The sequence below is a fragment of the Lientehia hominis genome, from assembly GCF_021044755.1.
In the GTDB taxonomy this organism is placed as follows: Bacteria; Bacillota; Clostridia; order Lachnospirales; family Lachnospiraceae; genus Lientehia; species Lientehia hominis.
On the sequence record NZ_JAJNOR010000001.1, the window covers coordinates 519,045 to 634,387 of the forward strand.

108 protein-coding genes, 1 tRNA gene and 1 other annotated feature (2 of these 110 cut by a window edge) are annotated in these 115,343 nt (G+C 49.4%); of the genes, 21 read left to right on the top strand and 88 right to left on the bottom strand.

Going from position 1 to position 115,343, the window contains the following annotated elements:
* From trpC to LQE92_RS02340, 5 genes are all read right to left on the bottom strand, one after another.
* A protein-coding gene (gene trpC, locus LQE92_RS02320; RefSeq protein WP_231061393.1) for an indole-3-glycerol phosphate synthase TrpC crosses the window boundary here: on the bottom strand, nucleotides 1–786 show its 5' portion. 30 nt of this gene lie to the left of the window's left edge; the window shows 786 of its 816 coding nt (coding positions 1–786); the start codon lies at nucleotides 784–786; the stop codon falls past the left edge of the window.
* 13 nt (nucleotides 787–799) lie between these two features.
* Nucleotides 800–1,810: an anthranilate phosphoribosyltransferase gene (gene trpD, locus LQE92_RS02325; RefSeq protein ID WP_231061394.1), complete on the bottom strand. Its 1,011-nt coding sequence runs from the start codon at nucleotides 1,808–1,810 to the stop codon at nucleotides 800–802.
* 53 nt (nucleotides 1,811–1,863) lie between these two features.
* A complete protein-coding gene (locus LQE92_RS02330; protein WP_231061395.1) occupies nucleotides 1,864–2,439 on the bottom strand; it encodes an anthranilate synthase component II in 576 nt (191 codons plus the stop codon).
* Nucleotides 2,440–2,441: 2 nt separating this feature from the next.
* On the bottom strand, nucleotides 2,442–3,893 hold the full coding sequence (trpE, locus tag LQE92_RS02335; RefSeq protein ID WP_231061396.1) for an anthranilate synthase component I: 1,452 nt from the start codon (nucleotides 3,891–3,893) through the stop codon (nucleotides 2,442–2,444).
* A gap of 65 nt (nucleotides 3,894–3,958) precedes the next feature.
* Nucleotides 3,959–4,207, bottom strand: a binding site (T-box leader).
* A gap of 77 nt (nucleotides 4,208–4,284) precedes the next feature.
* Nucleotides 4,285–5,562, bottom strand: a complete 1,278-nt coding sequence (locus LQE92_RS02340; protein ID WP_231061397.1) for a homoserine dehydrogenase — start codon at nucleotides 5,560–5,562, stop codon at nucleotides 4,285–4,287.
* A 310-nt stretch (nucleotides 5,563–5,872) separates the two neighbouring features.
* On the opposite strand from LQE92_RS02340, the gene LQE92_RS02345 reads away from it, so the two are divergent.
* Entirely contained in the window at nucleotides 5,873–7,252 is a 1,380-nt protein-coding gene (locus LQE92_RS02345) for a citrate/2-methylcitrate synthase (protein ID WP_231061398.1), read from the top strand.
* A gap of 122 nt (nucleotides 7,253–7,374) precedes the next feature.
* On the opposite strand, the gene LQE92_RS02350 is transcribed toward LQE92_RS02345, so the two are convergent.
* The 14 genes from LQE92_RS02350 to LQE92_RS02410 all read right to left on the bottom strand — a co-directional run bounded on the left by LQE92_RS02350 (nucleotide 7,375) and on the right by LQE92_RS02410 (nucleotide 22,544).
* The gene (locus LQE92_RS02350; RefSeq protein ID WP_231061399.1) at nucleotides 7,375–8,292 is read right to left on the bottom strand and encodes a cupin domain-containing protein; all 918 of its coding nucleotides are present in this window, start codon (nucleotides 8,290–8,292) and stop codon (nucleotides 7,375–7,377) included.
* A 14-nt stretch (nucleotides 8,293–8,306) separates the two neighbouring features.
* Nucleotides 8,307–9,164 (bottom strand): class II fructose-bisphosphate aldolase, encoded by an 858-nt coding sequence (locus LQE92_RS02355; protein ID WP_231061400.1) that lies wholly within the window; start codon nucleotides 9,162–9,164, stop codon nucleotides 8,307–8,309.
* A gap of 19 nt (nucleotides 9,165–9,183) precedes the next feature.
* Nucleotides 9,184–10,686: an FGGY-family carbohydrate kinase gene (locus tag LQE92_RS02360; RefSeq protein WP_231061401.1), complete on the bottom strand. Its 1,503-nt coding sequence runs from the start codon at nucleotides 10,684–10,686 to the stop codon at nucleotides 9,184–9,186.
* Nucleotides 10,687–10,703: 17 nt separating this feature from the next.
* Nucleotides 10,704–11,822 carry a substrate-binding domain-containing protein gene (locus LQE92_RS02365; protein ID WP_231061402.1) on the bottom strand — a complete coding sequence of 373 codons (1,119 nt, stop codon included), beginning with the start codon at nucleotides 11,820–11,822 and terminating at the stop codon, nucleotides 10,704–10,706.
* A gap of 47 nt (nucleotides 11,823–11,869) precedes the next feature.
* On the bottom strand, nucleotides 11,870–12,844 hold the full coding sequence (locus LQE92_RS02370; RefSeq protein ID WP_231061403.1) for an ABC transporter permease: 975 nt from the start codon (nucleotides 12,842–12,844) through the stop codon (nucleotides 11,870–11,872).
* A complete protein-coding gene (locus LQE92_RS02375; protein WP_231061404.1) occupies nucleotides 12,841–13,809 on the bottom strand; it encodes an ABC transporter permease in 969 nt (322 codons plus the stop codon). The genes LQE92_RS02370 and LQE92_RS02375 overlap by 4 nt, the downstream gene beginning before the upstream one ends.
* A complete protein-coding gene (locus tag LQE92_RS02380) occupies nucleotides 13,784–15,310 on the bottom strand; it encodes a sugar ABC transporter ATP-binding protein (RefSeq protein WP_231061405.1) in 1,527 nt (508 codons plus the stop codon). Before LQE92_RS02380 ends, LQE92_RS02375 begins: the two co-directional genes overlap by 26 nt.
* A gap of 28 nt (nucleotides 15,311–15,338) precedes the next feature.
* On the bottom strand, nucleotides 15,339–16,544 hold the full coding sequence (locus LQE92_RS02385; RefSeq protein ID WP_231061406.1) for a hypothetical protein: 1,206 nt from the start codon (nucleotides 16,542–16,544) through the stop codon (nucleotides 15,339–15,341).
* Between the two features lie 252 nt (nucleotides 16,545–16,796).
* Nucleotides 16,797–17,690 carry a LysR family transcriptional regulator gene (locus tag LQE92_RS02390; RefSeq protein WP_231061407.1) on the bottom strand — a complete coding sequence of 298 codons (894 nt, stop codon included), beginning with the start codon at nucleotides 17,688–17,690 and terminating at the stop codon, nucleotides 16,797–16,799.
* 592 nt (nucleotides 17,691–18,282) lie between these two features.
* Nucleotides 18,283–19,140, bottom strand: a complete 858-nt coding sequence (locus tag LQE92_RS02395; RefSeq protein ID WP_231061408.1) for a DegV family protein — start codon at nucleotides 19,138–19,140, stop codon at nucleotides 18,283–18,285.
* 103 nt (nucleotides 19,141–19,243) lie between these two features.
* A complete protein-coding gene (locus LQE92_RS02400) occupies nucleotides 19,244–19,951 on the bottom strand; it encodes an alpha/beta fold hydrolase (RefSeq protein ID WP_231061409.1) in 708 nt (235 codons plus the stop codon).
* 80 nt (nucleotides 19,952–20,031) lie between these two features.
* On the bottom strand, nucleotides 20,032–20,160 hold the full coding sequence (locus LQE92_RS14410) for a hypothetical protein (RefSeq protein ID WP_269141843.1): 129 nt from the start codon (nucleotides 20,158–20,160) through the stop codon (nucleotides 20,032–20,034).
* A gap of 194 nt (nucleotides 20,161–20,354) precedes the next feature.
* Nucleotides 20,355–20,897 (bottom strand): GNAT family N-acetyltransferase, encoded by a 543-nt coding sequence (locus LQE92_RS02405; protein ID WP_231061410.1) that lies wholly within the window; start codon nucleotides 20,895–20,897, stop codon nucleotides 20,355–20,357.
* A gap of 114 nt (nucleotides 20,898–21,011) precedes the next feature.
* Complete coding sequence (locus LQE92_RS02410) at nucleotides 21,012–22,544, bottom strand: 4Fe-4S dicluster domain-containing protein (RefSeq protein ID WP_231061864.1); 1,533 nt, start codon at nucleotides 22,542–22,544, stop codon at nucleotides 21,012–21,014.
* 245 nt (nucleotides 22,545–22,789) lie between these two features.
* On the opposite strand from LQE92_RS02410, the gene LQE92_RS02415 reads away from it, so the two are divergent.
* Entirely contained in the window at nucleotides 22,790–22,984 is a 195-nt protein-coding gene (locus tag LQE92_RS02415) for a DUF4177 domain-containing protein (protein ID WP_231061411.1), read from the top strand.
* Between the two features lie 2 nt (nucleotides 22,985–22,986).
* Nucleotides 22,987–23,325 (top strand): transporter, encoded by a 339-nt coding sequence (locus tag LQE92_RS02420; RefSeq protein ID WP_231061412.1) that lies wholly within the window; start codon nucleotides 22,987–22,989, stop codon nucleotides 23,323–23,325.
* A gap of 205 nt (nucleotides 23,326–23,530) precedes the next feature.
* Here the strand turns inward: LQE92_RS02420 and LQE92_RS02425 are convergent, their stop codons facing one another.
* Nucleotides 23,531–24,541 carry a GGGtGRT protein gene (locus LQE92_RS02425; RefSeq protein ID WP_231061413.1) on the bottom strand — a complete coding sequence of 337 codons (1,011 nt, stop codon included), beginning with the start codon at nucleotides 24,539–24,541 and terminating at the stop codon, nucleotides 23,531–23,533.
* 34 nt (nucleotides 24,542–24,575) lie between these two features.
* A complete protein-coding gene (locus tag LQE92_RS02430; protein ID WP_147597648.1) occupies nucleotides 24,576–25,268 on the bottom strand; it encodes an iron-sulfur cluster assembly scaffold protein in 693 nt (230 codons plus the stop codon).
* A gap of 327 nt (nucleotides 25,269–25,595) precedes the next feature.
* Here LQE92_RS02430 and pfkB point away from each other — a divergent pair, with 327 nt between their 5' ends.
* Together pfkB and LQE92_RS02440 are read left to right on the top strand one after the other, a co-directional pair.
* Nucleotides 25,596–26,531, top strand: a complete 936-nt coding sequence (pfkB, locus tag LQE92_RS02435; protein WP_231061414.1) for a 1-phosphofructokinase — start codon at nucleotides 25,596–25,598, stop codon at nucleotides 26,529–26,531.
* 19 nt (nucleotides 26,532–26,550) lie between these two features.
* Nucleotides 26,551–26,739, top strand: coding sequence for a hypothetical protein (locus LQE92_RS02440; RefSeq protein ID WP_231061415.1), 189 nt, complete (start codon nucleotides 26,551–26,553; stop codon nucleotides 26,737–26,739).
* 136 nt (nucleotides 26,740–26,875) lie between these two features.
* On the opposite strand, the gene LQE92_RS02445 is transcribed toward LQE92_RS02440, so the two are convergent.
* From LQE92_RS02445 to LQE92_RS02460, 4 genes are read right to left on the bottom strand one after another with little or no spacing between them, the layout of a single operon-like run.
* A complete protein-coding gene (locus LQE92_RS02445) occupies nucleotides 26,876–28,033 on the bottom strand; it encodes a YkvI family membrane protein (RefSeq protein WP_231061416.1) in 1,158 nt (385 codons plus the stop codon).
* 25 nt (nucleotides 28,034–28,058) lie between these two features.
* Entirely contained in the window at nucleotides 28,059–29,471 is a 1,413-nt protein-coding gene (locus LQE92_RS02450; RefSeq protein ID WP_231061417.1) for an FAD-binding oxidoreductase, read from the bottom strand.
* 3 nt (nucleotides 29,472–29,474) lie between these two features.
* A complete protein-coding gene (locus LQE92_RS02455; RefSeq protein WP_231061418.1) occupies nucleotides 29,475–30,665 on the bottom strand; it encodes an electron transfer flavoprotein subunit alpha in 1,191 nt (396 codons plus the stop codon).
* Nucleotides 30,666–30,668: 3 nt separating this feature from the next.
* The gene (locus LQE92_RS02460; protein WP_231061419.1) at nucleotides 30,669–31,472 is read right to left on the bottom strand and encodes an electron transfer flavoprotein subunit beta/FixA family protein; all 804 of its coding nucleotides are present in this window, start codon (nucleotides 31,470–31,472) and stop codon (nucleotides 30,669–30,671) included.
* A 201-nt stretch (nucleotides 31,473–31,673) separates the two neighbouring features.
* Between LQE92_RS02460 and LQE92_RS02465 the strand changes: the two genes are divergently transcribed.
* A complete protein-coding gene (locus LQE92_RS02465; protein ID WP_231061420.1) occupies nucleotides 31,674–32,597 on the top strand; it encodes a helix-turn-helix transcriptional regulator in 924 nt (307 codons plus the stop codon).
* Between the two features lie 84 nt (nucleotides 32,598–32,681).
* Complete coding sequence (locus LQE92_RS02470) at nucleotides 32,682–33,440, top strand: GNAT family N-acetyltransferase (RefSeq protein ID WP_231061421.1); 759 nt, start codon at nucleotides 32,682–32,684, stop codon at nucleotides 33,438–33,440.
* A 50-nt stretch (nucleotides 33,441–33,490) separates the two neighbouring features.
* On the opposite strand, the gene gpmI is transcribed toward LQE92_RS02470, so the two are convergent.
* Nucleotides 33,491–35,032, bottom strand: a complete 1,542-nt coding sequence (gene gpmI / locus LQE92_RS02475; RefSeq protein WP_231061422.1) for a 2,3-bisphosphoglycerate-independent phosphoglycerate mutase — start codon at nucleotides 35,030–35,032, stop codon at nucleotides 33,491–33,493.
* A gap of 237 nt (nucleotides 35,033–35,269) precedes the next feature.
* Here gpmI and LQE92_RS02480 point away from each other — a divergent pair, with 237 nt between their 5' ends.
* Nucleotides 35,270–35,896 carry a GntR family transcriptional regulator gene (locus LQE92_RS02480; protein WP_231061423.1) on the top strand — a complete coding sequence of 209 codons (627 nt, stop codon included), beginning with the start codon at nucleotides 35,270–35,272 and terminating at the stop codon, nucleotides 35,894–35,896.
* Between the two features lie 83 nt (nucleotides 35,897–35,979).
* Here LQE92_RS02480 and tpiA read toward each other — a convergent pair whose 3' ends face one another.
* The 12 genes from tpiA to LQE92_RS02540 all read right to left on the bottom strand — a co-directional run bounded on the left by tpiA (nucleotide 35,980) and on the right by LQE92_RS02540 (nucleotide 47,404).
* A complete protein-coding gene (gene tpiA / locus LQE92_RS02485) occupies nucleotides 35,980–36,729 on the bottom strand; it encodes a triose-phosphate isomerase (protein WP_231061424.1) in 750 nt (249 codons plus the stop codon).
* A 48-nt stretch (nucleotides 36,730–36,777) separates the two neighbouring features.
* Complete coding sequence (locus LQE92_RS02490) at nucleotides 36,778–37,983, bottom strand: phosphoglycerate kinase (RefSeq protein ID WP_231061425.1); 1,206 nt, start codon at nucleotides 37,981–37,983, stop codon at nucleotides 36,778–36,780.
* Between the two features lie 105 nt (nucleotides 37,984–38,088).
* The gene (gene gap, locus LQE92_RS02495; protein WP_231061426.1) at nucleotides 38,089–39,120 is read right to left on the bottom strand and encodes a type I glyceraldehyde-3-phosphate dehydrogenase; all 1,032 of its coding nucleotides are present in this window, start codon (nucleotides 39,118–39,120) and stop codon (nucleotides 38,089–38,091) included.
* Between the two features lie 189 nt (nucleotides 39,121–39,309).
* Nucleotides 39,310–39,798, bottom strand: a complete 489-nt coding sequence (locus tag LQE92_RS02500; protein ID WP_231061427.1) for a YbaK/EbsC family protein — start codon at nucleotides 39,796–39,798, stop codon at nucleotides 39,310–39,312.
* Nucleotides 39,799–39,854: 56 nt separating this feature from the next.
* The gene (locus tag LQE92_RS02505) at nucleotides 39,855–40,970 is read right to left on the bottom strand and encodes an aminopeptidase (RefSeq protein ID WP_231061428.1); all 1,116 of its coding nucleotides are present in this window, start codon (nucleotides 40,968–40,970) and stop codon (nucleotides 39,855–39,857) included.
* A 170-nt stretch (nucleotides 40,971–41,140) separates the two neighbouring features.
* Nucleotides 41,141–42,334, bottom strand: coding sequence for a [FeFe] hydrogenase H-cluster maturation GTPase HydF (hydF, locus tag LQE92_RS02510; RefSeq protein ID WP_231061429.1), 1,194 nt, complete (start codon nucleotides 42,332–42,334; stop codon nucleotides 41,141–41,143).
* A 23-nt stretch (nucleotides 42,335–42,357) separates the two neighbouring features.
* On the bottom strand, nucleotides 42,358–43,335 hold the full coding sequence (locus LQE92_RS02515; RefSeq protein WP_231061430.1) for a biotin synthase BioB: 978 nt from the start codon (nucleotides 43,333–43,335) through the stop codon (nucleotides 42,358–42,360).
* Nucleotides 43,325–43,936, bottom strand: a complete 612-nt coding sequence (locus LQE92_RS02520) for an ATP-binding cassette domain-containing protein (RefSeq protein ID WP_231061431.1) — start codon at nucleotides 43,934–43,936, stop codon at nucleotides 43,325–43,327. The genes LQE92_RS02515 and LQE92_RS02520 overlap by 11 nt, the downstream gene beginning before the upstream one ends.
* Nucleotides 43,933–44,688, bottom strand: a complete 756-nt coding sequence (locus LQE92_RS02525) for an ABC transporter permease (RefSeq protein WP_331001215.1) — start codon at nucleotides 44,686–44,688, stop codon at nucleotides 43,933–43,935. Before LQE92_RS02525 ends, LQE92_RS02520 begins: the two co-directional genes overlap by 4 nt.
* 26 nt (nucleotides 44,689–44,714) lie before the next feature.
* The gene (locus tag LQE92_RS02530) at nucleotides 44,715–45,692 is read right to left on the bottom strand and encodes an ABC transporter substrate-binding protein (protein WP_231061432.1); all 978 of its coding nucleotides are present in this window, start codon (nucleotides 45,690–45,692) and stop codon (nucleotides 44,715–44,717) included.
* 127 nt (nucleotides 45,693–45,819) lie between these two features.
* On the bottom strand, nucleotides 45,820–46,512 hold the full coding sequence (locus LQE92_RS02535; protein WP_231061433.1) for a Crp/Fnr family transcriptional regulator: 693 nt from the start codon (nucleotides 46,510–46,512) through the stop codon (nucleotides 45,820–45,822).
* Nucleotides 46,513–46,579: 67 nt separating this feature from the next.
* Nucleotides 46,580–47,404 (bottom strand): prolipoprotein diacylglyceryl transferase, encoded by an 825-nt coding sequence (locus LQE92_RS02540; protein WP_231061434.1) that lies wholly within the window; start codon nucleotides 47,402–47,404, stop codon nucleotides 46,580–46,582.
* Between the two features lie 258 nt (nucleotides 47,405–47,662).
* Between LQE92_RS02540 and LQE92_RS02545 the strand changes: the two genes are divergently transcribed.
* Complete coding sequence (locus LQE92_RS02545) at nucleotides 47,663–48,139, top strand: MarR family winged helix-turn-helix transcriptional regulator (RefSeq protein ID WP_231061435.1); 477 nt, start codon at nucleotides 47,663–47,665, stop codon at nucleotides 48,137–48,139.
* Nucleotides 48,140–48,142: 3 nt separating this feature from the next.
* Nucleotides 48,143–49,981 (top strand): ATP-dependent zinc metalloprotease FtsH, encoded by a 1,839-nt coding sequence (gene ftsH, locus LQE92_RS02550; RefSeq protein ID WP_231061436.1) that lies wholly within the window; start codon nucleotides 48,143–48,145, stop codon nucleotides 49,979–49,981.
* A gap of 99 nt (nucleotides 49,982–50,080) precedes the next feature.
* Here ftsH and LQE92_RS02555 read toward each other — a convergent pair whose 3' ends face one another.
* The 4 genes from LQE92_RS02555 to LQE92_RS02570 all read right to left on the bottom strand — a co-directional run bounded on the left by LQE92_RS02555 (nucleotide 50,081) and on the right by LQE92_RS02570 (nucleotide 53,278).
* Nucleotides 50,081–50,803 carry a hypothetical protein gene (locus LQE92_RS02555; RefSeq protein ID WP_231061437.1) on the bottom strand — a complete coding sequence of 241 codons (723 nt, stop codon included), beginning with the start codon at nucleotides 50,801–50,803 and terminating at the stop codon, nucleotides 50,081–50,083.
* 1 nt (nucleotide 50,804) lies between these two features.
* Nucleotides 50,805–51,665, bottom strand: coding sequence for an ABC transporter ATP-binding protein (locus tag LQE92_RS02560; protein ID WP_231061438.1), 861 nt, complete (start codon nucleotides 51,663–51,665; stop codon nucleotides 50,805–50,807).
* Nucleotides 51,646–52,029 (bottom strand): GntR family transcriptional regulator, encoded by a 384-nt coding sequence (locus LQE92_RS02565; RefSeq protein WP_231061439.1) that lies wholly within the window; start codon nucleotides 52,027–52,029, stop codon nucleotides 51,646–51,648. The genes LQE92_RS02560 and LQE92_RS02565 overlap by 20 nt, the downstream gene beginning before the upstream one ends.
* Nucleotides 52,030–52,408: 379 nt before the next feature.
* Nucleotides 52,409–53,278: an AraC family transcriptional regulator gene (locus LQE92_RS02570; protein WP_231061440.1), complete on the bottom strand. Its 870-nt coding sequence runs from the start codon at nucleotides 53,276–53,278 to the stop codon at nucleotides 52,409–52,411.
* A 354-nt stretch (nucleotides 53,279–53,632) separates the two neighbouring features.
* On the opposite strand from LQE92_RS02570, the gene LQE92_RS02575 reads away from it, so the two are divergent.
* From LQE92_RS02575 to LQE92_RS02585, 3 genes are all read left to right on the top strand, one after another.
* Nucleotides 53,633–55,876 (top strand): ATP-binding cassette domain-containing protein, encoded by a 2,244-nt coding sequence (locus LQE92_RS02575; RefSeq protein WP_231061441.1) that lies wholly within the window; start codon nucleotides 53,633–53,635, stop codon nucleotides 55,874–55,876.
* A gap of 191 nt (nucleotides 55,877–56,067) precedes the next feature.
* Entirely contained in the window at nucleotides 56,068–56,934 is an 867-nt protein-coding gene (locus LQE92_RS02580) for an AraC family transcriptional regulator (protein WP_231061442.1), read from the top strand.
* 149 nt (nucleotides 56,935–57,083) lie between these two features.
* Nucleotides 57,084–57,557 (top strand): hypothetical protein, encoded by a 474-nt coding sequence (locus LQE92_RS02585; RefSeq protein ID WP_231061443.1) that lies wholly within the window; start codon nucleotides 57,084–57,086, stop codon nucleotides 57,555–57,557.
* Nucleotides 57,558–57,591: 34 nt separating this feature from the next.
* Here LQE92_RS02585 and LQE92_RS02590 read toward each other — a convergent pair whose 3' ends face one another.
* Together LQE92_RS02590 and LQE92_RS02595 are read right to left on the bottom strand one after the other, a co-directional pair.
* Nucleotides 57,592–58,470, bottom strand: coding sequence for a homocysteine S-methyltransferase family protein (locus LQE92_RS02590; protein WP_231061444.1), 879 nt, complete (start codon nucleotides 58,468–58,470; stop codon nucleotides 57,592–57,594).
* Nucleotides 58,467–59,408: a hypothetical protein gene (locus LQE92_RS02595; protein ID WP_456298550.1), complete on the bottom strand. Its 942-nt coding sequence runs from the start codon at nucleotides 59,406–59,408 to the stop codon at nucleotides 58,467–58,469. The genes LQE92_RS02590 and LQE92_RS02595 overlap by 4 nt, the downstream gene beginning before the upstream one ends.
* 142 nt (nucleotides 59,409–59,550) lie before the next feature.
* Between LQE92_RS02595 and LQE92_RS02600 the strand changes: the two genes are divergently transcribed.
* The gene (locus LQE92_RS02600) at nucleotides 59,551–60,360 is read left to right on the top strand and encodes a histidinol-phosphatase HisJ family protein (RefSeq protein ID WP_231061445.1); all 810 of its coding nucleotides are present in this window, start codon (nucleotides 59,551–59,553) and stop codon (nucleotides 60,358–60,360) included.
* Between the two features lie 401 nt (nucleotides 60,361–60,761).
* On the top strand, nucleotides 60,762–60,935 hold the full coding sequence (locus LQE92_RS02605) for a hypothetical protein (protein WP_231061446.1): 174 nt from the start codon (nucleotides 60,762–60,764) through the stop codon (nucleotides 60,933–60,935).
* A gap of 102 nt (nucleotides 60,936–61,037) precedes the next feature.
* Here LQE92_RS02605 and LQE92_RS02610 read toward each other — a convergent pair whose 3' ends face one another.
* The 16 genes from LQE92_RS02610 to LQE92_RS02685 form a co-directional block, all read right to left on the bottom strand.
* Nucleotides 61,038–62,405 carry an MATE family efflux transporter gene (locus LQE92_RS02610; RefSeq protein ID WP_231061867.1) on the bottom strand — a complete coding sequence of 456 codons (1,368 nt, stop codon included), beginning with the start codon at nucleotides 62,403–62,405 and terminating at the stop codon, nucleotides 61,038–61,040.
* Between the two features lie 16 nt (nucleotides 62,406–62,421).
* Nucleotides 62,422–63,030, bottom strand: a complete 609-nt coding sequence (locus LQE92_RS02615) for a TetR/AcrR family transcriptional regulator (RefSeq protein WP_231061447.1) — start codon at nucleotides 63,028–63,030, stop codon at nucleotides 62,422–62,424.
* 159 nt (nucleotides 63,031–63,189) lie between these two features.
* Nucleotides 63,190–64,062 (bottom strand): AraC family transcriptional regulator, encoded by an 873-nt coding sequence (locus tag LQE92_RS02620; RefSeq protein ID WP_231061448.1) that lies wholly within the window; start codon nucleotides 64,060–64,062, stop codon nucleotides 63,190–63,192.
* A gap of 63 nt (nucleotides 64,063–64,125) precedes the next feature.
* Nucleotides 64,126–65,010, bottom strand: coding sequence for a sensor histidine kinase (locus LQE92_RS02625; RefSeq protein ID WP_231061449.1), 885 nt, complete (start codon nucleotides 65,008–65,010; stop codon nucleotides 64,126–64,128).
* A gap of 13 nt (nucleotides 65,011–65,023) precedes the next feature.
* Complete coding sequence (locus LQE92_RS02630) at nucleotides 65,024–65,857, bottom strand: ABC transporter permease subunit (RefSeq protein ID WP_231061450.1); 834 nt, start codon at nucleotides 65,855–65,857, stop codon at nucleotides 65,024–65,026.
* Nucleotides 65,850–66,764 carry an ABC transporter ATP-binding protein gene (locus tag LQE92_RS02635; protein ID WP_231061451.1) on the bottom strand — a complete coding sequence of 305 codons (915 nt, stop codon included), beginning with the start codon at nucleotides 66,762–66,764 and terminating at the stop codon, nucleotides 65,850–65,852. Before LQE92_RS02635 ends, LQE92_RS02630 begins: the two co-directional genes overlap by 8 nt.
* An 88-nt stretch (nucleotides 66,765–66,852) precedes the next feature.
* Nucleotides 66,853–67,518 carry a response regulator transcription factor gene (locus tag LQE92_RS02640; RefSeq protein ID WP_231061868.1) on the bottom strand — a complete coding sequence of 222 codons (666 nt, stop codon included), beginning with the start codon at nucleotides 67,516–67,518 and terminating at the stop codon, nucleotides 66,853–66,855.
* A gap of 76 nt (nucleotides 67,519–67,594) precedes the next feature.
* Nucleotides 67,595–67,804 carry a helix-turn-helix domain-containing protein gene (locus LQE92_RS02645; protein ID WP_231061452.1) on the bottom strand — a complete coding sequence of 70 codons (210 nt, stop codon included), beginning with the start codon at nucleotides 67,802–67,804 and terminating at the stop codon, nucleotides 67,595–67,597.
* Between the two features lie 11 nt (nucleotides 67,805–67,815).
* On the bottom strand, nucleotides 67,816–68,391 hold the full coding sequence (locus tag LQE92_RS02650) for a hypothetical protein (protein ID WP_231061453.1): 576 nt from the start codon (nucleotides 68,389–68,391) through the stop codon (nucleotides 67,816–67,818).
* A 266-nt stretch (nucleotides 68,392–68,657) separates the two neighbouring features.
* Nucleotides 68,658–69,791: an aldo/keto reductase gene (locus tag LQE92_RS02655; protein WP_231061454.1), complete on the bottom strand. Its 1,134-nt coding sequence runs from the start codon at nucleotides 69,789–69,791 to the stop codon at nucleotides 68,658–68,660.
* A 610-nt stretch (nucleotides 69,792–70,401) separates the two neighbouring features.
* Nucleotides 70,402–71,148 (bottom strand): EFR1 family ferrodoxin, encoded by a 747-nt coding sequence (locus LQE92_RS02660; protein WP_231061455.1) that lies wholly within the window; start codon nucleotides 71,146–71,148, stop codon nucleotides 70,402–70,404.
* A complete protein-coding gene (locus LQE92_RS02665) occupies nucleotides 71,145–71,513 on the bottom strand; it encodes an ArsR/SmtB family transcription factor (RefSeq protein ID WP_231061456.1) in 369 nt (122 codons plus the stop codon). Before LQE92_RS02665 ends, LQE92_RS02660 begins: the two co-directional genes overlap by 4 nt.
* Nucleotides 71,514–71,524: 11 nt before the next feature.
* Nucleotides 71,525–72,298 carry a nitroreductase family protein gene (locus LQE92_RS02670; RefSeq protein WP_231061457.1) on the bottom strand — a complete coding sequence of 258 codons (774 nt, stop codon included), beginning with the start codon at nucleotides 72,296–72,298 and terminating at the stop codon, nucleotides 71,525–71,527.
* Nucleotides 72,299–72,594: 296 nt separating this feature from the next.
* A complete protein-coding gene (locus LQE92_RS02675) occupies nucleotides 72,595–73,281 on the bottom strand; it encodes a hypothetical protein (protein ID WP_231061458.1) in 687 nt (228 codons plus the stop codon).
* On the bottom strand, nucleotides 73,271–73,882 hold the full coding sequence (locus LQE92_RS02680; RefSeq protein WP_231061459.1) for a TetR/AcrR family transcriptional regulator: 612 nt from the start codon (nucleotides 73,880–73,882) through the stop codon (nucleotides 73,271–73,273). The genes LQE92_RS02675 and LQE92_RS02680 overlap by 11 nt, the downstream gene beginning before the upstream one ends.
* A 22-nt stretch (nucleotides 73,883–73,904) precedes the next feature.
* Complete coding sequence (locus LQE92_RS02685) at nucleotides 73,905–74,264, bottom strand: dihydropteridine reductase (RefSeq protein ID WP_231061460.1); 360 nt, start codon at nucleotides 74,262–74,264, stop codon at nucleotides 73,905–73,907.
* A 903-nt stretch (nucleotides 74,265–75,167) separates the two neighbouring features.
* Between LQE92_RS02685 and LQE92_RS02690 the strand changes: the two genes are divergently transcribed.
* Nucleotides 75,168–75,407, top strand: coding sequence for a hypothetical protein (locus LQE92_RS02690; protein WP_231061461.1), 240 nt, complete (start codon nucleotides 75,168–75,170; stop codon nucleotides 75,405–75,407).
* Between the two features lie 166 nt (nucleotides 75,408–75,573).
* On the opposite strand, the gene LQE92_RS02695 is transcribed toward LQE92_RS02690, so the two are convergent.
* From LQE92_RS02695 to LQE92_RS02720, 6 genes are all read right to left on the bottom strand, one after another.
* Nucleotides 75,574–75,659: transfer RNA gene (locus LQE92_RS02695), tRNA-Ser, on the bottom strand.
* Between the two features lie 47 nt (nucleotides 75,660–75,706).
* A complete protein-coding gene (locus LQE92_RS02700) occupies nucleotides 75,707–76,840 on the bottom strand; it encodes an N-acetylmuramoyl-L-alanine amidase (RefSeq protein WP_231061462.1) in 1,134 nt (377 codons plus the stop codon).
* 67 nt (nucleotides 76,841–76,907) lie between these two features.
* Nucleotides 76,908–78,017: a tRNA 2-thiouridine(34) synthase MnmA gene (gene mnmA, locus LQE92_RS02705; protein WP_231061463.1), complete on the bottom strand. Its 1,110-nt coding sequence runs from the start codon at nucleotides 78,015–78,017 to the stop codon at nucleotides 76,908–76,910.
* A 3-nt stretch (nucleotides 78,018–78,020) separates the two neighbouring features.
* Nucleotides 78,021–78,458 (bottom strand): Fe-S cluster assembly scaffold protein NifU, encoded by a 438-nt coding sequence (nifU, locus tag LQE92_RS02710; protein ID WP_231061464.1) that lies wholly within the window; start codon nucleotides 78,456–78,458, stop codon nucleotides 78,021–78,023.
* A gap of 18 nt (nucleotides 78,459–78,476) precedes the next feature.
* Nucleotides 78,477–79,688 (bottom strand): cysteine desulfurase NifS, encoded by a 1,212-nt coding sequence (gene nifS, locus LQE92_RS02715; RefSeq protein ID WP_231061465.1) that lies wholly within the window; start codon nucleotides 79,686–79,688, stop codon nucleotides 78,477–78,479.
* Nucleotides 79,689–79,717: 29 nt separating this feature from the next.
* Complete coding sequence (locus tag LQE92_RS02720) at nucleotides 79,718–80,161, bottom strand: RrF2 family transcriptional regulator (protein WP_231061466.1); 444 nt, start codon at nucleotides 80,159–80,161, stop codon at nucleotides 79,718–79,720.
* Between the two features lie 154 nt (nucleotides 80,162–80,315).
* Here LQE92_RS02720 and LQE92_RS02725 point away from each other — a divergent pair, with 154 nt between their 5' ends.
* Nucleotides 80,316–81,863, top strand: coding sequence for a putative polysaccharide biosynthesis protein (locus LQE92_RS02725; protein ID WP_231061467.1), 1,548 nt, complete (start codon nucleotides 80,316–80,318; stop codon nucleotides 81,861–81,863).
* A gap of 37 nt (nucleotides 81,864–81,900) precedes the next feature.
* Nucleotides 81,901–82,413 carry a DUF6512 family protein gene (locus LQE92_RS02730; RefSeq protein WP_231061468.1) on the top strand — a complete coding sequence of 171 codons (513 nt, stop codon included), beginning with the start codon at nucleotides 81,901–81,903 and terminating at the stop codon, nucleotides 82,411–82,413.
* A 397-nt stretch (nucleotides 82,414–82,810) separates the two neighbouring features.
* On the opposite strand, the gene metA is transcribed toward LQE92_RS02730, so the two are convergent.
* The 6 genes from metA to LQE92_RS02760 all read right to left on the bottom strand — a co-directional run bounded on the left by metA (nucleotide 82,811) and on the right by LQE92_RS02760 (nucleotide 89,024).
* Nucleotides 82,811–83,716: a homoserine O-acetyltransferase MetA gene (metA, locus tag LQE92_RS02735; protein ID WP_231061469.1), complete on the bottom strand. Its 906-nt coding sequence runs from the start codon at nucleotides 83,714–83,716 to the stop codon at nucleotides 82,811–82,813.
* 10 nt (nucleotides 83,717–83,726) lie between these two features.
* The gene (ligA, locus tag LQE92_RS02740) at nucleotides 83,727–85,688 is read right to left on the bottom strand and encodes an NAD-dependent DNA ligase LigA (protein ID WP_231061470.1); all 1,962 of its coding nucleotides are present in this window, start codon (nucleotides 85,686–85,688) and stop codon (nucleotides 83,727–83,729) included.
* Nucleotides 85,689–85,709: 21 nt separating this feature from the next.
* The gene (locus tag LQE92_RS02745; protein WP_231061471.1) at nucleotides 85,710–86,465 is read right to left on the bottom strand and encodes a pseudouridine synthase; all 756 of its coding nucleotides are present in this window, start codon (nucleotides 86,463–86,465) and stop codon (nucleotides 85,710–85,712) included.
* 138 nt (nucleotides 86,466–86,603) lie between these two features.
* Nucleotides 86,604–86,963: a YccF domain-containing protein gene (locus LQE92_RS02750; protein ID WP_231061472.1), complete on the bottom strand. Its 360-nt coding sequence runs from the start codon at nucleotides 86,961–86,963 to the stop codon at nucleotides 86,604–86,606.
* Nucleotides 86,964–86,967: 4 nt separating this feature from the next.
* Nucleotides 86,968–87,432 carry a hypothetical protein gene (locus LQE92_RS02755; RefSeq protein WP_231061473.1) on the bottom strand — a complete coding sequence of 155 codons (465 nt, stop codon included), beginning with the start codon at nucleotides 87,430–87,432 and terminating at the stop codon, nucleotides 86,968–86,970.
* A 248-nt stretch (nucleotides 87,433–87,680) separates the two neighbouring features.
* Nucleotides 87,681–89,024, bottom strand: a complete 1,344-nt coding sequence (locus LQE92_RS02760; RefSeq protein ID WP_231061474.1) for an MATE family efflux transporter — start codon at nucleotides 89,022–89,024, stop codon at nucleotides 87,681–87,683.
* Between the two features lie 120 nt (nucleotides 89,025–89,144).
* On the opposite strand from LQE92_RS02760, the gene LQE92_RS02765 reads away from it, so the two are divergent.
* Nucleotides 89,145–89,969 carry a MerR family transcriptional regulator gene (locus tag LQE92_RS02765; protein ID WP_231061475.1) on the top strand — a complete coding sequence of 275 codons (825 nt, stop codon included), beginning with the start codon at nucleotides 89,145–89,147 and terminating at the stop codon, nucleotides 89,967–89,969.
* Nucleotides 89,970–90,136: 167 nt separating this feature from the next.
* On the opposite strand, the gene feoB is transcribed toward LQE92_RS02765, so the two are convergent.
* The 4 genes from feoB to LQE92_RS02785 form a co-directional block, all read right to left on the bottom strand.
* Entirely contained in the window at nucleotides 90,137–92,557 is a 2,421-nt protein-coding gene (feoB, locus tag LQE92_RS02770) for a ferrous iron transport protein B (RefSeq protein WP_231061476.1), read from the bottom strand.
* Nucleotides 92,558–92,634: 77 nt separating this feature from the next.
* A complete protein-coding gene (locus LQE92_RS02775; RefSeq protein ID WP_231061477.1) occupies nucleotides 92,635–92,856 on the bottom strand; it encodes a FeoA family protein in 222 nt (73 codons plus the stop codon).
* Nucleotides 92,853–93,095 (bottom strand): FeoA family protein, encoded by a 243-nt coding sequence (locus LQE92_RS02780; protein WP_334301389.1) that lies wholly within the window; start codon nucleotides 93,093–93,095, stop codon nucleotides 92,853–92,855. Before LQE92_RS02780 ends, LQE92_RS02775 begins: the two co-directional genes overlap by 4 nt.
* A 167-nt stretch (nucleotides 93,096–93,262) precedes the next feature.
* Entirely contained in the window at nucleotides 93,263–95,677 is a 2,415-nt protein-coding gene (locus LQE92_RS02785; RefSeq protein WP_231061479.1) for a PAS domain-containing hybrid sensor histidine kinase/response regulator, read from the bottom strand.
* A gap of 233 nt (nucleotides 95,678–95,910) precedes the next feature.
* Between LQE92_RS02785 and LQE92_RS02790 the strand changes: the two genes are divergently transcribed.
* Nucleotides 95,911–97,326, top strand: coding sequence for a GntR family transcriptional regulator (locus LQE92_RS02790; RefSeq protein WP_231061480.1), 1,416 nt, complete (start codon nucleotides 95,911–95,913; stop codon nucleotides 97,324–97,326).
* Nucleotides 97,327–97,492: 166 nt separating this feature from the next.
* Here the strand turns inward: LQE92_RS02790 and LQE92_RS02795 are convergent, their stop codons facing one another.
* The 12 genes from LQE92_RS02795 to LQE92_RS02850 form a co-directional block, all read right to left on the bottom strand.
* Nucleotides 97,493–98,347 carry an arginase family protein gene (locus LQE92_RS02795; RefSeq protein ID WP_231061481.1) on the bottom strand — a complete coding sequence of 285 codons (855 nt, stop codon included), beginning with the start codon at nucleotides 98,345–98,347 and terminating at the stop codon, nucleotides 97,493–97,495.
* 98 nt (nucleotides 98,348–98,445) lie between these two features.
* The gene (locus LQE92_RS02800; RefSeq protein ID WP_231061482.1) at nucleotides 98,446–99,906 is read right to left on the bottom strand and encodes an ABC transporter ATP-binding protein; all 1,461 of its coding nucleotides are present in this window, start codon (nucleotides 99,904–99,906) and stop codon (nucleotides 98,446–98,448) included.
* Complete coding sequence (locus tag LQE92_RS02805) at nucleotides 99,903–100,604, bottom strand: energy-coupling factor transporter transmembrane component T family protein (protein ID WP_231061483.1); 702 nt, start codon at nucleotides 100,602–100,604, stop codon at nucleotides 99,903–99,905. Before LQE92_RS02805 ends, LQE92_RS02800 begins: the two co-directional genes overlap by 4 nt.
* Entirely contained in the window at nucleotides 100,601–101,164 is a 564-nt protein-coding gene (locus LQE92_RS02810) for a hypothetical protein (RefSeq protein WP_231061484.1), read from the bottom strand. The genes LQE92_RS02805 and LQE92_RS02810 overlap by 4 nt, the downstream gene beginning before the upstream one ends.
* A 5-nt stretch (nucleotides 101,165–101,169) precedes the next feature.
* On the bottom strand, nucleotides 101,170–102,852 hold the full coding sequence (locus tag LQE92_RS02815; RefSeq protein WP_231061485.1) for an amino acid ABC transporter ATP-binding/permease protein: 1,683 nt from the start codon (nucleotides 102,850–102,852) through the stop codon (nucleotides 101,170–101,172).
* A complete protein-coding gene (locus tag LQE92_RS02820) occupies nucleotides 102,845–104,560 on the bottom strand; it encodes an ABC transporter ATP-binding protein/permease (protein WP_231061486.1) in 1,716 nt (571 codons plus the stop codon). The genes LQE92_RS02815 and LQE92_RS02820 overlap by 8 nt, the downstream gene beginning before the upstream one ends.
* Nucleotides 104,553–104,873, bottom strand: coding sequence for a nitrous oxide-stimulated promoter family protein (locus LQE92_RS02825; RefSeq protein WP_231061487.1), 321 nt, complete (start codon nucleotides 104,871–104,873; stop codon nucleotides 104,553–104,555). The genes LQE92_RS02820 and LQE92_RS02825 overlap by 8 nt, the downstream gene beginning before the upstream one ends.
* 242 nt (nucleotides 104,874–105,115) lie before the next feature.
* Nucleotides 105,116–107,191 (bottom strand): heavy metal translocating P-type ATPase, encoded by a 2,076-nt coding sequence (locus LQE92_RS02830; protein WP_231061488.1) that lies wholly within the window; start codon nucleotides 107,189–107,191, stop codon nucleotides 105,116–105,118.
* A 43-nt stretch (nucleotides 107,192–107,234) separates the two neighbouring features.
* Nucleotides 107,235–107,528: a DUF6110 family protein gene (locus tag LQE92_RS02835; RefSeq protein ID WP_231061489.1), complete on the bottom strand. Its 294-nt coding sequence runs from the start codon at nucleotides 107,526–107,528 to the stop codon at nucleotides 107,235–107,237.
* A gap of 65 nt (nucleotides 107,529–107,593) precedes the next feature.
* Complete coding sequence (locus tag LQE92_RS02840) at nucleotides 107,594–108,016, bottom strand: flavodoxin (protein ID WP_231061490.1); 423 nt, start codon at nucleotides 108,014–108,016, stop codon at nucleotides 107,594–107,596.
* 31 nt (nucleotides 108,017–108,047) lie between these two features.
* Nucleotides 108,048–108,602, bottom strand: a complete 555-nt coding sequence (locus tag LQE92_RS02845; protein ID WP_231061491.1) for a DUF3793 family protein — start codon at nucleotides 108,600–108,602, stop codon at nucleotides 108,048–108,050.
* Entirely contained in the window at nucleotides 108,577–109,077 is a 501-nt protein-coding gene (locus tag LQE92_RS02850) for a metal-dependent transcriptional regulator (protein ID WP_334301386.1), read from the bottom strand. Before LQE92_RS02850 ends, LQE92_RS02845 begins: the two co-directional genes overlap by 26 nt.
* 435 nt (nucleotides 109,078–109,512) lie before the next feature.
* Between LQE92_RS02850 and LQE92_RS02855 the strand changes: the two genes are divergently transcribed.
* Nucleotides 109,513–115,343 carry the 5' portion of a DUF7507 domain-containing protein gene (locus LQE92_RS02855; protein WP_231061492.1) on the top strand. 1,738 nt of this gene lie beyond the right edge of the window, so 5,831 of the gene's 7,569 nt are visible here — the first part of the coding sequence; the start codon lies at nucleotides 109,513–109,515; its stop codon lies beyond the right edge, outside the window.

A 115,343-nucleotide genomic window follows, 5' to 3' on the forward strand; every position in this document is an offset into this window, starting at 1 on the left:
CATTCCTTCGCCTCTCAGACGTTTCAGCATGCCTGCCTTATCTGTACTTCTCATGAAGGTCTCCCCGATCAGCACTCCATTTACCTTTGCGTCCCGGAGCACCTGGATATCCGACGAATCCCGGATCCCGCTCTCTGCCACGAACAGTATTTCTTCCGGTACAAGACTTCGAAGCCTCTCGCTGTTATGGATATCAACCTCAAAGGTCCGGAGGTCTCTGTTATTTACTCCGACCATCCTGGCGCCCGCATCTAGGGCCATCTGTATCTCCGCTTCGTCATGGGCCTCCACCAGGGCGGACAGGCTGAGGGAGTCACAGATATGCAGATAATGCTTCAATCTGTCCGCATCCAGGAGTGCGCAAATCAGCAGCACACAGGAAGCTCCCATAGTCTTTGCCTGATAGATCTGATATTCATCCACGGTAAAGTCCTTACGAATGATCGGAACTGAGACTGTTTCCGCGATTGCCGCCAGATATTCATTCTTTCCCATAAAATATTCCGGCTCTGTCAGCACAGAGATACAGGCAGCTCCTGCTTTCTCGTATTCCTTCGCAATCTGGACATAAGGAAAATTTTCTGCGATAATCCCTTTTGAAGGAGACGCTTTTTTCACCTCACAGATAAAGTTAATGTCCTGTTTTCTGAGTGCTTCTTCGAAAGGAAAGGATTTCTGGTCCTCCGTCAGAAAAAGCGCTCTCTTTTTCATTTCCTCCGGCGATACTCTTTCCTTCTCTCTCTTCACCCGCATCCTGGAACTTTCTGCCAGTTTATCTAATATCATGCGAAACCTCCCGTCAATTCTCATTTGAAAGCCGTATAAACGCTTCCAGCTGCTCCCTGGCCTTTCCGCTGTCGATCAGTTCTTCTGCCAGCTTCACGGCTTCCAAAAGGCTCACATCGTCCTTCACCATATAGATACACGCAGCAGAGTTTAAAACCACCGCGTCCCGCTTGGGTCCTTTTTTTCCTTCCAGAATCTCTCTGGCGATCTGTGCGTTTTCCGCCGGCTCTCCGCCTACCAGGTCCTCCGGCCTGCACTTTTTAAGCCCCACATGCTCCGGCTCAAGTATATAAGAAGTAATGGATCCGTCCCGCAGTTCGCAGCAGGTAGTCGGAGCACTCAGGGATATTTCATCTATCCCGTCCTGTCCGTGTACGACGATTCCCCGTTTGACGCCCAGCTTTAACAGCACCTGGGCCAGGGGCTCTACCAGCTTTTCATCATACACTCCCAAGAGCTCAAAATTGGCACCCGCCGGATTTGCGAGCGGTCCCAGGATATTGAAAATAGTTCGAATGCCCAGCTCCTTCCTGACCGGCGCCACAAACCGCATGGCAGTGTGATAAGTCTGGGCAAACATGAAGCACAAGTTAATCTTCCCCAGAATAGCCGCGCTCTTCACAGGGCTGATGGCAATATTCACACCCAGAGCCTCCAAGACATCCGCCGCCCCGCATTTGCTGGACACACTCCGGTTGCCATGCTTTGCCACCGGAATCCCCGCAGCTGACACTACCAGGGAGGAAACCGTAGAAATATTGAAGGTATTGGCCTCGTCGCCTCCGGTTCCCACGATTTCCAGCACGTCCATATTGTGCAGCAGGCGGGTGCAGTGTTTTCTCATCCCGGCCGCGCAGGCAGTAATCTCCTCAATAGTCTCTCCCTTCATCCGGAGCCCTGTCAGAAACGCACCCATATGGATCTGGGTTGCTTCCCCGTCCATAATCTCATCCATTACCTGCTCTGCCATCTCATAACTGAGATCATTGCCGTTCACCACTTCATAAATCGCTTCTTTTATCATATCTTCTCCTTCTTTCCGTCAAAATCTCTGTCAGCCGCGCTGTAGTATCCGTTTCACTGGTTTATGTTCAGGAAATTTTCCATCATCTTTTTTCCGTTCGGCGTGAGCACCGATTCCGGATGGAACTGCAGGCCGTACAAAGCATAATCCTTGTGCTCCACCGCCATCACTTCCCCGTCCTCCGCCTCTCCTGTCACCCGAAGCTCCGCCGGCAGGGAAGCTTTTTCTGCCGCCAAAGAATGATAGCGGGCCGCTGCCTCCGTCCCGGAAAGTCCCGCAAAGATCGAGGATTCCGTATCAAGCTTTATCATACTCTGCTTTCCGTGCATCAGTTCCTTTGCATAGGTTATTCTCGCTCCCAGCGCTTCACATATGGCCTGATGCCCCAGACAAACTCCGAGAATGGGAATATCTCCCATAAAGCGCTTCACAACGTCCTCGCAGATTCCCGCGTCTTCCGGGCGGCCCGGCCCCGGAGAAAGTATGATATGACTTGGTTTCCAGACTCCGATCTCCTCTTCCGATACTTCATCATTCCGTATAATCCGGATTCTTTCCGGGCTGACAGAACCTATCAGCTGCACCAGATTATAAGAAAAGCTGTCATAGTTGTCTATCAGCAGTATCATGCTCACACCTCCCCGGCCATACGGATGGCCTCTATTACCGCTCCTGCTTTATTGGAGCATTCTTCGTATTCCCGCTCCGGCACACTGTCGGCCACGATTCCGGCCCCCGCTTGTACATATACCCTTCCACCTTTTTTCACCGCCGTCCGAATAGCGATGCACACATCCAGATTACCCGAAAAATCCATATATCCAATGGCTCCGCCGTAGATTCCTCTTGCTGCCGGCTCCAGTTCCTCTATGATCTCACAGGCCCGGAATTTTGGCGCGCCGGACAAGGTGCCGGCCGGCAGAAGAGCCGGTATGGTATCACATCCGTCCATGCCGTTTTTCAGCTTCCCCGTGACCACAGAAGCAATATGCATGACCTTGGAAAAACGGTGGACGTTCATATAATCCTCCACCTTCACTGACCCATATTCTGAAATCTTTCCGATATCATTTCTGGCCAGGTCCACCAGCATATTATGTTCTGCCCGCTCCTTTTCATCGGCCATCAGCTCTTCCTCGAGTCTCCTGTCTTCTTCTGGCGTCCTGCCCCGTTTCCTGGTACCTGCCACGGGAAAGGTCGTAAGCTCTCCGTCTATGAGCTTCACCATGGTTTCCGGAGACGCCCCCGCTATTTGTACGTCATCACTCTGGATGAAATACATATATGGAGAGGGGTTGGTGGTGCGGAGCACGCGGTAGGCATTCATCAGGCTCCCCTCGTATTCCGCCTCAAACCGTCTGGATATCACGCCCTGGAAAATATCTCCTTCCTTAATATAATGCTTTGTCTTTTCCACCATGGCACAGTAATCTTTCTTGCTGATATTACAGGAGAATTCCGGCGGTTCCCTCTTCGGTTCCTCCGGCAGAAGCATTTCGCTCTGTATCAGATGGATGATCTTCTCTATTTCCAGCACGGCCGCATTGTATCCCTGTTCTCCTTCTTCAGTCTTCGCATTGACCACCACGCAGATTTTCTGTCTCAGATGGTCATAGGCAATCACTTTATCAAAAAGCATCAGATCAAAATCCAGGAATTCACTCTCCTTAAATTTAAGCTTTTTCTCCGCATACCGAAGCATTTCATAAGAAAAATATCCAACAAAGCCTCCGGTGAAAGAGGGCATCCCCTCCAGCCTGGGCGCTCGGTATTCCTTCAGAAGTCCTCTCAGCACCTCCATCGGCTCTCCGGGGACCCGGTTTTCTATTTCTCCGCTTTTAACCGTCACGGTCCCATCTTTACAGACTGCGTGCAGCAGCGGATGAAATCCGAGAAATGAATACCTCCCCCAACGTTCTCCTCCCTCTACACTTTCCAGAAGATAATAGTGTTTATCCAGCTGTGCGAGCTTTCTCAGCAGTGTGATCGGCGTAATGACGTCTGCAAATATCTCCCTGCAGATCGGCACCAGGCTGTAACTGTCCCGATATTTTTTCGCCTCTTCATATGTCGGTGTGATCATGGCTCTCCTCCTGTTTGATGATGGGCAATATCCATCCTATGCAACAAAAAAAGCTTCTGCCCCTTAAAAGGGACAAAAGCTTATAATCTGCTTCTGCGATACCACCCTGATTGATGCACTGCATCCTCTCTGTCACATACCATCATATGTGCCTCGTTGATAACGGATGAGGTCCCCGTCGAAGCCTACTGCCTGTACAGGGGTTCGGCCCGCCCTCCCAAGTCCATTCAGTCCGTTCCAAAATGCTGCTTCTCAGCTGTGGCAGCTCTCTGTGATTTCTTTCCCGGCTTACTTTTCTTGGTCATCGGTTTCTGACTGTTATTCCATTGAATCTCGATAACTATGTTTCATAGTATAATCACTTCTTTTCCATTTGTCAATGAAAAACTTTCTATAAGACCCGGATGATACTGGATATTTTCTGAATCACCGACATACCGCCTAGGACCGTCACCGCGTCACGGAAATGATATTCTTTGACCGAATCTGTCACGATCGCCAGCTCCGCAAAGCCGTCCTTGGTATTTTTCTGTATCAGCTTTGCGATGCTCACTGCGTTGTTCCCAAAGACTCCGGCGATGGTGGCCAGGACACCGGGCTTATCCTCTGCGTGAAGTCTCATGAAGTATTTGCTTTCCACATCTCCTATGGCCTTGACCGGAAGTTCCCGGTAGCAACTGCAGCCAATCCTTCCGCAGCATCTCCATTCAATATCTCGCAGGATATCGATGACATCGCCCACTATGGCGCTGGCCGTAGGCATCTCTCCGGCGCCTCTTCCATAAAACATGGCGTCATCCGCCGCGTCTCCGTGGACAAACACCGCATTAAAAGCGTCTTTTACAGATGCCAAAGGATGTCCGCTGGGTATCAGCATCGGATGCACTCTGGCCTCGATACCGGTATCCGTGTTCTTCGCCACTCCCAAAAGCTTGATATCACATCCCAGCTCTTTGGCATACTGAATATCCTTAGCGCTTATTTTTGTAATTCCTTCTGTATAGACGTCTTCAAAGACCACTCTGGAGTGAAACGCGATGGAAGCCAGAATCGCCACCTTCCTGCCCGCGTCGTATCCCTCCACATCAGCCGTGGGATCCGACTCCGCATACCCAAGCTCCTTCGCCACCCTCAGGGCATCTTCAAATTCCATGCCGTCATCTGTCATCTTTGTCAATATGAAATTCGTAGTACCATTGACGATTCCCATGATATCGGTAATCTCATTTCCTGCCAGGCACTGCTTCATGGGGCGGAGAATCGGTATCCCGCCGGCGACCGCGGCTTCAAACAGAAAATCGCAGCCATTGTCCTTCGCCGCCTCCAAAAGCTCCTTTCCTCTGGAAGCGATCAGATCCTTATTGGCCGAAACCACGTGCTTCCCGGCCCGGAATGCTTCCATGATAATAGTGCAGGCCGGCTCCATTCCTCCCATCACCTCTATGATCACTGAAATAGATTCATCCCCTATGATCTCTCTCCAATCGTCGGTGAGCAGCTCCCTGCCGACCTTCTTCCCGGCCTTTTCCAAATTCCTGACCAGAATCTTCGCAATCTCTATCTCCACGCCGGCTTTGCTCGGCATTTCCTGCTTTCTCCGCTCCAGCAGCTTATATACGCCGGTTCCTACGGTTCCCAGCCCTAATATGGCGATCTTAACTTTTTTCATCAACGCCTCCGTTTCTGTGTTCTTGTTCATAGAGTGTTCTAACCTGATTGTATGTACCTTCCTTCCATTTGTCAATGGGAAAGGAGATTCTGCCGCCGGGATTTCCTCTTGTTCCCCGGACAAAATTAGGAATAAAAAGTCAACAAAATTAATACCTAATTTTTTAAATATTCTTCCATTAAAATACATAAAATCGCCAAAAAATCAGAACAGGGATTGCCTTATTTTCAAAATGCTGTTAAAGTATACTATAATATTTTAAAGACCGGTATCTAAGGCAGACAATGTATATTCTTAAGGAGGTTTTTCTATGTCCGACGATGAAAGATTCAACCCCGTAGACTTTGAGTTTGACACCCGTTTAGATCAGTTGGTGGAATACTGTAAGAACTCCAATCACATAGATTTGAATCTCTATACAGAATACGATGTAAAACGCGGTCTCCGTGATTCCAACGGCAAGGGTGTTTTGACAGGGCTCACCGAAATATCCGATGTCATCGCATTTGATGTCATCAACGGCCGGAAGATTCCGGCCAACGGACGCCTTTATTATCAAGGCTATAATGTCAAGGATCTGATCAATGGCTTTCAGGACCGCAAGTTCGGCTTTGAAGAGACTACATATCTGCTCTTGTTCGGCAGTCTCCCTTCCCATGCGCAGATGGATGAGTTCTTGGAGCTGATGGGCCACTTCCGGAACCTTCCCGACACTTTCGTTCGCGACATCATCATGAAGGCTCCCAGCAGGGACATCATGAACTCGCTGCAGAAAAGTGTCCTCACCCTGTATACTTATGACAGGAATCCGGACGACGTTTCCATCCCTAATGTATTAAAGCAGTCCCTGCATCTGATCGCCCAGTTCCCTTTGATCTCCGTATATGCTTATCAGGCATACCGCCACTATCATCTGGACGAAAGTCTGGTCATACGGAATCCCAAGCCTCAGCTTTCTACCGCAGAAAACATTCTTCGGCTGCTTCGTCCTGACGGAAAATACACGGAACTTGAAGCAAAGGTTCTGGATGTGGCGCTTGTGATCCACGCCGAGCACGGCGGCGGAAACAATTCTTCCTTCACTACCCATGTCGTGTCCTCTACTGGAACCGACACTTACTCGGCCGTTACGGCTTCCCTCGGTTCCTTGAAAGGCCCGAAGCACGGCGGAGCTAACCTGAAGGTGCAGAACATGTTTGCCGATCTGAAGGAAAATATTTCCGACTGGTCCGACGAAGATGCAATCCGTGAATACCTTCAAAAGCTGATAAATAAAGAAGCTTTTGACCGGAGCGGCCTGATTTATGGTATCGGCCATGCCGTATATACCAAATCCGATCCCCGCGCCGTCATTCTTAAAAAATATGCTAAAGCACTGTCAGAGGAAAAGAGCCGTACAGAGGAATATAAGCTCTACACCACCGTGGAACGGCTGGCCTGCCAGCTCCTGTCAGAACAGAAGCAGCTGCATAAAGCCATCTGCGCCAACGTGGATTTTTACAGCGGCTTCGTTTACAACATGCTGGGGCTGCCCAATGAGCTCTTCACTCCTATATTTGCCATCTCCCGAATCTCCGGCTGGTGTGCACACCGGATCGAAGAATTGGTGAACTCCAGCAAGATCATCCGCCCTGCTTATAAATATGTGGGACAGCACCGCAGTTATGTGGCCCTGGATGACCGGAAATAATGGAAAAAAATCCATCTGAAGTGTGCCGGCCACAGGCCCAGGGAAAAAAGAAAATAAAACGGGTATGCCTTAAGTTTAAGGCATACCCGTTTTCCGTCTCTCTGTCAGAACCTCTCGTTCCCTCAAAGAGCCGTGACTGCAAACACAGCTTTCACCGGCTTATTCTCAAAGTTCACCAGCTGATAGGGAGTACCCGCCGGCAGGAAAAAAGAATCCTCGGGGCGCAGCTGGAAGGATTCCTGCAGCTGCGTCAGATTTATGGTAATCGGTCCGTCTATGCAAAAGATCGCCGCATCTCCCTCGTGGCAGTCTTCTTCGGAGCACCTCGGTCCATAACCGCCGGGCGGAAGGATAAATTCTCCAAAGTGTCCGTAATCATTGCTTCCTATAAATCGCATCAGCATCGGGTGCCTTGTTCCGTGGATATTGTTGAGCTTGTCACAGTCCCTTACCGTATATACTGCCTGGGGATAATCTCTGGCTTCTTTTCCGTCCACCGGCCAGCTGCCGATATCATCGGTGCAGCCCTGTCTGGTGATATTCCGGATCACGCTTCGCATATCCGGCAGCTTGTCGTTATTCGGCCCTTTATAAAACTTTGTCTCCGCATCCGTCGGAATATAAGCCGGCGGAATGTCCTCCCCCCATGCTTTTGGTGTGATAAAGTAAAGCACCCTGACCTTCTGATCCGAAAAATTATGGGCCTTATGCCACGCCTCCTGCGGCATGAACAGTCCGTCTCCGGTCTCCAGATATGCGAACTGACCGTTTCCGCTCCGCTGCACGATAGGTCCCTGCAAAATATAATAAAACTCATCCCCCGGATGGATGTCCAGCGGGTCAAAGGCACCACCAGGTCCCAGCTCATAAATTCCCAGCATAAAGGTATCTGTGCTGACTATCGTAAAGGTATTGTCACTGGTAAACGCGTTGTCCGGCGGATACAGCGCATTGCTGTATTCTTCTTTGCGGATCAGCCTCGGATATTTCCTTCCGTCGGCAAAAGGAAATTTTGTTAAAATATCAGTAAGCTTCGGCATTTTCTTCTCCTTTCTCACTGTCCGTTTCTCATACAGGTGATGATATCCTTAGCCCCCTGTTTCAATACTTCATATGCGCGGGCAGTCAGGGTATTATAGTAGGTCTGCTCCGGATTCTGGGCGATGATTTTCTGAAGCTCCGGAGCTACCTGAATGGATAAATACGTATAATAATTGATCTTGGACATGCCGGAGCTGATCGCCGCCTGCAGATTCTCAAACGATACTCCCGAACTTCCATGCATCACCAGGGCGGTATCCTCCGGGACTGCTGCCCGGATATTCTCCAGACGTTTCAGGTCAAGGACCGGAGCCGATTTATAAAAGCCGTGCTCCGTACCGATGCACACCGCAAGGGCGTCACAGCCGGTCCTCACTGCAAAGTCCTTCGCGACTTCAGGATCCGTGTAAAAACCTGTCTTATCTTTTGGATCAATCCCCCCGTGATTGCCAAATCCCGGCATTCTTCCAATCTCAGCCTCCACCGTGAGGCCGAGCGGATGTACCATATCGCAGATTTCCTTTACATTGGCGATGTTCTCTTCATAGGGAAGATAGGATCCGTCATACATGACTGAGGAAAAGCCGCACTTTACTGCCCTCAGGCACATATTCAGACTCAGCCCATGATCCAGATTGACCGCTACCGGAACCGATGCGTTTTTTGCACATTCCACCATATACGGCCCGATCACTTCCATTGCGATGTCCGTTTCATGTGCGCTGGCGTGGTCCAGAATGACCGGTGTCTGCAATTCTTCCGCCGCATCCACGGCTGCCCGGACGATATCAAAGCCGGGTGTATTGATCGCCGCGACCGCCATCTTGTTCCTCCGCGCTTCCCTCAGCATATCTTTCATGTTTACAAGCATATTTGTACCCCCTGGTATATTAGTCGTAATGTTGATTCTGCAGTTCTGAATAAACGGTCCTGACCGCTTTGCTGAGCCGCCGGTGCCGTTCCAGTATCCCAGAACTGTCCTTCTTCGGCACATAACGGCACATAGTTTCCCGAAACAGCCGGCCAGCCTCCTCTAAGCCGGAACAGCAGCCAAATTCCACGGCACAGAGCATCGCCAAACCTCTGACACCCGCTTCCGCGTGTTTCAGGACTTCAATTTCCTTTCTGGTAATATCGGCCTTCATCTGCATGTACACAGCTGACCTGGAAACGCCCCCGACCGCTGTGACACCGTCCGCCGGTATCCCGTAGTCATCCAAAAGCTGAAACATTTCCGCCGATTCACAGCAGAGTCCTTCCAGCATTCCGCGGTACAGGTGATAGACGGTAGATCCGGCGTCCATTCCGATAAAAGAACCCATGGGCTGTCCGATATCCGTAAAACAGGTGCTGGATAAATACGGCAGAAATACGATGTCTCCAGAAAGACCTGCACAGTTCCGGTTCAGATCGTCGTATACACTCCGCCCTTCTTTTTCACATTTGGCACTGAGAGCTTCCGCAAAATTTCGGATAAACCACTTAAGGCAGTTTCCATGCATCAGACGGCTGAGTAATGAAACGTACATCCCTTTTTTTACAAACGGCTCCATCGGCAGGTGTGCCTGTCTGATTCTATCTGCTCCTTCTCTGTCGGTCAGCAGATTGAGCGCTTCCGTGGAGCCTTCCCCCAGAACAGCGTCTCCCGGCCTTACAGCCCCGCCTCCGACCGCGGCGCTGATCTGGTCGTGGCAGCCTGCCAGGATTTCCATATCCGCAGGCAGCCCGAGCTCTTCCCTCCATTTTTTCCTGACAGTTCCCAATCGGGTCCCCGCCCTGCCGATCTGTGGAAAAAGCCCCAGGTCCATCTCATACCGCTCCGCTATGCTGCCAGACCATTCAAAGCTGTTGATGTCAAAACACATAGTATTGGAGGCGGCTGAATAATCGATCATAGCTTCTCCGCACAGTAAATACGCGATATAACTGTCTATAAAAAAAATTTGGTCTGCTTTTTCGAAGATCTCCGGTTTCGTTTCTTTCCAATATGTATATTGATTGACCGCGGCAATCTGCGGCTCCGTCTTTCCTGTAGTAAGGTAAAGCTCCTCCTGCGGGATTCGGTGCTTAAGCCGGCTCCACACCTCTGTGTTCCGTCTGTCCATGTAGGTTATACCGTCATCCAAAAGCAGCTGTCCATTCTTATCGACCAGCGCGAGCGTCTCGCCAAGGGACGATACCATGGCAGCCCTCGCACCGGCCGCGGCCGGTGCGAGTTCTTTCAGTACGGCTTTCACGCTGTTCCATACGGCGGTAAGGCTCAGGACGGCAAGCCCGCTCTGTCCTCCGGACAGCTTATATTCACTCCGGGCGCTTTTAAGGACACCGCCCATTTCAGAGATCACCGATGCCTTACAGCCGGAAGTCCCCACGTCAATGCCGATAAAGTCCATGCTTCCTCCGTAATTTCTTACCAGCTGTAATCGCTGATATTGCTCTTGTCCAGAGAGATAAGTCCAAAGTATATGTATTCCCCTGTTACCGTCGCCTCAACATCCTCAAGACCCTCCACTTTAAAGGTATCACCGTCTTTAAATTCTTTTCCTTCCAGCATCTCATAAGCGGCATAAACGGAAGTATAGGCCAGATAAGCCGGCTCTGTCACATAAGCGCTCTGGACTGTGCCGTCCTCGATATAAGGCCGGATGACATCCGGAAGTGTCAGGCCTGTTATGAAAATGGAGCCTTTTTCAAGATTCCCCTGCTCCACTGCTTCTTCCACTGCGGCCGCCGCAGAATGAGGTTCATATCCTGAAATGCCGATGATGGCTTGAAGATCCGGATTCGCCATGATCAGGTTCTCGGCATTTTGCAGTGCCACCTCGGTATCATCGTCCGACCAGGTAGTGGAAACGAGCTCCATATCCGGATAATTTTCTGACATCTCATCCTGTACGCCTGCGAGGCGTTCCTGCTGGTTTCCAGCGCTGATGCCGCCGCCCATTACCGCAACCTTGGCATCCTTCCCCACTGCTTCGGCTACATCCTTTACAAACATGCGGCCGCATTCATAATCACTGGCCGAATTCACATAAAAGGTACGTTCACTGTCCGCACAGTCAGAATCATAGGTCAGGACCAGAATCCCCTGTGCAGCCGCTTTGTCAATGGAAGCCTTGCAGCCGGCCGCATCATTTGTGGCGATTACGATCGCATCTGGCTTTGCGACGATCGCGTCTTCCAGCATATTAATCTGTTCCGTAGGATCTGCATTTGCGGGACCACTGATGATCACATCGATTCCCAGCTTCTCACCGGCCTCCTCCGCACCTGTACAGGAATACACGTTCCAGGCGCCTGCTACCTCCTTCGGCATGAAATAAATGGTCTTTTTCTCCCCCTTGTCCGCAGACGTTTCTGCCTCTTTCTTCGTCTCCTTGCCGCCGTCCGTACTTTCCTTTGCCTCTGTGCCGGAAGTCCCCGCCGTGGCAGAGGTATCTTCCTTTTTCCCACATCCGGCCAGCAAAACGACCATACACACTGTCAGCATGACTGCCAATCCTAAAGATACCATACGTTTTCTTTTCATAAGAACCCTCCTTATTTTTGATTCCCCCATGGGGGATAATGAAACCGTTACTTCTCCTTTTTCTTCCGCACCGGCTCCAGATTGCCGGCGATGACCGACAACAGGATGATCGCCCCCAAGATCGCCGACTGATAGTAGGCGCTGATATGGGAAATATTCATACCACTTTTCAGATATCCGATCACAATGATCCCGATAAAGGAACCGAGCATAGTGCCTTTTCCTCCGTTTATGCTGATGCCTCCCAGCAGGCACATGGTGATCGCTTCAAATTCATATCCGTCTCCCAAAGCTGCCTCGATCCCCTGCATTCTGGAGAGGATGACAATCCCTGCCAGCCCTGAAATGAAACCGTTGAATGTAAATAATCCAATCTTATATTTTCTCACCTTGATACCGGAAAAAGCCGCTGCGCTCGCATTGTTCCCGATTGCCCGGATATCCATTCCAAACCGCGTTTTCTTCATGGCAGCGGAAAGAATCACAAACACTACGATTACAAGGATAAAGGAATAAGGGATGACGCCGAACAGCGTACCGTTTCCAAATCGGAAAAACGATTCGTCGGGAAGCCCACGCATCGGCCCTCCCTGCTTAAACACATAGCAGAGGCCGCGGAACGCAGTCATGGTACCCAGGGTCACGATCACCGGCTGCATCTTCATCACAGCAATCATAAAACCGTTTAGAAAACCGATGGCCGCAGCCACAGCCAGCGATATGAGGACCGCCAGCGGGACGGGAACATAGCTCTGCATCAGCGTCCCTGCCAAAAAAGCACAAAAGCACATGACCGATCCGACCGACAGGTCAATATCTCCGGTCAGCATGACCAGGGACATGGATGCCGCGATCAAGCCTATCTCCGCAAACTTAGCCGCGATATTGGTAAAATTGGCAGGCGTAACATAGACCTTTGATTCCAGAGAAAAACCGATCAGCATAAGAATCAGGATACCGGTCAGAATCATATATCTCCTGAGATTATAATTGGAAAAAGCTTTTTTTATCTTTACCTTCATCTATCCTTTTCACCTCCAAGCTTTTTCCGGAAGACTGCGGAGCTCTGCAAAAACTGCACGAGCATGGAAAGGAGAATCAGGATTCCTGTAAGCGCAGTCACCCAATAATCTGTGGAACGCGCCAGGATCATCCCGTTGTTAAGGACTGCCATGGTCAGAGCCCCGAATACGATTCCCAGAACTCTGCCCCGCCCTCCGCTCATGCTGGCTCCTCCCAGCAGCACTACTGCCAGAAGGGTATTCACCGTATCGCTTCCGATTTTAGACGCCAGAATGTTTTGATAAAGGCTTGAATAAAGGATTGCCGCTACGCCGATCAGGATACCGGAAAAAGCGTATACACTCCTCTTTGTTCTGCCCACGTCGATTCCCGCCTGGACGGCTGCTTCACTGTTGCCTCCTACCGCGTAAATTCTTCTTCCAAACCTTGTTTTGCCGAGTATGACCGCTGTGATAGCCGCCACTGCCGCGAAGCAGAGAAAGGGAACCGGTATCACGCCTGCCAGCTGCCCGGAACCCAGGGAAAGCATCGCCGGCGAGGTGATGATATAAGCTTGTACACTGAACATCAGCGCAATTCCCCGAATCAGATTTTTTGCCGCCAAAGTCACAATCAGATCCGGCAGCTTTATTTTTGTGACCAAAACCCCTTTCAGATACCCCACCACGGCTCCGCAGATGAGTACCTGCAGAAAGACAATGGCAAATGGAATCTTTTTGGATTCCAGAAATCCGGTCAGCACACATAATAATGACAGCGTAGAACCAATTGAAATATCGATTCCGCCGGTCAGCACGATCAGGAACAGGGAAACTCCCAGAATACCGTTGATCGCAACCTGCTTGCCGATCATTTTGATATTTCCAAGACCTGCGAATCTGGGTGTGATCAGGGTAAATAAAAGGAACAATAGTATCATGGACAGCAACGGCGCCCATTCATGTGATCTCCTGCCGCTCTTCACTCTGTTCCTCCTTTCCGCCGGACGCAAGCTTCAAAAGCCGTTCCTGCTGCAAGCCTTCTGTCTTCAAGGTCGCACAGATGCGTCCTTTATGCATGATCATCACTCTGTCCGTCATGCCGAGGACCTCCGGCGCCTCCGAAGAGATCAGGAGAATGCCCAGCTCCTCCGTCTTTACCAGCCGGTCGATCAGATTATAGATCTCAGCCTTTGCGCCCACATCCACCCCTCTCGTTGGCTCATTCAAAATCAAGACCTTAGGATGGATGGACAGCCATTTAGACAGGACTACCTTCTGCTGATTTCCTCCTGATAAAAGGTTGACATGGGTATCCCGGCTGACCGCTTTTATGGACAAAGCCTCCATATATTTATCACAGATATCTCTGTTTTTTGCCCAGTCCACAAAAATTCCTTTTCTGTAGCTGCCACACCCTACCATGGAAATGTTTTCAAACACGGACATGTCCCGGACAAATCCGTCCTTTTTACGGTTGAGAGGGACATAGGCAATCCCGTTTTTTACCATATTGGGAATATCCGTCTTTTTTATCGCCTGCCCGTTCAATGTGACTCCGCCTCTCGTCGGCTTCCGGTATCCGAATAAGGTCTCAGCAAGCTCCAGAGTACCGGATCCGGCAAGCCCATATATCCCCAGGACCTCTGATTTCATCAGCTCAAAGCTCACCTGTTCAAAATTCTCACCGTTGAAATCCGAAACCCGGAGCAGAACGCCGTCATTTTTTGTCGGCGTATGTACATAATACTCATCCAGCTGCCGGCCGACCATCTTATTCACCATCTGCTCCACCGTGGTCTCTCCCACATTCACGACATCGACCACCGTCCCATTCCGTAAAATGGTCACCCGGTCGCAGATAGCCTCTATCTCAACCATCTTGTGGGATACATATATGATCGTAATTCCCCGTCTGTTCAGCTTCCGGATGAACTGGAAGAAAATCTCCACTTCATTTTCCGGGAGCGCGGCAGTCGGCTCATCCATGATGATCAGCTCCGCGTTCATGGACATCGCTTTCGCGATCTCGACCATCTGCTGTTCATGGATACTGAGCTCACTGCCCATGCGGTTTACATCGATTTCCACCCCCAGCGTCTCCAGCACCTTGCGCGCATCTTCCTCCATCCTTTTTTTCTGGATCATCCCAAATTTCCCGACATAGTCTTTCCTGTCCAGAAAAATGTTCTCGGTCACCGTCATATTTGGAAAAATATTCAGCTCCTGGTGCATGAACGCGATTCCATCATCTGCGGATTCTTCAATGGACGCATATGTGACCTCCCGGCCTTTAAATAGAATCGTACCGGAGGTGCGGGTGTATAACCCGGTCAGTATCTTTAAAAGCGTGGATTTCCCCGCGCCGTTCTCACCGATCAGTCCCATGATCTCTCCCTGTCTGACATCAAGGCCTGCATGGTTAAGGACTGTCGCACCGGGAAAGGTTTTATCAATATCTTTCATCTGAAGAATATATTCCGCCAATGTTCCTTCCCCTTTCTTTCCCGGCCAGTCAAGCCTCCGGCGCATCCGGCATTCCGCAGTTATTGCAGAAATGCTTTAACATAACCAGGTCCTCGCAGGAATGATTGGAAATCAGGACACCTTCATTCGCACGCTCATGGGATACGAAGAACTCATCCTTTGTCATCTGTCCTATCCGGATCACATTGGGAGACTCACACTCCAGCTCACCGAACATGCCGTGACCCGACAGCAGAATACATCCGTACGCGGCCTGATCTTTGATCAAAACAGTCTTCCCCGGCCTGATCGTCAGCTCCTTTGCACCGAAGTAAGGGTTTCCATATGTAATCCATTTGGATATATAATCCTCTGTCTCAATCTCCGTGACAGGACGGCGGAAATATTTTTTGCGGTAATATGGATCCGTATTTATCTCCCAGTCAATCAGACTCATGGTATATTCGTATTCATCCTCCGCGTCGTCGGGAACCAGGTTGTTCATTTCACTGTGGGGGAATGCAGGATAATGATTGTCCGTATAATTTTCAAATACCGCGTAGGATTCGCTCATCCACTGAGGTTCATAGGTACACCATGCGCCGCAGCCATGCAGGACGCCAGCCGGAGTATACCAGCCGGTTCCCAGTTCCAGACGGTACGCTCTGGACAGCTCCACAATCCTGTTTTCCCCCTTGTCAAAGTCTCTGAGCCTCTCCAGGACTTCTTCCCTGCTCACAGACGGATCGATTCCAAGATATGTGATCACATTCGCATTCGCGGCGGACATGTTCATCTGAGGTGGATAATAATACGCCTCCGGTTTCATGACGGCTCCCGGCTTACAGCAGGCTGCCTCCTCCGTAGGGTGTACATGGAAAAAGGAAGTAGTCGCATAATCATAGAATTTAGAGAACATCGGCCACCGGCCATATTTGTCCCATAGTTCTTTTCCAATCAGGTCCTCCTTCAATTCATCCACAGCATCCTTAAAAAGAATCCGTTCTCCTTCGCAGTCTACATACTGCATTCCCAGATCTTCCGGAGCATCTTTCACGCCATGCTCCACCGGAGCCGTCGCACAGAACCAGCGTTCCTCGATCATGCCCAGTTCATTTCCATAATAGGCGTAATCATCCGGATGAAGTCTGAGCCTCCTCCCCGGCATCCAGGAATCTCTCGGAATAAAATCCGGGACCATACGAAGAATTCCGTTATTTTTCTTCATCGTCTCTTCCAATGTCTTGCGTGCCATAAAATACCCTCCCATTCTTTATGATTGATTGAAACTATAGATACCCTCCCAAATTTTCTCAAATTTTGCGCATTGCAACATATTATTTCTATATTTATAGATTTTATGGCTATATATGTATATTATATTTCCCGTATTTCCTCATGTAAAATGAATTATTGTCATTAACTCCATAATCGTCAGTTATGGTGGTGAAAGCAAATACAGGGCGGAATCCATGGATTCCGCCCTGTTTATTGGATAAGGAAAGTCTTATTTACTTTTCTGAGAAATGCACTCTATTAAATTTCGGAGGCAGGAGGGCATCTCCTTCTCCTTATTCCATGCCACATAGGTATCCCTTGCATCCAGCGGCTGAGCCATGGGAAGCTCCGTAAGCTGGGTATACCGATAATCCATCTGGGCAATCTCTTTGGATACGACGGCAAGCCCGAATCCTTCCAGCGCCAGCTGGATCATCACCGTCGTACTCCCCACCTCCAGACTCGCTTTGACCTGTACTCCGATCTCCTTCATCTTGTCATCAAACAATTTACGGGTATGGGTTATGCGGGGATGCAGAAGGATTGGAAATTCCGTGAGCATTCCCCAGTCCAGTGTGCCCAGCTTTGCCAGCGCTGCATACCGTTCTCCCGCCACGACCACCTCGTGCATTTCACTGATCTTTCTGAATTCCAGTCTGTCACACTCCACATATTTATTCAGGAGTCCGATATCAATATCCTTCTGCAGCAGGCTTCCGATTGTCTGCTCTGAATTGGAGTACAAAGTCTCCTTGACAATCACATTAGGATACAGATTATGGTACTCCCGAATGACGGGAATCATGAAATATGTAAACAGATCATCTCCTCCGCCGATATTAACTTCCCCATAGTCTGAGTAATTGATCTGGGATATCTGCTTCACCGTATTATCCATGATATCCATACTCTGCCTGACACCTTCAAACAAGATCTCCCCTGCCGGTGTCAGCCTTACCCCCTTTTGATTTCGATAGAAAAGCTGACAATCCAGCTTTTGTTCCAGCTTCGCAATGGATTTGCTGAGAGCCGGCTGGGAAATGTGGATCTCCTCAGAGGCCTTAGTGATATTCTGGGCCAATGCAACACAGTAAAAATAATACTCGTTAATATCAAAGAACATGCACTATCCCCTCCCCAGTCCCGTTCCTGGACCCTCCATTCAGCTGTATCCGCCTCCATAATCGAACAAAATATACCCTTCTTTTGTTCTTTGTTTTACTTATTGTATCATAAATGACAGAAAGAGACAAATTCCGACATCACACAGAATTCGGACAGAAGTTTCCAGCGCAAATACCGCCGCAGGAAATAATGTGGCGATCATGCTTTCCATTGATAAAATCCATTTAATTAATTTTCTTGAATTCCCTTCTCAAGATGAATGAATATCATTCATTTAATATCCTTTAAGTATCCCTGTCCGGCAGACAGGAATTTTATTAACTCAGTTTCTTTAATATTCCTATTAGAATGGTCTTGATCCTTCTGACCCTCTCTTCTCTCGCCAGCTCCTGATCCAGCAAGATGCCCAACTGTCCATATACACAGAAGGATGCCGCGGCATCTGTTCTGCCATCTGAACCAGAGAGATCCCCGGCCTTTTCAAAACCTTCGAGATCTGATCCGTCTGGGGCTGGGCATATTGATCTATGGCCGTATCAAACAATATCTCCTTTGAGGGAAAATAGCGATGATATTTATTCATTGTGTTTTCATTTTAAAAAGAATAAGACTCCCAGAGTACCCGGTCCGCAGTGACTGGAAATAACTCCTCCTGCCCGGGTCTCAATAATCTCCTGGAACTTCCCGAGGCCTTCCAGATATGTCCGGACCTGCTCCACTACAGCCCTCCCGCATCCTGAATGGGTGATAAATATCCTTTTTCCGTCTGCCCTTAATAAATCTTCCTCCATATCCTTTGTGTACTTGAGAATAACCTTTTCCAGAGTACCGCGGTACTTTTTTTCCACGCCCATCTTTCCGTCTTTCACTTCAATCCTCGGCTTAAGCTTAAGTGTATTGGCTAAAAGGGCAGCAGCAGCCGTGCACCGTCCTCCTCTGGCAAGATAAGTCAAAGTATCTACGACAAAGCTTGCCCTCACTTTATCTTTAATTTCTTCAATGATTTTCACGATTTCCTCTGCCGGCATACCTGTTTTCGCGAGCTCCGCGGCCCGAAGCACCTGCAGGCCGATTCCGGTGGAAAGACTCCTGGAATCTATGACAAACAATCTGTCTGTCTCAAGCTCCGCAGCCGCAAGACGCATAACATTGCATGTGGTGCTCATCTCTTCTGAGATGCCGATAAAGATCACGTCCCGTCCGTCTTTGATATACGGCCCGGCTGCCTCCAATGCCTTTTCCATGGAGATCGCTGCAGTTTTCGGAGTCGTTTTGTGTTCCTCCGACCAGCGGAAGATTTCCTCCGGCGTCACTTCCGTTCTGTCATAATAGCTCTTATCATCCATAACGATGCATAACGGCACTATCGTTATTTCGTATTTCTTCAGCAGCTCCTCCGTCAGGTCACAGGTGCTGTCCGCAATTATTTTAACATCAGCGTTATTCATGTGCTGCTCTCCCTTCTGTTCCCCGCAGTAATGCGTTTTATGTCCGCGTATATTCTAGCACAGGAAAGATAAAAAAGCACCTGCTATTCCAAAGCTTTTGCCGTTACTTTTCCTTGAGGAACTTATATACCGTCTGATTGAATTCTTCCGGCTGCTCACATGCTATAAAATGGCTTCCTTTCAGAAAACACAGACAGCTGTCCGGAATACTCTCATGAATCTCTCTCGTATGGGAAGCCTTGATCATATCCTTTGTCCCGGCTATTACCAGAGTGGGTACACATAGCTTCAAAAGCTCTTCCTTAGAAATGTGGGGCTCGGTCACCATGAGTCCCAAAAGCTCCTTTTTCCTCCTGAGTTTTTTATCAAGCAAAGACAAAGCGGCAACCATGGCATAGCCCAGGACGATGGGCAGCTGAGCGCCGGCGCGGACGCCGGAGGGCCGGAGATTTCCTCCGTTGAGCACCATCTTTTCCAGATATTCCGGATATTTCAACGCAAATATCATGGCGATATTCGCGCCGTCGCTGAACCCAAGAAGAAGGATACGGGATAGTCCCATTTCATCTAGAAACTGCCTAAGGTCCTCGGCAAACTGTTCCAATGTAAATGGCGCAGCGCCTCTTGGCGACTGTCCATGTCCCCTGGTATCGACCGCGATCACCCGGTATTCACGTGAGAAGAACTCTATCTGACGGACAAAATAAGAGCCATCCTCGCCATTTCCATGAAGGAGCACCAAAGGCATTCCTTCTCCTTTTTCCGTATAGTGCAGGCGAAAATCCTCTTCCGTCTCTCTGCCCGTTTTCATCCCGTTTCTTTCCCTCTTATCTTTCTATGGCCTAATCCACATGTGATCTATGTCTTTCCTACGTTCTCCTACTGCTTCGTCTAACGAACAGATAGAATGGAACTCACGATACCGCAAAGTATGCCTCCCACTGGAAACACCACCCAGCCGATATTCCATGCTTCCCAAACAAAGCCCCCTGCCAGAAACAGGATCTCCGCCGCCATCATGATACTATTTCTTTATATCATACTTCTCCTTCTGCATCCCCGCAGCCACAAAGATCAGTACTCCTGCTACCACGAAAGCCACATGACGACAGCAGCCATGTAAGTTCCAGCAATTCTTTGTTGCGTTTGATGGATTTTCATGTAAACTTTGGCGCGCATGACCGTTTCGCCAGCAAAAACAAACGTCCGGCAAATCACTCTGTACTATTTTCGGCCAGAATCCACTTATATTCCCGGCTTTCAAACCGGACCCCATCCATCGTTTCATAATACCCATCCCGCCAGTACCGGAATCCGGTTTTCTCCATCACTTTCCCTGAAGCGGGATTTTCCTTGGCATGCCGCCCAAAGAAACACGATTCTCCCAGATCATCCACCCCAAATTTCAGAATCCTTTGTGACGCTTCCGTTGTGATTCCCTGTCCCCAATATTTTTTCATGATATTATACCCCAGCTCAAACATACCGTAGTCCTTATTATAACAGATTCCGCCGGAGCCGATCAGTTCTCCCGTATCCTTCAGTACAAAGGCCCAGGTATAATTATCATCCTTTTCTATATTCTCTTCTTCTGCCCGAAGCCATTCTGCCGTCTCTTCTTCCGTTTTATGGAGACTATAGTTCATATACCGGTTGACTTCTCTGTCCCCGGTCCATCTTCTGAATATTTCTCCTGCATCTTCCTCTTTAAGTGTCCTTAAAATCATTCTTTCTGTTTCAAGTTCCGGAGTCTTCATCCATTTTTCTCCCCTCTGAATTCTTTCCGCACAAAAGCCAAAGACGCGCCATCTGCATCCGCTTCTTTGGCTTTTGACTGTTTCTCTTTCTATTCAATGCCGCAGACAGGAAAACTATCGGGCTGGAGCCCTCAGGTCCCCTTCCTCTAATTCTGCCAGATAACTTTTGTAATTGCTGTCCAGGGCGTTTCGGTATCCGGCCTTCTTCATACTGAGCATTACCTGTCCTTTGGATTTCGTAGGGCTCTGCATAATACCGGCGCCTCCTACGCATCCTCCAGGGCAGGCCATTCCTTCCAAAAGGTATCCGTCATAAACTCCTTTTCTCGCTTCCGTAAGAAGCTCCCGGCATGCGGCCAGTCCTTCCGCGTTGGCCACCTTCACTTCTCTGTTCGGCTTCATCTTCTTGATACAGTTCACCACGGCTTTCGCCACTCCGCCGCTCACGGCAAATCCCCGTCCGTCTGCGCTGGCAGCTGACAAATCCTCGCCGGCAGTCAGCTTGGAGAAATCAATATCCTTGGCTTTAAACATACCCATGACTTCTTCAAAGGTGAGCACAAAATCAATATCGCTCCGGATTTCCGTCCTGCTGGCCTCCAGCTTTTTCGCTGAGCATGGTCCGATGAAGACCACTTTACATCCGGGATGCTCTCTCTTGATCAAACGGCCCGTCAGCACCATCGGGGTGAGCGCCATGGAAATATACGGAGCCAGATCAGGAAACAGCTTGTGGGCCATGGAATACCAGGCCGGGCAACAGGAAGTAGCCATAAAAGGCTGCTTCTCCGGCACCTCCTCCAGAAAGTCCCTCGCTTCTTCAATGGTGCACAGATCCGCTCCTACCGCAACTTCTACCACATCTGCAAATCCCAGCTCTTTAAACGCTTTCTTTATCTTATCCGCGGGCAGCTCTTTGCCGAACTGACCGACAAAGGCCGGAGCTACCGCCGCATATACGGGAATCCCATTCTTTATGGCATGTATAGTCTGGAAGATCTGTCCCTTATCCGCAATGGCGCCGAAAGGACAGCTCACCAAACACATCCCGCAGGAAACGCATTTGTCATAGTCTATGGCAGCCCGTCCAAGTTCATCGGATCCTATCGCATCTACACCGCAGGCCTTGGCGCAGGGCCGCTCCATTTTAATGATTGCTCCATACGGACAGGTATTGACGCATCTCCCACATTGGATACATTTTTCCTGATCGATCACCGAACGGCCCGCCACAATGGATATTGCATCCTTCGGGCAAACCTCTTTACACGGATGGGCCAGACACCCCTGACAGGCATCCGATACACGCACTTCATTCTCCGGGCAGGAATGACAGGCGAATTTTATGATATTAATAAGCGGCGGGTCGTAATATTTTTCCGCGATCGCGCTTTCCTCGATGCCCCTGGACACTGGAGCATGCTCCGTCATATCCCTGAGCGGAAGGCCGATGGCCAATCGGAGGCGTTCCTCTACGATTGCCCTTTCCAAAAATACACTCTCCCGATAAGTGGCCACTTCACCCGGTATGATTTTGTACGGGAGATTGATGATCCGTGAATAGTCTCCCCCTTCATACGCCATCCTGGCCACTTCTGTAAATATCTTCTGTCTGATCTCAACTACATTTGTGTAAACTCCCCGCATGCTCATGCTATACTTCCTCCTGTTAAAGATTAGTCTTCCCCTCAACGAAATCATACAATCCATTATACCAGCAAACAGCACTTTTTGTCATCTGGCTTTTTCATTCCCTTTGTAGCAGTATATAAGGGCACAATATGCCTGAGATGAATGAAAAGAAGCCTGCGGAGTATATCTTCTTCTTGTAAGTGAGATTTAATAGGTATATAATTCTTTTATGGTTCAGAATAAAAAAGGGAGAGAAGAAGATGAAAGAATATAAGTATGTAAGTATATCCTATGAAATGAAAGAGGTTGTTATGGCTTCTATTTCAGAACATCGAAACGTGATCGATGAATATTCTGATCAAGGTTATAGTTATGTTGGCATGATACCAACAGAGCTTAGCGCAGCATCAGGGTGTATCAGAAAAATCGATTTGATTTTCGAGAAAGCAGAATAATAATGAATATATTCTTAACTATTTGTATCGGTTTGACGGAAGGCGTTCTGATAGGATATGTACTTGCAGCAATCAAAGTAGCAGTGCGAAAAAATCATTATTCTGGGATGCAGCAGGAAAAAGCAAGGACTTTGATAAGTAAACTGGCCTATGTGATGAAATATGTTACTTCTATGTTACTTGTAATAGGATTTATTTGGTGCATATTTTTTTTAGTAATGGCTATAGTTGTTCCCAATAAAGCTGATTATGCGAATAATATGGCTGAATTAATTGTCGCTGTTCTTACTGTAATTTCCATTATTTTTGCTTTTATAGAATTTGTAAAACGTGAAAAATAAGGAATCTACTTGTAATTTAATAGTCTCAACTACAAGCAGTTAGTCTACGGCCAACTGCTTTTTTCATATCTAAAAAGATGTTTTAATCTGAAAAATATAAGGCGCATGGGTCACCCCACACGCCTTTAACCGGGTACTATTTAAGTGTTTTCCCGCCTGCTTCAATATATTTTGCTATACTGAAAGCCCTAAAAATAAATTCCCCTTAGAATTTCCCTTCCTTCGCCGCTTCCTCAATGGCAACGGCAACGGCAACGGTCATACCGACCATGGGATTATTTCCTGCGCCGATCAGACCCATCATCTCTACATGAGCGGGCACAGAAGAGGAACCTGCAAACTGTGCGTCAGAGTGCATACGGCCCATGGTATCTGTCATGCCATAGGAAGCAGGACCCGCAGCCATATTGTCAGGATGCAGGGTACGGCCTGTCCCGCCGCCGGAAGCTACGGAGAAGTATTTCTTTCCCTTCTCTACACATTCCTTTTTGTATGTACCTGCTACAGGATGCTGGAATCTGGTGGGATTGGTGGAGTTTCCGGTGATAGACACGTCTACGCCCTCTTTCCACATGATAGCAACGCCTTCTGTCACATCATTTGCACCGTAGCAGTTTACTTTCGCTCTCAGGCCCTCGGAATAGGATTTTCTCCACAGCTCCTTTACTTCGCCTGTATAATAATCCATCTCGGTCTCCACATAAGTAAAGCCGTTGATTCTGGAAATGACCTGCGCTGCGTCCTTGCCAAGACCATTCAGGATGACACGCAGAGGGTTCTTACGAACCTTATTCGCTTTCTCCGCGATACCGATGGCACCTTCCGCCGCTGCAAAAGACTCATGTCCTGCCAGGAAGCAGAAGCACTCCGTATCCTCTTCCAGGAGCATCTTGCCCAGATTGCCATGGCCAAGCCCTACCTTACGCTGGTCTGCAACGGAGCCGGGGATACAGAAGGACTGAAGGCCCTCACCGATGGCCGCAGCCGCGTCAGCCGCTCTTCTGCAGCCTTTCTTGATAGCAATAGCGGCGCCCACGGTATATGCCCACTTTGCGTTCTCAAAGCAGATAGGCTGTATATTTTCTACCATTTTATATACATCTAAGCCGGCGGCCTTTGTCACCTCTGCAGCTTCTTCGATGGAATTGATTCCATATTCCTTTAATACAGCAAGAATCTGTTTTTCTCTTCTTTCATATGATTCAAATAAAGCCATTTTATATGATTCCTCCTAATTATAAGATTTAATATTACTCTTCTCTGGGGTCGATGATCTTCACTGCATCCGCAACTCTGCCGTACTGGCCCTTTGCTTTTTCCCATGCAGTATTGGGGTCATCACCCTTTTTGATGAAGTCGGTCATTTTGCCAAGACTTACGAACTGATAACCGATGATCTGGTCATCCGCATCCAGGGCAATACCTGTAACATAACCTTCTGCCATTTCCAGATAACGGGGGCCCTTTTTCAGAGTGCCGTACATCGTGCCCACCTGGGAACGGAGGCCCTTGCCCAGATCCTCTAAACCTGCACCTATGGGCAGACCATCTTCGGAAAACGCACTCTGGCTTCTTCCATATACGATCTGGAGGAATAATTCTCTCATAGCAGTATTGATGGCGTCACACACCAAATCCGTATTCAGTGCTTCCAGAACGGTCCTGCCGGGCAGGATTTCAGAAGCCATAGCGGCGGAATGAGTCATACCGGAACATCCAATGGTCTCTACCAGTGCTTCCTGGATGATTCCTTCTTTTACATTCAGGGTAAGCTTGCAGGCTCCCTGCTGAGGCGCACACCAGCCCACTCCATGGGTCAGACCGGAAATATCAGAAACATCCTTTGCCTTTACCCATTTTGCCTCCTCGGGGATAGGGGCAGCGCCATGGGCAACGCCCTGCGCTACTGTACACATCTTCTCTACTTCATGTGAATAAATCATGTTAAGACTCCTTTCAGAATATATGTATTCAACCGCTGGCATCCTTTCAGAGGTGGCGGAGATTACCTGGCTCCTGCCCAAGACACCATACTCTGTTTCATTTTCTCACAAAACGTCGAATTAGTCCAGTTGTTTTTTCTCTAAAAAATGTATAAACTGAAAAGATTCCCTTTCCTGCCATAATCGAATATGATAAAATATCAATAGGTGCACTTCCCATATCATCTTCCGGGGGCGGAAAGGGAACTGCATCTGTCTATGGGGCCGCCTGCCGTCCGTATTCTTCTGCCCGGCAGACGCAAGTTTGAATCAGATTGGAGAGGTAATATGATAGTTACGGTTACGATGAACCCGGCCATCGACAAGACCTTGGATGTGGAAAACTTCACCGGGGGAACCATTCACCGCGTGACAAAGGTCATCCAGGATGCCGGAGGAAAAGGGATCAATGTATCAAAGACCATTCATGCCCTGGGAGGCGAAACGATTGCCACTGGTTTCCTGGGAGGGAGTTCCGGGCGGATGATCGAGCATGCGCTGGATGAATTACATATCGAGCATCAGTTTGTATATATTGAAGGTGAGACCCGTACCAATGTAAAGGTCGTGGATACGACGAAAAAAGGGTTCGTCACAGAATTCAACGAACCCGGTCCTATGGTCACTCAAAGGGATATCCAGACTCTCACGGAAACGCTGGAGCTCTATGCAGGACCTTCCACCATATTCGTTTTTTCCGGCAGTGTCCCCGCCAGTGTCGACAAAGATGTCTATGGTTTTTTGACGCGGAAGCTCCGGAAGCGCCAGTCCACAGTCTTCGTGGACGCTGCAGGGCAACTGCTGGAGGAAGCCATAAAGGCAAAGCCTTTTTTGATCAAGCCAAACGCTTATGAGATCACCCGGTACTTTAACCTGTCCGAAGACGTGTCCGAGGAAACATTGATCGACCTTGGCAAGGAGCTTCTGGCAAAGGGAGTCAATACCATCGTCATTTCCAGAGGGCAGGACGGCGCCATTTTCCTGGATCATCAAAGGGCCTTTAAAACCAACGGTATCCAGGTACAGGCCCACTCTACCGTAGGCTCCGGCGATGCGATGCTGGCCGCACTCGCCTATGGGCTGGACGCCGATATTCCATATGAAGACTGCGCGAGACTGGCCATCGCTACCTCAGCCGGCGCCTGTACCACGCTCGGTACCAAGCCTCCGGCCAGGGAACTTGTGGATGAACTGGTCAAGGATGTCTTAATCTATCCACTGTGACCATAAGGAGAAAGAAACCATGAAGAAGAAATTTATCGCTGCCATGAAATATGTGAGTCCTGCAATTATCATAATCGTACTGGTGCCCCGTTTCTTCGGGATGAACCTTCCCGGCTGGTTGAATTTATCCCTTCTCTTTGCCGGAATGGTGCTGTGCATCATTGCCATTCTGCTGGAAAAAAAAGAGAACAAAAATACCAATACCTGAAAGTTCAGCATGATAAAAGGCGTATCGTTTTCACAACGATACGCCTTTATTGTTTTTGCCTTTGAATACCTTTCAAACAAACTTATTTCTATAACTACATGAGGCAGGAGGATTCCAGAAAGTGTTTTGTACAATACTATTTCGTACCTTTTACCTTGGTATAAACAGCGTGAACCACAAACGGGATTCCCACTCCGATCAAGGTTGCATATCCCAGATAAGAATATCCCACCTTCACCAGGGGCAGCAGTCCAAACTGGGCAATGCCGAATGCCAGAAGCGTGAAAATCAGAGAAGCTGCTGTACTCCTTGCCATATGGCCCTTTTTTGCCTCTTCGGTGCTCTTTTTCCGCTCAACCGCATTGACGGTCCTTGTCACAATCCCGGCAATCATATTTACTCCTGTGGAGACCGCGCCGAGGATGATCAAAATAGAGATGACAGGCGTCAGGAATGACGCGCCTACTCCGTTCTGAACAAGCAGGAGCATGGGAACAGAAGCATCCTTAAGCCCGCTGTTAAAAGCGATCGCCGCCATGCCCACCACAGCTAACATCATGGTTATTGTATTTACAAGGAACATATAGACGGCAGATTTCGTCACCTGCTTTTCATCTGTCAGCGGCTCAGTATGCTGGTACATTAAACCGATGGATGCCAGTTGGAAAAGGAAATACACAATGGCTGTCCAAAGCGCGCCTCCAAAGCTTCCGCTTTCCTTGGAGCAGACCGGCAGGGCACCCTGGGCCATCTGTCCTACGGAATCTGTAATGGTTCCCCATTGTGCTACAATGTTGGGAATCAGGACCACCAGCAGCCCGATGATAATGATCACAGATAAGGTGGACGCGCATTTTCGCACGATCTCCGTACCATAGAGAGCAATCACGAAGATAAATGCGCCGATTATCAAGGTACATGCCCAATAGGGAATGCCAGTCAGTGTATTCAGCGTGGAACCGCCCGTGGCAAAGGCAACGGCCGGAGCCAGACAGATCAGCATGAGATAGACGATCTCATACAAGTTGGAAAATATCACACGGTATTTTCCATAGAAGCTGTCGGAAAATCTGCGGTAATCATATGTTTTGTGACGGTATGCGTAGCGAAGGCCATACCAGAAAAACAGCGCCAGTAAAAACTGGGCGATAAAGGGCATGAGAAACGCCCATATGCCATAGTTCATAAAATATTGATAAATCTGTGCGCCGGATGCAAATCCTCCTCCGAACTGGGTGGTAAATGCTACAAAGGCCACACCTATAGCCAGGGGCATTTTCTTTTTGTCTATCATCTCGTCTTCTCCTCTTTTCAGCTGATTATTTAATCTCCACTACTTTTCCTGGATTTAAGATCCATTTGTCATCAAAGGCCTGCTTGACCGACCGGAAAAGCTCATACATCCTCGTACCGATGAAATCCTCCAGATATGCCAGCCGTCCGTTCCCAATGCCGTGTTCTCCGGACAGCTGCCCTCCCAGTTCTCTGCTCTTGGCATAAAGCTCTTTCAGGCACGCCTGCGTGTTGGTCTCCCACTCTTCATCGGTCATCTGGTTCCGCAGCATCTCCGTGTGGATGTTTCCGTCGCCGGCATGGCCGCAGACAATGACACGGATCTTATATTTCCTTCCGATGGCCTGGGCAGCCGTCACGAATTCGGCTATCTTGGCCCTGGGGACCACCACGTCGCACTCTTCCTGAGCCTCGCTGTCCGCTTTCATTCCTTCCAATATGGCCGCCCGGACAGACCAGACAGACCCAATGCGTTCCGGAGTATTGCAGATCTTCACGTCCAGTGCTCCTCTTTCCATGGCGATTTCCGCCGCCAGCTCACATGCTTCGTTCACCTCTTCCCTGGAAGCGCCGTCGTACATGACGATCAGATAATCACTGCCCTCCCGGACCGGAAACGGCTTATTCAGACAGCGTTCCACTATCTCCATCAATTCCTTTTCCACGAATTCAATGGCAGTCGGCACAAAAGCTGTCTGCAGAAGCTCCGGCACGGTGCCGATGCAGTCTGCGATGTTGTCAAAAGCCAAAACAAGCGTCTGCGTCACCTTCGGAGCGGGGATCAGTTTCAGCGTCACTTCCGTAAGAATACAAAGGGTGCCTTCAGAGCCGACGATCAGATCCTTGATATCGTATCCCGTGGTATTCTTCACCACATTGGAAGAAAAATTTACTATGGAGCCATCGGGCAGCACTGCTTCCAGGCAACGGACATAGTCCCTTGTCACGCCATAGCGGACCGCCCGCATGCCGCCCGCATTGGTGATGACCGTTCCGCCGATGGATGCCGTCCTCTCGCCGGGATCAGGCGGATAAAACAGCCCCGCCTCTGCCGCCGCTTCCGCTACCTCTGTAAGCAGGGCCCCCGGCTGAGCCGTAACGGTCAGGTTCTGCCTGTCCACACCGATAATTTTATTCATCTTCATCAGGGAGAGCATGATCCCTCCATATTTACAGGTCGCGCCGCCGGCCAGCCCCGTTCCGGCTCCCCTGGCCGTGACAGGGATATTCTTTTCATAAGCCAGCTTCATGACAGCTGACACTTCTTCTCTGTCAAGAGCCTCCACATAGAGATCCGGCGGAAAAATCCCGTATTCCGGCATCTCATCGTGGTAGAATTCCTTCTGTATAGCTTCTCCGGCCACCACCCGCTCCGGCGCCGTCACAGATTTTATGTATGTTATATCTTCATCAGTCAATTTATTATATGGAAATGGCATACTCTACTCCTTCCCTTCTGCACGGATCTTCCTGATCAGCTCCGGCACTACCCGGCACAGATCATCCACGACGCAATAATGGGCTATGCCGAAGATCAGTGCTTCCGGATCACTGTTGACGGCAACGATACATTCTGAACCATTCATACAGGAAGTGAACTGGATCGCCCCGGACACCCCGCAGGTAATGATCAGCTTCGGCTTCACAGTGCGGCCTGAAAGCCCGATCTGATGGGCCGTATCTCCATATCCGGCTTCCACCATCGGTCTAGTAAAGCACAGCTGCCCTCCCAGCACTTCCGCCAGCTCTTTCACCATGGCTATATCCTTCTCACTCTTCACTCCCCGTCCCGCGACTACGAGAATCTCCTCTTCCTCAATGGACTTGCTCTTTCGAACCGGGGCAATTTCCGTGACCGTTATCCGTGAGCGCACCAAATCTTCGGAAACTGGACATACCACAACCTGTCCTTTCGGTTCTTCCACTTTCTTCGCAGAATCCATGACCTTATACCGGACTGTGGCAAACTGCGGCCTGGAATTGGATATGACGATCTGTGCCATAATATTTCCGCCGAACGCAGGGCGGATCTGAACAAGGTCCGTATTATCCTTCATCTCCAGCTTCGTGCAGTCAGCCGTCAGACCGGTATGGAATCTGGTAGACAGTCTGGGGGCCAGCGACCGCCCCAGGGGAGTCGCACCGATCAGGACGACGGACGGCTTTTGTGCGGCAATACAGTCGGCTACCGCATCGGCATAGCAGTCCGCCTTAAATCCATAAAAACCGGGATGCTCATAAACGAATACCTTATCCACTCCATACAATAAAAGGTCCTCGCCATTTTCCCTTGTCCCTTCCCCACCGGTCAGGACTACATTCACTTCATAGCCCGCTTCTTCTGCCAGACGGCCTGCCTCACCGATGAGCTCATATACCACAGGATGGATGCGGTCGTTTTCCTGTTCTCCGTAGACCAGGATACCGTTCCACTCTTTTTTGTCCACCGTACCGGCTTTCTGTTCAAACCTGATCGCATTCTCCGGGCAGCCCTTTACACAGACTCCGCACATCCTGCACGCTTCATTCACGGCGATTCCGTCCGCTTCCATGGTCAGCGCCAGAAATGGACATTTTTCCACACAAAGTCCGCACAGATCACAGCGGTCTGAATCAAATTTCAAAAAATCCATATCTTATTTTCCTCCCGCCTGCAGGAATTTTGCTTTTTTCAATACCTCATACAGTTTCCCGGCTTTTTCCTCCGGAGTACCGTCCACATAGATTCGGGAAGCCGATTTTTCCGGAGGGAAAATGCGCTCCACCGTGGTGGGAGAACCAATCAGCCCATATCTGGTCATATCCTGATCCGGCAGGTCCTGAAATGTCATAAACCGGACCGGTCGTCCTTCTGCAGCCTTCTTCAGCTTCCATGAAGGAAGCCTGGGCACCACCAGATCTTTATCCACCGTGATCACGCAGGGATAGTTCATTTCCGATACCTGCGTGACCGCAGAAAGCTTCTGCCGCACCCTTATGTAAGTATCCGAAGCCTCGCAGATTTCTCCTGCCCAGGCTGTATGCGGCAGATGCAGATGTTCCGCCAGAGCCGGCCCTATCTGGGCAGTATCGCCGTCTGTCGTCTGTTTTCCGCACAGGATGAGATCAAACTCTCCCAAAGCCGTAATTCCCTGTGACAGCGTGTAGGAGGTAGCCAGGACATCAGATCCTGCAAATTTTTTATCAGACAGGATAACTGCATGGTCAATCCCCATGCTGTAAGCGTCTCTCATCATTTCCTCTGCCTGAGGCGGCCCCATTGTCAGAGCTGTCACTGTCCCTCCCAGCTTTTCGCGCAGGCGGAGAGCCGCTTCCAGCGCAAACAGATCATAGGGATTTGTCTTACTTTCAGACCCCGCCCGTTTCAATGTGCCGCTTTCCGGATCTATTTCCACATTACTGGCAGCCGGCACCTGTTTGATACATACGACTATCTTCATAACCATGCCTCATTTCCATGTGTTTCTGTCATTTGGCGCCGCAGCGCTTTCGCACATTGCAACGCAAAACTTCAACGCGCCATTTTGATAAACAACATGGTTTGAATTATACTATAAAATCATTTATCCGTCTACAAAAATTTACTATTATGTTATACTGTTTATACCGCATTTGTTTATGACAGATTAAAGGAGCAGAACATGCAGATAAACAGACTGTTTGAAATTGTATATATCATGCTGGACAGGCGCCATATTACCGCAAAGGAGCTGGCCCGGCAGTTCGGAGTATCCGTCCGGACCATCTACCGGGACATCGATGTCCTCAGCTCTGCGGGGATTCCTCTGTACACTGTGCAGGGATCCCGCGGCGGAATCTATATGGACGAACATTTTAAATTCAGAAATTCCCTTCTGACCGACGAAGAAAGAAACCAGATACTGATCGCTCTTCAAAGCGTCATGACGACTGAAGAGCTGGAAACATCACGTCTTCTGTCGAAACTCAGCGGGCTGTTCCAGATAAGGCATACAGACTGGATCGAAATTGATTTTTCCCGCTGGGGGAGCAGGCGCCGGGATAAAGAATATTTCCGACTGTTAAAAAATGCGGTCCTCGGCTGCTCCGCCGTCAAAATGAACTATATCAGCTCATATGGAAGCATTACAGACAGATATATTTTCCCCGTTAAGCTGGTGTATAAATCCAGAGCATGGTATGTGCAGGCTTATGACAAAGGCCGGGAAGCATACCGAACCTTTCGGATCAGCCGGATAATGGACCTGGAAATGTCATCGGACACCTTCGAAAAGGGAGACCTCCCGGCACTTCCGGAAATAGAGCAGTCAGATTCTTCTCCCGTCACCCTGGTCCATGTAAAACTCAGATGTTCTCCACATCTGGGCTACCGCCTGTATGATGAGTTCGATCCTGCCGCTGTCGCTCAGGACGAAGACGGCAGCTTCCTGGTAACTGTCTCTCTTCCGGAGGATACCTGGCTGTATGGTTATCTCCTCTCCTTCGGATCCGGGCTTGAAGTGCTGGAGCCTTTATCCGTTAAGCAGATGCTGGTAAAAGAAGCGGGAAAAATTCAGTCCACTTATGAAAAAGAAGTTAAAAAATAGCAGGTTTTCCTGCAACCTGACATAATGTTGTCAGCTTGTATATGGTAACATAGACATACTAATATAAAATAAGGAGAACCCCCTATGAAATTTATCACCGTGAACCAGGACAATATAAAAGACGAACATATCTGCTGCTGCATCTCCGATAAAAAAGGAGAAAACTGCGTATCTTCCAAAAAAGCCTGGATGGAAGAACGATTTTCGGACGGGCTGGTCTTCCTCCGACTGAATGCAAGGGGAAAAGTCTTTATCGAATATATCTCTGCCGAGTACGCATGGTGCCCCATCACTGCCGACGGCTATATGCACATAAACTGTTTTTGGGTATCCGGCCAATATAAGGGAAAAGGATACGCCAATCAGCTTTTAGAGCTCTGTATCCAGGATGCAAAGGCAAAGGGCAAGTGCGGCCTGACCATAATCGCTTCCGAAAAAAAGAGAAGCTTCCTGTCGGACCCGGACTACCTGAAATACAAAGGGTTTTTAACCGCCGACTCGGCCATGCCCTTTTTCGTCCTTTACTACCTGCCCTTTACCGACGGCGCTCCTGTCCCCAGGTTCAAAGATACCGCTAGGTCTGGTAAGATCGAGGAGCAGGGAATGGTACTCTATTATTCCAATCAGTGCCCACATACGGAAAAATACGCACCGCTCATAGAGAATATCGCAAAAGAGCACGGGGCTTCTATTTCTCTTCATAAAACAACGGCTGCAGAACAAGCGCAGAATGCCCCTACGCCGTTCCCGACCTACAGTTTCTATTACAACGGAGAATTCATAACGAATGAAATTTTTGGAGAAAAGAAATTTGAAAAATTCCTGCGGGAACATGGTCTGTAACAAAATAAAAAGGCGTCTGTGCCGGCACAGACGCCTTTTCATTTCTTCTCTTATTTCTTTATAAGCAGTGACTTTCCAGTCATCTCCTCAGGCTGCTTCATTCCCATCATCTCAATGAGCGTGGGGGCGATATCCGCCAGGCAGCCGCCTTCTCTCAGGGTATAATCCGGATCATAATTCACCAGGATAAACGGAACCGGATTTGTCGTATGGGCAGTAAAGCTTCCGCCATGCTCATAATCGATAAGCTGTTCTGCATTTCCATGATCCGCACAAATAAACATCTGGCCATCCACTTCCTTTATGGCTGCCACCGCTCTTCCCACACACTCATCCACGGCTTCTACCGCTTTTATGGCTGCTGCTTCAATGCCCGTATGGCCAACCATATCAGGATTCGCAAAATTGATAATGATCACATCGTATTTGGAAGACCTGATTGCCTCGACCAGCTTGTCGCACACCTCATATGCGCTCATCTCCGGCTTCAGGTCGTATGTGGCCACCTTAGGTGATTTCACCAAAATCCGGTCCTCTCCCTTATTTGGCTCCTCGACACCGCCATTGAAGAAAAATGTGACATGAGCATATTTCTCGGTCTCGGCAATCCTAGCCTGGGTCATATTATGGGCAGCCAGGTATTCTCCAAAGGTATTGGTGATCTCCACTTTATGGAATGCCACCAGCTTATTGGGAATCGTCACGTCATATTCTGTAAAGCACACATACGTGGTCTTGATCCTCTCTCCCCTGTCAAAGCCGGTAAACGCATCATCACAGAAAGCTCTTGTGATCTCTCTTGCCCGGTCGGGACGGAAATTATAAAAGATGACCGAATCTCCATTTTGGATAGTTGCCACAGGCGCTCCGTTTTCCATGACCACAGAAGGAAGTACAAATTCATCATTCACTCCTTCATCATAGGATGCCTGGATGATTTCCACCGGATCCGTGCCGGTTTTTCCTTCCCCCTTTGTCAGAGCCCGGTATGCGAGTTCCACTCTATCCCAGCGGTTGTCTCTGTCCATCGCGTAATAGCGGCCGCTGACAGACGCGACCTTTCCTACTCCGATCTCCTTCATCTTTTCCACCAGCTCCGCCACATAATCCCTTCCGGATGTGGGAGGCGTATCACGGCCATCCAGGAAGCAATGTACATAGACCTTAGTAAGGCCCGCCCGCTTTGCCAGCTCTAAAAGGCCGTAGATATGGGTATTATGGCTGTGCACGCCGCCGTCTGAGACCAGCCCGTAGAGATGAAGGGCGGAATCATGTTTCTTACAATTTTCAACTGCCGCCTTAAAAGCTTCATTTTTAAAGAAATCTCCATCCTGGATCTCTTTTGTGATTCTGGTGAGTTCCTGATATACGATACGTCCGGCTCCCATATTCAGATGCCCAACCTCGGAATTTCCCATCTGGCCCTCTGGAAGGCCGACTGCCATACCGCTGGCATTTCCTTTGACAAAAGGGCATTCCGCTTTCAGCCTATCAATCACAGGAGTATTCGCTTCATAAACAGCATTGCCGTCCTTCCTGTCATTCAAACCATAGCCGTCAAGAATCATTAACACTGTGGGTCTTTTACTCATTGTTTTTCTCCTTTTAAAATCATAATCTCCCAAAATGAGAGGTAAAGTACTCGTATGTTCCGGGGAAAGGCATCACAGATACTCTTCCAATTCTGAATTGTACTCTATTTTCCTTTCCTGCGCAAGACCTGAAGCAAAATTTCCCTCCCGGTTTTCTGGTATCTGTCCGCTTCATTGACAAACACCCGGCCCTATTTTATAATTTACATATTAACCTGAAACTCATGAGGGATAAACATGAACAATAACAATACCAGCATCAAAGAACACATCTACCGTTCTCTGCTGAAGGATATCATAGAGGGAAACTACAGCCCTGACCAGGTGCTCAACGAAAAGAATCTGATGGAACGGTATCAGGTAAGCCGCGCTCCGATCCGGGAAGCCCTGGTGGAGCTCTGCAAAGAGAAGGTGCTGTACAGCATCCCTTATTACGGCTACAAGATTACGCCGCTGACCGAACAGGATATCTATAACGTTAAGACATACCGATGTATCCTGGAATGCGGCTTCATGTCGGAATGCTGGCATAAATTCACTCCCGAAGCTCTTTCTGCTCTGGAAGACCTTAAAAATTCCCAGCTAAAAAATGGCGTCAGACAAGAGGCCATCCGGCACTGGAATGACAATATCGACTTTCATCTGGCATTTTTCCGTATCTATGAAAATGACTATGCATACGAAACACTCCGTTCCGCCATGTCCATGCAGACCAGAGCTTATGTCCAGATCAGGATGATCCAGCGGCACTCCCCATTTTTTGAGGAGACCTCCGTTTTCCACAGCTCCATCCTGGAGGCGGTAAAACGAAATGACAAGACTACCGCCGTCAGCCTTATGCGGTCAGATATCATGAGCATATAATGCTTCATACAGCATATACAAAAATGTAAAAAGGATGTTCGGAAAACCATCACAGGCTTTCCGGACATCCTTTCTTTTCCTATTTATTTCCAGTTTACGATCTTTCCGAAATCGGGCTTCAGTGCCGCGCCGCCTACAAGGCCGCCGTCAATATCGGGCTGTGCGAACAGCTCGGGAGCGGTCTTGTCATTAACGCTTCCGCCGTACTGAATGCGGATTGCTTCTGCTGTCGCTTCATCGTAAATCTCTGCAATGCATTTACGGATACCGCAGCAGACCTCCTGGGCCTGTTCTGTGGTAGCGGTCTTCCCAGTACCGATGGCCCAGATGGGTTCATACGCGATCACTGCCGTCTTAGCCTGCTCCGCAGTCACTCCGAGGAACGCGATCTTAACCTGCTGGCGGATGAAATCCATGGTAACGCCCTGTTCTCTCTGAGTCAGAGTCTCACCGCAGCATACAATGGGAGTGATGCCGTGCTCAAAAGCCTTCAAGACCTTCTTGTTCACGGTCTCATTGGTCTCTGCGAAATACTCTCTTCTCTCAGAATGGCCGATGATCACATATTTCACGCCCACATCTGTCAGCATATCAGGAGCAATCTCGCCTGTATAAGCGCCTTTCTCCTCATAATACATATTCTCTGCGCCAATCTCGATATTGGAGCCCTTGGAAGCCTCCAGCGCAGGGATGATATCGATAGCCGGAACGCAGAATACTACGTCCGCATCCTCTGTCGCTACCAGAGGTTTCAGAGTATTGATAAGCTCCACTGTCTGACTGGGAGTCATATTCATTTTCCAGTTGCCGGCGATGATTTTCTTTCTTGCCATTTGTTTTTTCTCCTATCCTGTTAAATTCTTTTATGATCAATAAACTGTTTATTTATCGTTTGCCGCCACTACGCCGGGAAGGTCTTTGCCCTCCAGGAATTCCAGTGAGGCCCCGCCTCCGGTAGAAATATGAGACATTTTATCGCCAAAGCCCAGCTGATTTACCGCAGCCGCGGAATCTCCGCCGCCGATGATAGTAGTAGCGTCTGTCTCAGCCAGAGATTTCGCCACAGCAATCGTGCCTTTCGCCAGAATCGGATTTTCAAATACACCCATAGGGCCGTTCCATACCACAGTCTTAGCAGACTTCACGGCGTCGGCAAACATCCCGGCCGTTTTCGTTCCGATATCCAGGCCCATCATATCTGCCGGTATCGCGTCGGCTGCCACAACGGACACCTCGATCTCTGCGTCGATGGGATTCGGGAAGGATGCTGCGATCGTAGTATCGACAGGGAGAAGAAGCTTTTTGCCAAGCTTCTCAGCCTTATCCATCATTTCCTTGCAATATGCGACCTTTTCATCATCCACCAGTGAAGTGCCTACCTCATAGCCCTTCGCTTTCAGGAAAGTATATGCCATACCGCCGCCGATGATCAATGTATCACATTTCTCCAGCAGGTTGGCGATGACATTCAGCTTATCCGCTACCTTCGCTCCGCCCAGGATGGCTACGAAAGGCCTTTCGGGATTATTCACCGCATTGCCCAGGAAATCAATCTCCTTCTGCATCAGATAACCGACTGCCGCAGTATCCACGTACTCGGTCACTCCAACGTTGGAGCAGTGCGCTCTGTGAGCCGTACCAAAAGCATCATTTACAAATATATCACAAAGAGAAGCCAAATCCTTGCTGAAGGCCTCTCCGTTCTTGGTCTCTTCAATCCGGTAGCGGGTATTCTCAAGCAGAATCACATCCCCGTCCTTCATCTCCGCGACCGCCGCCTTTGCATTGGGACCTACCACCTCCGCATCCGGGGCGAACTTCACTTCCTGTCCAAGAAGCTCGGACAGTCTGACTGCCACAGGCGCCAAAGATAACTCCGGCTTCGGTTCTCCCTTAGGCTTGCCCAGGTGAGAACACAGAATAACCTTTCCGCCGTCCGCGATCAATTTCTTGATCGTAGGCAAAGCAGCCACAAGACGGTTCTCGTCCGTAATCTGACCGTCCTTCAGCGGTACGTTGAAATCACAGCGGACCAGGACTTTTTTGCCTTTTACGTTGATATCGTCAACTGATTTTTTATTAAGCATAAAATACCTCCTTGTTCCTTACTTTGAAAGTCAAAAAGCGGGTCCGGTCCTATTAAAGAACCGGACCCGCCATAGGATCTTATTTAACTATCGCTTGTCCGATGCTTAAGCTAACTCAGCAAAGTATTTGATAGTTCTCACCATCTGGCTAACGTAGGAATTCTCATTGTCATACCAGGAAACTACCTGTACCTGAGTATCGCCATTCTCCATAGGAGAAACCATGGTCTGTGTCGCATCAAACAGAGAGCCGTATGTCATACCGATAACGTCGCTGGATACGATCTCGTCGGTGTTGTAGCCAAAGGACTCTGTAGAAGCAGCTTTCATAGCGTCGTTGATTGCTTCCTTTGTAACAGCGCCTTTCACTACTGCGATCAGGATCGTGGTGGAGCCTGTAGGAGTAGGCACACGCTGAGCAGCGCCGATCAGCTTGCCGTTCAGTTCAGGAATAACAAGACCGATGGCCTTTGCAGCGCCTGTGGAGTTGGGAACGATGTTGACAGCGCCTGCACGGCTTCTTCTCAGATCGCCTTTCCTCTGAGGTCCGTCAAGGATCATCTGATCTCCTGTATAAGCATGAATCGTGGTCATGATACCGCTCTGGATCGGAGCAAGGTCATTGAGAGCCTTTGCCATAGGAGCCAGGCAGTTTGTGGTACAGGAAGCGGCGGAAATAACCGTATCTTCTTTTTTCAGTACGTTATGGTTTACATTATATACAATAGTAGGAAGATCATTGCCTGCGGGAGCGGAGATAACTACTTTCTTCGCACCAGCTGCGATATGAGCAGAAGCTTTCTCTTTGGAGGTATAGAAGCCTGTGCACTCCAGTACAACGTCTACTCCCAACTCGCCCCAAGGCAGTTCAGCAGCGTTTGCTTTCTTGTAGATGGTGATCTCTTTGCCGCCGATGATAACAGCGCCTTCGGTATCACCTTCACCCTCTTTATAAGAAACAGTATCAGCCAGCGCATATTTGCCCTGAGATGAATCATATTTCAATAAATGAGCCAGCATCTTAGGGCTGGTTAAATCGTTGATCGCTACAACATCATATCCAGGAGCATTGAACATCTGCCTGAATGCCAGACGGCCGATACGTCCAAAACCATTGATCGCAACTTTTACTGCCATTTTGAATTCCTCCTAAAATATAAAAAATTTTTAATAAGTAGTATTATTTAACTCATTAGATATTTTACCTAATTTGCTAAAAAATAGCAAGCGATTTTTTTCCTTTTTTAAGTCATACCCCTTGTTTTATCACTAATCCACAATTATTTGTCCAGGCGGCGCGATTATCCGGCAATATGACAAGAGAAATCATGTCTCCTCCTGCCAGCCTTTGCACACGTCGATCCACCCTTCCGCGTTTCCGCAGAGGTACAGCTCTTCACAGGTCATCTCCACCGCGGAGCTGGCGCTTCCGGCCGCGGGAAATACCGTCTCAAACCGGCGAAGCGACTCATCCAGATACGTATTTACTTTTCCATCGGGATTGGCAAAGGGGCATACCCCTCCGACAGCATGTCCGGTAAATAACACGACCTCATCCGGTGACAGCATCTTTGCCTTGCATCCAAAAAAGCGCTTGTATTTGGAATTATCAACTTTGGCGTCTCCCGCCGCCACCACCAGAGAGCAGTGCTCCCCATCCTTCGATAAGAACGACAGGGTTTTCGCGATCCTGGCCGGGACCACGCCCACCGCCTGGGCAGCCAGCTCCACCGTAGCGCTGGATTCCTCAAATTCTCTTACGTCTTTATCCTTATCCCATTTCTTCAGGTATTCTTTTACTGTCTCCACCGACATGATGGTATCCTCCTCTTATGTTTTTCCTCATTTCTCCCTGGTCCTAAAACCATCCGCTACTTGAGGTTCTCCGGATTCAATCCCAAAAGCTCTTTCACCACAAATCTGCCGTCCTTCCTGATCAGCCTGCCATCGAAGTAGATTTCTCCGCCGCCGTACTCCGGCGTCTGGATGCACACCAGATCCCAATGTATCGAAGACTGGTTGCCGTTGGGAGCCTCCTCATAGCAGTTGCCGGGAGTAAAATGGAACGAACCTTTGATCTTCTCGTCAAATAAGATATCCTTCATGGGCTTTTCCACATAGGGATTTACCCCGATGGCAAATTCGCCCACATACCGAGCTCCTTCGTCGATATCAAAAATCCTGTTGATCTTTTCCGTATTATTGGCCGAGGCTTCCACGATCTTCCCATTTTCAAAGGTCAGACTGATGTTCTCATAGGTGAATCCCTGATATACGGAAGGAGTGTTGTAACGGAGCGTTCCGTTCACAGAATCCCGCACCGGCGCGGTAAAAACTTCACCATCGGGAATATTCATCGTTCCGGCACAGGGAATGGCCGGGATCCCTTCTATGGAGAATGTAAGATCTGTACCAGGTCCTATGATCTGTACCTGCGACGTCTTATTCATCAGTTCCACCAGCGGCTTCATAGCCTCTCCCATTTTTCTGTAGTCCAGGCAGCACACGTCAAAATAAAAATCCTCAAACGCCTCCAGGCTTGTGCCGGCGCTCTGTGCCATGGACGGTGACGGGTAACGGAGCACCACCCACTTCGTCTTCGGCACCCGGATGCCGTGATGGACCGGCGTCGTATAAAGGGAACTGTAAAGAGAAAGCTTTTCCGGCGGCACATCAGAAAGCTCATTGATATTGTCGCCGCCCCGGATGCCCAGATAACAGTCCATTTTGGCCATCTCCATACTGTCTACCTCAGCCATCAGCCTCAGCTGCTCTTCCGTACAATGAAGAAGCAGCTCCCGCTGCATCCTGCTGTCCGTAAAGTGAATAAAGGGCCGTCCTCCTGCCTGATAAACCTCTTTCACCACCTGACGGGCCAGATTGGCCGTGTCGATTCCCGTATAATGGACATACACGTTTTCCCCGGGCTGTACCCGGCAGGAATAATTCACCAGGTTATACGCCAGCTTTTTGATCCTTTCGTCCATAGAAGCCTCCTTATCTAGTTTTCCAATGCCTTTTATTCTTATTCTTCCATTTTTACCCTGTTCGAAACAATATTTATTGTAATCCTTTCTCAGGATTTTGTAAAGGAAGCGGCAAAACCGCTTCCTTCCTATTATAATATCCGTCTTTTTATCCGGAAACCTTATGAAATTTATGACACGAAGCTGATCTTATCCAGAATTCCGTTCAGATGGGCAATCACAACTCCGTAATTACTAATGGCGACTCCCTGTCTCCTCGCCGCATCCATTCGCTCCATCACATATTTCCGATTAAACATGCAAGCCGCGCAGTGGATGATCAGGTCATACTGACTCAGATCCTTCGGAAAATCCACTCCCCGGACAAAATCGATGCAAAGCCCCAGCCCCACATGGCGGCGGAGAAGATTCGGAATCTTGATCCTGCCGATATCTTCCTCTGTGGGAGAATGGGCACATGCCTCCGCTATCAATACCCTCGAGCTTTCCGTAAGCCCTTCGATGGCCTCTGCTCCCCGCAGAAATTCCCGAATATCCCCTTTATATCCCGCAAAGAGGACAGAAAACGAGGTCAGCATGCTCTCCTCCGGCTTCAGACGGTAAACCTCCGCAAAAGCCTGGGAGTCGGTGATGATCAGTCTGGGCGGTCTTGCCAGCGCTTTTAAGGTCATCTCCATCTTATCGGCCGTACAGCTCATCACCAGGGATTTTTTATCCAGAAGTTCCCGGATTGTCTGCACCTGAGGCAGAATCAGCCTACCCTTCGGAGCCTGGATGTCCTGCGGCATTACCAATAGCACCAGGTCGCCTTCCCCCGCCAGGCCCCCGGTCAGGCTCACATCCCAGAAATTCTCCGGAGCGCTCTCCACGATTTTTCTCTTGAGCGCCTCAATGCCGGCTCCCGTACGCAGATCCAATTCCAGGGCTTTCAGCCCCAGACTGTCCCGGATGGCTTTCTTCACCGCCTCCCTCTCCTCCGGCCGGCAGATCTTGTTGACCGCGGCGATTACCGGTGTCTTCCGCTCCGTGAACCGGGCCGCCCACTCAATCTCTTCTCCCGGTAAAGAATCGAACAGTATGACTGCCACATCGGTTTTCGTCATGGCTTCTTTCGTCTTCCCGACTCTCATACTTCCCAAAACGCCTTCATCATCAAAGCCGGCCGTATCGATGAATACCGCCGGTCCGAAACCCCGAAGCTCCACTGCCTTATATACCGGATCCGTAGTCGTCCCCGCCACATCGGACACCAGAGAGGTCTCCTGTCCTGTCAATGCGTTGACCAGAGTGGACTTCCCCACATTCCTTCTGCCAAAAATACCGATATGCAGCCTGTTTGATCTCGGCGTGCTGTCCATCCCCATAATTATCTTCTCCCTTTCCTTCCTCAGAAGCTTAAGGCAAGCCCCGTCAATTCCGCAATCTGATACAGATGCTCTGTACCGGACACATTTCGGTTGTCAATGACCCGGAAATTCTTTGCCAGAGCGTCTGGAAGCAGATCGCAAAACAACACATTGGCGCCGGACAGAATGGCATCCCGGTTCCCCTGAGGGTCCGCCAGTCCATTCCGCAGATCCTTCCCTGGCTGCTGAGCCGTAATGTTCACATCCGGCATCATCAGGCGGAGCAGGGCGATTTCCTTCCTGTTTGTGAGCAGATCTCCCACGCCCCCTTCCGCCGCCAGAGGCGTGTTCTGCGCCGGCATATATGGAATGACCGGAGCCCAGCTGATCTCCAGCTTTTTCATCAGCAAAATATCCTCTGCCAGCTGATCGCGGCTCTGTCCCGGAAATCCCACTATATTCCCGGAAGCCAGCTTCATACCGCTCGCTTTGACAGATTCAATGGCTGACATACGCTTTTTGAAATTCGTCGAGGGATTCAGCCGGTTAAAGGTTTCCTCGTCCGACATCTCAAACTTCATCACGTATTCCTCCGCGCCGGCGGATTTAAGCTCCCGGTACTGCTCCGGGCTGTATTCCCCGCAGGCAAGGCTCTGATGCATGCCCATCCCATGGATGGCTTCCACAATGTGCAGAAGATTATCAAATCCGTATTTGGGGTCTTCTCCCGATACGAGAAAAATATGACGGAACCCATTTTCACTGGCCATCCGTGCCGAGGCGATCACGTCTTCAGGAGCCAGACGATACCGTTTGACCCCGCTGTTGGAAGCCCGCATGCCACAGTACAGGCATTGGTTTTTACAGACATTGTCATATCCCAGCATCGCCATAGCGAGCAGGCTGCCGCCCTTCCTCTCATCCCGCAGCTTCGCGGCCTCCGGCGCCACTTCCGCGTCAAACTGAGCCTCCGGCATCCTAAGGACCTCCAAAACTTCCTTTTTCCCTTCAATAATCATCGTTTTCCTCCCAGATTTCCGCTTGCTCCATCCGTATGATCTCGCCGCCCATCTGCCTGGCCTCAGCCTCGTCGTGGGTCACCAAGATTACGGTCTTTCCTTTTGTATAATTCCGCACGTAAGATATCGCGGCCTGCCTAGTGACGGCGTCCAGTCCTTTAAACGGCTCATCTAAGAAAAGGATGTCCGCGTCAAACAGCACAGCTCTTGCAATGGCCACTCTGCGTTTCATTCCGCCGCTGAAATCAGCCACCGGCTTGTTAAACATATCTTCTTTTAACCCAAGCTCCTTCAGGTGCTCTTTCACCAGTTCCTTCGGCACCCGGTTCCCGGCGGCCATACGGACGTTGGAAACAGCCCCAAAAGCTTCGCAGAGCCGGTCCTCCTGAAAGACGGCGCTTTTTCTCTCCGGAACTCCTGACACAGTGCCGGCATCCGGCGGGATAAACCCCATCAAAATATTTAAAAGCGTAGTCTTTCCGCATCCGGAGCCGCCCATGACGCTTGTCGTCTCTCCGCCCTTTATCACCGCGGAAAAATCTTTGAGAACTTGTTCTTCCCCAAAGCTTTTATTTACATTTGCAAATACGATGTCTTTCACAGCTTCTCCAATCTGGCAAAGCCCCACTTCATAAATTTCATGAAAATCTTTTCAAACAGGACACTGAGCAGCACGATCACTATGGTCCAGGCAAACAGATCCGCCGTGCTCAGATATACCTTCGCCTCATAAAGCCGCTCTCCAATGGAACCATCGGGAATCCCGATCACTTCCGCCGCAATTCCCGCTTTCCATGATATGCCAAGCGCAGTGCTGCACGCAGAAAACAGGAAGGGTCTTACCTGAGGAAGATAGATATAAAAAAGCTGCCTCCTCCATGGCATCCGAAAAATCTCCGCCATCTGGAGCATCCTGATGTCAGTGCTTTTCATTCCCTGCAGCACATTGAAATATACAATCGGGAATACCATCAGGAATGATATAAATACGGAAAGTCCCGACGCGCTCAGCCATATCAGGCTGATAATGATAAAAGAAGCCACCGGCACTGACTTGACTGCCACCAGAAAGGGCCACAGCATAGTCTCTAACAAATGGCTCCTCGACGAGATGACTGCCAGAAGGGCTCCCAGGAAAAGACCCAGAAAAAAGCCGGCTACTATCCGCAGGAAGCTGAACCAGAGAGTCTGCCAGAATCCGGACTCCAGCCAGAGCGTACCAAGACGCAAAAGGACCCTGACCGGTGAGACCAGTAAGAGCTGCTGCCCCAGGATCATCGAGGCCGCCTGCCATAGGAGCAGGGCAAAAACCACGGCTGCGGCCCGTTCATATAATCGTCTTCTCTTCATCATCCCCACCTCATTAGCCGGCCAAAGGACTATTTTCCTTCATAGTAAAAATCATCACCCGGCAGCTCACCGCCGACGGAAGCAGGATTCTGATCGTACAGCACCTGCAGATATCCTTTCATGGCCGTCTCCATCCCGCTTCCGTCCATATAAACAATATTGCAGTAAGGAATCGCTTTCTGTGCCACGGCCGCTTTTACGATATCGTATTTTTCCACCAGCGCCGCAGCGTCTTCCAGGTTATCATTTACATATTCGGTGGATGCTTTATATTCTTCCAGGAACTGTTTCAGCTGTTCCGGATATTTTTCCGCGAACTCTTTACGCACCACGAGACCTGCCGTAATGAACTGACTCCCGTTATCCAAAGCCTTCCATTCTTCTGTCAGATCCAGAGCCACGTTCAGGCCTTCTATCTGAGAACCGGCTACCGTTACAAAAGGCTGCGGCAGCATGGCAATGGCACTCTCCTGCGCCGCCATCTGGGCCACTACTTCTGCAGGCTCACTTTTCCATTCCACTGTCACATCCGTTTCCGGATCCAAGCCGTTCTGTTCCAGGAGGTAATTAAGCGCGTATTCCGGAGTAGAGCCTTTTCCTGTGGCATAAATGGTCTTACCCTTAAGATCCTCCCATCCGCTCACAGTCTGTCCGCCCTTTTCCACAATATAGATGACCCCGAGGGTGTTGACCGCTAAGAACTGTACGGCCCCTTCAGAATTGTTATAGAGGATTGCCCCCAGATTGGCCGGAACCGCCAGGATATCCAGGTCCCCTTTTAACAGCTTCGGCGTCAGTTCATCCGCCGAGCCAGACATTGTGAACTCAATTTTGCTTTTGCTCTTTCCATTCTCCGCGTCATCCAGGAGCTTTACCATGCCCATGGATGTGGGGCCCTTCAGGCCTCCAAGCCGGATGGACGCGGTCTCTTCCGCCTTTTTCCCGCATCCGGCGAATACCATCGCCAGAATAATGACCGTCATCACGGCAGATATCATTTTTTTCATGTGAATCCCCCTTTTGTATTCCTTATTGGCTAGTGTTCATCAGCATAGCATATCACCGGGGGTTCAATTGTTGCATTGGCAACCAAATGATATAGGTTTCCATTTTTTCGTTAATTTTTTATCTTTTCTAATCCTCTTCTGTTCTTTTCATAAGCCGAAATTTTTCCTTATAGAACTGAAGGATCCCTTCCTCCTGCATCTTAGCCAGTTCCCGGGACAGAGCGCTCCGGTCGGCGCCAAGATAGGCGGCCATTTCATTTCTGTTAAACGGAAGCGTAAACCTATCGCTGCCATACTGATGGGCGCATTGGGAAAAAAATACGATCAGCTTCCCCCGCAGGCTCTTTTTAGACAAGATCTGGATTCTGTCATTCATGGCCAGCGTCTTCTCGGTGAGCAGCGTGATGAATCTCAGAGTGAGACTATGGGAATTACCCGTACCGCTGACCGGCATCCTCTTGATCTCCTCTGTGCTCAGCCAAAGTACTTTCACTCCTGTGGCAGCACAGATTGTGACCGGTTCTTCCTCAATCTCCAGAAAACACATGGACTCTCCAAAGGTATTCCCTTCTGTCACGTTGGCCATAATGATAGGATTTCCGTCTATGTCATCCATGTAGACCTGCACTCTGCCAGAGAGGACCAAACCGAATCTGGTCAGCCGGCTTCCTACTCTATGAAGGAATTCTCCCTTTTCATACTGCTTTGAAACAGCAGAAAAAAAATCCAAGGCATAACGGAGCCTCTCTCCTGACAGTCCCTGAAAAAGCCTGTTTTTCTGCAGCACCGTAAAATCCCTTGCAGTCAGCTCATCCTTCATCCTCGATCTCCCTGTTGAATTTCCTATTATAATGAAAGCAGCGGCTGCCTGCCGCTGCTTTTTTCAATTACTGCTCTTTTTCCGCCGAAGCATTTTCTTCTCCGTCCGCTGCAGCTTCTTCCGCTGTCTCTTCTGTCTCACTGTCTTTTATCCTGCCGCACCCGACAAAGATTGCAATGCCGGCAATCAGCATGAAGATTGCGATAAACTGAGAGGTGGACAGCATCCCCACGTTTCCTCTTGGATCGCCCCGGAAGAACTCGAGCACAAACCGCCCGATGCTGTAAAAGACCAGGTACAAAGCTCCCACCTGCCCGTTTTTCTTTGTCCGTCTTGCAATCAGGATCAGAGCAAGGAAATTCAGAAAATTCAGCCCGCTGGAGATCAGCTGGGTGGGAATCAGGCTCACTCCATTGGGAGCATAGGCGGATTCATGGAATATGATCCCCCAGCCCGTATGGGTTTCCCTTCCATAGCAGCAGCCCGCCAGAAAACAGCCTATTCGTCCGAAGGCCTGTGCCAGAGCGATGGACGGCATCACCAGATCAAAATATTTCAAAAAAACAAGCTTCTTCACGCGGCAGAAAAGATAGCCAGCCAGAATACCGCCGATCAGGCCGCCGTATACCACAAAGCCTGTGGACATCGTCGACCAGATTTTGGCCGGGTTTTCAATCAGGGACGGCAATTCCGTAATCCAAAACAGAAGCTTCGCTCCTATCAGCCCGCCGATCAGGCTCCAGATTCCGAGGTCAAATACTTTATCATCGCCGACCTTCCATTTTTTCTCACGGTACATGGCAACCGCAAAGGCTGCGATGACCCCGATGGCAATCATCAGGCCGTACCCGTATATTTTAAACGGGCCTATCTCAAATAATACTTCTTTCATGTGGAATTCTCCTTATATCAGTGAATGCAGAATCTGCACATTTTATCAAACAGCAGCTTTCTGCATTATATCAGATTTTTCTCGTTTCCGCAAGCAATGCTCCTCTGGGCCGCCGTCACAATCATAAATAATGAATAATAAATATATATTATTTATAAACATTTTAATAAAAGTAAATGTTTCGTTGACTTTCTGACATGAAATGTTATATACTCCTGTTGAAAAGACACCTTAAGCAGATAAAGGAGGAGTATTCGCATGGATTGTAACGGTTCTTTCCTTGAGGAAAAAAATCTGCCGCCCGATGAGCTGGCAGAAAGTTTTACCCATTTTGTCCTGACCTTTTATTACAGAATGCAGGAGCATCCCGTCAACCTGTGCGGAATCAAACTCAGCTCCCACGCGTTCCACGTTCTCTACATTCTGAAAGAGGACCCGAGGGGGCAGGTCCCCATGACGGAACTGGTCACACGGATACGCAGAACCAAGCAGCAGCTGTCCAAGCTGATAAGTGATCTGGAGGACGACGGCCTGGTCGCCAGAGTCCGTATGAAAGAAAACCGCCGGGCCGTCCATGTGACCCTTACCGACAAAGGAAATGAATTTGTCCGCCAGGCCACCGCATCCATGGTCGGAGCCATGACACAATTTTTAAGGAGTCTTCCGGAAGAAAAGCGTATTGTCATCGAAGACGTCACAAACCAGCTGACTGTTTTAATAAATGAGGAGGTATGACCAATGAAAGAAGTACAGCCGCCGAAAAAACCGATTCTCTTTTATTACCTTATAGCGTTGATCGTGCTGCTGCTGTTAAACGCTCTGTTTTTTCCCAAGATCTTCAGCGCAAAAGTAAATGAAGTGGATTACGGCGTCTTTCTCACTATGATCGACGAGGGTAAAGTAAACGAAGTTCAGATTGAAAACAATGAGATCATCTTCTCCGATAAAGAAGAAAAGCCAAACTACTATAAGACCGGAAACATGAATGACGACCGGCTGATCGACCGGCTTTACGGCGCGGGCATCACCTCCTTCGGCACGCCTATTGTCAAAGAAGCCTCGCCGATTCTGAGTTTCCTTTTAAGCTGGGTATTTCCGATTCTCATCTTCGTCGTCATCGGACAGCTGCTGTCCAGAAGTCTGATGAAAAAAATGGGCGGATCCATGGGAAACGCCATGAGCTTTGGAAAAAGCAACGCCAAGGTATATGTGGAATCCAAGACCGGCATAAAATTCTCTGATGTAGCCGGCGAAGACGAAGCCAAAGAAATCCTGACGGAAATCGTGGATTTCCTTCATAACCCCAAGAAATACACGGAAATCGGCGCCAGGATGCCCAAGGGCGCCCTTCTGGTAGGCCCTCCCGGAACTGGAAAGACCCTCCTCGCGAAAGCCGTGGCCGGCGAGGCCAATGTCCCCTTCTTCTCCATCTCCGGATCGGAATTTGTGGAGATGTTCGTCGGCATGGGGGCTGCAAAGGTCCGCGACCTCTTTAAGCAGGCCAGTGAAAAAGCCCCCTGCATCGTCTTCATCGACGAGATTGATACCATCGGCAAAAAGAGAGATGGAAGCGGAATGGGAGGAAATGATGAACGAGAGCAGACTTTGAATCAGCTGCTGACGGAAATGGACGGGTTCGACGGCACCAACGGCGTCATGATCCTTGCCGCCACCAACCGTCCTGAATCTCTGGATCCCGCCCTTCTCCGCCCCGGCCGTTTTGACCGGCGGGTCCCTGTGGAGCTGCCTGATCTGCAGGGCCGGGAAGCCATCCTCCGTGTCCATGCCAAGAACATCAAGCTGAGCGACAATGTGGACTTCATGTCCATCGCCAGGACTGCCGCCGGCGCCAGCGGCGCGGAACTCGCCAATATGGTAAACGAAGCCGCTCTCCGGGCTGTCCGGGACGGCCGGAAATATGTGACCCAGGCTGACCTGGAAGAAAGTGTGGAAGTCGTCATCGCCGGTTATCAGAAAAAGAATAAGATTCTTTCCGATAAAGAAAAACTGACGGTGGCGTATCATGAGATAGGACACGCGCTGGTCGCCGCTCTTCAGACAAATTCTGCCCCGGTCACAAAAATCACGATCATTCCCCGTACTTCCGGCGCGTTGGGTTATACCATGCAGGTGGATCAGGATGAACGGAACCTGATGTCCAAAGAGGAACTGGAAAACAAGATCTCCACTCTCACCGGCGGCCGTGTGGCAGAAGATCTGATCTTCCACTCCATTTCAACGGGAGCTTCCAATGATATCGAACAGGCCACCAAGGTCGCCAGAGCTATGATCACCCGGTACGGCATGAGCGAGGACTTCGGCATGGTCGCCTTTGAGACCATAAAGAACCAATACCTGGGAGGAGACACTTCTCTGGCATGTTCAGAAAATACCTCTTCCAAGATTGATGACAAGGTCGTCGCGCTGGTGAAAAAACAGTATAAAAAAGCAGAGGAGCTTCTGAATTCCAATCTGGCTAAGCTCCACCGGCTGGCAGAATATCTGTATGATCACGAGACGATCACCGGAGAAGAGTTCATGGAAATACTGAACAGACAGGATGCTGCCATTCAATAGCCTGGATATGCCGGCAAAAGAAAAAGGGAGACCGCACAAATCTGTGCGTCTCCCTTTTCATGGACTGCTCTCTCATTTAAGCTTTGACAAACAGCCATATTATCTGAGCTCTGTTCTGCGGATAACGGCATAAGAGCCGCTTCCCAGAGCAGCGATAACAAGCAGTAAAGTCAAAATCGGAAACAGATAGTTGATCGTTCCGTCAGTCATAAAGCCCATTGCTTTTGCAAAAAATCCTAAGATATTGCTTACCGTTCCAGCCGAAAAAACATATCTGAATAATGCAATGATCAGCAGTACAATGCCGCCCGCAGCAGCTCCCAGATAAATAGATAACGCTTTTCCAGCTTTATTTATCACAAGTATTCCTATATAAAGCATGCTGCAGACCATGACATAGACCAGAAACAGCCACAGCCAATTCATAACTATATTTTCGTAGCCATATAGTCCTCCATACAGGGAAGAATAACCATTGTTAAAGTGATGAATGATATTTCCGGCCGCCGTATCAACAAGTGCCATCGATCCGGATATAAAACAGAACATGGAAAATGTCGCGATAAAGATATATTTTCGGGTAAATCCGTTTTGTATCAGCATCTTAAAGTCTTCTTTAAGTCCTAATGCACCTAAAATACCAACATAGATCACAGTGTTCATTTCCAGAGCATTTGTCCCTACCTCTTCAAAACTCCCCATGCTTATTCCTATGATCAGTGTAATAAGTGAAACGGCAGCATACTGTATGGCATAAAAAATCCAAATATATTTAAATGAGGTAATGCATTCATATTGAATAATAGATTTCAGCTTTCTCATATCAATTACCGCCTTTCTCTGTCAGCTTAACAAACAGCTTTTGCAAATTCATCGCCGAAAGCTGTACGCCGCTTCCCTGTGGAGCCGGAGATTTTTCCCCCAACACATAGGCGATCTTCATGCCTCCCAATTCGTCATATCCAATCACATTTTTACCGCTGCAGTAAGCGTCGACATTATTTGCCATACCAGAAACGCTGTAACCCGTTTTCAATAAATTTTCCACATTTTCTTGAAGCAGTACTTTTCCTTTATCGATCAGGACAACTTCCTCGATCAAATTTGCGACTTCTTCAATCAGGTGCGTCGCAATAATGATTGTCCGCTCGTTGTTTTCATATTCTCTTAACAGCAGATCGTAAAACAGCTCTCTGTGATTGGCGTCCAGCCCTAACACTGGTTCATCGAAAATCACATACGGTACGTTGAGGGCCATAGCAATCGTCAATTTAAAAATTGACTGATAGCCTTTCGATAGCTGCTTAAATTTCTTGTCGGTGTTGAGACCAAACCTTTCAGCAATCTCAAACGCTTTCTTCCTGTCAAAGCTGTCGTAAAATCGGTCTATCCATTTAAAATGGTCTTTGACTTTTATTCCATCCGCATATAAATCTTCTTCGCTCATACAAAAAACCTTTTCATGGACGTCCATATTTTCTCTTGCTGTCATATCGTCAACGAGAACCTCGCCCTCGTCAGTAAAAATCCGGTTTGCGATAATGTTGATAAGCGTAGATTTTCCAGCGCCGTTTCTTCCTAAAAATCCGTAGATTTTCCCATGCTCAAAGGTAAAAGACACATTGTCAAGCGCAGTAACATCTTGATATCGTTTTGTAACATTCTTAATTTGAATTGCGTTCATTGTCATAACCTCTCTCTATCAGTTGAATTACTTCCTCTTTTGACATATTCAGTTTCGCCGCCTCCGTAACCAATGCCTCTATATACTGGCTGAAAAATTGTCCCTGCCGCTTTGTGCGTATCTTATTGACCGCCCCTTCTTTCACATACATTCCAAGCCCTCTCCTCTTATAAATAATCTCCTCGTCCACAAGCATATTCATTCCCTTCAAAACGGTATGAGGATTTATATTCAGCAGTGCTGATATTTCATTCGTAGAGGGTATCTTTGTCTCCTCCGGAAATATTCCTGTAAATATGGAGTCCTCAAGCTGTTCGGCTATCTGAATGAATATGGGTTTATCTGTATTTGTATCTATATACACCGTATCACCCTCTTTGTTTGTATGTTTGTTACTCTAGTAACTAACTGTCTTACATCTTTAATATAGATGATTCAAGCACTGATGTCAAGAGATTTATATAATTTTTTAAAAACCTTGATTACCTCTAAAACTCTATGATTTATGGGCATCTGTGCAGGAATATAAGTGAACAGCAGATATCGGAACGTTTAAGGGAAGAAGAGGCCAACGAACAAAGAAGAATGATTGCCAAAATCAATACGTCATGAAAGAAGGCCACCGTTGGTATTTAAGTGAGGCCGTTGATGGAAAGACGTGATATGGAAAGTTGAGCATTAGCTGCGAAGCAAGCAGAGGAACAATGCCATCAGGTCTTATGGCTGCCGGCATTGTTCCTCTCTCACTTTACTGGTATATAAATTTTTACCTCATTATTGGGATCATCGAAGGACAATACCTCCCGCTCATAAACCTCAAAGTCCTCTCGGTCATCCAGCTCCACCTTTGCTGATTGCAGCCATGTTCCAAAAATATACTGATATGTTTTGAACAGATTTGCAAAGGTGCCTCGATGGGTAAAAACGGCATACCTTCCCGCCCGCAAAATCTTTTGATCCAATGATAAGGACGGCGGCAGATTTTCAAAATCTTGCACAGGGCTTCCCACCATAGCTGAAAACAATACGTCTCCGTCTTTAGTATAGGTGGTCCGCTGTGTTTCGCAAATGCCATACCCAGCGCCAGCGGCCATAATCAGGTCTTTATGGTGGCGCATAAATTTCTCCCATAATCCAGGAAGCCGGTTATCAGACAGAGAGGTTGTTCCTCTTAGTCCGGCCACCTTTGTCTCCTTCAGTATCACAAATTCCGGCGAACGTGAAATGTTGTTGGCAATATGGTTCACATCTTCAGGAGTCAGTTCCCTCCTGGCATTCACGACAAGGTCGAGACCCGTCCTTCGGTAATCCACCGGGCTGCTGCCAAAAACGGCCTTAAAAGCCCGGCTGAAGGCCTCCGGCGATTCAAACCCGCAGCCAAACGCAATATCGATGATCCGCTGATCGGAATGAATCAGCTTTTCCGAGGCGTTGTACAGCCTGCGCCGATTGATGTAACGGCCAACAGATTCTCCCAATACGGAAGAAAACAGCCGCGTCATATGGTAGTAGGAGTAACCTGTTTCCCTCGACACATCGCCCAAGCCGATGTTTTCATTCAAATGGTTTTCTATATATTCGACTGCCCTTTGTAAAGGGGATATTTCTTTCAAAACGGCACCTCCTTCCGGTGCTTCTATGATACCATACCGCATTATTTATCTCCAGAGCCAAAAACTCAGCAAAAAATATCAAGATTAAAATTTATTTCTTTGATACGCTGTAACATGGAAGCCATCAGACTATCCGTTGCCATCGGCATCCTGTTCACCACAGTCTGCCTTGTATTTCTGTAGCCGCTGGTGCCCGCTTCTGCTGATGGTTCCCCTAATCCATATTTTCTCCCGTATTTGGGAAATAGACGGCATTTTATGCACAAGCCCCGCAGCCGATTATCTGACCACACTGATTATGGCGCTGCTTTTGGGGTATGATAGAAAGAAGCAAACGAAAAGAGGTGTAAAATAATGGCGGATATTCTTGTCCACGGACTGACCCAGAACAATTTGAAACACGTTACTTTCCGTATTCCAAAGGAAAAAATCACGGTGTTTACTGGCGTATCCGGCTCCGGCAAGTCCAGCATCGTGTTCGATACCATCGCCGCCGAATCCCAGCGGCAGATGAACGCCACCTACCCGGCCTTCGTGCGGTCCAGACTGCCAAAATACCCGAAGCCGGCAGTGGATCGCATCGACAACCTGACGCCTTCTGTGGTGGTGGACCAGTCCCCCTTGGGCGGCAACGCCCGCTCCACGGTGGGAACCATCAGCGGCCTGTACGCCAGTCTGCGGCTGCTGTTTTCCAGAATCGGCCAGCCTTATGTGGGTACGGCCTCCTACTTCTCCTTCAACGACCCTAACGGGATGTGCAAAACCTGCTCCGGTCTAGGTAAAATCACCAAGGTTGACGTGGAGGCGATCCTGGACCTGAACAAGTCCTGGAATGAAGGCTGCGTGAAGGATTCCCTCTACCGGCCCGGTTCCTGGTACTGGAAACAGTATGCTCAGTCCGGCCTGTTCGATCTGAATAAGCCCATCCGGGCGTATTCCGGCGAGGAATACAACCTCTTGCTCTACGGCTCACGGGACGGCAAAGGAGAGCCGGAAAACCCGAAGGTGACCGGCCTGTACCACAAGTACACCAAGACGCTGCTCAATCGGGACATCAGAAATAAGAGCAGACACACCCAGGAAAAGTCCCAAAACCTGGTTACCGAAATGGAGTGTACCGACTGCCACGGACAGCGGCTCAACGAAGCGGCCCTGAGCTGCAGGATAAACGGTTACTCCATTGCGGATCTCTGCGGTATGGAGCTGACCCAGCTTCGAGAGGTGCTGACGAAAATCACCGATCAGACAGCAGTAGTTCTGGTGCAGACCATCATAGAGGGACTGGACAGGATGATCGAGATTGGCTTGCCGTACCTGCACTTAAACCGGGAGACCCCCTCCCTCTCCGGCGGAGAGGCCCAGCGGCTTAAGCTGGTGCGGTACATGGGCAGTAGCCTGACCGGTATGACCTATATCTTCGACGAGCCCAGCGCCGGAATGCACCCCCGCGACGTTTACCGCATGAACGGCCTGCTGCGGCAGCTACGGGACAAGGGCAACACGGTTTTGGTCGTGGAACACGACAAGGACGTAATCTCCATCGCCGACTATGTAATCGACGTGGGGCCGGGGGCCGGGCAGAATGGCGGGAATATCGTATTTGCGGGCAGCTACCCGGAGCTGCTCCAGGCCGATACCCTGACCGGGCGGGCCATACGGCAGATTCTGCCCATCAAAGAGACTCTCCGGCAAGCGACGGGCAGCCTGCCGATTCGGGACGCCTGCCTCCACAACCTCAAGCATATAAATGTGGACATCCCCCTGGGTATTATGACCGTGGTGACCGGCGTAGCCGGTTCGGGCAAAAGTACCCTGATTTCTCAGGTTTTTGCAGGGCAGTATGAAAGCAGCATTGTGATGATCGACCAAGGACCCATCACGGCCACCAACCGCTCCACTCCCGCCTCCTACCTAGACTTTTTTGATGAAATCCGCAAATTGCTGGCGCGTGAAAGCGGTAAGCCGGACAGTCTGTTCAGCTTCAACTCTGCCGGAGCCTGCCCAGTGTGCGGCGGCAAGGGCGTCATCGTCACCGAGCTTGCCTTCATGGACCCCATCGTGACGGAATGCGAAGCCTGCGGCGGTGTACGGTATAACGAGAAAGCCCTTGCCTGCACCTACAAGGAGAAAAACATTGTGGAACTGCTGAGGCTGACCGCCTCTCAGGCGCTGGAGGTGTTCGAGGATGCTAAGATCAGAAAACACCTGAAAGTGATGGAGCAGGTGGGCCTCTCCTACCTGACACTGGGCCAACCGCTCAATACCCTTTCCGGCGGCGAACGTCAGCGAATCAAGCTGGCGAAGAACCTCGGGAAAAAAGGCGGGATTATTGTGATGGACGAGCCCACCACCGGCCTGCATCTGTCTGACATTCAAAACCTGCTCAAGCTATTCGACCTGATCGTGTCTCGTGGAAACACGCTGGTGGTGATCGAGCACAACCTGGACGTGATGAAGCAGGCGGACTGGATCATTGACATCGGCCCGGACGGCGGGAAGAACGGCGGCGAGGTGGTGTTCACCGGCACCCCCTTGGAGATGCTGCGAGGCGCCAAAACGCTGACGGCAGACAGCCTGCGGGCTTCCTGCTCCGGGTAAAACCCAGCGCCTGACACGCTACATACACATTTTTTACCGAAAGTCCTGTCAATCGGTCACCGACGGGAAGAACGGCGGCGCTTTCAAACTTCCGTCATTCTATCCTTCCAGTACCAGGATTAAGAGGACAGGTTTCTTTCTATCCGTTATAATGAAAGTTGCAGAGATGGGGCAATAGAAAGGAAAACAATATGGAGTGGAACGAAAAACTGCAAATAATCATCGACTATGTGGAAAACCATCTGCAGCGCAAGCAGGAGCCGATTGATCCGCAGGAAATAGCTGAAATCGCGGGATGCTCTTATAATTTTTTTCAAAAGGTGTTTTCCTATCTGAACGGCATCAGCTTCTCGGAGTATGTACGCGCCAGAAAATTGACCTTAGCTGGATACGACCTCAAGAGTACGGATATGAGAGTAGTCGATGTGAGCTATCAATACGGATATGACTCGCCCACTTCCTTTACAAAAGCATTCCAGCAATTTCATGGAATCACGCCAAAGGACGCCCGGAATCAGGATGTGAGACTGCGGGCGGTCCCGAAAATGCAGAGTTCCGTCAAGCAGCAATATATGTGGAGACTGGAGCAAAAAGCGTCCTTCCGCCTGATCGGGAAGAGCATCCGCATATCTCCCTGGAATGGGAATCACTATACAAAGATACCTGCTTTTTGGAGCGAGTGCCAAAGGGACGGCACCTTTTCCCAACTGACTTCCATGGATAAAGGAGATTCAAAAGGGCTGTTTGGTCTGTTCTGCTGTGATAAGAAAAGTCTGAATGAAGCGGAGTATTCCATCATGGTGATATCAGACAAGGAGCTGCCGGAAGGCTATACGGAAATACGCATATCGGAGGCTGCCTGGGCGGTGTTCGACTGTGTGGGGCCTGTGCCGCAGGCCATCCAAAATGGATGGAACTATCTCCAGGAGGAATGGCTGGTGAGATATCCATTTCAACACGCAAAATGCCCGGAGCTGGAGTGGTACAGTGATGGGAATGCCTATGCCGCGGATTATCTGAGCCAGATCTGGATTCCGGTCGTCGACAGTAAACAATAAATATTCAGCAAAAACAACAGGAGGACAAAATTGAATATCCCTTATTGGGTATAACGCGCATTAGGGAAAATATATGATATTTATTGGTGAATCTATCGGGAATTCTTTGAAAAGGTATATATACAACATAATAGGAGGAAAACAGTAGCATGAGTGAGAAATATACATTCCAGGATTTTTTAGCTTCCGTTGACGGAGAGAACCAGAAGTTTGTAAGTGAGCTGCATGACGAACTGACGGCATTTGGCTGCAAGATTGATGTGAAGTCCGCCAAGAGCGGCTATGTGGTTTCTTACAGCTTGGACAAAAAAATTATCGCTAATTATGTATTCCGCAAGAAAGGGCTGATCGCCCGGATTTATGCGGCCCATGTTGACCAGTACCCGGAGATTTTAGATACGCTGCCCGGCAGCATGGTGCGCACTATCCAGGAATCACCAAACTGCAAACGCCTGGCTGACCCTTCCACCTGCAATCAAAGATGCTCTATGGGCTACGACTTCCTTTTGCAGGGCGAGCGCCTGCAAAAATGCCGCAGCAACGCTTTCATGTTCTTACTGGATGAAGAAAGCAGACCCTATGTGAAATCGCTGCTGCTCCATGAAGTTAAAGCGGCTGTTTAGTGGGAAGTGTCTTGAACTAAATTTTCGGAGATACTTAACAAAGACATAAACGGTTATGGGAAATCTTCTCCGCCATTTTTTTTATATATTCCGGAGTGGTCCCGCAGCATCCGCCGACAATATCGGCCCCCGCTTCCACAAGCTTCGCCATATGTCCCGCATACTCCTCTGCCGCCATGGAATAGACCGCCTCACCGTCCTCCCGGATCACCGGCATGCCGGCGTTCGGCTTCACCAGGACCGGAACACTCACAGTCTGCCTGATTGTCTGGACTACGGACTCCAGCCGGTCCGGGCCTGCAGAGCAGTTTATCCCGACCGCGTCTGCCCCCATCTCCGCCAGCGCTGCGGCCGTGTCAAATACATTCCCTCCAAAAAGCAGACTGCCGTCAGATTCAATGGTCATGGAACACATCATGGGCAGCCCGCAGACCTCCCGGCAGGCGTCCAGCGCCGCCATGGTCTCTTCCAGCCCCAACATAGTCTCCGCCACGATCAGGTCCACTCCCGCGTCAGCGAGAATCTGAATCTGCTCTCTGTATACATCCAGCAGCACACCGTACTCCTCTTCCGTTTTTCCCGTCGTCGTAATGTCTCCTGCTACCAGGCAGGAGTTTCCAACCGCCTCTCTGGAAATTCCCACCAGCTCCCGGTTGATCTCCTCCAGGCATCCCTCCAGCCCATGACCGGCCAGGCTTATCCGATTGGCAGAAAAAGTCGGTGCATAGACGATCTGGGATCCGGCTTCCAGATATTGCTTCTGAAGCTGCTCCAGCACTCCTCGGTGGCCGCATATCCATTGTTCGGTGCATACTCCCCGGGGCATCCCGGCTTTCATCAGATTGGAGCCGGTGGCTCCATCCAGCAGCACAGTCCCTTTTTTTACAAGTTCCTGAAATTCTATTCTAGTCATTCTCCGCTCTCCGTTTCTTTCTCCTCACTTGCGCCTTCGTGTTCCGCATCGTCTCTGTTTTCTGCCGCAATGCTGAGAAAATCCTTATCTTTGTTTTTAAGCCTCGGTATGAACCGTTTGGCAAATCTGCCTTTTCCACGGCTCTTCACATAGAAAAATCCCACCACAGAAAACACAACCGCTCCGATGAAATTCACGAAAAGATCCTTCATGGTGTCATAAAGCCCGATGTCTAAATAGCCTCCAAGCCCCAGACTCTGTCCGTTGACAGACACATCCTGGATCCCTTTTATGGTAATCGGCACATTACCGCCGTTCGGATCGAGCATCACCGACGTGATTGAATGAAGGATCGTATCCTTCTGCATATCCAGATGAAAAAAGGTATCCATGCCGCATTCAAAGAATTCCCAAAGGACGCCGATCGTCATGGAAAAGCAGAAGGCCACAATGGCCATGAAAACAGGAGACAGTTCAAAAGAAAATCGTTCATGGCGGTTCAGGATATCCACCAGGGAAAATCCGATGGCTGCCATCAGGAAGCCGTTCAGCGTATGTAAGACCGTATCCCAGGCCGGTATCCGGATATAAAAGGCGTTGATCTCTCCCAATATCTCTGCCGAAAAGATGAAGAGCAGCATGATGATCTCCAGCGCAGTCGGAAGCTCGATCTTAATCTTCACCTGGATCAGGCTGGGGACCACCAGCAGCACCAGCGTCAAAATACAAAGAAACACATTTTCATAATTTCCTCTGAAAAGCTGCAGGACCATGGTGGCGATAACGAACAGGCGCAGTATGAAATATACGAAAAAAGAGCTTTTGTGCTCCCGGAGCTCCATTCCAAGGGCTGTGCTGAACGCCCCTTTATTCCGTTTCTTTCTCTTCTTTTCTTCCTTCTTCACGATATCCTCCTTTTCCATGTTCCTCCGCCGCATCTTTTTTCATTATAGCGTCAAATATAAGAAGCCGCAAGCAATATATCGAAGCCGGCATTTGACAATCATTTCGTTTTATTCTATTCTGTTTAAAGGACAAGAGTATCTGTTCGATCAAGATATGGAAAGGACATAATCTAAGATGACGCCCATTTACATTGATTCCCATCTGCATACAAGCTTTTCCGGCGACTCGGAAACGCCGCCTCGGGCACAGATAGAGCAGGCCTGTGCTCTGGGTATGCAGGCGCTCTGCATTACGGACCACCAGGATTTTGAATTTCCTGCCGGTGATATAAGCTTCTTATTGAATACCGGCGAGTATTTTTCTGCCCTGTCCCAGCTGAGAACAGAATACCAGGAAAAAATCCGTCTTGGTATCGGCGTGGAGCTGGGGCTTCAGATAAATATTAAGACAGACCTGGCCGCTTATGCAGACAGCTACCCATTTGATCTCATCATTGGTTCTGTTCATGCCTCCCGAGGAATGGACCCCTACTATCCGGAATTTTTCGAAGGCCTCTCCGAGGATTCCGCATATCGTTCTTATTTTGAGGATGAACTGGAAAATTTCAAGGCCTATGACTGCTTTGACGTGGCAGGCCATTTGGATTTCGTCGTACGGTATGGTCCGAATAAAAACCGATATTACAGCTATGAAAAATTCTCCGACATTATAGATGAAATATTAAGGACCCTGATTGACAAAGGCAAAGGCATTGAATGCAATACCGCCGGTTTCAAAGCCGGACTAGGACATCCAAATCCGACTGAGGACATTCTTAAACGTTATCGGGAATTGGGCGGAGAGATTCTGACACTCGGCTCCGACGCCCATCAGCCGGACCACATCGGTTATTCCTTTGACCGCACGGGGGCACTATTGAAAGACTGCGGCTTTCGATACTATTCTGTTTTTCATGGCCGGAAACCAGAATTTCTGCCGCTCTGACAAAACGGTTTATGGCCGGAGACCTTCTTCCTCTCCGGCTCCTTGACCGGGCACAGAATTTCGGCAATATTCACAATGATGTTCATGCAGTTTTCACCATGTCAAAATCCTCCTGGATATTTTTGTTAATTTATATACAAACGAGCATTTCTTGTTTCTGTTTTTAAACATTCTCCCATCATTCTATACAATTTTTTCTTTGAAAACCCCCTTAAATTCCACGAAATTATGCTGTTTTATCTGCTATAATATGAGCCGTGAAGGAAAGAAAGAAACAAAACATATGACATCTTCTGCTGACCCGATATCTCTTACTTGAATCAAGGAAAATTCCAAAACCAAACGTCATAAAATATTATAGTGTGTGAGATATGAAATGTCATATCGGAAAGGATTTTGTCATGTTGAATTTATTATTAACGATTGTCGCCATTATTGCCGTTTTAGCCGTATCCTTTGTTATCAAAGCTGTTGTGGTCATTTGTGAAGAGCGTGAAGAAACAGCAAGCGCTTCCGATCTTTATACCTCAGCCGTAAGCAGACATACTACTTCCCATAAGAAAGCTGTTGCATAACCCCATTATCACAGCTGAATAGATTTTGAGCATACGGAACTGCCATAAAGAAAGCTTCTGAAAAGAGGTTTCCTTTATGGCAGTTCTGCTTTCTAAAATCTTTTATTTCCCTATGATCATCTGGTCCGCCATATTCCTGCCCGCCATCTGTTTCATACGCCGCACGGATCCGATGCAGACCAGGGCAGTGAGAACATCCGACGCAGGCTGTGCAAAATAAATTCCATTTATACCGAAGAAACGCGGCAGCATAACGATGAACGGAATATAGAACAGTCCCTGCCGGATCACAGAAAGCAGCAGTCCATACCGTGCCTCGCCAATGGTCTGGAAGGTAATGGTCATCATGTAGCAAAGTCCAAAGGCAGGGTAAAGCGCCACCTGCGAAATCAAGAGCTTCGCTCCGTATCCGACCACCGCAGGATTTCGGTTAAAGAGCATGATAAGCGGTCTGGAAAGCAGGATATAGATTGCTGCAACCGCTGCCGTAAGTACCAGAGAGGCCCTTAAAGAAAAGCGTACCGACTCGTGAAACCGCTCTTCATTCTTGGCGCCAAACGCATAGGACGCCACCGGCTGATATCCCTGCATGAATCCCATCACCACATAACAGCCGATCAAGACTAGTCTTTGTACGACTCCATATGCCGCAATGATCAGATCCGAATCCGGCATCGGCTTGGCCGCAATATTGGTCAGCGAGGTGGCCGCTGCCAGGCAGATTTGAATGACCGCCGTAGGAATCCCTATTACCGTGACTGCCTTTATCAGAGAAAAGGTGGGTTTGAAATATCGTTTCCGCATTTTAATGACAGAGCGTCCGCTTCCATAAAACCATGACAATATCAAAAATGTCACGATCTGGGAGACAGTCGTCGCTAAGGACGCCCCTTTCACTCCCATGCCAAGTCCCCACTCAAACATGAATACCGGGTCCAGAACGACATTGAGAGCGGCGCCGGTAATGACCGCAATGGAAGAAATCTTTACGGAAGACTCCGCCCTGGCGGCACAGTTCATGCTTTGGGCAGGAAGATTCGCCAGAGCGGCGATGAACATCCAGAAGGCATAATCCTTTGCCTGAGGCAGCACCGCGTCTGACGCTCCGAACATCCGGAGAAGCGGCTCCATAAAGGCGATTCCTCCCAGGCACAGGACTATGCCGATCAGCACTGATATCCCCACTACACTGGTCACGGTCGTGCCCGCTCCGTCTTTGTCATCTGCGCCAAGCTGCCGGCCGGCCAGAACTGCCGCGCCGGCGGCAAAAATATTTTCCACTGATACCATGATCAACAGAAGCGGAAGTGTCACTCCCACAGCTGCCAGAGCAGTATCCGAACCCAGCATCCCGATATACGCTGTATCCACAATATTGTACACAGCTTTTGCGAGCAGCGCCAATGTAGCGGGAACCGCCAGCTTAACTATTGCTTTTGATGTCTTTACTTCACCTAAAAGAGAACTCATGCCTGGCTTCGCTCCTTTATCTTTTAATAACTCCATAAAGCAGGATATCCAAAGCTCTCCTGCATCTTTGCTCATGCTCTTCCCGGGTCTCTCTGTCCATACCTGGCGCACTGTATCCGGCATTGACAAAATCCTGATACTGTCCGAAGGTTTCAATGACCTCTTCTTTCGTTACGTCAGGGCGAAGCAGCTCCCGTTCCAGGAAACGGCCCAGGATTTCCACATTCAGCTCGTCAAAGGCTTCTTTCGCTTTTCTTATTTCATCAGTCAAATGACCCGGAGGCGAAATCACCACTTCGCAAAATATCCTCTGATATAAAGGATTTTCCCTGAAAAACTCCATACGTGCATCAAAATACTGTTCCAGCCGGCCCTTCGCATCCTCTGACTCCGGTTCCAAATGACGGCGCAGATAGGAAACAAGAGCATTGAAGCATTCTCCGACACACACCAGATATACCTGATCTTTATCTTTAAAATGGTGATACAGCGCGCCCTTGGAAATACCTCCCTCAATGCAGATGGTATTAATGGAACCCATTCCATAGCCATGTTCCCCAAATTCCCGAACGGCGCTCTCAAGAATCTTCTGCCGGCTCAGCTGATTCTTTTCTTCTCTCTTCATGCCAGACACCTCCTGCTCTGAACTTAATTTACACAAAATAGACCACCTGGTCTGTTCTTGCAGTATAGCACAAACAGACCAGGTGGTCTATAATATTTTATCCGTTTATAAAAAATTTATATTTCACTCATACGGTACCGGCTGTCTTCCTCCTCTGTTTTATTTCACAGCCAGCAGCTCAATATAACCGCGCGAGCCGATCGGTTCCAGCTGGATGCGGGGATTTTCCCTGTCCCACTTGCGTCCGGTCACAGACGGATCGTATTTCCGGATGGATTCCCGTACCGCTTCGATCGCCTGGCAGTACTCCTCCTCTGCATATGGTTCTCCCTGAAACACCAGATATTTTGCCGGGGGCAGTTCGATCACATCAAATCCTTCCGGCACCGGTCCGTCATATTCCGTACCGACTTCCACTCCCTGGACATATTCGGAGGTGCCGGGCTTCCGGTACGTCTCCGGCAGCCAAAGGCATACTGGCTCGCCGCACAGGGACTTCATGCTCATGAGAAGCCCCCAAACGTCACAGCCCACCTCCTCACAGTAAGGGAAATAATCAGACGCTTTAACCCCCCTCTTCAGGATGACCTTGCGGGCAGGCTTGTCAACCTCCTGAATAAACACGTTTTTTACTTTTTCCATAACAGTTCCTTCCTTTCTGATTTCTCTGTAAACCGCGCCGTAGGGGGTGAACAGATAAAGAGGAACAGGGTTCTCGGCATATTCACTGGGATTGCAGCCAAATTCACGGAAAAATGCCCGCTGATACCCGTCCACACTCCCAAAGCCCAGACTAAAAGCCACATCGATGATCCTGCAGGCTTCGTCCCGCAGCTTAAGCGCAGACTTTGACAGCCGCAGCCGCCGGATATAATCCGCGGGCGTCCGGCCGGTCCATTGCCGGAACAAACGGTAGGAGTGCCATGGTGAATATAAGGATGCCCGTGAAAGGTCCGCCAGGGTAATCTGCTCCTCCAAGTGTACTTCAATATAGTCCTGCATCCTCTGCACTGCTTCTGCCTGTTCCCTCATCTCTGTCACCTCCCCACTGCTTCATACTATCAGATCAAAGAAAAAAACTCTCGACGATTTTTGTCATGGAGCGAACAGAACCCGGATAAAGATCCGTCCGTCATGGTACTTCGCGGTAATCTCCCCTCCCATCTGTTCCGTAAGCGCTTTTGCAATAGAAAGTCCCAGCCCCGTCGACTTTCTCGCCGACTCTACCGTATAAAAGCGGTCAAACAGCTTTCCAGTCTGAATTTCATCCAGACTGGAAGCGCTGTTTGAAAATACGATCTCTCCGTTTTCCGACAGAGTGATATTCAAATCTCCGTCGCTGTACTTAATGGCATTGCCAATGATATTTTCAAAAATACGGGACAGCGCCCTCTTGTCAAGCCTCCTCCATATTTTCTTTTCCGGCATGGCAATCTCCGGCTCTATCCCGGCCCCTTTAAGAGAAGCATAATAAGCTGAAATGCTTTCCTCCAGAACGCGATTCAAATCCACTTCCTCATTTTCACCGTCCGGCGCTGACGTGGTGAAGGAGTAGCGGAAAAGCTCTTCCATCAGCTGCTTTAAAGCTTCCGTCCGGTTTTCGATTGCCTTCAGATACCGTTTCGCCGCTTCTGACTTTTCTTCCCTCTTTAATAAATCCAGATAGCCGCAGACAGCGGTAAGCGGAGTACGCAGATCATGGGAAATATTCATGACTGCTTCCCGTATCTCCAGATCGCCGTTTTGCAAACGTCTTCGCTCCTTTCGCAAAAGCCGGAGCTGTACATTGATCTCCGCAGCCAGCCTGCGGATACGGCGGTCGCCGCTGGAGACCGCGATCATGGTATTGGTATCCTGCTCCAGCCGTTCCTGGAATCCTGTGCGGATCTCATCCACTGCTCTGCGGAGCAGTATTATTTTGATCAGAAGCACGAAAACCAATATTATAAGAGCCACGCACAGTAACAAAAGCCAGAGCATTGTCTGCCCTCCTCTACTTTATATCCACCCGTCTGAACACGATCAGGCCGCCCGCCGTTGTAAGAATCATGATAATGACAGAGTAAAGCGGCATCTGCCACAGATGCAGGGCTGTCATGCCGGAAATCTGCAGAGCCTGGCCTGTCGGAAGAAAATCCAGGGCAAACTCGTAAATATCCCGTTTTGTCCCTTTCAGATAGTTCGGATTCGGTTCCGGTTCATCCGTCACAAGCTCTCCGCTGACGCTCATATACGTATAGCTGTCGTATTGCTCCGGCTCTTCAAGCCTTGCCCTGATATAAGCGGCGGCAAAAAGCAGAAGGACAACTCCGATGATACTCACGACGGAGACAACGGCCCTGTTCTGGATCAGCATCCCAAGCAAGGTGAAAACAGCTGTAAAAGCAAGACTCATCAAAACGGCACACCCCAAAAATGCCGCCACAGGCTTTATTCCCTTCTCAAAGAATCCCAGAAGAGGAATCCCAAACGCACTGACCGCCAAAAGATAAAAAATATCCATAGACAGACAGGCTGCGGAATTCACGATCAGGTTTGAAAGATAGATTGAACTTCTGCCATGGCCGACCACAAGCTTGTTCCGGACTGTCCCATCGCTGTATTCTGTGCCCAGGAACAGGCTGCAGAAGGCCGCGGAAAGGAGCCCCGTGAAAACCGTGTAGGTGAAAAATATATGATCGAGCGGTATCGAGTATCCCGTCTCCAGCCCCCTCATATGACTGCTCACGGCGCTGAAAGCGCCGGATCCGAACATAACGATAAGCCCGATCCAGAACACTTTATCCCGTTTAAGCCGCGCGAAATTCGCAGATAATAACCTACTCATGCTCTTCACCCCCTACCAGGCTGACATAATAGCTTTCCAGACTTTCATCCCGCTCGTGTATGGCGGTCACTTCGCAGCCATTCTCCGCGAGCGCCAGAACCGTCTTGGATAGGTTCAGATCCCCATAGATATCAGCTTCTTCCTCTGAGACGATACTGTATTCCATGTTCATTCCATCCAGTACGCGGGCCAGAACCCCGATATCGGAAACAGCCAGACGCACACATTTCCTGCAGGCCTCCTCCAGCTCTTTTGCGCCGATTTCTTTTACCATGCCGCCCCTGTGGATGAAACCATAATGAGTAGCCAATCTGGAAAGTTCGTCTAAATTATGGCTGGATATCAGTACTGTGATCCCCTGTTCACGGTTCAGCCGCAGAATCAATTCTCGGGTTTCAATGATCCCCTGGGGATCAAGGCCGTTCACCGGCTCGTCTAATACCAGAAAATCCGGATCCCCGGCCAAAGCAACGGCGATTCCCAGACGCTGGCGCATACCCAGAGAAAAATTCTTGGCCTTTTTCTTTCCGGTGTCCGAAAGGCCTACCAGCTTAAGAAGCTGTGGGATGCCGTCGAAGGACGGAAGTCCAATAATCCGGAACTGTTCCCTGAGATTCTCTTCCGCCGTCATATCTAAATAAACGGACGGCATCTCGACAACGGCACCCATACGCCGTCTCGATGCTGCTATTTCTTTTTCCGTGTTTTTCTTCCCATACAGATAATACTCGCCCCTTGTAGGCACTTGAAGACCGCAGATCAGCCGGATCAAGGTCGTCTTTCCGGCTCCGTTTTTGCCCACAAAGCCATAAATGGCTCCCTTTGGGATATGCATGTTCAAATCATTCAGGGCCTTAAAGCCCCGGTACTGTTTCGTCAGTCCATCTGTACGCAGTACATATTCCATATCAATGCCTCCTTTATTTGACTGACCCAAGCTTAGCACGATATGGTTAAGGAACCGGTTAAGACATTAGTTAAGAAAACGTAAAGATTCACTCCTCCCTCAGCTTAAACCCGATGCCCCAGACCGCTTCAATATAATCTTTTCCGCTGGCCTCCCGCAGCTTTCTCCGCAGATTGCTGACGTGGACCTTCAAGGAACTTTCCATACAGTCCGGCGTATCCTGGCTGATGAGCTCCAATATCTGGGACTTTGTGACCACTTGGGAGCTGTTCTGCATGAGCTGCCGGAGAATCGCATATTCCGTTTTTGTAAGTCTTACGGGAATCTCCCCCGCACGGACAGAGTGCGAAGAGGTATCCATGACCAGATCTCCGCAGGCCAGCAGAGGAGCTTTCCCTATACCAAGGCCGCCGCGAAGCTGTACCGCGATCCTGGCGAGAAGCTCCTCCATATAGAACGGCTTTGTAATATAATCCACCGCTCCGCCAAGCAGCAGCTGGACTTTGTCTCCCACATCTGCCCTGGCGCTGACTACGATAACAGGGATACCGGATATCCTGGCCAGGACCTCTTCTCCCTTAAGACCTGGCAGCATCAGATCCAGCAGCACCAGGTCCGGAAGGCATGACTTCAAAATCAGAAACGCTTCCGTGCCGGAATAGGCGCGCAGGACGCCATAGCCTTCTTTCGCAAGTGTTTCTTCTAACATATCGCCTATATACACATCATCGTCAATGATCAGTATTCTTTTTATTTCTGCCACCTCCCAGCGTCTTTATACATTAAACGCTGCTTTTATCATAACCGTTCGGCGGCATAATATCAACCGGTCAATCCTTTTGATACTCTAAGATATCTCCGGCATCACAGTCCAGAACCTCACATATGGCGGCCAGAGTAGAAAAGCGGATTGCCGTCACCTTATTGTTTTTTATTTTGGAAAGATTCACATTAGAGATGCCGACTCCCTCAGCAAGCTCATTTAAAGAAATCTTCCGTTCTACCATCATGCGGTCCAGCCGCAGTACGATCTTTCCCATGACCAGCCTCCTTATAAAAGTCCGTCTACGTCATTCTGAAGCTGTGCTCCATACGCGAATATCTGAGAAAGGCAGAGGATCAGAATACCTGTGATAAAACCTTCCAGATTCACGCTGATCTCCGCAAATTCTACGCCGAGCACAAGCCTGGAAATGCTGCTCATGATCAGTCCTGCTGCCGGGACGGCTATATAAAAAATCCCGATCTCCCTCACCATACGCGTGATGTCCTTCTGGAAAGGAGTGCTGCCCTTGGAAAACCATGTTTTCCCCTTAGCTGTTTTAAAGATCAGATAGATATTCCGGAATACCATCGCCATCAAAGACAGGATCAAGACTGCCCCAATGGAAAACAGAATGACTGCGGCATAACGGACATTTCCGTCTGCACCGACCGCCGTCATCTCAAAGCCGTAAACACAAAGATATTTTCCAAGCTCCGGCGCCTCTTTCGTAAGAATGCCGCCAATCCAGTCTCCTGCCGCAGCCGTACATATCAGCAGTCCTGCAGCGGCCACCGTCCCTATCCAATGAAGCACCTCCAAAACCTTTGACACCACCAAAGCAATCTTATTCAATTGACTCATATCTTCCTCCTCTATTATTTTCCGGCGCTTCGCGCCTTGATAATGTCATCATAGCACCATTCTTAATGTATGTCAATATATTTTTATCGATAAACATTAATAATTTTGTGTTAATCGATAAACCATGCAAGTGAGAAGACGTAATGCTTTCAGCCACATTCTTATTGGAAACAAAAGCCGCCTTTTCCCACAGGCGGACTTCCTGTTTTGGAAAAGGCGGCCGGCATCTATACTTTACTAGATGGCGCGATAGACTGAGAGCCGCGTCAGGCTCTCAGCCTCCTGTTAAAATCAGACATTGCTTCTGAAATTTTAATCTGCTGAGGACATACTGCCTCACAGCTCCTGCACCCGATACAGGCATCCGGACGTTTTTCCTCCGATACTGCCATCAGGACCATCGGCGCAATAAATCCGCCTTCTGTAAAACGATGCTCGTTATATAAAGACAAAAGAGAAGGGATATCCAGCTGCTGCGGACAATGACTGGTACAATAGCGGCATCCCGTACAAGGCAGTATGCTCTTCTTCACCATGCCGTCCGCAATTTCCATCAGCGTATCAAATTCCTGACGGTCAAGCGGCCTTTCCGTTTCAAATGTCCGGATATTGTCCTGCAGCTGTTTCAGATTTGACATGCCTGATAACGTCACAGTGACACTTGGAATCGACTGCAGAAACCGGAATGCCCATGCCGGCGTCTCTTCGTCGGCGCGGAGCTGTTTGAGTCTCTTCGTGTCTTCCCTGGAAAGCGCGGCCAGCTTCCCACCCCGAAGTGGTTCCATCACCCACACGGGAATCTGATATTCTTCCAAAAGCTCTGCCTTTTTCTCTGCATCCTGAAAGCTCCAGTCCAGATAATTGAGCTGGATCTGGCAAAACTCCATCTGTTCTCCGTAAGCTTCCAGAAAACGCTTCATCACCCCATAGCTTCCATGAGCGGAAAAGCCCAGGTGATGGATCCGTCCCGACTGCTTTTGTCTCATCAGATATTCAAAAATACCGTATTTTTTATCCAGATACGCATCAATGTTCATCTCGCAGACATTATGGAACAGATAAAAATCGAAATATTCCACTCCGCACCGCTTTAACTGCTCTTCAAAGATCATCTCCGCTTTGTCCATATTGGAAAGGTCATATCCCGGAAATTTGTCCGCAAGAAAAAAGCTTTCCCTGGGATACCGGCTCAGTGCTTTACCCAGGACAACCTCAGAACAGCCGTCATGATACCCCCAAGCCGTATCGTAATAATTAATTCCGTGTTCCATGGCATAGGCGACCATCCTTCCGGTCTCTGCTTCGTCTATTACTGCGTATTCCCCATCCGTTACCGGCAGGCGCATGGCTCCCAACCCCAAAGCAGACAGACGCATATCCTGAAAAGTCTTATAAATCATATCCTCATTCTCCTTTCATAACACTTCCATTCCTTCTGATATTCCACCTTCAAAACAACCATACACCCTGGAGTACACTCAAAGTCAAGAAAAATATCACATAAAATCCCTAACCGGCAGAACAGCGATTATCCGCAGGGATACTTTGGAACGATTTATGACTGTCAATCAGGCCAGAAATCTGATGATAAAGACACAGGAGGGATTTTCAAGGGCTGGGAAAGCAAGGTGTTCACAGATCAGATAGAACGGATCATCATTTATTTTGCCATATCACCGTACAAGCTGGATTAGTAAGACAGAGCACCATTTTTGCACCGTCCTCCAACAAATGAATTACCATATTATAAAATGTACCGGAATAGTAGTATGCAAGCAATGTTTGCGCATGACGAAGCTGGGAGACGCTCCCGGCAGATACACAGGGGATATAGAAAATCGCGACTATTTCGGTATTTATATGGGAGATCATTCCGGAGAAGCAATTACCGATTATATCAGCTTTTTTAATAGATTTCTAACTTATTATTCAAAAAGTATTAAATGATTTGATAGCTTACAAGCCTGCCATCAGGCAGCAGTTTTGTGTGCATGTATATATTTAATTCACTTATTTTAAGCAATTGTAACGGGGTAATCCCTTACTGTGTTTTCCATATTCAATCGCTTCTTTCGGACATGTACAGATACAAGCCATACAGTGCGTACAATTATCGCCCCACTTTGGTTTTCCATTTTCAATACTAACATTTTTCAGCGGACATACATTGACGCATTTGCCGCAGGAAATACAGTGGTCAGTGGCGTAGAACTTTTTTGCATGAACGAACATCGGATAGAAAAGGGCGTTTATCATTCCGCTGTTCATTTTATCTCCGAAAGAAATTTCGCGATTGGGCAGCTTATCTCCATTTTTGATATGAAGTGCTGTACTGTCTATTACGCTTTCGGCTTGCTCAATAATCTGTAATGCCTCATCCTCGGTCGGCGTGGAGAACAATGCAATATAGTTTTCAGGCATAACGATCTCAGCACAGCCGCAGTAATTCATATTCTTTTCCGCACAGAGCTTTTTAAGATAATGACCTGCGTTTCCAATGCTCCCTCCGCAGGTCATAACAAAATAAACCTCCTTTTTTCCGGAAAAGTTTGTTTTTTCCAGCCAGTCGCTGACGATGCGCGGTATTCTCCAAGCATAGGTCGGAACAACGATCACCCACGGACGTTCTGATTTCATTTCTGAATAATCCATGTTTCTGATTTTATCAAAAAGATTGGTTACCTCATCATCAATCTCTTTGCCAATTCTCCGGGCGGTGTATTCACTGTTTCCTGTTCCTGAAAAATATAAAATCAAAACTTATCTACTCCCTGCGATTGTGAACTGATATGTTGTACACTTTCATATACCCGATTAACCAAACAGGCAATATCCTTCCATTGTGTTTCGTCCGTGCTTACGTAGTAATAGTTTTTCGTTCCTTCACGGCGCATTGCAACAATACCGGCCTCTTTTAAAATCTGAAGATGATGAGAAACGGAAGGTCGTGTAAGATGTGTCTTTTCCGCAATTTCTCCAACTCGGATACCTGATAAATCACTTTCAAGCAAAACCAACAGTATTAACTGCCTTGTTTCATCTCCGATTGCAGTAAACGCATTTCTGCATTTCCGGAATCCGTTTGTAATATATTTCAGGTTCTCTTTACATTCTTTTTCCATTTCAAAGCCCCCTACATATATCTGACATTCAATTTTTTATGGGGTGTTGAACGAAGGAAATTTACATTCGGATAGCCAAGTACCAAAGTCATAGCAGCCTTTTTCCCCTTTGGAATACTGATTGCTTTTTTTATTTTCCTTGAAGCATTCGCCGCCATTGTGAAAAAGCCGCTGTATAGTACGCCTAAGCCGTTTGCTTCTGCTACATACTCCATATTTTGAGCCGCAAGAATGCCGTTTGTTTTATCCTTTGCCATGATAACAATTACAATAGGTGCATTGAAAAAGAAGAAGCTGTCGTTGATTTTATTGTTCCTTGCCAACGGGCTGAATAAATCTACAATCGGCTTGACTGTTCTGAACACCTTAACAGCCATTGTCTCGATACGCTTTTTCTCTTTATCAAGCACAATAAAAGAAACATCCTGCATATTCTTTGCCGTATGGGTAAGTCTGCCTGCTTCTAAAATCTGCTCTATAATATCCTTTGAAATCTCTGTTTCCTTAAAATTGCGGATACTTCTTCTAAAGCGAATTGTATTCAATACATCATTTGGATTAAGGCGATTCTCTTCTGTCTTTTCCACTTGACCGTCGCCGCAGTCAATCATCAAAATTGCTTTTTGGGGACAGACTGCCGAGCATTGTCCGCACAATATGCAGCTATCCATAATCGTAGCTGCTTTCTTATTCCTTATTTCAAGGTTATGTGCCACACAAACGTTACCGCACATACCACATCCAATACATTTTTCAGTATTTATCATTACCCGCTTCCGTGTCATATCCTCAAATCCTTTCGTTAACATTCTTTAACCATTATACCAAGCATACGCTTGAAAAACAACATCGGTAAAGAAATTCGTTACCATACGGAAAATATTCGCAGACCAATTCTTTTTCCCGGATAAAACAGATGAGAAATGGATGCAAAGGCGGCAGCTTGATACTCTGCTTGACAGCATGAGCGACAAAGGAAACGCCGAAAACCCGCATAAACACTATGTTTTTGCGCGCTTTCGGCGTTTTCTAATTCCTCAACCGATTCAAAATCATTTTGTGCGAGAGAGAAATATTTTCGCTATTTTTTATATCGTTTTAATCCTATCATCAGTAAACGTATTGTTATAAATAAAATAACAATGTAAATCGCCGCACTTGAAACAGCAGACAATATAAACATATCATCAACGCTTGATTCCGTCTGCTCAACCATTATCAATGTGTTTTGAAGTGTAAGAATGGAAACCAGTGCATCAATAAAGTTGATTGTCCGAAGTTGACCAATAAGAATATTGCCGTGTCTGCTGTGTCTTTGTTTCTGAATATGGACAGAAGCCATTGTGAGTTTATAAGTTGTATAAGCTGCCATTGTAATTGCAGGAATCACTCCCATATTTACTGGCTTTTCTAAAATGACCATTAACGAAATAGGAAGTATTAAGGCCAGATTTAGCAGCAGAAGCATAACGGAACTAATGACAAAGGTTCTGCACCTGCAGTGTTCCCTTTCCTGTTCGGCACCTGCTATGTTTTTCTTTTCAGTTAACAGAATCATTCCCCGAATTGCAATAAGGAGAAGATAAAATACACAAATGCTTCCATGCCATACTGACAAAAGATGAATACCTAAAAAACCATTATATAAAGCAAACAGGATAGAGACGCCAAAAGAAATAATGGAACTTGCTATCGTTTTGAAAGTATAATCCTTTTTCCATTTTTCAATCATTGGCTTTACTTTTTTGCTTATCGAATTATTCTCCATATGTACTTTCTATAGTCCCATTTGTTGGTCTAACGCATTCTTCTATGATAGCTGCTATTGTTTCGACAGTATCCGAACAATCATGATTCAGCCATTCTTTGATAATAGCCATAATCCCTTCTATGTAGTACGCAATATAATATTTCCAAAATGCAGATGGAACTTTAAATTTTTTCAAAATCGGTTGGAGAACATATTTTTTTAAATTCCCATAACGTTCATTTGCCTGCATACTGTTAGGATTTCTAAAAGCTGCACGGTAAACCTTTTTGTTATCGCTTATAAACTGGAGATATGGTTTCAGATAATCCCCTGTAATCAGAACAAGGTCTTTTAACTCATCGCCATTTATCTTGTCCCAGATAGTTTTTGTGTCTTGCGCAAAATAAGACTGGAAGCGTGTATCGACACTTTCCATTGCTTCATTTACTAAATCGGCAATTGTCTCATAATGCAGATAAAATGTAGACCTGTTCACTCCAGCTTTTTCACAAATTTCCTTTATTGTAATATACTGCAGATCTTTCACTTCCAACAAAGCTATAAGCGCCTCGTCCATACAGAGGGCGGTATTGAAGTATTTACTTTCACATTTATTCATATATTACCGCCCCCCCTTTTTGTCATTCGACTTTTTCACTGATTTCTTTTGCAAGCTGCATAATTTCAAACGCATACTGTTTTTTTCCATTTTCAAGCAGCTTTTTATAAATTGGGTAATTGACGCTTACGCCAATGATGCCAATAATGCCTACGATAATCCCGACAGCCATCATCAAAGCACTTCCATCCCCGATTACTTTCATGGACAGACACATCCCTGCACCAAACACAAGTGCCATAATAATTCCAAAAGTATAAGCAAAGATGTTTGCTTTGCTTTTTGCTTTTCTGTCCAATTTTTTCAACGCAATCACTTTAGAAGTGTCCTTTGGTGCGTATTCGTTAGCAATTGCTTCTGCGTATATCTTGTCTGTGTTCATAGTGTATTCTCCTCTGAATAATATATTTCAGCCGTGACTGATAATATAATCATAGAAGACCTATTCTCAAAATTGAACAACACCTTTTCTACTATGTGTTGATTTCACAATATTTTCTATTTGTCCTTTTAACAATATATAAAACAGTGCTTCATAAATGAAAAATCCGCCGAAAATCCTAATATGCTAAGAAGTTTTGGCAGACCGTATACTACTATTTCTATACTATGCGTATATGGTATGTATACATCCTGCCGCTTGTGAGTAAAGCGGTATAGGTCTCTTTTTTGCGTTCCTGCAAATAGTGCCTGTGCAGCTGCCCTCATGAGCCGATAGGTTTGCTTTCTTTTTCGGCGGGTAAAATAAGACAAGGAAAGCATCCGTCCAAAATCTCAATTCACAATCAAATTATAAAGAAACTTTGCTTCGTCGGTCTCAACTAACCCGGTGCCCATCTCGCGGTTCACTATACGAATTTTCCCTTCCTTCAGTTCTGCTTTAATCTCGTACTAAGACGCGGTTACAGTCATTCTATAAGTAACCGCTTCAGCCGCACTATCCACCAGAGGATACCCGAGGGGTATACTTTTTAAAATCATTTTAAATTACTTCTGATTAAGTCACGGTTAGATACCGGCAGAAGTTCCAGGCCGTCACGATTTCGGTTCGCTGGCAATGCAGGGACCGCCTGGATGGAAGCGGACTTTCTCCTGCTCCTCTTTCCGCACCGAAATTACCTCCAGTTTGCTTTGAAAGCCATTGGGGCGGCCACGGAGGCCCGCCGCCGTAAGGCGTGCGGGCCCTGCGGATATCCGATTCTTTTCTGGAATCAGGATTATGGCTCATGTCTGAAACGGTGCGGCAGACAGAAAACCGGCAGAATGATTTCGGGCCGGCCTAAAGGTGAGCGCCGCAGGGCAGCGGCCGGAGTTCTCCAGGCGGAGGAAGGCAGAAACGGAAATACCGATTCCGTTTCTGAGCGAACAGGAGACGGGAAATCATAAAGATTTCCTGTCGACATGTGAGCGGTACTGCCAAAGCGGAGATAAAGCGGCCCCTGCATCGCCAGCGAACCGAAATCGTGACGGTCCGGAACTTCTGCCGGTGCTGAACCGGAACTTGATCGGAGCTGATTATAAATGATTCCAAAAAGTATCTTGTATCATAAAGCCGAAAACCAGGATCGTATACAGACTATTAAATATTAAAAAACCTCAATAAATTGGGCACTTTATCAATTTATTGTAGCATTTCCCCACTTGTATTGCAAGAAAAAAGGGCCTGACAGCTTTTGGCTGAGGCCCTGAAGCGGAGACGGTGGGATTTGAACCCACGTGCCCCGGAGGACAACTCGATTTCGAGTCGAGCTCGTTATGACCACTTCGATACGTCTCCAAATCATACTAGACTATTTTACCCGCAAAGGAAGGGAATGTCAACTGTTACCGTCCAAAATACGCGTCGATTCCATTGGCGATCCCGTTCACTAGTTTGACCTGATAGGAAGCCGAAGCCATCGCCAGATCTTCATCCGGATTACTCATATATCCCATCTCCACAATGGTCACGGGCACCTGGCACCAGTTGATTCCGCTCATGGTATCCGTCTCCCACACTCCATTGTTTCCTGAACCTGTGGATGCCGTCATGGAATCCAGTATGCAGTCAGATAAAGATCGGCTCGTACTGTAGATCTCGCTGCAATACGGGTTTTCCGGAGTCGGACAGATGGTCATGGCACCTGTCTTTCCGGTATTCTCTGATCCGTTGGCATGGATTCTCACAAATGCCTCTGCCTCCGCCTCATTGGCGATGGCGGCTCGTTCTGCGTTGCTGATGTCCACATCATTAGTCTCCCTGACCATCAGTACCTGATACCCCCTGGAGAGCAGTTCATCCCGAAGCTGCAGGGAAACCTGAAGATTGAGCTCTGATTCATCCAGGCCGGACGCAGCACCGGCAGTCCCATAGGATACCTTTTTCTTCATCTCGGAAGCTCCCGGCCCCACCGGCTCTTTCTCATTGTTCCCCACAGCCTGATGGCCGGGGTCAATGCAGACTAAAGGTCCGCTTCCTCCGTGATAAATCCCTGTACCGGCCTGTCCGGAAGCCGGAGGCACGGCAGCAGGCTCTTCCACCGTCAGATACTCCGAAGACACAAAGTATATCTGTCCCTCATATTCCACTTGGCTCCATTTTTCATTATAACCGGTTCTGCGGACAGACTGGCCGGTCCGCAGCTTACCCACGGCTTCCGCGCCCGTATCCGCATCCTTGCGGATATTTACCGTATCCGTCGCGTACACCGTCTCGTCTACGTCGGTAAAAGCAAGCGTTTCCATCTCCTCCGCCGTCGTAGTGGCTGCTGTGGTAGTGGCCGCTGTCGTGACAGGCGCCATCGTCGAAGGTGCCTCCGCACTCGGTGAAGCAGTGGAACCCGTCTCACCGGACTGCTCCGCCGTTGTCCCCACAGCCGGCTTCCTGTTCCCACAGCCGGCCAGTACAAGTGCCAAGAGCAGGCAGACTGCCACAGCTCCTGTCAGTACATGCTTTTTTCTTCCTCTTTCATTTCCCATATGCTTAACTCCCCTGAATCCTCTCATATCACGCATCCTCTGAATTTTTCTGCTTTATTCCGGACCTTTACGCTTTCTGCCCTATGTTCATCTCTTTTGCCGGAATGATCGTACCGCCGCCGGCCACATATTCCCCATCATACAGCACCAAGGCCTGTCCGGGTGTAACTGCCCGCACCGGTTCTGAGAACCTGCATTCAAGCGTATCTCTCCCGATTCTCTTTACTCTGCATGGCACACCTTTATGGGCATAACGGATTTTTCCCGTGAGAAGCTGTCCGTCCTCCACGCCCGGCAGTGCCATAAAATTCAGTTGCCTGCAATATACCACATCGGTGAAGACGTCCTCTGCCTCCCCAATAACCACCTCATCAGTCTCCGGCCGGATCTCCGTCACAAACACCGGATGGCCCATGGACAGATTTAAACCTTTTCTCTGACCTATCGTATAGTGCGTGATTCCCTTATGGCGTCCTAGTATATTCCCATCCTTATCCACATAGTTTCCCCCTCTGAGAGGGACTCTGGTGTTTCTTTCAATAAATCCCGCGTAATCGTTATCCGGCACAAAGCAGATTTCCTGGCTGTCCGGCTTGGAGGCCACGGGAAGCCCCCTTTCTTCCGCCATTCTCCGTATATCACCCTTAGCATATGCTCCCACCGGCATAAGGGTATGCCGAAGCTGCTCCTGGGTCAGATTATAAAGGGCATAGGTCTGGTCCTTCGCCGCCGTCACAGAATTCCGGACGGCCATCCTTCCATTTTCCAAAGCCTCCACACGGGCGTAATGGCCTGTAGCGATATAATCCGCACCAATCTCCAGGCTTCTTTTGAGAAGCGCCTCCCATTTCACATGGCGGTTGCAGGCGATGCACGGATTCGGCGTCCTTCCCTGCACATAAGAATCCACAAAATAATCCATGACCTTTTCCCGGAATACATCCTTAAAGTTCATCACATAAAACGGGATTCCCAAAATTCCGGCCACTCTCCGCGCGTCGTCCACGGCAGAAAGACCGCAGCAGCCACCATTTTCCTCGATGACTGTCCGGTCCTCATCCTGCCAGATCTGCATGGTCACGCCTATGACCTCATATCCCTGCTCCAAAAGCAGGCAGGCCGCCACAGAGGAATCCACTCCTCCAGACATGCCTACTACGACTTTCTTTTTTTCCATGAATCAATAATCTTCTTCCTCTTCGTGTTCACTGATATCCGATTTCGGCTTGGAAAGCCCTTCTATCTTTATATGGTTCTTCTCCGCATAATCCCAAAGGGCAGCATGGATTGCTTCCTCTGCTAACAAAGAACAGTGTACCTTAACCGGAGGCAGTCCGTCAAGTGCTTCCATGACCGCTCTGTTAGTCACCTTTAAAGCCTCATTGACTGTCTTTCCCTTCACCATCTCCGTAGCCATGCTGCTGGTGGCCACGGCGGCTCCGCAGCCGAAGGTTTTAAACTTCACATCCTGAATCACCTGATTTTCATCCACATCCAGATAAATCCGCATGATATCTCCGCATTTGGCATTGCCTACGGTGCCAATTCCACTGGCATCCTCTATTTCTCCCACATTTCTGGGGTTCTGAAAATGGTCCATTACTTTCTCGCTGTACATTATTCTATTCCTCCTGATCTATTTCTTTTCCGTTTTCGGATCCGCCACTTCTTTCCCTCCGTTTATGAAATCTTCATATAACGGGGACATGGAACGCAGCTTTTCCACAATCTCCTTCAGCTTTTCCACCACATAATCAATCTGTTCTTTCGTAGTATCGTCACCCAGAGTCAGTCTCAGAGAACCGTGGGCGATCTCATGGGGCAGTCCAATGGCCAAAAGTACATGGGAAGGATCTAAAGATCCGGAAGTACACGCAGAACCGCTGGAAGCGCAGATGCCGGCCATGTCGAGCATGATCAGCATGGATTCTCCTTCTACAAACTGAAAGCTGAAGTTCGCATTGTTAGGCAGGCGCTTTGTCCGGTGCCCGTTGAGCCTGGTATAAGGAATCTCTTTCATCACCCGCTCAATCAAGTAATCCCTGAGCTCCGATTCTTTCCTGTCCCGTTCTTCCATCGTATCGGCACAAATCCTGGCCGCAGCTCCCAAGCCCACGATGCCCGGAACGTTCTCCGTGCCGGCGCGGCGCTTCCTCTCCTGGGCGCCTCCATGGATAAAGGAACGGATCTTTACACCTTTCCGGATATACAGGAAACCGACGCCCTTCGGCCCGTTGAGCTTATGGCCGCTTGCACTCAGCATGTCGATTCCCATTTCATCTACCTTTATCGGCACATGGCCGAATGCCTGCACCGCATCCGTGTGAAACAGGATTCCCTTCTCCTTTGCCAGGCGCCCGATCTCCGCGATCGGTTCCATCGTGCCGATCTCATTGTTCGCGAACATCACGGAAATCAGGATGGTATCAGGTCTTATGGAGGACTTAAGCTGCTCCATGTCCACCACGCCGTCTTCATCCACATCCAGATAAGTCACATCGAAGCCTTTGCTCTCCAGATATTCGCCGGTATGGAGAATTGCGTGGTGCTCGATCTTCGTCGTGATGATATGTTTTCCTTTTTCCCCATAAGCGTCCGCCGCAGCCTTCAGCGCCCAGTTATCAGCTTCCGAACCGCCGCCGGTAAAATATATTTCGCTGGAATCTGCGCCCAAAATCTCCGCAATGGTTTCTCTTGCTTCCGTAATGGCCTGCTTGTTTCCTGACGCAAAGCCGTACACGGAAGACGGGTTGCCGAATTTCTCGGAAAAATACGGGAGCATCGCATCCAGTACCTTCGGATTCACCTTTGTAGTAGCCGCATTATCTAAATAAATCAACTGTTCCATTTTCTGTACCCTTCTTTCCTTATCTTATATTATTCCTCTTTCCATGTCCCTGCCTGCATGGATTTACTTTGCTCCACAAGTTCCTTTAGGGTAATGTGGTCTACCGTATCCTCCAGACTTTCATGGATCTTCTTCCAGACATATTTTGTCACGCAGAATTTAGCCGTCTTGCACGAGCCATCCCTCTCAAGCCCGGCACAATCCACCAGGATCAGATCCCCTTCCAGGGCCCGCAGGATATCGCCCACGGAAATCCTTTCCATATTGCCCACGATCTGGTATCCTCCCTGTGTGCCCCGGACGCTTTTCACCAGTCCTGCCTTCTTGAGCAATCCCAAAAGCTGCTCCAAATATTTATCAGACAAATCCTGCCGTTTTGCAATTGTCTGAATCGACACCGGCCCGTCTTCACTGGTCTCGGCCAGATCCACCATGGCCCGCAGGCCGTACCGGCCCTTCGTTGACAATTTCATCCTGCGCCTCCAAATTCCCAGTAAAATACTATGATTTTCATTGACACTATACCACCGCCCGGTATTTTTGTCAAGACTGCTTGGGAAATATTTACATGGGACTATTTATGCATTTCCCACAATATACTGTAACAACGCCATTTGAGGTACTGCCATGAAAAAAAGGAAACAAAAAAACCCGCTGATCCTGGGTACTCTGCTCCTGACCGCCTCTGGAATCGCCGCACGGGTCGCCGGCTTCTTTTACCGGATTTTTCTTTCTCATAAAATCAGTACGGAAGCCATGGGACTCTACCAGCTGGTATATCCCATATACGGAATCTGCTTTTCCCTCTGCTGCGGATCCATTCAGACGGCCATATCCCGGTTTGTAGCAGCTGAACATGGTAAAAAAGGAGAGGGCAACAGCCGCCGGTATCTCGCCTGCGGGCTGATCCTGGCCCTCTCTCTTTCCTTTGCGGCAGCGGCCATCATGTATCAGTATGCCCCGTTTCTGGCCCTCCATGTACTGTCAGAGCCCCGCTGTGAAAACCTGCTCCGCATTCTGTCCTTCTCGGTCCCCATGAGCGCCGTACACGCCTGTATCTGCGGTTATTATTATGGGCGCAGCAAAGCGCAGGTACCCGCGGCCGCACAGTTGATTGAACAGTGCGTCCGTATCATGACCGTGATCGCCGTCGTTTATATGGCGGAATCCTCGGGAAAGACCATTACCGCAGCATACGCGGTAGTCGGCCATCTGGCCGGCGAGGCCGGCGCCCTTCTCTCCAGCCTCCTGGCCTTTTCCTTTCATGCTTCCAAACAGTCACGGAAAAAAAGCTCTGTCCAGGGGAATATCTCCCAGTCTTCTTATGGCCTTTTATTCCGCAACCTGGTCCTGATGGTCCTGCCTCTCACGGCAAACCGGCTGGTCATCAGCCTTCTGCAGAGTGCCGAAGCCATCATGATCCCAGGGCGGTTGAGGAGCTTCGGCCTGTCCCCCGGCGACGCCCTGAGCCTGTATGGAGTCCTGACAGGAATGTCCCTGCCTTTTATCCTGTTCCCGACAGCCATCACCAATTCTCTTTCGGTCATGCTGCTCCCTCATATCGCGGAAGCCCAGTCCATGAAGGCCTACGAGAGCATCAATTATTCCTCCGCGATATCCATACGATACAGCCTATACATCGGAATCCTGTTCGCCGGAATCTTCCTTTATTTTGGCCCTTCAGTGGGACCGGTCATCTTCCACAACGAAACGGCGGGCAGCTTTCTGTCCGTCCTGGCGTGGCTGTGTCCGTTTCTCTACGTATCCGGAACGTTGAACAGCATCATCAACGGCCTGGGCTACGCAAAGACCACCTTCTTCCATACGGCCATAGGTCTGACCATACGGCTCTGCTTCGTCATGTTCCTGATCCCCAGGCTCGGAATACGCGCTTATCTGTACGGACTGCTGTGCAGCGAGCTCACCATCACCATGTTTCACCTGAACTTTCTTCGAAAAAAAATCGAGCTGCCGTTTTCACCCTTTTATGAGCTCATCCGCCCCGCCCTGGCCGTTTTCCTGTCCATCGGTATTACCATGGCCCACGCATCCCTTCCCATCCATGAAGGAATGCCCGCTTTGCTGGACCTGCTGGTCTCCGGAATCCTGTTTGTTGTCTGCTTCCTGTTCTTTCTGTATGTGACAAGGCATAAACATTCCGCCTCCCGCCTTTAGTGAAACCTATTATCTCAAATCAATCAAGGAGTTGAATATGAATACTGAACACAAAAAATTATTTCACTATACGCTTCTCGGTATCCTCTTGGTATCTGTCTTCGGCTCTCTGCTGCATTTCGCCTATGGTGCAAGCGGAGAGAATTTCCTCGTTGGACTCATCTCCCCTGTGAATGAATCCACTTGGGAACATATGAAGCTTTTATTTTTTCCCATGCTCTTATATCTGCTCCTGGCGCTGCCGAGACTTAAATCTGCCTGGCCCTGCGCCGTCTCTGCGCTGCCTTCCGGAATACTTGCCGGTATATTTCTGATACCGGTCCTCTTTTATACCTACAGCGGGGTCCTGGGCTTCCACAATCTCATACTGGATATCGCCGTTTTCCTCGTAAGTGTCGTGATCGGTTTCCTGATTTTTTACCGACGAACCTTAAACTGCCGGTCAAAGAAATATACTTTGTTTCTAAATCTGCTCCTTATGGTCATCGTGGTCTTGTTCTTCCTATTCACCTATTTTCCGCCCTCCATAGGGCTGTTCGTATCTCCTTAAGCAGACTGGGCCGCCGGCGTGCCGGCGGCTTTTTTTACGCCCCAATACAAGCCGTTTGACATTTTAGGAACAGATATTACTATTAAAGAAAGCCAAGTCGATTCTGTTCATCTTTGGAGGGGAATTTTATGTTAGATCTATTGCTTAAGAGAAGAAGCTGCCGGAAATTTGAAGACAGAGCCATAGAAGAAGAAAAAAAGGAAAAGCTTCTGCAGGAGTGCTTTCGATTATCGCGGTAGGCTATCCGGAAAAAATGCTTCCCGCTCACACATTAGACGAAGTGGTTCAAGAAAAGATTCATAGAGAATTTTATTAAAATACCGGCCCGCTGCTCCACGCATACGGGCCGAAATCATGACAGCCGTAAACTTCAGCCGGTGCATGATCTTCTCAATATTTACAAAATATACGGCGTCACCTGATACACATAGAAATTGATCCAGTTGGTATAAAGGGCATTGGCATGCATCCTCCATGTAAGGAGAGGCCTCTCCTCCGGGTCATCCTCCGGATAATAATTCACCGGAACCGCTGTATCCATTCCCTTCCCCCGGTCGCGGCGGTATTCCCCATCCAGCGTGACCCTGTCATATTCGGGATGTCCCATGACAAAGATATGCCGCCCGTCCCGGCTCTGCACCAGGAACACGCCTGCCTCGTCAGATTCTGCCAATATGATGAGCTCCGGGCAGGCGGCGATATCCTCTTTCCGTACGTAAGTATACCTGGAATGAGGCGCGCGGAACACATCGTCAAATCCTCTCACCAGCGGGACCGTCCGGTCCAGTACCCTGTGATCGTAGACACCGAACAGCTTTTTTTCCATCTCGTGTTTCTGGATCCCATAGTGATAATACAGGCCCGCCTGCGCTCCCCAGCAGATATGTACCGTAGAGGTCACATGAGTTTTTCCCCACTCCATGATCTTCGCAAGCTCCGGCCAATAATCCACCTCTTCAAATTCCATCTGCTCTACCGGAGCCCCTGTGATGATCATGCCGTCGAATTTCTGCTCACGGATGGCATCAAACGTCACATAGAACTTGTTCAGATGGCTCACAGAGGTATGAGTAGACTCGTGGGTAGACATATGCAGAAATGTAATGTCCAGTTGGATCGGCGTATTGGAAAGGGAACGGAGAAGCTGTGTCTCCGTTTCCTCTTTTATGGGCATCAAATTCAAGATCACGATCTGCAGAGGACGGATGTCCTGAGAAACAGCGCGGTTCTCATCCATGATGAAAATATTTTCCGTCTCGAGTATCGCGCGCGCGGGCAAGTCATTTTGTATCTTAATGGGCATAGTCTCTCTCCTATTCTGTCATATTCAGAAATTCCTCTTCCGATATAATGGGAATTCCAAGCTCCTTTGCTTTTTTATTCTTCGAGGAACCCGACAAACTGTCATTGTTTATGAGGTAATCAGTTCTGGCCGTAACGGAACCCGTCACTTTTCCACCCAGAGATTCAATCAGCGCCTTTGCCTCGTTCCGGTTTCCAAAACGTTCCAAAGACCCTGTGATGACAAACGTCTTTCCGGCCAGAATCTGTGTTTCCGCTGATGCCACTTCATCATGAAATGTCACCAGCGAAAGCATTCGGTCTGCCTCCCCATTGTTCTTTTCTGACTGGAAATAGGATACCATGCCGTCGGCGATCACGGGGCCGATACCGTCTATCTGCTCCAGTTCCTCTCTGTCCGCATGGCGGAGCCTGTCAAAATCATAGTCAAATGCCTTGCAGAGCATCTTTGCGTTGGCCACTCCGATATTGGCGATTCCCAATCCATAGACAAAACGGGGCATGGTCGTGTCCCTCGCTTTTTCCAAAGACGCCTGAAGATTTTCATAGGATTTCTCTCCAAAGCCATCCATGGAAATAATCTGCTCTCTATAGCGGTCCAGATAAAAAAGATCCGCAAATTCCCGAACAAAGCCCGCATCCACAAATTTCTCCAGTGTCGCTTCAGACAGCCCTTCGATATTCATGGCGTCCCTGCTCACAAACAAAGAAAAACGCTTGATCCGTTTTGCCTGACACTCCGGATTCGTGCAGTACAGCGATTTCACGTCGTTTTCCTGCCGTATCTCTGTGACGCCGCCGCAGACGGGGCAGGCCTTGGGTATTTCCAGGCTTCCGCTCCGCGTCAGATTGTCGGCAATCTGAGGGATGATCATATTGGCCTTATACACTGTGATCTCATCCCCGGCCCCCAGCTCCAGGGCTTCCATAATGCTCAGGTTATGGACGCTGGCCCTGCTGACTGTGGTCCCTTCCAATTCCACCGGTTCAAATACCGCTACCGGATTGATCAGTCCAGTCCTGGAAGCGCTCCATTCAATATACGAAAGATGAGTGGGCTGAATCTCATCCGCCCACTTAAACGCAATGGAATCCCGGGGGAATTTCGCGGTCCGGCCCAGAGACCGGCCGTATTCTATATCATCAAAAATCAGAACCAGGCCATCGGACGGGAAGTCGTTATCCCCGATCCGGCCGGCAAAATCCGCGACTGTTTCCGCCACTGTTTCCCGGCTGACCTTCCGGTACTCCACCACGTCAAAGCCCTGCTCGGAAAGCCACAGGAACTGATTCTCCCTGGAGTTTCCGAAGTCCACCCCTCCTGCTTTCACTAAAGAAAACGCAAAAAAATTTACATTTCGCTTCGCTGTGATCTCGTTGTTCAGCTGGCGGACTGTTCCGCTGCAGAGGTTCCGGGGATTCTTGTATTTCGCGTCCACTTCTGCGATCTCTTCATTTATCTTATAAAAATCTGAATATTTGATCACGGCCTCTCCACGAAGCACCACTTCTCCGCGGCAGGCAATCGTTAGAGGTACATTGGCAAACACACGGGCATTATTCGTAATGACTTCTCCCACTTCCCCGTTTCCCCGGGTGACCGCTTTTTCAAGCTGCCCGTCCCGGTAGGTCAGTACAATGGTCAGTCCATCCAGTTTCCAGGACAGGAGTCCATCCTTATCTCCAAGCCATTCAGACAGCGCTCCCGCGTCCTTTGTTTTATCCAGAGACAGCATCGGACTCTCGTGTGCCTCCTTGGGAAGCTCACTCAGCAATTCATAGCCTACCTGTGTGGTAGGGCTCTTGGATAAAGTAATCCCTGTTTCCCTCTCCAGAGCCACAAGCTCATCATACCGTGCGTCATACTCATAATTGCTCATGATCTCCCGGCTCTCCTGATAATAGGCTTTTCCCGCCTCTCTCAGGAGATTCACCAGCTCCTTCATCCGTGCGATCTGTCTTTCCTTTTCCATTCTAAGCACCTGTCCGTTGTCTTAACGATTTTTATTCTTATTGAGCTCTTTCCACGGTTTTCCGCTGGAGTTCTTAAGAAGCTCCTGAAGCGCTTCATACTCCTCTGGAGCCGCTTCCCGATAACTTCCGACGGGAATGCCGTCCACGGTAAAGTTCATGACTCTTATCCGCCTGAGTCCTCTCACACGGTAATCAAAATACTCACACATCCGCCGAATCTGACGGTTGAGCCCCTGAACCAGGATTATGCGGAATTCCTGCGGCCCGGTCTTTTCTATCCGGCAGGGCGCCGTCACCGTATCCAGGATTGGCACGCCTTTTGCCATGGCCTGCAGGAACTCAGATGTCACCGGTTTATTCACCTTCACCAGATATTCCTTGCTATGAGCATTTCCCCTCCGGAGTATTTTATTCACCAGCTCTCCCTGGTTTGTCATCAGAATAAGCCCTTCTGATTCCTTGTCCAGGCGTCCGACCGGATACACGCGTATTGGATAATTCACCAAATCCACAATGTTTTTTTCGCCTTTAAATGCCGCGGTAGTACATACCACACCTGAAGGCTTATTCACCAGAAGGAGTACCGGACGTTCCTTTCCTCCCACCGCCTTACCGTCCACACATACCTGCTGGCCCGGCAAGACCTTCTGGCCCATGGACGCAGTCCCGCCGTCCACCGTCACCCTGCCCTGAGAGATGAGTCTGTCAGCTTCCCTGCGGGAGCAGACGCCTGCTTCACTCAAATATTTATTCAAACGGATTCCCTGTTCTTCCACGATCTGCGTATCCTCCAGCTTCCTATTATTAAATGCTGCAAATAACGTTTTGATTCTAATGCTTTATTATAACTTTCCTTCCGGGCATAGTCAAGCAAAGAGAGCTTCTCCCGCCCCGCCTTCGGGGTTCGTCTATGCTCAGTACACTTCCGCCCCAAAAGGCATCAGTGCCAGCTTTGCCAGCTTGAACTGCTGCATCCCAAAGGGAATCCCTACAATGGTCACACAGAATAAAAGTCCCAGTACCGCGAACTCCAGGGCCATGGGAAGTCCCGATACGATCAGCCAGATTATGTTTAATAAGAAGGAGCCTGCACCGCCTCCGTAATGGACCTCCTTTCCAAAAGGAAAAAAGCTGAGGCCCGCAAACTTAAAACACTGCAGGCCTATGGGAATACCCACGATACTTATGCACCACAGACAGCCCGCCAGGCACCAGCTGAGGCCGCTTAAAAGACCTCCGAAAATAAACCAGATTACATTTCCCAACAATCCCATATCATTACCTCCCATCTTCCAGGCGGAGACAAGAATACCAGCTTTTTAAGTTCATCAGAATTCCTTCTACTCTTATTCTGGCATCCTCGACCTGCTCCCTGGCTTCCTGTATCCTGGACTGGACCAGCCAGTCCGCTGCCAATCCGTCAAAAAAGAAATCTGCAAAAGTCAGAAAACTACCGATCTCCACTTGAAACTCCATGGGAACCTGTATATCCGACAGCTCCTTCTGAAACTGCAGCAGGTGGAATTTGGCCCTCTCAATCTCTTCTCTGGCATCATCAATCTTGGAATGTTTGATCAGGCTGGCGAAGAACCCTCCGCCAAACATATCCCAGACGCCCCATCCCCTGGCGCTTCCCAGATGACTCTCCGCACATTTCAGGCTGTGAAGCGCCTGTTCTCCGGCTTCAATCGCCTCGCAAGTCTCCTGCATCTGTTTCCTCATCTTATAATTCTTTTCCTCCATACGTCTCCTTTCCTGCCCTCAGGCATTTCCCGCGGCAGGTAAGAGACCGGATATCTTTCATCAATAGATTCCATCTAATATGAAATAAAAAAGACTTTTATTCCAGCACACCTGCCACAATAAAAGTCTTGCACTTCTCATTTGATACGGATACCTCTTCGGTATCGGGTGACGATTTCAAACCCGTCTCACGACGTTTGGCTACTCCCTCTTATTGGGAGACATTATAGCATATGCCTTCCAATCTGTCAATCAAAAGACGTCATTCTCCTCTCTCTCTTGCTAAAATATGAAAACAGGCAGGGTAAGGACACAGTAAGAGTCAGCACCTCTGCTGCCGGTATGGACAGCCATACGCCGTCGGCTCCCAGAACACGGGGCAGTACCAGTACTGCAGCCACTATAAAAACAAAGGTCCTCAGAAAAGAGATCAAAGCTGAGGTCTTCCCGTCCGACAAAGCGGTGAAGATTCCGGAAGCCAGGATATTCGTACCGGCAAACAGATAATTGAAAGCAAACAATGTCCCTCCCCTGCTGGCCAGTTCATAAGCTTCTGTTCCCTTCTCCATAAAAACCTGAGCGATAAATGGAGCTCCCGCCCATGCGGCAGCGGTGATAATGACCGCGGAGATCATCACAAATCGGATGGAGATCCGATATATCCTCCGCAGCAGCTCCTTCCGCCCAGCGCCTAGATTATAGCTGAATACCGGCGCCACCCCGATGCTGAATCCCAAATACAGAGCGTTGAACAAGAACTGGCCGTACAGAACCACTGTCATGGCCGCCACTCCGGGTTCCTTTGCCAGCTTCAGCATAATGATGTTGAACAAATATGTGATGACCGCCGTGGACAGGTTCGTGACCATCTCCGAAGAACCATTGAAGCAGCTGTTCCCCAAGACTCTTCCGTCAAATTTCGGCTTCGCGAACCGAAGACCTGTTTTTCGGAACGCAAAAAACAAGATTCCCGCCACCGCGGGAATTGACTGCCCGATTCCAGTGGCCAGAGCCGCTCCGGAGACTCCCATTCCGACAGGCCCCATGAAAACATAATCCAGTATGATATTGGCGATCCCTCCAGCCAAGATCAGTCCCAGTCCCAGCTTGGGCCTGCCTGCCGTCACGAAAAAGGACTGAAACAGCATCTGCAGCATGCACATAGGCGCAAAATACAGGATAACGCTCAGATAGGCGGCACTGTATTCCAGCAGCGCGTCCGTGGCCCCGAGAAGACGGCACAGAGGCTCCAGATACAAATTTCCAAAGACCATTCCCAACACGCCCATTCCGACACCCACCAAAATAATCATCGTAAAATTCTCATTGGCTTCTTTTTCCTTTTTCTCACCAATTTTTTTTGCTATTACAGCGCTTCCCCCTGTCGCCAGCATGATGCCTACCGCCATCAATACATTTGCCGCCGGATAGACGATATTGTTGGCCGACAGTGCAAGGCTTCCTACCATCCGTGAGATAAAGATCCCATCCACAATGGTATAAAGGGACATGAACATCATCATGATTATGGTAGGGAGCGCGAACCGAATCAATGAAAAAAATTTGAATTCCTGTGAAATTGAATTACTCATAATACTCCCTCTTTCCTTTACTTTTTCCTCTTCCATGAGGTATGATAAGGTATCGGGTAACCCAATAGTCAATAGAAAATACAAATTTTTTACATTAAGAAAGGTTAAATCGGTCCAGATATGGAACATAACCGTTATCTCACCGCCGGGGAATTCGCCAGGGCCGCCGGCACTACCAAGCACACCCTCTTTCATTATGATGACATCGGCCTCTTCCGTCCTGCCCTCCGGGCAGATAATGGCTACCGCTATTACTCCATTGAACAGCTGGAAAGTTTCGATGTCATCTGTATCCTGCGGGAACTGGACATGCCCCTGTCTCAGATACAGGACTATCTCGCTCACAAAAGTCCCGAAGCGTTTCAAAAGCTGCTTGCCGACGAGGAAGCACTCGTCAGCCAAAAGATCACCCGCCTGAAAAGAACCCGGGACTGGCTCCGGACAAAAGCCTCCCTGCTGCAAAAATCCCTGGAAAAGGAATCTGCCTCTCTGGAAATCCTCGAATTCCCGGAGCAATACTATGTATCCACTTATACTGCGGTGACGGAAGATACGGCAGTGGCACAGAAGATTGCCGCTCTCTATGACCACTGCGAAAAGCATGGGTTCAAAAGTCCGTATAACGTAGGTTATATTCAAAAATATTCCTCAATATCCCGCGGTATTTATCAGGATTATCACATCTTTTACCTGCTTTTTGACACTCCGCCAAAAAAGCTGGCCTACACAGTAAAACCGGCCGGCCGCTATCTCTGCGCTTATCATAAGGGGCACTGGAACCGTATAGGTGAGACTTATCAAAAGCTTCTCCAGTACGTCTCGTTAAATTCCGGGCCCCTGAGTGAAGATTTCTTTGAAGATTACCTCCTGGATGAGCTGGCTGTCAGCGGTGCTGAAAATTATCTGACCCGTATTTCCGTAAGGCTTGAATCTCCTCCTCTGTAAAAGACTCCGGTGGCCTCACAAATTATCCTGAATCACTCTGCCGCCAATCCAGGCATTGTCTCCTATCACGGCCGGCAAAAATCAAATAAAATCTGATACTTGAAGGTAAATAAATACGGAGCGTGCAGTAGACTGCAGCGCTCCGTATCCTCTTATATGATGTTATGTCATGCTCCTGCTTTTATCTTGATCTTTGTGTTCAGTGTATTGCTCTCTTTATAGGGACGGAACAGCATGAACAGGATAAATGCCACGATCACAAACGCGATGACCGCACCTATCACATTTCCGCCGCCGGTGAACAGCATACCTAACTGGTAGACCACAAAAGCAATCCCATAGGCGAACAGGCACTGATAACCAATCGCGAACCAAGTCCACTTAGCACTGTTCATCTCACGCTTGATCGCGCCAATCGCCGCAAAGCAAGGGGCACACAGAAGATTGAAGATCAGGAACGAATAAGCAGCCAAAGGTGTGAAAGCGGCGCGCATGTTGCTCCAAATCTGCCAGCCGTTTTCCGCGACTTCATCAAAGCCTCCAAACAGGACGCCGAAGGTCCCCACTACGTTTTCCTTTGCGATCAGGCCGGTGACGGTAGCCACCGCTCCCTGCCAGTGTCCCCAGCCAAGAGGCGCGAATATCCATGCGACCGCATTTCCGACGGCAGCCAGGATACTGTCATTCATCTCCACCATGCCAAATTTTCCATCGGCCCAGCCGAAGGAAGAAGTGAACCATACCAGAATCGTCGCGAGCAGGATGATCGTACCGGCCTTTTTAATAAAGGACCAGCCTCTCTCCCACATGGAACGGAGTACATTGCCGACAGTCGGCCAGTGATAAGCGGGAAGCTCCATGACAAACGGAGCAGGATCGCCTGCAAACATCTTCGTTTTTTTCAGCATGATGCCGGAAATGACGATTGCCGCGATACCGATAAAGTAAGCGCTGGGCGCTACCCACCAGGCTCCTCCGAACAGAGCTCCTGCAATCAGGGCGATGATCGGCAGCTTTGCGCCGCAGGGGATAAAGGTCGTGGTCATGATCGTCATTTTACGGTCACGGTCATTTTCGATGGTCCTTGACGCCATGATGCCGGGAACACCGCAGCCGGTACCGATCAGCATAGGAATAAAGGATTTACCGGAAAGTCCAAACTTCCGGAAAATACGGTCCATAACGAAAGCGATACGTGCCATATAACCGCAGCTCTCTAAAAATGCCAGGAACAGGAACAGAACGAGCATCTGGGGTACAAATCCGAGTACAGCCCCGACGCCGGCTATGATGCCGTCCAGTATCAGCCCTTTCAGCCAGGAAGCGCAATTGACCGCATCCAGTCCTTTTTCCACAAACACGGGAATTCCAGGCACCCATACGCCGAAATCGGCGGGATCCGGCTCTTCCTGCCCGGCAGCCTCCAAATAAGTATCATAGGTGACAGGAATCTCTTCCTCCACATTTCCGTCGTCGTCGTATAGATACGCCGTCGTTTCAAGGTCTGCCGCATCCTCCGGATCCAGTCCGGCTTCTTCCGCGGCCGCTTCAAACGCTTCCGTCACCGCGCCGGGCACTGCATACTCTTCTGCCGCCTCTTCATACGCGGAAGAACCGATTCCAAACAGGTGCCATCCGTCACCGAACACACCGTCATTGGCCCAGTCCGTCGCAATCGTTCCTACGGTGCTGACCGATACAAAATAAACGATGAACATGACCACCGCAAAGATTGGAAGAGCCAGGAAACGGTTGGTCACCACCCGGTCAATTTTATCCGAGGTGGAAAGGCCTCCCGCGTTCTTTTTCTTGCAGCAGCCTTTTATAATGGATGCTATGTAAACATATCGCTCATTGGTGATGATGCTTTCCGCGTCATCATCCAGCTCTTTCTCCGCCGCTCTTATATCTCCTTCAATATGGGCAAGCACCGTTTTGTCCAGCTTAAGCTGTTCCAGTACCTTCTCATCCCGCTCAAAGATTTTGATCGCATACCATCGCTGCTGTTCCAGCGGCATATTATGGACGGCCGCTTCTTCAATATGGGCAATCGCGTGCTCCACGACGCCGCTGAAGCTGTGCTGCGGCACCGTCTTTGTTCCTCCGGCAGCCTTCACAGCTTCTTCAGCCGCTTCCATGATTCCCATTCCCTTTAGTGCAGAAATCTCTACGACTTTGCAGCCGAGCTGTCTGGAAAGTTCACCGACATTGATCTTATCTCCGTTTTTCTTGACAACATCCATCATATTGACGGCTACCACCACAGGAATCCCCAGCTCTGTAAGCTGAGTAGTCAGATACAGATTTCTTTCCAGGTTCGTCCCGTCAATGATATTTAAGATGGCATTCGGCCTTTCGCTTATCAGATAATTTCTTGCCACAACCTCTTCCAAGGTATAGGGCGAGAGCGAATAAATACCTGGAAGGTCCATGATGACCACATTGTCGTGTTTTTTCAGTTTTCCTTCTTTTTTTTCAACAGTTACTCCCGGCCAGTTTCCCACAAACTGGTTAGAACCGGTCAAGGCATTGAATAATGTCGTCTTGCCGCTGTTGGGATTCCCCGCAAGAGCAATTTTGATATCCATAGCATTCTGTCCTTTCCAAAAATAATTAGTCTCCTCTAACCTTCATTCTGAAAAACAGGGAGCCGCGCCCCCCATGGTTATTCTACTTCAATCATATCCGCATCCGCTTTCCGGATGGACAGCTCATAGCCTCTGACGGTAATCTCTATGGGATCGCCCAAAGGAGCCACCTTCCGAACATGGATTTCCACACCACGCGTAATGCCCATATCCATAATCCTGCGCTTCACCGCGCCTTCACCGTGGAGCTTTACCACCTTGGCCAAATTGCCCACTTTCACTTGCCTCAATGTCTTCATACTGTCTCCTCCTGATTCTCTGTACTGGCCTGCACCATGATCTTTCCAGCCATCTCCCGGCTGATCGCCACGCGTGAATCCTTCACATTTACTATGAGATTTCCTCCCATAGTGGAAACCACGGTAATGCTGCCTCCCGGAACAAAACCAAGGTTCTCCAGATGTGCCCGGACCTCCGGCTTTCCACTGACCTTTCTGATCATGTTTTCTTCCCCGATAACTGCTAATGTCAACGGCATCATATTCATCCCTCTCTCAATGGTAAGCATGAACTAACCAGTATTCAAAAATATATGGTTAGATTTTCCTAACCATGCTCATGTTAGCATTATCTAACCATTTTGTCAAGAACACTTTCTGACATTTTTTGATTTCCCGTCTATTTCCATAAGGAAAAGGCGGTCGTTCAGCCGCCTGCGTATTTTTCCATCACCCGATACAGCAGTTCCAATTCAAGGGGCTTTGCCAGATGGGCATTCATCCCCGCAGCTATGGAGGCTTCTATATCTTCCTTCATCGCGTTCGCAGTCATGGCCACGATTGGAACAGAATCTGCGTCCTTTCTGTTCATGCCCCGCATCCGGCGGGCTGCCTCCAGCCCATCCATCACCGGCATCTGCAGATCCATAAAAACGAGGTCATAATAGAATTCCGGAACGGCAGAAAACCGTTCGACCGCATCCAGCCCGTTTTCCGCCGTTTCCACCGCAAACCCGGTCTGTCCGAGGATTTCTTCCGCTATTTCCCGATTAATGGCGTTGTCCTCCACCAATAACAGCCGTTTCCCTTTATAGGACCGTTCTGACTGCATCTGAGGCCTCGCGTTGGATTCCATGTTTTCTTTCAAAACGTATTTTTTAATCGTATAGACCAGATTGGACTTCAGCATCGGCTTGACGACAAAGCCGTTGGCTCCTGCCGCCAGCGCTTCTTCTTCATAATCCAGCCAGTCATAAGCGGAGATCAGGATAATCGGAATATCAGGACCTGCCACAGCCCGAATCTTCTTCGTCGTCTCGATACCGTTCATCCCCGGCATCGTCAGATCTATGATCACAGCAAGAAAATCCTCACTTCTCCGATGGTTCTTCTCAACCTCTTCCACTGCTTCTTCTCCACTCAGCACCCATCTGCTGCTAAGTCCAATCTCATCCAGCCGTTCACAGACGGTCTCGCAGGCAATCCTGTCATCGTCCACCACCAATACAGGAAACGTCTCTTCCAGCTTTAAATCCAGCTTTTCCTCTTCACAGACCTCCAAATACAGAATGACTGTAAATTTTGATCCCTCCCCATAGACACTTTCCACCTGGATATCGCCGTTCATCATTCGGACGATATTCTGGCTGATGGCCATGCCAAGCCCTGTCCCCTGAATGGAACGGATATCAGCGTCATCCGCCCGTTCAAAAGGAGTAAAAAGCTTTTGCAGAAATTCCGGCTTCATGCCATAGCCATTATCCTTAAAAATAAATTCATAGCAGCCACAGCCCTGAATCCGGGAATGCTTTTCTCTGATCTCAAACAGAATCTCCCCGTTGTCCGGCGTATATTTGACCGCATTAGACAGAATATTTAAAAAGACCTGTTGTATTCGCTGCGGATCACCCACAACATGTTCATGCCGCAGGCCGTAAGCGTGAATATTGAAATGATGACGCTTATCCATGATGGACGGCTGCATGACCGTAATTATATTCTGAAGCAGATCGCTCAGGCTGAATTCTTCCTCAGAAAGGGAGAGACGCCCACTTTCGATCCTCGCCATATCCAGTACTTCATTGATCAGGCTTAAAAGCAGTTTTGAAGATAATGTGATTTTTTCCAGACAGTTTATTACACGTTCTCTGTCATCAATGTGAGTGCCTGCAATGGCAGTCATGCCTATGATCGCATTCATAGGTGTGCGGATATCATGACTCATGCGGGACAGAAATTCCGATTTCGCCCGGTTGGCTTGTTCTGCAGATTTCAGCGCGTTATGCAGCATTTCCGAACGTTCTTCCAGCTGTTTTCGCAGCTCTCTCTGTTCCGTGATATCTGTTACATCGATGTAGATGACAAGATAAACAGGATTATCGTTCCACCAGTCGACACAGTCCCCGTTTACCTGAAGCCACATGTCTCCCCCTGTTCTGTCCTTTGCCTGCAGTGTGAAACGGACCGGCTTTCCTATACGCATCAACGGAAAATTTTGACGATACGCGGCATGGTTCTGTTCCGATTCATAATTCGTGATCCTGTTATACAGGCCGTTTTCCGTAAATCCATCAAAGGACTCTGTGAATCGGTCATTTGCGTGCATAAAACGAAACCCGTCTTCATCTATCCGATACTTAGCTACGAACCCCGGCAGGTTGCTGTAAGTGACTGACTGTTCTTTCTGTACCCGCACCAAGTCATCAATATTGGTCATGACTGTATACGAAATCTGAAATCCGTTTACATACTCATCTGAAAAAGAATTGCAGATCTGCACCCATACGTGTCCGCCGTCTTTCCGGGGCATCTTTGACACCAGATGATACCCGTTCAGATGCTTCTCGATCGCATCCATGACCGTCTCTGTCAGTTCCCTCCATTCCTCCTGATAATCCGCGTAATAAAGGTCGGGACGGTTGTGAAAGCATGTCTCGTATTCCTCTTTTTTCCAGCCGATCAGCTCATAATAAAAATCATTGGCCCAGATCAGCGTAAAATGTTCATCCATCAGATGTTTGCTCACACTTACCCCCAAAAGTCTCATCAGGGTATTATATTCATAATCAGCCGATTGAACTGTCACACTTCCGGCGGAGTCCGTTTCCATTTTATTTTTCATATTGAGTCCTCCTGGCAAATATTCTTCAAAACGATAATCGGAGATCATCTTCCTTTTTCATACTATGATATTCTGGCGCATACCGTCATTTCTCGACCTTTATCATCATATCACATTTAGAAACAGAAATAAAGAAGAATCTATTAATGATCAAGTAAGCTTAAAAATAGATTTCTCCAGGAAAACATGGTATACTTTATCACAGATACTTAAGAAAGAACGGTGCCTGACCATTGGAAAAGAAAAATTTTCAGATTCTGATCTACCGATATATGATGGCACGGATCCACTATGGATTCTATCCGGAAAAAGAACCGTTTCCATCCATTCACAGTCTCGGCAGGATGTTCCATGTCTCGACCATGACGATACGCTGCGCCTATAAAATGCTGGAAGAAGACGGTTATATCCTTATGGTCAAGAATAAGCGGCCTGTACTCACCTATACTCCTGCCGCCGACAAAAAACTGCCGTCCTGCCTGTATACCCCGGAACAGACATTCCAAGATCTGTACCAGAGTCTGGCGCTTTTTTTGCCAAGCATTTTCTGTTACGGACTTTTTCTCTGCGAAGACGAGGACCTGGAATCATTAAACCGGATTCTGGACAGTCCCGGCAATGCCTGGGATGAGCCGGTAATACGATTTTTGTCCGGAATCGTCAGCAGACTGCGGAATCCTCTGCTGGCCGATCTCTACTACGATATACTGCTGTATTCCTATCCCTTCTTCCTCTCCCGCATGTATCAGGACAACGCGGAATGGCAGGCCCCTCATAAACTGATATGTCAGTATTTTCGGGAGCTCCTTATCGTGAGAAAAGAAGGAAATTTCATAAAGCTTCAGGAATTAATCGACAAAATTTATCAGAATTATCAATTTGCCTTTGTTCCACGGTCTGAATCCCTGCCTGCTGAAAACTTTTACCGCTGGTCGAAGCCCCAGATCAGCGGAGCCATCGCCGGCAAACTGATCTACCGAATCTTCTACGGAATCTATCCCGCAGGCGCCTTTCTGCCGTCTGCGTCTGCTTTGGCAGAGGAATTTTCCGCCGCGCTCATTACCATGCGCCGGACCATCAAACTCCTAAATGATCTGGGAATGACCGAATCCATCAACGGCAGGGGAACAAGGGTCCTTTCTGAAAAAGAAAGCCTTGAAAAAGTCAGCTGGCTGGATTCTCAGGTTCAGAAGAAAATCCTCTCCTTTCTGCGCTGTCTCCAAATCCTGGCCATTACCTGCCGAAAAGTGGCAGAAGGAATCATACCCCATTTAAAAAAGCCAGAGCTTCTCGATGCCGTATCCAAGCTCCGTATCGCCAAAGATATGAACCGGACCGGACTTGTGGAGATGGTCTGCCTGGATCTCCTTCTCTGCTCTGAAAAATATTTATCCATCCTGGATATCTACGAACATCTGCTGAGTCAACTTATCTGGGGCTATCCGCTTTCATATCTGCCGCCCGCGCCCAGTCCGAGCATATATGCCGACGGCCTTATGGAAAGCCTGGAAGCCGGGGACAGCCGCCGTTTTTCTGAGGAATTGGAGAAAAGTCTCCATGCTCTTTTCTATTTTTCCAGAAAAAAGATGGTTTCTGCTGGAATCAAAGAAGCTGGTGTACTGGATCTTCCGGCCGTACCTTTCTCATGATGCAGATGCGCTGAAAAATTCCCGGATGAAACAAGACCGCCCCAGGACCGAAAACGGTCCTGGGGCGATACTGTTATCTCTGCTCTCAAAAATATTTTGAGGGGATTCATAGCCGTATGTTCCTTCTAAAGGCTCTCCATTCAGCGGCGGACCTGTAAATGAGACGTCAGCAATCTGTGAAAATATTGATTTCAGAAAACATTTTATGAAGTCTGTACTCATCGAATGGAAGATACTCTGCAATGGTAAATCCCACGACATCAGAATTTTCCGTTATATACTTCAGCGCTTTGGAAAGTTTTTCAACTGTCATTTTCCCCCCTCCGGCGCCATCTCCAACAAGACTTCCATCTGCAAAATATGTGGAGTGGAACAAACGTTCGTCCAGGACGTCGATATCAAAATGAATCAGAATATGCTCAAAACGCTGCATGAATTCTCTGATCTCATCATCAGATATAAATTTATCTGTCTGCACCTTGTAGCTCACCCCCATGTCATTCAAAAACTTCTCCTGATATCCATGGAGGTTCTGAAGGCCGAAGTACAGAATTTCGTCCGACATAAATTTTTTGTTTTTCATCATTCCCGATAGGGAATCTGCCCCATGCCCCATCAGCGAGCCAAGCACCATAGCATGGGCATTTGGATAACCATCTTTTACAGTAGAAACATCCGGATGCGCGTCAATCCAGATGATTCCAATATTATCATATAATCCATGCAAATAGTCGAATGGCGCCAAAGAAACCATACAGTTGCCGCCAATCGTGATAATCCTGTCAGGCTTTTCCCTGTCAATCTTTTTTACTGCATCCTTGATTCCGGCAAGAACTTCTTTCTTTGCATAGATTCCGTCTGTTATTGTTTTTTTCTTGCCATCAGGAGGCGGGACTTCCACCTTCACCAGTGGCTGACTAGCATTCGCCGGCAGTATGTGCGCCAGCAGATTTGCGCCAAAATAATAGGTTTCCAGTCCTCCGCTGACATGATCCGGATATAATAATCTGATTGTTTTCATATTGCAGGTTCCTCCTTGTAACAGTAACAATGATTTAAATGGATAGCAGATGGAATAATCACATTATACTGCATAAAATCGTTTTATGAAAAGGAAAATCATATTTTTCCCGGGGCGTTCAGCACTCCTTTCCCACCTAAAAGAAGTCTCTGCCGGAAATACCAGTCTGCCAGCTCTTTTCCGCCTTCGCGTGCCACTCTGCCTCCTTCCAGGAAAAACGCCCGGTCACACAAGGCTGACGCACAGCGAAAATCGTGAGTGATGGTGACCATCGTATTATCCTGCTCTTTGTGAATCTGATTTATCGTTTCCACCATTTGGCACAGGCCTTTGTAGTCCTGACCTACCGTAGGCTCATCCAGAAGCAGGACATCCGGTCTCTGTGCCAATATGGCGGCGATGGTCACACGGCGCTTCTGACCCTCTGAAAGAGAATGGGGGTGCCTGGAAAGAAGACCTTCCAGTCCGAACCGCACTGCTGTCTCCATGGCATAGGCCTTATCTCGTGTGCCAAAAGAAAGCTCTTCTTCCACGGTGGGCATGAACAGCTGATAATTGGGATTCTGGTAGATTACTCCCACCGTCCGAAACCAAAACCGGCCCGCTTTTTTTCCCAATGAAGAATCAATGAACTGTTCCACAGAGCCGCTGTCGGCTTTCTGAAGGCGGGCCAGAATCTGTAAAAATGTGGATTTTCCGCAGCCGTTTTCCCCCAGAAGGAGAATCCGTTCCCCTTTATTTATCTGTGCGTCCAGTCCGTCCAGCACAGGACTGGTATCAAAGGACTTCCGAATGCCGTTAATTTTCATGATTGTCTTCCGATCTCCGGCGGAGAACATTCCGTCATCCGAAATAATGCTTATCTGGCTGTTCAAATAGGCGTCCTTGTCTCCTACAAGGCCTGCGGCGCCGTCCTTAAGTTCCCAGACCACATCCACATAGGGAAGCACGACGTCAAGGCGGTGCTCTGCCAGCAGAACGGCCTTCCCCTCCCTGGCCAGGCTTTGCAAAAGTTCCAGAAGTTTTTCTGCCCCCTGTTGATCCAGATTCGCCAAAGGTTCATCGAAGATCAGAATATCTGTCTCCATGGCAAGAGTAGCCGCCGTAATCAGCTTCTGCTTCTGCCCTCCGGACAGGGTACGGGTTTTCCAGGCGCGCGATAAGTCCATTTTCCTGCAGCCTTCTGACACCCGTTTTTCTATTTCCGGAGGCGCAATGCCGAAATTTTCACAGCCAAAAGCAATTTCGTCCTCCACCCTCTGATGGACGATCTGCAGCTCCGCATTCTGCAGAACACTTCCCACCTTCCGCGAAATCTGGCTCATGGAATGTTCTGACACATCCTCTCCATCGATTCTGACCGTCCCTTTAAGCGTCCCCGAAGCCATTCTCGGAATCACGCCGTTGATCAGGGACAGCAGCGTGGACTTTCCGCTCCCTGACAAACCGGACAGAAGCGCGATCTGCCCATATTCTATGAAAAAATCCAAATTCCGGAGAACAGGTTCTGCGCATCCTCCGTAAACAAAGGATTCCACTTCAACTGTAACTGCTCTCATAAGACCGCCACCCCCAATGCCGGAGCCGCGATACCGCCGAGGAACAGTACAAGAAACAGGACTCCAAAGCATACATCCCTGCTCTTTAAGGATACCGGATGATATACCGTAAAGGCTCCTCCCGCGGTAAAGCCCCTTGTTTCCACCGAAAGGGCCAGTGTGTCCGAAATATTCACCAGCCGTACCAGCAGCGGAATGAGAAATGCCCGGTAAAACAACACAGGGCTTAACACGGATGTGACTCCTCTGGTCCGCATAGCGTTTTTCACCTGCCGGATCTCAGCGGAAAGCACTGGGATAAAGCTCATAGTGATCAGCATGCCCAATGTAAGAAGGCGCGGGCAGTTAAATGAAGTCAGACTCCGCACCAGATGCACAGGCGGCAGAGAAAGCCCCGGTATGGCGGCCACGGCCACTCCTGCCAGCCGGTTTCCCATCTGCCAGGCAAAGACCGCGTTCCTGCCTCCGGCAAAGTAGAAGATCAAACTGAAGACTCCCAGATATACCAGCAGGAAAGGAAGCAGCCGTAAGCAAGTGCGGGCGTAGCCAAAGCAGCATAAAAGCAGGTATACGCCTGCCACAAAGACTGTTCCCCATATGGTGCGCGCTAAAAGAAGGGCCCCTATGAGAGTCAGCGCTGCGGCCGCGATACTAAATATCGGATACAGCGGTTTTTTAACGTGAAAACGGTCTGTCATCTTTTCAGTACCCCCGCTTTTTTTAATTCCCGGGATATCCGGATTCCCACGAAAGCCCCTGCCGCACTGACCAGAACAGAAGCGGCCGCACATACCGCCGCCACCATCTGAAAACCAGAGCCAAAGAACAAATCATATAATTCTGCGGAAAAAAAGGCATAATATAGGAGATTAAAGGGCAGCGTCAGGGGAATGAACAGCCAGGACGCGAAAAACACCGCCCTGTCACTCCGATATCCTTTGAACACCAGCACGACGAACAGCTCCAGCAAAAGTCCTGTCAAAAGGCTGGAAAAGAACATGACCGGTGCCATAAACAGTTCCACTATGCCGGTAAACACCGCAAAAAACAGGATGGATCCCACCTTGCGTACCTTCATAAGCGCCACCGCCGGAAATAAAGAAAACTGCAGCGCCGTCACCAGCTGGGCAAGGCCGAATATGTAGACCTGTGAAACTATGGCCATCACGGCCGCGGTGCACGTGGCTACTGCCGAGACAATGGCGAGAAACACCACATCTTTCACCGTAAAGCGTTCCAGTATTTTTCTCTCTTTCATTTACATTACCTCTCTTTTCTGATCGTTCCCCGGTCTATGGCATAGACCCTGTCGGCTATGGCCATGGTCGATGCCCGGTGGGAAACCAGGATGATACATTTGTTCTGCCTCTCCCGCCGGATGGACCGGAGTATGATTCCCTCATTGATACTGTCCACATTACTGGTCGGTTCGTCCAGAAGGATGACCGGGCTGTCATGGAGAAAAGCCCGGGCAAGGCCGATGCGCTGTTTCTCACCGGCGGACAGATTGTCCCCCAGGGCTCCTGCCCGCGTCTGGTATCCCTCCGGGAGCTGCATGATAAAATCATGAACCGATGCTTTCCGGCAGGCCCGGGCGATCTCTTCCATGGACGCGTTCGGCTTCGCCATGCGCAGGTTCTGTTCTATGGTCTCATCAAATATATAAGTTGACTGGCTGACCATAGTCACATTGTCAAGAAGGCTCTCCGAATTTATCCGGTCGATGTCAGTTCCATTATACAAGATCTCACCGCTGTCCTTTTTCCAAAAACGGAGAAGAAGCTTTAACAATGTGCTCTTTCCGCATCCAGACGGTCCGACGATACCGACGATCTCACCCCGGCGGGCTGTGAGAGACACATGTCTTAATACTTCCTCTTCTTCGTAGCAAAAGCTCAGATCCCGGACCTCCAGGCTTTCAAATTCAAAGGTCCTTCCATCCGTCACCGGCTCCGCGGCCGGCTTTTCTTCCATGAGGTCCAATATCCGGTCGCCGCTGGCAAAGGTCTGGGTCAGATTCCCCGGAAGAGCAGAGACAGCTATGACCGGCCCAAAGGAACTGAAAATGGCCGCCACTCCTGCGATCATCCTGCCCGCAGTCAGCATTCCGGCAGAATAAAGGCCTATCCCGGCAAACAGAGAAATCATGATGAATACGGAAACACACAGCTCTGTTGTCCCGGCTGCCAGCGCAGAAGCGTGTTTGGAAAGGGCCGTCTGTTCCTGCAGCCGTTCCGACCTTACCTCTACCTCACCGGCCCGCGCAGGTCCCGCATTATTCAGCACAATATCCTTCACCCCTTTAACGCTGTCCAGAAAATAACCGTTGAAAGAAGCAAACTCTCTCCGGTAAGCCACGCCGGAAGGACGGAGCTTTCCGCTGGAAACAAGAGGTATGGCAACGCCGATGACGAGATATCCGATAAATGCCGCCAAAGCCAGATACCAGCTGGAATACAGGCCCACGAAAAGCAGCATGGATAAGGACACCAGCACCGCGATACAAACAGGCGAGACAGTATGGGCATAAAACACCTCAAGGGTTTCAATATCAGCAGTGAGCATGGCGATGATCGCCCCCTTCTGCTTACTTTCCAGCTTTGCGGGGCAGAGTATCCGGAGGGCCCGGAAGATCTTATCCCGGAGAACAGCCAGCAGCTTGAACGCGATATAATGGTTGCTGTACTGTTCTCCCAGGCGAAGCACGCCGCGCAGTACGCCGCAGCCGACCGTCAGAACCATGAGCTGCCCGTAGGTCAAGGGGAGCGGCTCGCCTAAAAGCTTGGCAATGCCCAGAGAGCCGAAGACTGGAACTCCAATAGCACAGAGAAATCCCAATACGCCGCCTATGACAGCCAGCAGAATGACCCATGCAAGGCTGCCTGCCAGCACGATCAGACGGGCCATAATGGAAACACCTCCCCGCCGTTCTTTTTTCTCAAGCACGGATATCCACCTCCTCCAGCTGTTTCTGAGTTTGATACATGGTCCGGTAAACGCCGTCCTGCTCCATAAGCCTCTCATGGCTGCCCGACTGGGCCACCTTCCCTTCTGAAAGAACATAAATGTTGTCCGCACGGACCACGTTGGCCAGACGATGGGATATCATGATCACTGTTTTCTCCCCAGAAAGGCGCAGAATATTATCCATGATGATCGTCTCACTTTCCACATCAATGTTGCTGGTCGCCTCGTCGAAGATGTAGATATCCCGGTCCGCCGCCAGCGCAATCGCCAGCGCAAGACGCTGCTTTTGTCCGCCGGAGATATTAGCCCCGTCTTCTGAGACCATTTTGTCCAGACCTCCGGCGTTTCTTATAAACCGATCCAGGTTGACAAGTCTCAAGGCTTCCCATATCATCTCTTCCGTGACATCAGGAGCCGCCAGCAGAAAGTTTCCGCGTATCGTATCATTGAATATATAAGTGCTGCAGCTGACCACAGACAGTTTCCGGTAATACCCTTCCCGGTTCAGACTTTCAACCGGCCGCCCTCCAGCCCGGACACAGCCGCTCTGGGGCCGCTGTCCGCCGGTCAGCAGAGAGATCACCGTACTTTTTCCGGTGCCGCTCTCACCCGCCACTGCTGTCATGGCATGTGCAGGAAACGACATTGTCACATCCCGGAGCACCTGCCGGCTGCCGTCATAGGAAAACGAAACATGCTCCATGGAAAGCTCTGTTCCCTCCGGTTCCTCTGTCCCCCATTCCGGTTCCTCTGTTTCCAAAAGCCGGATAATCTTCTGTCCAGCAGAGGCACCGTTCATGGCCACATGGAAGGCGCTTCCCAAGCTCCTCAGGGGCAGGAAAAATTCCACCGCTACCAGGATCAAGAACAGAGAGACCGCCACAGGTCCCCCTCTTAAGGCGGCCAAAACGGCAAAGCAGATGCCGGCTCCGGCTCCTCCGTATGCGATCAGATCCATGATGGTAGTGCTGGCCAGCTGCATGACCAGCACCTTCATCGTAATCTTCCGGAATTCCTCCGCCTGCTCATTCATTTTCTCGTTTCTGGCCTCATCGGCCCTGAAGATCTTCAGTTCCTTAAGTCCCTGTACGCTGTCCAGAAAACCGTCTCCCATGGATGTATATTTCCCCCAGTATTTCGCAAAAATCTTTTTCGCGTATTTGGACACCGCCACAATGGAAACAGGAATCAGCGGCACACAACACAAAAGCACCAGGGATGTCCTCCAGTCCAGAAAAATGCAGACGGCAAACAAGATCACAGGCGCGATCATCGCATAAAAGAACTGGGGCAGATAAACGGCATAATACAGATCCAGCTGCTCAATTCCTTCCATGGTCACCTGGGTCAGGCCCGCCATGGACATCTCCTCCGCCGAACGGACGCCCAGCCGTAGGATTTTATCATAGGCACGGCTCCGGAGGCCGCTTTTGACCGCGTTTCCAAGGCGTGTCTTGATATCTCCTGACTTGACTGTAAGACAATAGCGGACTGCGGCCCCGGCTGCCATCAGGAAAAAGGGCACCCAGTAATTACCGCCTCCCCCTGCGACAGCCAGATGAAGAGCCAGGCAGATGCCGGCTGTGACACACAAACTGGCAAACAGGCTGCCTATGTTCAAAAAGACCGTGTAGACGATATATTTCCGCTGGCCCTGAACCAGAGCCAGCAGTTTCTTGTCAATCATGCTTTTGCTTCCTCCTGTCCTTCCTCATCTCCGCCATGTGGCGCAGGGCGATCACCGGATGATAAAATAACATCCGAGGTCCGGCATACCGCATTACCTGTCTGATCTTTTCTTTTTTATCCGGTTTATAGCAGTGTATCCTGCAGTTGCTGCAGAAGGGCTTCTGATCCCCATGGGGACATTTTGACAATCGCAGCTCAGCATAATCCAAAAGTTCTCTGCACTCAGGACACAGAGTTTTCTGCTTATGCTTTCCTCTGCAGTAAATAGAAATCATGCAGGACACCGTTTCTTCCTCTTTTTGTCGCTTCATAATATAAATACTCCTATCTTCTGTGATCGCAGCAGCAAAGAAAACGCCTCAAATATATAGTTAGCCACATCTAACTCACTGTCAAAAAATAAAGGCCTGATTCGCGGCTTCTTTCATATCATACAACAAAACTGAAAATTTTTCAATAAGACGTTTAATATATTTAACACAAAAAAACGCCTCGAACCAAGGCGTTTTTTCTATCTTATCCTATATCACAGCAGGTACGCACGGAATCCGGCCTACTCCAGCAGATTATTCATACTTCTCAAGCTGATTCCAATCGTAGAGGCATTGTGCAGCAGAGCAGAAGTTGTGGGCTGTATCACACCTCCCACCCCCAGCAATATCAGACATCCGTTTACACCCAGGATAACTCTGTAATTCTGCCTGATCCGCCGCAGCATAGCCTTGCTCAGCCTGCGCAGCGTCAGAAGTTCCCTCAAGTCGTCCGCTGATATGGTGATATCAGCAATCTCCCTGGCGATCGCGGCCCCGCCGCTGACAGCAATGCCCACATCGGAAGCCGACAGAGCCGGAGAATCATTGATGCCGTCTCCCACCATAACGACCTTATTTCCTTCTCTTTTTTCCCGTCTTACAAATTCTGCCTTATCCTCCGGAAGAACCTCAGAATAATATTCATCGACGCCAATCCTGGAAGCGATGGCCGCAGCGGTCCGTTCACTGTCTCCTGTCATCATGACCACCTTCCCAAAGCCTTCCCGTTTCAGAGCCTGTATCACTTCACCAGCCTCTTCGCGCACAGGATCTTCAATGCAGATTACCGCTTCCAGTTTATCTTCTATCGCCAGATACAAATGGGAATATTCTACAGGAAGCTGTTCAAACCTCTCCCTATATTCCTCACGGACGTTACATCCCTCGTCCTCAAAAACGAAATGGCTGCTGCCTATCACCACCCTTTTCTCATCAATATAAGAGGCAATGCCATGGGCTACGATATAGTCCACCCTGGAATGCATTTCTTCATGTTCCAGATGCCGATCCTTTGCGGCGCGTACTACAGCCTTTGCCATAGAATGGGGAAAGTGCTCCTCCAGACAGGCCGCCACCTTGAGCATTTCATCGGTACTGTTCTCTCCAAAGGAAAGGATTTCTTTTACCGTCGGCTGCGCCTTTGTCAGAGTTCCCGTTTTATCAAACACGATTGTTGACGCGTCTGCCATAGCCTCCAGATATTTTCCGCCTTTGACGGTGATCCTAAAGGCATTGGCCTCCCGGATCGCGGAAAGCACTGTAATGGGCATAGCCAGTTTGAGCGCGCAGGAAAAATCCACCATCAGGACTGACAGTGCTCTCGTCACATTTCGTGTGAAAAGCCACGCGAGACCTGTTCCCAAAAAAGTATACGGCACCAACCGATCGGCGAGATGTTCTGCCTCACTTTCCACCGCAGATTTAAGCTTCTCTGACTCTTCGATCAGCGTAATGATCTTTTCATACCGGGTAGAACCGGACACTTCCCTGACCCGTATCGTCAGTTCTCCTTCTTCAACAGCCGTACCTGCGTAGACATATCCGTCCATGTCTTTTTTTACAGGAAGCCCTTCACCTGTCAAAGATGCCTGGCTGACCATGGCCTCTCCTTCCACGACGACCCCGTCAAAAGGAATCATGCTTCCCATATGAACCACTACCTGATCTCCGGGAATGATTTCGGAAGCATCCACCGAAATCTCCTGCCCGTCCTGCTTAAGCCAGACCTTTCCCACATTGAGAGACATGCTCCTGGCCAGATCTTCGACCGATTTCTTGTGGGTCCACTCTTCCAGTATATCTCCGATGCCCAAAAGAAACATCACAGAACCTGCGGTTCCGAATTCCCCGCGCAGCATGGACACGCCAATGGCAGTCATATCCAATACCGGGACCTCTATCCTTCTTTTTAAAAGACAGCCAAAACCTCTCTTGAAATACAGAAGAGATCTGCAGACGATATACAGACAACGGGCAGGGTAAGGAAGCAGCCATTTTCTGCATAGATAGTACACTGTCTTTTTTATCAGCCTTTCCCGATATCTCACATTCAGACCGCGCCCCGAGTTCTCAAGAATCTCCTGAGGAACCGCGGCATTTTCAAACCGAAACTGCCGCAGCGCCCGTATCAGAGCTTCTCTTTCTCCGCTATACACCACTGCCGCATCTGCCGTCTGCTCATACACCTTGGCCGTTTGGACCTGTTTCAGATGCTCCAGGAAATAAAGCAGAACGTCCGCCTCTCGGAAAGACATCCCCGGCAGCAGCAGATGAACTCGGATACGTCCTTTAATCTCATGCTTTATTACAAATTTCACTTTGTATCCTCCTCAGGAAATGTTTCCGCGGTCCCATATTTTCCTATTCTGCCGTCTCCGGGGTTTTTTCGCTGTCTTCCTCATCCACAAATGCCTCTGCTGCTTCTTCTGCCCGCTTTTCATTTATCTGCTTTGCTTCCGCTAGAATATCCTCTGCATTTTCCTGAACAGTGGACACGGTCTTCATGACTCCGTCTTTTGCCCGCAGAACCGCCGCCGTGCAGTGAACATACGCCTTTTTCGCATCCTTTCCTGACAGAATCTTGATACCTGCGGTACCAAACAGAACCCCGCCCAGAAAAAGACCAGCTCTTCTTATGTAAGAACCTTTTATCATTGTGATTACCTCCTTTTATCTATGCCTGCAGCCGGTGTATAAAACCGCAGTGAAACGTATCGCTGTCAGGCCAGGGCCTTTCCCAGCGCGGCGCAGGCAGCCGCCGCTTCTTCATCCGGCGCCTCATTGCAGATCACACTCTCGCAGGCCAGCTCGGCTCCGTCATCCCGGCAGGTCTCCTCCCAAGTACGCATCCATTCACCATCGCCCCAGCCATAAGATCCGAATAAGGCAATCTTTTTGCCTCGCAGCTTTGCCTCGCAGGTACTGAACATCGGTTCAAATTCCGTTTCTTCCAGCTCCTCCGCGCCCATGGAGGGGCAGCCAAACGCCACCGCGTCAAAGCCGTCCATCATATCCGCGCTGAACCCGTCACAGGTAAATAAGGAGACATCGGCCCCGGCACCCTTTGCCCCTGCTGCCACATGATTGGCCATTGCCTCTGTATTGCCGGTTCCACTCCAGTAAACTACTGCTACTTTACTCATATCATACCCTCATTTCTTTTGATTTTTATGGTCAGGCCGCTACGGTGAGCTGCCAGACAGTCCTTCCCTGGTTCCAAAGTTTTACATAAATCTCACGGCATTTTTCCATGCGTTCAAAAAGCCTCTTTGCTTCATATTCGTCGCCGTAGACCTGCCAGCATCCGCTGCACTTGCTGTTTTTCCCTGAATTTTGAATAAATCCTTTGACGTCATCCAATGGATATCCCAGAAAAACGCCGATTTCATGAGGAAATGCGTTGTTTTCCCTAAGCCTTTCCTTAAGCCGCCTCAGAGCATATTCTGCATTTGTGCCGCAATACCCATATTCTGCGAGAAATTCCTCCACGCCAGGCTTCCTCAGATCTTTTTGTAAATGAGATCTCCGGTACACATAAATCAGAGCCCTGTCCCTGCGGCGCCTTAAGACAGACAGGAAAAGGCCTTTTTCCATGAGTCTTTCATTCCAGTCCTTCAGCTGTTCTTCTACCCCTGCCTCAGCAGTCACAGAAAGGCAGAACAAGCTGGCCGTCTTTAAAGATGCCAATGTAGGAGCGCAATGCTCAATCAAATGCTTTTCCAGCAACATCCTCACCTCCGCCGCTCTCCATCTCTTTTTCCAAAAAAAGATTCTCTTCCTCCCGCGCTTCTTCACAGCTTGTTTCGGTGTTTTCACTGAAATCGGAAGGCGGTGACATTCCGTTCTCAAGGAAGTATCTCTTCAGAGCTTCAAAGCTTTCTCCGCTTATCACATGTTCCATCCGGCAGGCATCCTGCAAAGCAGTCTCCCGGCTGACTCCAATGCGCGACAGGATCTCGGAAAACAGCAGATGTCGCTCATATACCGTTTCCGCCAGCTTTCTTCCCTCTGGAGTAAGAGAAATCTCGTGTTTTGCATCCATTAGGATATATCCGCCTTTTCTCAGATTTTTCATGGCGACACTGACGCTGGCTTTCGATACATTCATCTCGGCGGCGACGTCAATGGAGCGGACTGTCCCTCTTTTATCCTGCAGCATCAGAATTCTTTCCAGATAGTCCTCTCCGGACTCCTTCACCTTCATCCTTCTGCCTCCTCTCTGCTCTGACACAAAGTCTCCTGTCATCCCGACGAAATCTAAAGGCAGACATCCGCCAATCAGCAGCATGCACATGGTTAGTTTTAACTAACCAAAATCAGTTTACTATATCTGCTCCTCAAGGTCAAGTATTTTTTATATTATCAGTCAGGAAATTTTCCGCCCTTCAGCTCGTTCCCTCACTCTGACAAAGTACCAAATACAATCCATCCTGACAGGATATTCCTGTGGAATTTCCGTATCAAGCAGCAGACTCTTCATCTTATACTTGTCCGATTCAGAGGATGTTCCAAACCGCAACGTGCACTCCTCTTTTTACAGGGAATACATTAATATTATACAGGACAGACGGAATTCTTTTTTTATGCCTTCATCCTGTAAATATCAAGATCTGACAGCAACCTAAAGGAGGAATCATATATGCCCGCAACACTCACAGGCACTGTATTTCACGACCTGCAACATGACGGCCAGTTCACCTCAGGTGACCCCGGCATTCCAGGCGTGAATGTCATCCTATATACCGCCCCAGGCTCATCATCCGGCACTCCCGGATGTATCGAGACCACCACAGGGGCAGACGGCCGCTATTCTTTTTCCATTGCGGAGGCCGGAACCTATACCGTATACGAGACCGTTCAGGTCTCCTCTGCCTGCCCGCCGTCCGTCATGGAACAGCCGGCCGGCTATTCGTACTCCAATGGACCCCGAAAAGCGGCCGTTACCGTGACCCAGCAACAGGTCACCGGAAACCAGACCGTTAACGGCCCTGATTTCAGCCATGATACCCTCAATTCTCCTCTTCCCTGCGACGCGGAGATGTATCTGTTTGAAGGGCGGCCGACTAATCGTCTGGGCATCAATCTGGTGACCGGCGCCCAAACGGACTATGGCCCTCTGAATCAAGGAGGCGCCGTCAATGCCATCGGATACTATGTCCTCGACAACCATATTTATGGATACGACCAGACTGCAAACACTCTGGTCCGCGTGGGCCAGGATGCTCAAGACATGCTCCTCTATCCCCGTCCCGCCGGAATGCCGGCAGCCGCCTATTCGGTAGGCGCCATGGATCTGGCCGGCTTCTACTACGTCTTTGCTCCCGGCACGGGAAGGTTCTATACGGTGGATCTGAGGCAGGATTCTCCGACATTTCTGAAGCTCGTGGACCCTTCGAACGGTTATGTGGAGCAGACCGGCAACTACGGCACCCCGCTCTCATCTCCTCTCACTATTGGAGACTGGGCCTTTAACCCGAGAGACAACCGGCTGTACGGGGTAGAGCGAAGCGGTGTCGTATACAGGGTAGACGAAACAACCGGAAATGTCACTCCACTCGATACCACTGGTCCAAACCCCGGTGAAACCTTTGGCTCAGTAGTCATAGACGGAAACGGCAATTTATACGCGGTGAATAACGCGGACGGAACTATTTACCGGTATATCATAAATGGAGACTCTGCTTCCGGCACACGTTTTGCCAGCACACAGGTGGACGCCTTCAATGACGCCGCCATGTGCCCTTACGCGGTCATAGAGCTGGATTTCGGCGATGCACCGGACGCGGGAGGCGGCGGCGGAGCCGGAAACTACAATACGCTCCTGGCAAGCAACGGACCCCGGCATGGCGTCGGCGCCCGCCTCTATCTTGGTACAACGGTGACCGCAGAAGAAGACGCTCATCAAAATGCATCTGCAAACGGGGATGATCTGACCCAGGGCATCCAGGATGACGGCCTTTCCGTTCCTCTTCCAATTCTTTCGGTAAATGCCGCTTCCTATACTCTCAATGTGACTGTGACCAACTATACGGGCAGCGCCGCAAATCTTTACGGCTGGGTGGATTTCAACAAAAACGGACTGTTCGAGGCTTCAGAAGCAGCCGCAGCAGCCACAGTTCCGGCAGGCTCCGGAACAGGCCAATACACCCTTGTTTTCAACCGTCCCGCAGGCACTGTCCTGACACCGGACCATACCTTTGTACGGCTCAGAGTCACCAGCGACAACCTTACCGACACCGGACAGGAGGTGCAGGATACCAGAAGTGTCGGCCCTGCTTCAGACGGTGAAGTGGAGGACTATATTCTGCAGATAGGCACTACCGCCGACTTATCGCTGACCAAGTCGGCTGATCTCCCGGTCCTGCACACAGGAGATACCATTCAATACACCGTCACGATCACCAATAACAGTTCTGAAGAAGCTTTGAATGTCGTTCTGGAGGATATTGTCCCGCCGGAGATTACCGGGGTCATGTACCGTATCGACGGCAGCCCTCTGGATTATTGGCCCGGTTCCCTTCCCCTCGGCACCCTGACCCCCGGGCAGGTCGTCATCGCCACCCTGCAGGGAGTCTTCGACGGAACCACCCTGGGTCCTGTCGTCAATACGGCTACGGTCACAGCATCTTCGGATGACCCGAACCCTGGAAACAATACGGACACGGTCACAACTCCCGTTGAACGTTCTGCCAACCTGGTGATCCAGAAAAGTCCTCAGGCTGCGTCATCCACCATCGGAGAAACGTTTGAATTTCTCATCTCCGTCACCAACAACGGTCCCGATCCAGCTGAAAATACTGATATCACGGATATTGTTGAGTCCGATTTTACTTCTCCGGAGTATTCCCTGAACAGCGGCGCCGACTGGCTCCCCTGGACGGGACAGCTGCCTGCCGGTACTCTGGAAGCCGGCGATATCTTCTCTTTCCTGCTCCGCGGGACCGTAGAATCCGGAAGCTCCAATACCCTTACCAACACGGCTTCTGTGACCAGCAATACCGACGATCCGGATCCTACTGACAACACCGTCACCGTCCAGGTACCGAAAAATGCTTCCGCTGACTTAAGCGTGGCAAAATCGGGAGAACCGGACCCGGCAGGCCTTGGCCAGCAGTTAAGCTATACCATTGTTGTATCCAACAGCGGTCCGTCTCCCGCCGATAACATCACCATAAATGATGCCCTTCCCCTCCAGCTTTTAAATGCGGAATATTCTCTGGACCGCGTGAGCTGGTCGCCTTGGACGGGAACTCTGGCGGCAGGCAGTCTGGAAGCAGGCTCCGTCTATACGGTTTACCTGCGGGGGACTATAGATCCTTCCGCTGCTTCCGGCCCCCTTTCCAACACTGTCACTGTGAACTCCTCTACCCCGGACCCCGACCCGTCCAACAACACGTATACCGAAACGGTGACTATCGAGGACACCGCCAATCTGACCATCACCAAGACGGCGAGTCCCGTGCCGGTGACCTCCGGCGAAACGCTGACTTATACGATCGCCGTCACCAATAAAGGGCCGTCCGCTGCCAGCAATGTAACGGTAACTGACCCTCTGCACGCAGGTATCCTGAATCCAGAATACTCTGTGGACGGCAGTTCCTACACGCCATGGAACGGGCAATATACAGTATCTGCCCTGGCAGCCGGAGCTGTCACCACCATCACAATCCGTGGGACCGTATCTGTATCTCAAGCGGAAAGCCTGGTGAACACCGCTGTCGTCACAAGTGATACCTTGGACCCGAATCCCGATGACAACTCCGCCACCACGGTCACCCCTGCTGCGCTCTCTGCGGACCTGGAAATCACAAAAACTGGCCCTGCCGTGGCCGAGGCCGGAGGTCCTGTCACGTATACCATAACGGTAACAAACAATGGGCCCAGCGATGCTCAGGATGTGTCCGTCACTGATGCTGTCCCGGCAGCGGTGGCCGGAACAGAATATTCCGTGAACGGAAGCGCCTATTCACCCTGGACCGGCAGCTATACCATACCGGTTCTGGCCGCTTCCGGTTCTGTGACGATCAGCATACGCGGAACCCTCAGTCCGTCCGCTTCCGGCAGTCTTACAAACAGTGCATTCGTCTCCTCATCCACGCCGGACCCGGATCTATCCAACAACGATGATTCCGTGATCACGAACGTAACTGCCAGCGCTGACCTCTCCGTCGTCAAAACGGCCTCTCCTGACCCAGCCGTTCCCGGGCAGACTCTGACTTACACTGTCACGATCGGCAATGCCGGACCGTCCGCGGCCTCTGACGTGAGTCTGGCGGATAGCCTGCCGGCTGCCCTGACCGGGGGAGAATATTCCCTAGACGGAACCACCTGGAATCCATGGAGCAGCCCCTATGCCGCCGGGACCATCCAGCCGGGAAGTATCACCACCATATACCTGAGAGGTACGGTGGCTTCTTCCGCAGGCGCTTCTGTGACCAATACGGCCACAGTATCCTCCAGTACTCCGGACCCCGATGCCAGCAACAACACTTGGACCATCGCAACGCCTGTGAGTCTCTCAGCGGATATGTCTGTCACCAAAACGGCCAGCCCTGACCCGGCTGTTCCCGGAAATCTGCTGACCTATACAATTACGGCCTCCAACGCGGGACCGGCCGACTCACAAAATGTTAAGATCACAGATACGGCTCCGTCCCTGCTCTCCAATGTCACGTACTCCACCGACAACGGAACAAACTGGACCACATGGCCGGGAACTCTGGACCTGGGAACGGTCACGGCGGGAAACGATGTGACAATCCTTCTCCGGGGCACGGTATCGGGTGCAGCTACGGGTACCATCCGCAATACGGCCTTGGTCAGTTCTGACACCTCCGATCCCGATCCGTCCAACAATACCGATACGGTCCTGACGCCGGTAAATACCTCCGCGGATATTTCTGTAACAAAAACTGCTTCTCCGACCACGGCAGCGGCCGGCCAGCTTTTGACTTATACTGTCACGGTCAGCAACACAGGACCAAACACCGCTGAAGCCGTAGCTCTGACAGACGCGGTCTCCCCGGATTTGACTCAGGTAGAATTCTCTACCGACGGCGGGACGAACTGGAATCCCTGGACCAGTCCTTACAATATCGGCAATCTGGACAGCGGCACAAACAGGACTGTCCTGATCCGCGGTACCTTGAACGCCGCGGCTACAGGACTGCTCGTCAACGAAGTCTCCGTTTCCTCCGTCACACCGGATCCGGATCCGGACAACAATACGTTTACGCTCCGGACTCCGATAGGAACATCCGCAGATATCTCCGTAACAAAAACAGCCAGCCCCAACCCGGCTGTCCCCGGCGCTCTTCTGTCCTACACCGTCACCGTCCGAAATGCGGGGCCGGATGCCGCCGCAGATGTGGTCCTCACAGATACTGCCGCGTCTGCTTTGGGAAATCCGGAGTACTCTCTGAACGGAGGCGCATACACGGCCTGGACCGGAAGTCTCACGATCGGAAGCCTGGCGGCCAGCGGAACTGCTTCCGTCATCATCCGCGGTACAGTAGGCGCCGGAGACGAAGGGCAGCTCACAAATCAGGCCTCTGTTACCACCGCTACCCCCGATCCTTATCCGGATAATAATACTGTGACAATAGAAACACCCCTGGCCCCGTCGGCAAATCTCTCCATCCAAAAAACCGGTACGCCGAATCCAGCCGTTCCCGGAGAGCTCCTGACCTACACCCTGACCGTCCGCAACGCAGGTCCTTCTCTTGCCAAAGAGATTACTGTCATTGATACGGTTCCGGGAATCCTCTCCGACGCGGAATATGTGGTGGACGGCTCATCCAGCTGGGCCCCCTGGACCGGCACTCACCAGACTGCATCCCTGGCCCCCGGCGCTGTAACAACTCTCACCATACGAGGGACCTTAGATCCATCCGCGGCGGGAACTATTCGAAATACGGCTGTGGTGACGGCCGCCACTCCGGACCCGGACCCCACTGATAATCTTTCGGTGGATGAACGTCCGGCCGCTCCTTCCGCCGACGTCTCCATCAGGAAAACAGCCAGCCCCAACCCGGCTGTCCCCGGCAGTTATGTCATCTACACGCTGACGGCTTCAAACGCGGGGCCGGCGGACGCACAGAATATCACGCTGACCGATACCATGCCCGCACGGCTCACAAATCAGGAATACTCCACCGACGGCGGCAAAACATGGAATACCTGGAATGGAAACTTTAACTCTGCTTCACTGCCGGCCGGATCCACACTGACCGTCATGCTCCGCGGACTTCTGCCTGCCTCTGACACCGGCGGTGTGTCTCTCACCAACACGGCGGTCATTGAAAGTAACACCCCGGATCCGAATCCGGACAATAACACCTCCACGAATGTGACACCTGTGAGTGCGCTGGCAGATCTGGCAGTACGCAAAACTTCGCAGCAGCCCGTGGTTTCACCGGGTGAACAAATCATTTACCGCATTACAGTCAGCAATGCGGGACCGGATGCATC

Excerpts from the sequence above, each read along its gene's own strand:
- trpD (WP_231061394.1), bottom strand. The coding sequence starts at position 1,810 with ATGATAAAAGAAGCGATTTATGAAGTGGTGAACGGCAATGATCTCAGT.
- LQE92_RS02330 (WP_231061395.1), bottom strand. The coding sequence starts at position 2,439 with ATGATACTGCTGATAGACAACTATGACAGCTTTTCTTATAATCTGGTG.
- trpE (WP_231061396.1), bottom strand. The coding sequence starts at position 3,893 with ATGATCACACCGACATATGAAGAGGCGAAAAAATATCGGGACAGTTAC.
- LQE92_RS02340 (WP_231061397.1), bottom strand. The coding sequence starts at position 5,562 with ATGAAAAAAGTTAAGATCGCCATATTAGGGCTGGGAACCGTAGGAACC.
- LQE92_RS02345 (WP_231061398.1), top strand. The coding sequence starts at position 5,873 with ATGTCCGACGATGAAAGATTCAACCCCGTAGACTTTGAGTTTGACACC.
- LQE92_RS02350 (WP_231061399.1), bottom strand. The coding sequence starts at position 8,292 with ATGCCGAAGCTTACTGATATTTTAACAAAATTTCCTTTTGCCGACGGA.
- LQE92_RS02355 (WP_231061400.1), bottom strand. The coding sequence starts at position 9,164 with ATGCTTGTAAACATGAAAGATATGCTGAGGGAAGCGCGGAGGAACAAG.
- LQE92_RS02360 (WP_231061401.1), bottom strand. The coding sequence starts at position 10,686 with ATGGACTTTATCGGCATTGACGTGGGGACTTCCGGCTGTAAGGCATCG.
- LQE92_RS02365 (WP_231061402.1), bottom strand. The coding sequence starts at position 11,822 with ATGAAAAGAAAACGTATGGTATCTTTAGGATTGGCAGTCATGCTGACA.
- LQE92_RS02370 (WP_231061403.1), bottom strand. The coding sequence starts at position 12,844 with ATGAAGGTAAAGATAAAAAAAGCTTTTTCCAATTATAATCTCAGGAGA.
- LQE92_RS02385 (WP_231061406.1), bottom strand. The coding sequence starts at position 16,544 with ATGGCACGCAAGACATTGGAAGAGACGATGAAGAAAAATAACGGAATT.
- LQE92_RS02390 (WP_231061407.1), bottom strand. The coding sequence starts at position 17,690 with ATGTTCTTTGATATTAACGAGTATTATTTTTACTGTGTTGCATTGGCC.
- LQE92_RS02395 (WP_231061408.1), bottom strand. The coding sequence starts at position 19,140 with ATGAATAACGCTGATGTTAAAATAATTGCGGACAGCACCTGTGACCTG.
- LQE92_RS02400 (WP_231061409.1), bottom strand. The coding sequence starts at position 19,951 with ATGAAAACGGGCAGAGAGACGGAAGAGGATTTTCGCCTGCACTATACG.
- LQE92_RS14410 (WP_269141843.1), bottom strand. The coding sequence starts at position 20,160 with ATGATGGCGGCGGAGATCCTGTTTCTGGCAGGGGGCTTTGTTTGGGAA.
- LQE92_RS02405 (WP_231061410.1), bottom strand. The coding sequence starts at position 20,897 with ATGAAGACTCCGGAACTTGAAACAGAAAGAATGATTTTAAGGACACTT.
- LQE92_RS02410 (WP_231061864.1), bottom strand. The coding sequence starts at position 22,544 with ATGCGGGGAGTTTACACAAATGTAGTTGAGATCAGACAGAAGATATTT.
- LQE92_RS02415 (WP_231061411.1), top strand. The coding sequence starts at position 22,790 with ATGAAAGAATATAAGTATGTAAGTATATCCTATGAAATGAAAGAGGTT.
- LQE92_RS02420 (WP_231061412.1), top strand. The coding sequence starts at position 22,987 with ATGAATATATTCTTAACTATTTGTATCGGTTTGACGGAAGGCGTTCTG.
- LQE92_RS02425 (WP_231061413.1), bottom strand. The coding sequence starts at position 24,541 with ATGGCTTTATTTGAATCATATGAAAGAAGAGAAAAACAGATTCTTGCT.
- LQE92_RS02430 (WP_147597648.1), bottom strand. The coding sequence starts at position 25,268 with ATGATTTATTCACATGAAGTAGAGAAGATGTGTACAGTAGCGCAGGGC.
- pfkB (WP_231061414.1), top strand. The coding sequence starts at position 25,596 with ATGATAGTTACGGTTACGATGAACCCGGCCATCGACAAGACCTTGGAT.
- LQE92_RS02440 (WP_231061415.1), top strand. The coding sequence starts at position 26,551 with ATGAAGAAGAAATTTATCGCTGCCATGAAATATGTGAGTCCTGCAATT.
- LQE92_RS02445 (WP_231061416.1), bottom strand. The coding sequence starts at position 28,033 with ATGATAGACAAAAAGAAAATGCCCCTGGCTATAGGTGTGGCCTTTGTA.
- LQE92_RS02450 (WP_231061417.1), bottom strand. The coding sequence starts at position 29,471 with ATGCCATTTCCATATAATAAATTGACTGATGAAGATATAACATACATA.
- LQE92_RS02455 (WP_231061418.1), bottom strand. The coding sequence starts at position 30,665 with ATGGATTTTTTGAAATTTGATTCAGACCGCTGTGATCTGTGCGGACTT.
- LQE92_RS02460 (WP_231061419.1), bottom strand. The coding sequence starts at position 31,472 with ATGAAGATAGTCGTATGTATCAAACAGGTGCCGGCTGCCAGTAATGTG.
- LQE92_RS02465 (WP_231061420.1), top strand. The coding sequence starts at position 31,674 with ATGCAGATAAACAGACTGTTTGAAATTGTATATATCATGCTGGACAGG.
- LQE92_RS02470 (WP_231061421.1), top strand. The coding sequence starts at position 32,682 with ATGAAATTTATCACCGTGAACCAGGACAATATAAAAGACGAACATATC.
- gpmI (WP_231061422.1), bottom strand. The coding sequence starts at position 35,032 with ATGAGTAAAAGACCCACAGTGTTAATGATTCTTGACGGCTATGGTTTG.
- LQE92_RS02480 (WP_231061423.1), top strand. The coding sequence starts at position 35,270 with ATGAACAATAACAATACCAGCATCAAAGAACACATCTACCGTTCTCTG.
- tpiA (WP_231061424.1), bottom strand. The coding sequence starts at position 36,729 with ATGGCAAGAAAGAAAATCATCGCCGGCAACTGGAAAATGAATATGACT.
- LQE92_RS02490 (WP_231061425.1), bottom strand. The coding sequence starts at position 37,983 with ATGCTTAATAAAAAATCAGTTGACGATATCAACGTAAAAGGCAAAAAA.
- gap (WP_231061426.1), bottom strand. The coding sequence starts at position 39,120 with ATGGCAGTAAAAGTTGCGATCAATGGTTTTGGACGTATCGGCCGTCTG.
- LQE92_RS02500 (WP_231061427.1), bottom strand. The coding sequence starts at position 39,798 with ATGTCGGTGGAGACAGTAAAAGAATACCTGAAGAAATGGGATAAGGAT.
- LQE92_RS02505 (WP_231061428.1), bottom strand. The coding sequence starts at position 40,970 with ATGGACGAAAGGATCAAAAAGCTGGCGTATAACCTGGTGAATTATTCC.
- hydF (WP_231061429.1), bottom strand. The coding sequence starts at position 42,334 with ATGGGGATGGACAGCACGCCGAGATCAAACAGGCTGCATATCGGTATT.
- LQE92_RS02515 (WP_231061430.1), bottom strand. The coding sequence starts at position 43,335 with ATGATTATTGAAGGGAAAAAGGAAGTTTTGGAGGTCCTTAGGATGCCG.
- LQE92_RS02525 (WP_331001215.1), bottom strand. The coding sequence starts at position 44,688 with ATGATGAAGAGAAGACGATTATATGAACGGGCCGCAGCCGTGGTTTTT.
- LQE92_RS02530 (WP_231061432.1), bottom strand. The coding sequence starts at position 45,692 with ATGAAAAAAATGATATCTGCCGTGATGACGGTCATTATTCTGGCGATG.
- LQE92_RS02535 (WP_231061433.1), bottom strand. The coding sequence starts at position 46,512 with ATGAAGGATGAGCTGACTGCAAGGGATTTTACGGTGCTGCAGAAAAAC.
- LQE92_RS02540 (WP_231061434.1), bottom strand. The coding sequence starts at position 47,404 with ATGAAAGAAGTATTATTTGAGATAGGCCCGTTTAAAATATACGGGTAC.
- LQE92_RS02545 (WP_231061435.1), top strand. The coding sequence starts at position 47,663 with ATGGATTGTAACGGTTCTTTCCTTGAGGAAAAAAATCTGCCGCCCGAT.
- ftsH (WP_231061436.1), top strand. The coding sequence starts at position 48,143 with ATGAAAGAAGTACAGCCGCCGAAAAAACCGATTCTCTTTTATTACCTT.
- LQE92_RS02555 (WP_231061437.1), bottom strand. The coding sequence starts at position 50,803 with ATGAGAAAGCTGAAATCTATTATTCAATATGAATGCATTACCTCATTT.
- LQE92_RS02560 (WP_231061438.1), bottom strand. The coding sequence starts at position 51,665 with ATGAACGCAATTCAAATTAAGAATGTTACAAAACGATATCAAGATGTT.
- LQE92_RS02575 (WP_231061441.1), top strand. The coding sequence starts at position 53,633 with ATGGCGGATATTCTTGTCCACGGACTGACCCAGAACAATTTGAAACAC.
- LQE92_RS02580 (WP_231061442.1), top strand. The coding sequence starts at position 56,068 with ATGGAGTGGAACGAAAAACTGCAAATAATCATCGACTATGTGGAAAAC.
- LQE92_RS02585 (WP_231061443.1), top strand. The coding sequence starts at position 57,084 with ATGAGTGAGAAATATACATTCCAGGATTTTTTAGCTTCCGTTGACGGA.
- LQE92_RS02590 (WP_231061444.1), bottom strand. The coding sequence starts at position 58,470 with ATGACTAGAATAGAATTTCAGGAACTTGTAAAAAAAGGGACTGTGCTG.
- LQE92_RS02595 (WP_456298550.1), bottom strand. The coding sequence starts at position 59,408 with ATGCGGCGGAGGAACATGGAAAAGGAGGATATCGTGAAGAAGGAAGAA.
- LQE92_RS02600 (WP_231061445.1), top strand. The coding sequence starts at position 59,551 with ATGACGCCCATTTACATTGATTCCCATCTGCATACAAGCTTTTCCGGC.
- LQE92_RS02605 (WP_231061446.1), top strand. The coding sequence starts at position 60,762 with ATGTTGAATTTATTATTAACGATTGTCGCCATTATTGCCGTTTTAGCC.
- LQE92_RS02610 (WP_231061867.1), bottom strand. The coding sequence starts at position 62,405 with ATGAGTTCTCTTTTAGGTGAAGTAAAGACATCAAAAGCAATAGTTAAG.
- LQE92_RS02615 (WP_231061447.1), bottom strand. The coding sequence starts at position 63,030 with ATGAAGAGAGAAGAAAAGAATCAGCTGAGCCGGCAGAAGATTCTTGAG.
- LQE92_RS02620 (WP_231061448.1), bottom strand. The coding sequence starts at position 64,062 with ATGAGGGAACAGGCAGAAGCAGTGCAGAGGATGCAGGACTATATTGAA.
- LQE92_RS02625 (WP_231061449.1), bottom strand. The coding sequence starts at position 65,010 with ATGCTCTGGCTTTTGTTACTGTGCGTGGCTCTTATAATATTGGTTTTC.
- LQE92_RS02630 (WP_231061450.1), bottom strand. The coding sequence starts at position 65,857 with ATGAGTAGGTTATTATCTGCGAATTTCGCGCGGCTTAAACGGGATAAA.
- LQE92_RS02635 (WP_231061451.1), bottom strand. The coding sequence starts at position 66,764 with ATGGAATATGTACTGCGTACAGATGGACTGACGAAACAGTACCGGGGC.
- LQE92_RS02645 (WP_231061452.1), bottom strand. The coding sequence starts at position 67,804 with ATGGGAAAGATCGTACTGCGGCTGGACCGCATGATGGTAGAACGGAAG.
- LQE92_RS02650 (WP_231061453.1), bottom strand. The coding sequence starts at position 68,391 with ATGAGTCAATTGAATAAGATTGCTTTGGTGGTGTCAAAGGTTTTGGAG.
- LQE92_RS02655 (WP_231061454.1), bottom strand. The coding sequence starts at position 69,791 with ATGATTTATAAGACTTTTCAGGATATGCGTCTGTCTGCTTTGGGGTTG.
- LQE92_RS02665 (WP_231061456.1), bottom strand. The coding sequence starts at position 71,513 with ATGGAAAAAGAATGTAAAGAGAACCTGAAATATATTACAAACGGATTC.
- LQE92_RS02670 (WP_231061457.1), bottom strand. The coding sequence starts at position 72,298 with ATGACACGGAAGCGGGTAATGATAAATACTGAAAAATGTATTGGATGT.
- LQE92_RS02675 (WP_231061458.1), bottom strand. The coding sequence starts at position 73,281 with ATGGAGAATAATTCGATAAGCAAAAAAGTAAAGCCAATGATTGAAAAA.
- LQE92_RS02680 (WP_231061459.1), bottom strand. The coding sequence starts at position 73,882 with ATGAATAAATGTGAAAGTAAATACTTCAATACCGCCCTCTGTATGGAC.
- LQE92_RS02685 (WP_231061460.1), bottom strand. The coding sequence starts at position 74,264 with ATGAACACAGACAAGATATACGCAGAAGCAATTGCTAACGAATACGCA.
- LQE92_RS02700 (WP_231061462.1), bottom strand. The coding sequence starts at position 76,840 with ATGGGAAATGAAAGAGGAAGAAAAAAGCATGTACTGACAGGAGCTGTG.
- mnmA (WP_231061463.1), bottom strand. The coding sequence starts at position 78,017 with ATGGAAAAAAAGAAAGTCGTAGTAGGCATGTCTGGAGGAGTGGATTCC.
- nifU (WP_231061464.1), bottom strand. The coding sequence starts at position 78,458 with ATGTACAGCGAGAAAGTAATGGACCATTTTCAGAACCCCAGAAATGTG.
- nifS (WP_231061465.1), bottom strand. The coding sequence starts at position 79,688 with ATGGAACAGTTGATTTATTTAGATAATGCGGCTACTACAAAGGTGAAT.
- LQE92_RS02720 (WP_231061466.1), bottom strand. The coding sequence starts at position 80,161 with ATGAAATTGTCAACGAAGGGCCGGTACGGCCTGCGGGCCATGGTGGAT.
- LQE92_RS02725 (WP_231061467.1), top strand. The coding sequence starts at position 80,316 with ATGAAAAAAAGGAAACAAAAAAACCCGCTGATCCTGGGTACTCTGCTC.
- LQE92_RS02730 (WP_231061468.1), top strand. The coding sequence starts at position 81,901 with ATGAATACTGAACACAAAAAATTATTTCACTATACGCTTCTCGGTATC.
- metA (WP_231061469.1), bottom strand. The coding sequence starts at position 83,716 with ATGCCCATTAAGATACAAAATGACTTGCCCGCGCGCGCGATACTCGAG.
- ligA (WP_231061470.1), bottom strand. The coding sequence starts at position 85,688 with ATGGAAAAGGAAAGACAGATCGCACGGATGAAGGAGCTGGTGAATCTC.
- LQE92_RS02750 (WP_231061472.1), bottom strand. The coding sequence starts at position 86,963 with ATGGGATTGTTGGGAAATGTAATCTGGTTTATTTTCGGAGGTCTTTTA.
- LQE92_RS02755 (WP_231061473.1), bottom strand. The coding sequence starts at position 87,432 with ATGGAGGAAAAGAATTATAAGATGAGGAAACAGATGCAGGAGACTTGC.
- LQE92_RS02760 (WP_231061474.1), bottom strand. The coding sequence starts at position 89,024 with ATGAGTAATTCAATTTCACAGGAATTCAAATTTTTTTCATTGATTCGG.
- LQE92_RS02765 (WP_231061475.1), top strand. The coding sequence starts at position 89,145 with ATGGAACATAACCGTTATCTCACCGCCGGGGAATTCGCCAGGGCCGCC.
- feoB (WP_231061476.1), bottom strand. The coding sequence starts at position 92,557 with ATGGATATCAAAATTGCTCTTGCGGGGAATCCCAACAGCGGCAAGACG.
- LQE92_RS02775 (WP_231061477.1), bottom strand. The coding sequence starts at position 92,856 with ATGAAGACATTGAGGCAAGTGAAAGTGGGCAATTTGGCCAAGGTGGTA.
- LQE92_RS02780 (WP_334301389.1), bottom strand. The coding sequence starts at position 93,095 with ATGCCGTTGACATTAGCAGTTATCGGGGAAGAAAACATGATCAGAAAG.
- LQE92_RS02785 (WP_231061479.1), bottom strand. The coding sequence starts at position 95,677 with ATGAAAAATAAAATGGAAACGGACTCCGCCGGAAGTGTGACAGTTCAA.
- LQE92_RS02795 (WP_231061481.1), bottom strand. The coding sequence starts at position 98,347 with ATGAAAACAATCAGATTATTATATCCGGATCATGTCAGCGGAGGACTG.
- LQE92_RS02800 (WP_231061482.1), bottom strand. The coding sequence starts at position 99,906 with ATGAGAGCAGTTACAGTTGAAGTGGAATCCTTTGTTTACGGAGGATGC.
- LQE92_RS02805 (WP_231061483.1), bottom strand. The coding sequence starts at position 100,604 with ATGACAGACCGTTTTCACGTTAAAAAACCGCTGTATCCGATATTTAGT.
- LQE92_RS02810 (WP_231061484.1), bottom strand. The coding sequence starts at position 101,164 with ATGAAAGAGAGAAAAATACTGGAACGCTTTACGGTGAAAGATGTGGTG.
- LQE92_RS02820 (WP_231061486.1), bottom strand. The coding sequence starts at position 104,560 with ATGATTGACAAGAAACTGCTGGCTCTGGTTCAGGGCCAGCGGAAATAT.
- LQE92_RS02825 (WP_231061487.1), bottom strand. The coding sequence starts at position 104,873 with ATGAAGCGACAAAAAGAGGAAGAAACGGTGTCCTGCATGATTTCTATT.
- LQE92_RS02835 (WP_231061489.1), bottom strand. The coding sequence starts at position 107,528 with ATGATAAAAGGTTCTTACATAAGAAGAGCTGGTCTTTTTCTGGGCGGG.
- LQE92_RS02840 (WP_231061490.1), bottom strand. The coding sequence starts at position 108,016 with ATGAGTAAAGTAGCAGTAGTTTACTGGAGTGGAACCGGCAATACAGAG.
- LQE92_RS02845 (WP_231061491.1), bottom strand. The coding sequence starts at position 108,602 with ATGTTGCTGGAAAAGCATTTGATTGAGCATTGCGCTCCTACATTGGCA.
- LQE92_RS02850 (WP_334301386.1), bottom strand. The coding sequence starts at position 109,077 with ATGAAGGTGAAGGAGTCCGGAGAGGACTATCTGGAAAGAATTCTGATG.